This window comes from Variovorax sp. efr-133-TYG-130 (genome assembly GCF_030208835.1).
Taxonomy (GTDB): domain Bacteria; phylum Pseudomonadota; class Gammaproteobacteria; order Burkholderiales; family Burkholderiaceae_C; genus Variovorax.
This window is the reverse complement of the sequence record NZ_JARVTD010000029.1, coordinates 1-110,035: the sequence shown is the minus strand read 5'-3', so window position 1 is coordinate 110,035 and position 110,035 is coordinate 1. Positions and strand designations below refer to the sequence as shown.

Below are 110,035 nucleotides of genomic sequence, written 5' to 3'. Positions count from 1 at the left end.
ATTTCGTCGCTGCGGGCGGTCAGGAAGACCATCGGCACCTCCGGTCCGCCCATCGACTGATTCAGCGCCTGGAGGCGCTTGAAGAGTTCGAAGCCGTTGAGATCGGGCAATCCGATGTCCAGGATGGCCAGCGCCGGTGGTTCCTGGGCGAACTGCGCGATCGCTTCCTCGGCCGTGGCGCACCAGATGGGCGTGAAACCGTCGCTTTTCAGGACGTACTGCAGCGTGTCGGCGATGCCCGATTCGTCTTCGGCGATCAGGATCCGGGGTTTGAAGCTCATCCCGCGGATGTTACCGACGGGGGAGCGCGCCGGGAGGACCGGTTGTCGATCGAGGCGTCGGGGCCGGCGCGGCCTTTCGCGGCCTTTTTTTTCGGGCGAGGCCTGTCCCTTTCCCATCTTCTTATTCTTCTTATTCAAATTAGTAGTAGTAGATAAGGGTTGCCCACCTCTGTGGACATGCCGCTTTTTTCGTTATGCGACAACGACTTGTCATGCCCGTGTCACTGTGCGCAGCCGCGCTTCCGGGCTGTACCCGGCAAATGAACAACTTTGGGTAACCCGGCAGCGCTGTGGATAACCGATGGCTTGTGCCAGAACTGTCCCCAGAGTTGTCCTTTGACACCCCTTCGGAAATCTGCGAAAGACGTTTTTCGGGCAGGGTAATCCATTGCGCAAAAATAAGGCAGTCTGTAGATTCCTTTTGAAAATCAACAACTTGCAACGTCCCTACACAGAAGCTCCAACGTTATCCACAGAGTTGCTCAAGTTTTGTGGGGAGAACGTGCCCGAGGAGGCCGCGCCGTTGCCGGCAAGAAAAACACAGCCCTTCTTCACATTGCAAATTACGAAATATCAAAAATGACACCTTCTGAAACACAGGCCATCGTGACCCTCAGCCTGCTGGCGGCCTTCGTCGACGGCGAAAAGCACGAACGCGAACGCGCAGAGATCAAGCGGATCGCGGAGGGCCTGTCGCAGGCCGACGGCGTGAACCTGCCGACGCTCTACCAGGACGTGCTGATGAAGCGGGTGTCGCTGGCATCGGTGCTGGGTAAGCTGAAGAGCACCGAGTCGCGGCAGCTCGCCTACGAGATGGCGGTGTGCGTGTGCGATGCCGACGGCGCGCAGTCGGACTCCGAGCGCATGTTCCTGGCGGACGTGCGCACCTCGCTGGGGCTGGGTGCCTCGGCCGCCGGTTTCTCGCAGCAGGCGGAAGAAATCGCAGCGGTGCCGGTGGCGGCAACGGCGGTGGCCACCGCCGCGAATTCACCCGACGGCGCCGAACTCGACAAGACCATCCTGAACGCCGCCATCCTCAACGGCGCGCTCGAGCTGCTGCCCGAGACGCTGTCGACGATGGCGATCATTCCGCTGCAGATGAAGCTGGTCTATCGCATCGGCCAGGCGCACGGCTACCAGCTGGACAGCGGCCACGTCAAGGATTTCCTGGCCACGGTCGGCGTGGGCCTGACTTCGCAGTACCTGGAACAGGCCGGGCGCAAGCTGCTCGGCGGCTTGCTCGGCAAGGTGGGCGGCGGGCTGTTGCGCGGGCTGGGCAACCAGGCCGTGAGTTCGGGGATGAGCTTCGCCTCGACCTATGCGCTGGGGCATGTGGCCAAGCGCTACTACGCCGGCGGCCGCACGCTGTCGGCCCAGATGCTGAAGGACGCGTTCTCCGGCGTGGTGAAGGAAGGGCAGAGCCTGCAGACGCAGTACCTGCCGGCCATCCAGGAGAAGGCCCGCACGCTGGATGCGGGCAAGGTGCTGTCGCTGGTGCGGGGCGCTTGACTGGGGCGCTCCCCCAGGCTTCGCGCACTTCGTGTCGCTTCTCCTACCCCCTCGCCGGGGGCAACACCAGCGGCCCGGCAAAGCCGGTTCCGCGGTGTTTCTGGAAGAGAGCGTTTGCTAAGGCTTGCCCAGGTCGTCGAGGATCGGGCAATCCGGCCTGGCGTCCCCGTGGCAGCAGTGGACCAGGTGGGCCAGCGTGTTTCGCATCGACTGCATGTCGGCAATGCGCTGTTCGAGTTCGCCGAGGTGCTTTTCGGCGATGCGCTTCACGCTCGCGCTGGCGCGCCGGCGGTTGTGCCACAGCCCCACCAGCTCCGAGATTTCCTCCATCGAGAAGCCGAGGTCGCGCGAGCGCTTGATGAAGCGCAGCGTGTGGATGTCGGCGTCGTCGTACTGGCGGTAGCCGCTCTCGGTGCGTGCCACCGCCGGCAGCAGGCCCAGGCCTTCGTAGTGCCGGACCATGCGGGCCGACACGCCGGAGCGCTGCGCCGCTTCGCCGATGGCGACGTGGCCTGTCATTGCTGGACGGCGTAGCCCGCGTTCTCGATCGCGGCCACGATGTCCTTGCGCGGCTGGTCGCTCAGCACGTCGACGTGGCCGGTGGGGAGATCCACCGTCACCTGCGCTTCGGGGTCGACTGTCTGCACGGCGTTCTGCACCGCGTTCACGCAGTGGCCGCAGCTCATGCCCGTGACCTGGAATTTCTGGCTCATCGTCTTTGCTCCTGTTGAAATGATCGGGAAGAGGATGCAAGTCTGAACCCTCTCACGATGTCAATGTCCAGCGAAGGGGTTCTGAAAGTATTCGCTTGACCTTGCCACGGTGTGAGGCTTTAGCCTTGGCACATGGAAAATTCACTGCAGCAACCCCGGACCACGCTGGACCTCTCGGTCGGCGGCATGACCTGCGCTTCATGCGTGATGCGTGTCGAGCGCGCGCTCAAGAACGTACCCGGCGTGCAGGACGTGAGCGTGAACCTCGCGACCGAATCGGCGCGGATCGTGGCGGCGCCGGGCGACGACATCGACCTGCGCGTGCGCCGCGCGGTGCGTGCCGCGGGCTACGAACCGCGCGCGGCGGCAAGCGCTGCCGACGAAGCCGCGGCGCTGTCGCCCTGGCACGGCTTCGGCCCGGTTGCAGTCGGCCTGCTGCTGTCGATTCCGCTGATGGCGCCGATGGTCGGCAGCCCGTTCGGGCAAGACTGGATGCTGCCGCCCTGGGTGCAGCTGCTGCTTGCTGCGCCGGTGCAGTTCTGGCTCGGCGCGCGCTTCTACCGCGCGGGCTGGCATGCCGCGAAGGCGCGCACCGGAAACATGGATCTTCTGGTGGCGCTGGGCACCAGCGCGGCCTTCGGGTTGTCGCTGTGGCTGTGGTGGCGCGCGGCCGCCGGCGAGCATGCCGGCCACGGAGAAATGCCGCATCTGTATTTCGAGGCCTCGGCCGTGGTGATCACGCTGGTGCTGCTCGGCAAGTGGCTCGAGGCGCGCGCCAAGCGCCAGGCCACGTCGGCCATCCGTGCGCTGCAGCAGCTGCGCCCCGAGGTCGCCCACCTGGTCGGCGCGCGTGGAAAGGAAAGCGATGTGCCGCTGGCCGAGGTGATGGTCGGCGACCACCTGGTGGTGCGTCCCGGCGAACGCGTGCCGGCCGATGCGCGCGTGATCGAGGGGCAGTCCGAAGTCGACGAGTCGATGCTCACCGGCGAGCCGCTGCCCGTGCCGAAGGGCCCCGGCGATGCATTGACGGGCGGCGCCGTGAACGGCGACGGCCGCATGGTGATCGAGGTGAGCGCGGTGGGTGCCGAGAGCGTGCTCGCGCGCATCATCCGGCTGGTCGAAGACGCGCAGGCCGCGAAGGCGCCGATCCAGCGGCTGGTGGACAAGGTCGCGGCCGTGTTCGTGCCGGTGGTGCTGGTGATCGCGCTCGTCACGCTGGCCGGCTGGCTGCTCGCGGGCGCGGGCATCGAGACGGCACTCATCCATGCGGTGGCGGTGCTGGTCATCGCTTGCCCGTGTGCCCTCGGTCTCGCGACGCCGGTGGCGGTGATGGCCGGCACCGGGGTGGCGGCAAAGCACGGCATCCTCATCAAGGATGCGCGTGCGCTTGAAATCGCCCACCGCGTCGACACGGTCGCCTTCGACAAGACAGGCACGCTGACGCTGGGCCGTCCCGTATTGACTGAATTGCTGCCGGTGGCCGGTGCCATCGAGGCAGAAGACGAGTTGCTGGCGGTCGCTGCCAGCCTGCAAGGCGGCAGCGAGCATCCGCTCGCGAAGGCGGTGCTGGCCGCTGCCGCGCAGCGCAATCTGCAGGCTCCGGCGTTGAGCGCGATGCAAGCCATGCCGGGCCGCGGCGTGCGTGGCGATGTGGACGGCGCCACCTGGGCCATTGCCAGCCTGCGCTGGTGCCGCGAACTCGACGCCATGCCCGAAGCGGCGGATGTCGATCGCCTGCAGGCCAAGGGCGCAACGGTCTCCGCGCTGCTGCGTTTCGACGAGGCCGGCGCGGCGCATGTGCAGGCGCTGCTGGCATTTGCCGACGAACCCAAGCCGCAGGCCGCCGAAGCCATTCGCACCCTGCGTGCGCGCGGCCTGCGCGTGGTGATGATCTCGGGCGACAACCTGCGCGCCGCGCAAGCGATGGCGGCGCGGCTGGGTATTGCCGCGGGAGATGTCCGCGCCGACGTGCTACCGGCCGACAAGGCCGCGCAGGTCGCCGCCCTGAGAAAGAACGGACACGTGGTGGCCATGGTCGGCGACGGCGCCAACGACGCGCCCGCGCTGGCGGCGGCCGATGTCGGCATCGCGATGGCGCCTTCGGGTGGCGGCACCGACGTGGCCATGGAAGCCGCCGGCATCACGCTGATGCGCGGCGACCTTGCGCTGGTGGCGCAGGCCTTCGAACTCTCGGGCCGCACGGTCTCGAAGATCCGGCAGAACCTGTTCTGGGCCTTCGCCTACAACGTGGCCGGCATTCCGCTCGCGGCCTTCGGCCTGCTGAGCCCGGTGGTGGCCGGCGCGGCGATGGCGCTGTCGAGCGTGAGCGTGATGGCCAATGCGCTGCTGCTGCGGCGCTGGAAGCCCTGACGCAGCCTTTTCAATCGATGAGCAGCGCCATGACGTGGTCGTCGATGGCCTGCGCGTCGCCGGCGCGCTTGTAGAACTTGCGCAGCGTGCCTTCGCGCTCGAAGCCGAGCTTTTCGTAGAAGCGCAGCGCCGGCGCGTTGTCGCTTTCGACGATGAGCTCGATGCGCTTGACGCCGGCCGACTTCAGCCGGTCGATGGCGTCGGTCACCATGGCCAGCGCAATGCCCTGGCCGTGCAACGCGGGATCGACCGCGAGCGTGCCGAGGCTGGCGACGTGCCGCACTCGACCGGGGTAGCGCGCGGCGCGATAGAAGCCCGCGATGCGTCCGCCGCGCTCGTAGACGAAGAAGTCGCGGCCATCGAGCAGTTGCCGGTAGATGTCGCGGAAGTCTTCCAGCGGCATCGGGTCGTAGCCCAGGTAGGGCACGACCTTCTCGTGCATGTAGAGGGCGAAGACGGTGTCGATGTCTTCAGGAGTGGCGAGCCTGCGCATGGTGTTTTCTTGCCTGCTTAGGAGCGATGGAAGCGCCGAGCATAGCCAGTGAGCGCGGTGGCCCTTCAGCTGGCGAGCAGTACCGCCGAGACCGCCAGCAACGCGGCCTGCGCGCACCAGGCCCAGCGCAGGCGCAGTTTCGAATCGAGCACTGCGCCGATGGACCAGAAGCCGCCGACCGCCAGCGCGAGCAGCGCCAGTCCGGTCTGGAAGGCCAGGTCGTCGGCGCGCCACAGGAATGCCAGCGTCACGCCGACCCAGCATGCGAAGTGGAGCGCGGCCGAAGCGACCTGCGCACGCGTCAGTCGGGGGTCGTGGATGCGCATGGCTTCTTCCAGGGAAAACGGTGCCTCCGGAAAGCGTGCCGCCACGTCGGCCGGCCGCCAGCCCGGCGGCTTGAACCACACGGCGATCTTGTCCTGCCAGCGCCGCGTGTGCCAGGCGTCGCGCAGCAGCGGCGCATAGGGGCCGACGATGGCGCGCAGCGGATCGAAGCTCGCGAGCGCCTTGCGCGTGCCGTACACGCAGCGTTCGGTTTCTTCGGCGAAGGTGCCGAACATGCGGTCCCATATCACCAGCATGCCGCCGTAGTTGCGGTCGACGTAGCCGTCGTTCACCGCGTGGTGCACGCGGTGGTTGGACGGCGACGAGAACACCCGGTCGAACCAGCCGAGCTTGCCGATGTGCTCGGTGTGGATCCAGAACTGGTAGACCAGCACGATCAGCCCCGCAAGGCCGAACTGCTCGGGCGGCACGCCGACCACCGCCATCGGCAGGTAGAAGGCCCAGCCCAGGAAGGCCACCGTGCTTTCCTGCCGCAACGCGGTGGAGAAGTTGAACTGCTGGCTCTGGTGGTGCACCGAGTGCGCGGCCCAGAACACGGCGGACTCGTGGCCTGCGCGGTGCAGCCAGTAGTCGAAGAAGTCGAACAGCACCACGGCCAGGATCCAGCCGATGGCGCTGTCCCAGAAGTCCGGCCGGGTCCAGATCGCGACGGACGGATAGACCATCGCGTACAGGCCGATCTGGAAAAGCTGGGTGCAGACCGCGAGCGCCTGGCTCAGCAGGCCCTGGCTCAGGCTGCCGAGCGTGTCGCTGAAACGGTAGGTGTTGCGCCGCTTGAGCCAGCCCCAGGCGAACTCGCACGCCATGAGCAGCGCGAACACGGGCACGACGAAGACGACCAGCCGATGCACCGCGTTCGATTTTTCAGGAAGTGCTCAGCGAATCTTCAGCGTTCGGACGCGCGGCCGGCCACGATGACCGCGTTCGTGCCGCCGAAAGCGAAGGAATTGGACAGCGCGTAGCGGATTCCCTTGGCCTCGCGCGCCTCGCCCTGGACGAAATCCAGGTCGAAGGCGGCGTCCGGTGTCTGCAGGTTGGCGATGGGCGGCAGCGCCTCCCGGGCCAGCGCGCGCAGCGCCGCGATGAGTTCGATGGCGCCGCCGCCGCCGAGCACGTGGCCGTGGATGGCCTTGGTCGCGCTCACCGGCGTGGCCGCGCCGAACACTTCGCGGATCGATGCCGCCTCGGCGGCGTCGCCGGCCGAAGTGGCCGTGCCGTGGGCGTTGATGTGGCCCACGTCGCAGGCTTCGATGCCGGCGTCGCGCAGCGCGGCGCGCATGGCGCGCACCTGGCCGGCGGTGTCGGGGTTGGTGATGTGCGTGCCGTCGCAGTTGGTGGCGTAGCCGGCGAGCACGAAGGGCGCGGCACCGGCGCCGCGGGCGGCGGCGTGCGCTTCGGATTCGAGCACCAGCGCGGCCGCGCCTTCGCCGATGGCAAAGCCCGCGCGGTCGCCGGAGAACGGGCGGCAGGCGGAGGAGGGCGCGTCGGCCGGCGGCGGCGCCATCACGCGCATCGCGTGCCAGCTGGCCATCACGCCGGGCGTGAGCATGGCGTCATGGCCGCCGACGATGGCGACGTCGATCCAGCCGCCGCGGATGGCGCGCATGGCTTCGCCGATGGCCACCGCCGACGAGGCGCAGGCACAGGCGTAGGCGATGGCCGAGCCGCGAGCGCCGAAGTGCAGCGCAAGCTCCGCCACGGCGGCGTTGGGCATCACGGTGAGCACGGTCGTCGGGCGCATGCGGCGCTGTTCGCCGTAGAGCGCGCTGGTGGTGCTGTCGAATGTGCCGGCGCCGGCCAGGCCGCTGCCCCAGAAGATGCCGAGGCGGTCGCGGTCGATAGTCTCCAGGTCGAGCCTGGCTTCGGCGGCGGCGTCCTGCGCGGCGGCCAGTGCCATGGCCGTGCCGCGGTCCAGCGGCAGGCGCGAGGTGCTGCGCACGCCGTTCGATTCGAAATCGCAGGCGGCGACGGCAAGCTCCATCGTGTCCATGCCCTTGATCTCGAGCTTCTGTGCGCGCACCGCCGAGCGGCCGGCGAACAGGGCGTCGTCGAAGTCCTCGACGGTGCGGCCGATGGGCGTGATGAAACCGAGGCCGCTCACGCGCACCGGCGCGGATGCGGCGCGCGCTGCCGAAGCGGCGAGCACGGCGTGGGCGGCTCCGCTGCTCATGCCGGGACTTCGGCCGGTTGCGCGGGCCTGGCGGTGGCGGTGCCGCTGCTTTCCGCGTCGATCACTTCGCACAGGCGCTGCAGCGTGATGCCGGCTTCGCGCGGGTCGAGGCGGTCTTCGGGAATGCGCAGGTGGAAGGCGTCTTCGACCGCGAAGACGAACTCCATCAGCGCGAGCGAATCGAGGCCGAGGTCGGACAGCGCGGTGGCGGGCGAGATGGCCGAGCGCTCGACCTTGAAGTCGGTCTCGAGGATCGTCGCGATGCTGTTGAAGGTGGGCGAAGAGGCGTCGGAATAAGACATGGGGATGCTTTCCTTTCAGGCGTGGGCAGGCAGATCAGGCGTACAGGGGATGCTCGGGCATCGTGCCATGGGCCACGGCGTCGGCAAACGACACTGTTTCACGTACCACCTGTTGACGGTCGTTGTCGATTGTGATCATGTGGTAGCTGTTCGCGACCACCACCGTGCGGAATGCGCGGCACCGCAGGCCGCGCGCGAGGATGTCGAGGTTGGCCACGCTGGCCACTTCGTCCTGCTGGGCATGCAGTGCGAGCACGTTGTCGCATTGCACGCTGTTGAGGTTGCGGCGCACGTGGCGGATGAGCCGGTCGTGCTCGCGCAGATGGCCCACGCCGATGACCGAGCTGCCCGCGCGCGACACCTTGCGGTGGCGCAGCTCGCGCTCGATCCAGGCGCGCACGCGTTCGTTCTTCACGCCGTAGGGCGGGCGCTCGCGGTATTGCCACAGCCGGCCCAGCGGCGTGTAGAAGGCCAGCGGCAGCAGGAACTGCGTGCGCGGAATGGCCCAGCCGTCGAAGCGCAGCGTGGTCGACATGAGCACCAGCGCGTCGACGTCCGCGCCGCAGCGGATGGCCGCGCCCAGCGCGAGCGATGAGCCGGCGGAAATGCCGATGAGCATCACGCGGTCGTGCTGCGCGCGCAGCGCCTTGACCTCGGCCTGTATGGCATCGATCCAGCGTTCGAACGGCGCGGCATGCTGCAGTGGCGCGGCGGCATCGAACGAGTAACCCTCTATCGACAGCGGATGCACCGGGTAGCCGCGGCTGCGCAGTGCCGATTGCACGGTCAGCAACTCGTCAGGCGTGCTGCACAGGCCATGCAGCAGGACCACGGCGGTGCGTTGCACCTCGGGAGGCACCACGCTCAGCTGATCGGAGGGTTCGCGCGCACTCATCGTGTTGCGCCGGCCATGAAAATGGCCCGTGGTTCATATTGCTGTCGTATGCTCATGTTGCGTTTATCGCTGGAGCGACTGACCGGCTGCTGACCCGTCATTCGCAAGGGCAGATTACCCCCAACCATTCAAACACCATGCGAATTCTGCTTGTCGAAGATGACGCCGTTCTGCGCGATGTCATGGTCCGCAGCCTTGCGGACGCGGGCCACCGGGTCGACGTTTCGACCAACGTCGAAGATGCCGACCATCTCTGGCGCGTGCAGCCCTTCGATGCGGTGCTGCTCGACCTCAACCTGCCGGCCACCGCCAGCCCCACCAGCGGGCTGGCCAGCGGCCTCACCGCGCTGCGCCAGGCACGCGCGCGCGGCGACCGCACGCCGGTGCTGGTGCTGACCGCGCGCGGCCGGACCGAAGAGCGCATTGCCGGCCTCGACGCCGGCGCCGACGACTACCTCGGCAAGCCCTTCGACCTGGCCGAAGTCGAAGCCCGCCTGCGCGCGCTGGTGCGCCGCGCCAAGGGCACCGAAGACATCGTGCTGCTGGGCCAGCTCAAGCTCGACCGCAAGGCACGCCGCTTCTCCACCAACAGCGGTCCGCTCGACCTGCCGGCGCGCGAGTTCGAAGTGCTGTGGGAGCTCATGAGCCCGCCCGGCCGCACCGTGAGCAAGCGTGCGCTGTCCGACAAGCTCTCGAGCTTCGACGAATCGCTCGGCGACAACGCGCTCGAGGCCTTCATCTCGCGCCTGCGCAAGAAGCTGCAGGGCACCGGCGCGAGCATCCGCACGCTGCGCGGCATCGGCTACCTGCTCGAAGCCGAGGCGTGATCCGAGCGTGACCGGCGAGACCGCAGAACAGCAGCAGGCCACGCAGCGCGCGCCTTCGCTCACGCGGCGCGTGCTGCGAAACGTGCTGGTGCCGCTGGCGCTCACGTGGATGGTGGGTGCCGTCATCGCGCTGGTCATCGCCAACTATTTTTCGGAGCAGGCCTTCGACCGCGGCATGCTCGACGACGCGTATGCGCTGTCGGCCAACGTGCAAGCCGGCGAACGCGGCATCGAGCTGCTGCTGACGCCGCGCGAAGTGGCCACGGTGCTGTTCGATCAGGTCGACAAGGTGTACTTCGCGGTGCAGCGGCTCGACGGCACGCTGATCTCGGGCCAGTCCGGCCTGAGCGCGCCGCTGCCCATGGACGGCTCGCGCTACCGCTTCTCCGACATCGACTACGAAGGCAGCGCGTTGCGCGCGGTGGTGCTCGAGCATGACGCCGAGCCCGACCTCAGCATGCCCTACCGCGTGATCATTGCGCAGACCACGCTGAGCCGGACCGCGCTGGTGCGCCAGCTGCTCGGCTATGCGCTGGCACCACAGATCCTGCTGCTGGTGCTGCTCGCGATCTGGCTCTGGTACGGCATTCGCAGCGACCTGCGGCCCTTGGGCGACCTGCAGCGCGCGCTCGACCGTCGCGACGTGCACGACCTGTCGCCGGTGCAGGTGGCGCAGACCTCGCGCGAGCTCCAGCGCCTGGGCAATGCGGTCAACTCGCTGTTCGAACGCCTGGGCCAGAGCGTGCAGGCGCAGCGCGAGTTCGTGGGCAACGTGGCGCACGAGCTGCGCACGCCGCTGGCGGGCATTCGCGCGCTGGCCGAATACGGCCTTGCGCAGCACGACACCAACGTGTGGCGCGAGCAGCTCGAGCGCGTGTCCGAACGGCAGGCGCGGGCGAGCCACCTGATCGACCAGCTGCTCGCGCTGGCGCTGGCCGAAGAAGCGCGCACCGAACTCAAGCGCGTGCCGGTGCGGCTCGACGTGCTGGCCGAGCAGACGGTGCTGCGCCACCTCGCGCGCGCCGATGCGCGCGGCGTCGACCTCGGCGCGCGCGGCCTCGACGACGGCGTGGTGGTGTATGCCAACGAGGCGCTGGTGGAGGGCATCCTCGACAACCTGATCGACAACGCGCTGCGCTATGGCGGGAGCACCATCACGGTCGAGCTGGCGGGCCGCACGCTGAGCGTGATCGACGACGGACCGGGCATTCCGATCGAAGCGCAGCGCGACCTGATGCAGCGGTGGGCGCAGGGCCCGGCCGGCGAGAAGCTGGGACAGGGCTCGGGGCTGGGGCTGTCGATCGTGTCGCGCTATGCGGAGCTGCTGGGCGCCGAGCTGCGGCTCGAAGTCGCCGAGCCGACCGGCCTGCGCGTGAGCGTGGCGTTCGGCGAAGTGGCCTGAACCGATCCGCTCCGCCGCGCGTTCGCTCAGTGCGAGAGCGGGGTGCCCTGGTGGAACGCCATGCGCCAGCGGCCATGCCGCCGTCGCCACAGCGAGCTGCGCAGTGAATCCGCGGCGGGCCTTTCGGGAATGGCTTCGCGGTGCACGCGGTAGGTGACCAGCGCCACGTCGGGCGCCATGCGCAGCACGCGAAAGTCCGTCATCGTGCGTCGCGAAAAAGTCTCGTCGCGCAGCGCTTCGATGATGGCGGGCCGCGTCCATGTTTCGCCCGACACGCCGAGTTCATGGAAGCCGTCGTCGAGCAGTTCTTCGAGCTGTGCGGCGTTCGCGCGCACATCGCGCAGGTGCAATGCGCCTTCGAGTTTCAGCAGCAGCGCATCGAGCGCTTCGGCGGGTGCGGCTTCGTAGAGCTCCAGCGGCAGGCCGTCGGGATCGGCGAAGAAGGTGAAGCGACGGCCGGTGTACTCGTCGGTGCGCAGCGGTTCCACGGCAATGCCCTGCGCCGTGAGTTCATCGGCGGCGGCCTGCACGTCGTGCACTTCGAAAGACAGATGCCGCAGGCCCTGCGCCTCTGGCCGCGTGAGGCGCGCCGGCGCGCCGGGAAAGGAGAAGAGTTCGATCTGCGAGCCATCGGGCAAGGCCAGGTCGAGCTTGTATGAATCGCGTGCGGCGCGATGGTTTTCGGCGACCACGCGCAGGCCCAGCACCTCGGTGTAGAAGTGCCTGGACACCGCGTAGTCGGCGCAGATGATGGCGGCGTGATGGATGCGTTCGAGCTGCATGGCAATGCTCACTTCAACGGCTTGCGCAGGAACACGCGGGTGCGTTGTTCGAGCGCGAGGCGCTTGTACTCGACGTACCCGATGCGCTCGTAGAGCGCGCGGTTCTCGGTCATCTTCTCGTTGGTGAAGAGGTAGATCGAATCATGGCCCTGCCGCAGCGCTTCGCGTTCCGCCAGCTCCAGCAGCGCGCGGCCGACGCCCGTGCCCTGGTGCTGCGGGCGCACCGCGATCACGTCGATCAGGAAGCCCTCTTCGGTGACGTCTAGCACCAGCGCGGCGACGGTCCGTGCGTCTTGTGTCGCGACCCAGACCTGCGCATTTTCGATGGCAACTCCGTAGTCCCTGGTCATGGGCAACGGCGTGAGGCCCAGGCGCGGAATGTAGTGGCGAAAGGCTTCCACAGCGCATTCGGTGATGGAAGCGGCATCTGCCGCATCGGCGCGCCGCAGGGTCCAGCTTGCGTCATTCACGGCTCGAACTCCACCTCGCCCTCGATCTCCACCGGGATGTTGAACGGCAGTTCCGCCATGCCCACGGCGCTGCGCGCATGCATGCCGATCTCGGGGCCGAAGAGCTCGAGGATCAGGTCGGAGAAGCCGTTGATCACGGCCGGCTGCCTGTCGAAGCCAGGTGCCGAGGCCACCATGCCGAACACCCGCGTCCATGCGGTGATGCGGTCGAGATCGCCGATGGCACGCTGCAGGCTGCCGAGCATCGCAAGCGCGGTGAGCCGTGCGGCCGCATACCCCTGTTCGACCGTGAGCTCGCGGCCCAGCTTGCCGAGCGGCGTGGCGATGGTGCCATCGGCATTGAGCGGCCCGTGGCCCGAGATGAAGGCGCGCCGACCCAGCACGCGCACGAAGGCAAATGGCAGCACCACACCCGGTGGCGGCGTGATGGTGGGCGGCAGCACGAGGCCGAGCGCGGCGAGCTTGTGTTCGATGTGGGCCATGGATGTGCGCGCGGCGGGAGAAAGAGAAGGCGAAAGGCCCGCGGCGCGAGCGTCAAGCGTACGGGCTGGCGGGCGCACACGCAAATCGGCCCGTGCACGCCAACGGAGTGCACGGGCCGTGGAAGGACTGACCAGCGGGACTCAGGCCAGCGCCGGGTAGTCGGTGTAGCCCTTGGCGCCGCCGCCGTACATGGTGGCCTTGTCGAGTTCGTTCAGCGGTGCGTTCTCGCGCAGGCGGCGCACCAGGTCGGGGTTCGAGATGAAGGGCTTGCCGAAGGCCACGAGGTCGTCGCCTTCCTTCACCGCTTCTTCGGCCAGCGGGCGGTCGTAGCCGTTGTTGACCATCCACGCGCCCTTGCCGCCGGCTTCGCGGTAGGCGGCCTTGAGGGCTTCGTAGTCGAAGGGGCGGTCTTCGATTTCGCGCGGGCCGCCGGTGGCGCCTTCGATGATGTGGATGTAGGCCAGGTTCAGCTGCGCGAGTTGCTTCACCACATAGGTGAACAGCGGCTGCGGGTCGCTGTCGTGCGCGTCGTTGGCGGGCGTGACGGGCGACAGGCGGATGCCGGTCTTGCCGCCGCCGACCGCGTCGACCACGGCGCGGGTGGTCTCCAGCAGCAGGCGGGCGCGGTTCTCGATGCTGCCGCCGTAGTCGTCGGTGCGCTTGTTGCTGCCGTCCTTCAGGAACTGGTCGAGCAGGTAGCCGTTGGCGCCGTGGATCTCGACGCCGTCGAAACCGGCCGTCTCGACCGCGCTGCGTGCGGCCACCGCATAGGCGTGCACGATGCCCGGCAGTTCGCCGGCGTCGAGCGCGCGCGGCTCGGAGGTCTCGACGAAGGTCGGCACGCCGTCCTTGATGAGCACGGTCTTGGTCTTGGCGGTGATGGCCGAGGGCGCCACGGGCTTGCCGCCACCGGGTTGCAGTTCGGTGTGCGAGACGCGGCCCACGTGCCACAGCTGCACGACGATCTTGCCGCCCTTGGCGTGCACGGCGTCGGTCACGCGCTTCCAGGCGTCGAGCTGCTCGGTGCCGTAGAGGCCGGGCACGTCGGAGTAGCCCTGGCCCTGGTGGCTGATGGCGGTCGCCTCGGTGATGAGCAGGCCGGCGGTGGCGCGCTGGGCGTAGTAGGTGGCGGCGATGTCGGGCGGAATGGCGTTGGGCGAGCGATTGCGCGTCAGCGGCGCCATCACGATACGGTTGGCGAGCTTGAGGTCGCCGGCCTGGACGGGGTCGAAGAGGGTGGACATCGTGTAGTTGGAGGCAAAGTTGAAACAGGCGCAAGGCTAAGCGCCCGGCCTCAACCCTGCTGCCGTACGGTTGTCCGGATTGATGCTATGCAAGCAGCGCCAGCAACGCCGGGCTCGCGCGCAGGGGCATGGCGAGCAGGATCTGCCCCATGCCCTTGCCGAGCGGGTCGTTGCGCAGCGAGGCCATGCCGCCGCCGCCCAGCGCCTGTTCGCAGACGAAGTTGAAGGCGCCGATGCCCGGCACGTCGTAGCGCGTGACGCGGCCCTTGACGAGGTGGGAAAGCCACTCGGCGACGCGCGCCTCGCTCAGCTGTTCGCGCAGCAGTTCGAGCAGTGCGGGGTGGCGCGCGATGACGCCGATGTTCGAGGTGTCGCCCTTGTCGCCGCTGCGGGCCCAGGCCAGGCGGATCAGGGGGACTTCGACGGTGTCTTCCGCTCGCGTCGTCGGCGTTCGTGCGGCTCTGGCAGGCTGTCGGACGGGTGCGGCGGGCGACGGGGGTGTTTCGGTGCGGGGCAGGTCGATGCGTTCGCCGTCGATGGTCACGCCTGCCTCGACCATCGATTTGTCGAGCAGGAACGCGTACTGCCGTATCGACGGCGACACCGACGCTCGCCCGCCGCCCGCGCCCGTGGTGCCCGGTGCCCACGAGGTGCCGGCGGGCGCCACTTCGCGCGCGAACAGCTCCAGCGCGTCCTTGCGCGGATGCGTCACCGCGAGCCGCAGCACCGCCTCGCGTGTCTGCAGGGCCTGGGCATGCGGGCCGTAGCACGACTCCGCGCCCAGCACCTCGAGATGCGTCGCGCTGTAGGGACCGAAGCCGCTCTGCGCGAACAGCGCGCCCGTGCGCGCGAGGATCGCCTCGCCGGTGCGCCGGGCCTTGGCCACCGCGTCGAAGCCCACGATGGTGAGTTGCGCCGACGTCTTGAAGCCGTCGACGTAGGTGGCGCTGACCTTGTAGCTCGCGGTCGGCGCATGGCCGCGCGCGCCGTGCACGCGCACCCGGTGCTCGCCGGCCTGCGCGATGCGCACCTGCGTGAAATCGGCCACCACGTCGGGCAGCAGGTAGGCGGCCGGGTCGCCGATTTCGTAGAGCATCTGCTCGCCCACCACCGCGGGCGTGAGCTTGCCGCCGGTGCCCGCGGGCTTGGTCACGACGAAGCTGCCGTCGGCGCTGCATTCCACGATGGGATAGCCGATGTTCGGCCAGTCGGGCACGGTGTCCCAGTCGGTGTGCAGGCCGCCGGTGGCCTGGCAGCCGCATTCGATGATGTGGCCGGCGAGGCTGCCGGCGGCGAGCAGGTCGAAGTCGCCCGGCTGCCATTTGAATTCATGCATGAGCACGCCCAGCGTGACGGCCGAATCGACGCAGCGGCCGGTGATGACCACCTGCGCGCCGGCATCGAGCGCGGCCTGTATCGGCCGTGCGCCCAGGTAGGCGTTGGCGGTGAGCACGCGTTCCGGCAGCGCGGCACCGCTCTGCAGTTCACTCACGGGCGGTTGCTGCTGGCGCAGCTGCGGCAGCAGGGGCGACACGTCATCGCCGCGCACCACCGCGATCTTCAGCGCGATGCCTTGTTCGACGGCGAGTGCCGCCAATGCGTCGGCGCAGCCTTGGGGGTTCACGCCGCCTGCGTTGCTCACCACGCGGATGCCCTGTTTCACGACGTCCTTCAGCACCGCTTTCATCGCCACCGAGACGAAGTCGGTCGCGTAGCCCAGCTCGGGTTTCTTGAGCCGCGCGCCCGCGAGGATCGACATCGTGAGTTCGGCCAGGTAGTCGAACACGAGGTAGTCGATCTGCCCGCTGCGCACGAGCTGCGGCGCGCCGACGCTGCTGTCGCCCCAGAAGCCCGAGGCGCCGCCGATGCGGACGATGCGTTGTTTGTCGTTCATCGGCCGCTCCACCGTGGCTTGCGTTTCTCGCGGAAGGCGAGTTGCCCTTCGGCCGCGTCCTCGGTCAGGGCGAACAGGCCGATCTGGCTTTCGGTGAACGCCATCGATTCCTCGAAGGCCATGGTCTCGATCTTCTTCATGGTGTAGAGGCCTCGCCGGATGGCGGCGGGCGATTTGTCGAGCATGCGGCCGAGCAGCCAGTCGACGCTCTCGCCGACGTCGTCGCTCACGCGGTTGACGAGCCCGAGGTCGAGCGCCTGCGCGGCGGTGATGGGCTCGCCGGTGATGCACATCTCGGCCAGCACGCGGCGCGGCAGCAGGCCGCCGAGCACGCTGAGCACCTGCGCGGGGAAGAGGCCGACCTTCACCTCTGGCAGGCCGAACACGGCATGGCTGCCGGCCACGGCCATGTCGCACATCGCCATGAGCCCCATGCCGCCGGCCATGCAGGCGCCGTTGACGCGCGCGATCAGCGGCACGGTGGATTGGCGGGCCTGGCGGAACAGGTTGGCGAAGCCCTGGTAGGGCGCGGCGTAGTCGAACTTGAAGGAAGAGCCGCTATGCAGGTCGGCGCCCGCGCAGAAGGCGCGCGTGCCGGCACCGGTGATGACCACGGCGCGCACCGCGCTGTCGTCGTTGGCGCGGCGAAGCGCATCGCCCAGGCCGGCGAGCACGGCGCCGCTGATGGCGTTGCGGCGCTCTTCGCGCTCGATGGTGAGCCACATGACGGGCCCGCGCATCTCTTCGCGCAGTTCGACGGGGGGAGGGGTTTCGGGCATGGCGCGGTTCCTTCTTCGGGGCTTCTGTCTTCTTCTGAAGCGATTCCCTGAGAGTGGCCCGAAAAAAAAGCCGCGGCATGCGGCTTGTGGCTGAAAGCAGGCCGGGTTTTCCCTGGGGTCGCCCGGCCGTGTTGCTTCTTCTGCGTTCTTCGGCTTACTTCAGAAGGCCTTCAGCCTTCATTGCTTCCTGCACCGCGGGGCGGGCGCCGACGCGCGCGTGCCAGGCCTGCAGGTTGGGGTAGCCGGAGATGTCCACGCCGGTGGGCTTGGACCAGTTGGTGACGGTGAACAGATAGCCGTCGGCCACGCTGAAGGTGTCGCCCATCAGGTATTGCTTGCCGGCCAGCTCGCTTTCGAGCCACTTGAAGCGCGAGGCCAGCTTTTCCTTGGCGATGTTCTTGGCTTCTTCCGGCATGGCCGGGTTGAACAGCGGGCTGAAGCCCTTGTGGATCTCGGTGCCGATGAAGGTCAGCCATTCCTGCAGGCGGTAGCGCTGCATGGTGCCGGCGGCCGGCGCGAGGTTCTTGGTGGGAGCCAGGTCGGCGATGTACTGCAGGATGGCCGGGCCTTCGCGCAGGCGGGTGCCGTCGTCGAGTTCGAGCATCGGCACGTAGCCCAGCGGGTTGATGCCGTAGTAGTCGGTGCCGTCTTGCAGCTTGTGGCTCTTGGTGCTTGCCAGCACGGGCTCGAAGGCGAGACCGGCTTCGTGCATGGCGATGTGGGGAGACAGCGAGCAGGCGCCCGGCGAGTAATACAGCTTCATTCGAAATAACTCCAATGGATTGGCGAGGTGTGATTGTTCTGGGAGACCACGGCGGATGCTAGCGGGTTTGGCGGCGTCGCGTTTTTGTCCTACGGCGGCTTGCGCGAGGCGACTATCGGGCGCCGCCACGGCGGTTTCTAAGCTCCTTCGCACGGCGGGCAAGGCACCGCTGAAGGAGTCTTGAATGTTGAAGTACGCGATCATTTTTGCCGTCATCTCCCTGGTGGCCGGCCTGTTGGGCTTCGGTGGCGTGGCCGCTGGCGCTGCCGGCATTGCCAAGCTGCTGTTCGGCCTGTTCCTGGTGCTGGCGGTGCTGTTCGTGGTGCTGGCCGCCCTGGGGGTGGGTGCCGTGAAGAAAGCGCTGGACTGACCCATGCTGCGCAACAAACCCCGGTGGCCGCAGGCGCGGTCGCTGGGCTGGCTTCTGCAGAGTCCGGCGCATCGCGTGCTGCGTGTGCTGCTCGTGACGCAGGCTCATTGGCAATTGCCCGAACACCGTTCGCGTCGACGACGCACCTGAAGAGAAACCCATGCACATCTCCCACATCGACGCGCAGCTCGACTACGAGGTCGTCGCGCCGGCGCACATGCTGCTCAACATCGAGGCGGCGCGGGCGGGCGCGCAGGCGTTGGTCAGCGAGGAACTGACCATCGAGCCGCCGACCGAGATGCAGGTGTTCTGCGACGAAGGCAGCGGCAATCGCTTCATCCGCTTCGATGCGAAGCCCGGCCCGCTGAAGATCAGCTACAAGGCCACGGTGCAGCGCGCACATGTGGTGGTGCCGCCCGATCTTCGCGAAGTGCCGGTGAACGAGGTGCCGGACGAAGTCCTGCACTACATGATGCCCACGCGCTACTGCGAATCGGACCTGATGTCGCGCTGCGCGCAGCAGCTTTTCGGCGACCTGCCGCCGGGCATCGGCCGGGTGCAGGCGATCGTCGACTGGATCCACGAAAGCATCGCCTACGAGCCGGGCAGCAGCGACTCGACCACCACCGCGCGCGAGGTGTTCGTGGAACGCGCCGGCGTGTGCCGCGACTTCGCGCACCTGGGCATCACCTTCTGCCGTGCGCTCAACATTCCGGCGCGGCTGGTGGTGGGCTATGTGTGGTTCGACGAGCCGCCCCAGGATTTCCACGCCGTGTTCGAGGCTTGGCTGGGCGGGCAGTGGGTGCTGTTCGACCCCACCCGCATGGCACCGGTCGACCGGCTGGTGCGCGTGGGCACGGGACGCGACGCGAAGGACGTGGCCTTCTGCACGATCTTCGGCAATGTGCGCATGACCGACAAGAAGCTCGTGATCCGCGAACTGCAGGACGAAAGCCTCGAGCCGCCGAAGCCGCCTCCGCCCTCGGGTGAGCTGGTGGGCATAGAGAAGCCCGTGCCGGTGGTCCAGGTGGAAGAAGTTACCGGCTGACGGGGTTTGTTTGCTATAAAATATATAGCAAACTATCTAGCTATTGTGGGTATTCGGGGCCGATTTGGCATGGCCCTCTAGCTTGTCCACACATCGGGCGCGAGACGGCACCGGCGATTAAAATCGGTGCCCCTTTTGCGCCGCGCACGCGTCAGTTGTGCGCCCCCATTCCAAATGCTGTACCCCGAAGAATTCGACGTGATCGTCGTCGGCGGTGGCCACGCCGGCACCGAAGCCGCGCTCGCCGCCGCGCGCATGGGCGCCAAGACGCTGCTGCTCTCCCACAACATCGAGACGCTTGGGCAGATGAGCTGCAATCCCTCGATCGGCGGCATCGGCAAGGGCCATCTGGTGAAAGAGGTCGATGCGCTCGGCGGCGCGATGGCGATTGCCACCGACGAAGCCGGTATCCAGTTCCGCATTCTCAATTCGAGCAAGGGCCCGGCCGTGCGTGCGACGCGCGCGCAGGCCGACCGCGTGCTCTACAAGGCGGCCATTCGCCATCGCCTGGAGAACCAGCCAAACCTGAGCCTGTTCCAGCAGGCGGTCGACGACCTGATGGTGGAGGGCGATCGCGTAGTGGGCGCCGTCACCCAGGTGGGCATTGCTTTCCGTGCGCGCACGGTGGTGCTCACGGCGGGGACTTTCCTCGACGGCCGCATTCACGTCGGCCTCGACAACTATCAGGCCGGTCGCGCGGGCGATCCGCCGGCGGTGAGCCTGTCGGCGCGGCTCAAGGAACTGAAGCTGCCGCAGGGCCGCCTCAAGACCGGCACGCCGCCGCGGCTCGACGGCCGCAGCATCGATTTCTCGAAGTGCACCGAGCAGCCGGGGGACGGCATGCCTGGTGGGGCAGGGCCGATGCCGGTGTTCAGCTTCATGGGCCGTACGGACATGCATCCGCGGCAGATGCCTTGCTGGATCACCCATACCAACGCGCGCACGCACGACATCATCCGCTCGGGCTTCGACCGCAGCCCGATGTTCACCGGCAAGATCGATGGCGTGGGTCCGCGCTATTGCCCGAGCGTGGAAGACAAGATCAACCGCTTCGCCGACAAGGAAAGCCACCAGATCTTCCTGGAGCCCGAAGGCCTGACGACCAACGAGTACTACCCGAACGGGATCTCGACCAGCCTGCCGTTCGACATCCAGTACCAGCTGGTGCGCTCGATGCCTGGCCTGGAAAACGCGCACATCCTGCGGCCGGGCTACGCCATCGAGTACGACTATTTCGATCCGCGCGAGCTCAAGAGCAGCTTCGAGACCCGTTCGGTCAAGGGCCTGTTCTTCGCCGGGCAGATCAACGGCACGACCGGTTATGAAGAGGCGGCGGCCCAGGGCCTGTTTGCAGGCATCAACGCTGCGCTGCAATGCCGGGGCGAAGATGCCTGGCTGCCGCGGCGTGATGAAGCCTATCTGGGCGTGCTGGTCGATGACCTGATCACGAAGGGCGTGACCGAGCCTTACCGCATGTTCACCAGCCGTGCCGAGTTCCGGCTGCAGCTTCGCGAAGACAACGCCGACATGCGCCTGACCGAAACCGGCCGCAAGCTGGGCTTGGTGGACGATGCGCGCTGGGATGCTTTCAGCCGCAAGCGCGATGCTGTTTCACGTGAAACAGAGCGGCTCAAGTCGATCTGGGTGAATCCGCGAAACCTGCCTGCCTCCGAGTCGGAGCGCGTGCTAGGCAAGGCCATCGACCATGAATACAACCTGGCCGATCTGCTGCGCCGCCCTGATGTGAACTACGAAACGCTCATGTCGCTGGACGGTAGCAAGTACGCCGCCCCTGTGGCGCTGAGCGAAACCGAGATCGAGCAGATCGAAATTTCGGCCAAGTACTCGGGCTACATAGAGCGCCAGCACGACGAAGTAGAGCGTGCCGCGCATTTCGAGAATCTCAAGTTGCCGGCTGACTTCGACTACGGGCAGGTCAAGGCGCTGAGCTTCGAGGTGCGGCAGAAGCTCGACAAGCACCGCCCTGAGACGCTGGGACTGGCCTCGCGCATCTCCGGCGTGACGCCCGCTGCGATTTCGCTCTTGATGATCCATCTGCGCAAGGGCGGCCATAAAGCCTTTGCCCGCGATACAGCCACCACGGAAGCTGCCGCCGAATGACGGCGCCGATCGATACGCTGCGCAAGGGCGCGGCTGCCATGGGCGTGACCCTGTCCGATTGGCAAGGCGAGCGGTTGCTGGCCTACGGCAGCTTGATGCTCAAGTGGAACAAGGTCTACAACCTGACCGCGCTGCGCGATCCGGCGAGCGTACTCACGCACCATCTGCTCGACAGCCTGGCTGCCATCTCACCGCTGCAGCGCGAGTGGTCAGGGAAGGGCAAGTTGCTGGACGTGGGTTCGGGCGGTGGGTTGCCGGGCGTCGTGATCGCGATCATGCGCCCCGACATCGACGTCGGCTGCCTCGATGCCGTGGCTAAGAAGGCCGCTTTCGTCCAGCAGGTGGCAGCAGAGCTCGAGCTGCCGAACCTGCGCGGGCTGCACGCACGGGTCGAGTCGCTCGCGGGAAGCTATGACGTCATCAGCTCGCGCGCGTTCGCGTCGCTGCCTGATTTCTTCAAAGGCTCGGTGCATCTGATGGCGCCCGGCGCCGTATGGCTTGCGATGAAGGGCAAGGTGCCGAGTGACGAGCTCGCAGCATTGCCGAAGGGCGTTGCAGTGTTTCACGTGGAACAACTAACTGTTCCCGGCCTGGATGCCGAGCGCTGCATCGTCTGGGCACGCAAAGAATCCGCCTGAGCGGGCGCTTCGGTTCACGAAAAGAAACGCCGACACCGGCAAAAGCCGGTGCTCGAACGGCCTTCATGGCATCGTGCTCGCTTAGACTCGATGCCTCCCCTCTGGTCTCTCTCCGGCTCGCTTTTTCGAGGCAAAACCCATGTTCGGCATTGCTGACTACGGCGCATTCGTCGTCGCCATCATCCTTTTCCTCCTGATTCCTGGCCCGGGCAACCTGGCGCTGATCACTTCGACCAGCAAGGGCGGAATCCGGGGCGGCCTGGGAGCAACGGCCGGGGTGATCCTGGGCGACCAGTGCCTGATGTGGGCCGCCGTCGCCGGTGTATCGGCGGTGCTGGCCGCGTATCCTGCCGCGTTCAAGGCGGTGCAGTGGCTGGGCGCCGGCTATCTTGGCTGGCTGGGCATCAAGATGCTGCTGGCCAAGCCGGGCTCCGCACCCATCCTCAACATCAAGCCCAGCCACTTCCTGCGCCAGGCCTTCACCATCACCTTGCTGAATCCCAAGGCGATCGTGTTCTACATGGCCTTCTTTCCGCTGTTCGTGGATCCGGCCCGTCACCAGGGCCTGGTCACCTTCGGCGCAATGGCCATCACCATCGCCGTGCTCACGTTCCTCTACGGCCTGACTTCCACGCTGCTTACGCACTTCCTGGCCGAGCGCATCCGCGCCAATCCACGCATTTCCACCACGCTCGAGAAGCTGGCCGGCACCTTCCTTATCGCCTTCGGCATCAAGCTCGCGATTTCCCGCTGATCGACCCCTCGTACAGACATGGCCAAGATTTTCTGCATTGCCAACCAAAAGGGCGGCGTCGGCAAGACCACCACTACCGTCAATCTCGCCGCCGGCCTGGCCAAGGTCGGCCAGCGGGTGCTGATGATCGACCTCGACCCCCAGGGCAATGCCACCATGGGTTCGGGCATCGACAAGCGCCAGCTGGAGTTGACGGTGTACGACGTGCTGCTCGAATCCGCCTCGGTGGCCGAAGCGCGGGTCAAGTCCGACAAGCTGGTGGAGGGCGGTTGCAGCTACGACGTGCTGGGTGCCAACCGCGAGCTGGCGGGTGCCGAAGTCGAGATGGTCGCGCTCGACCGCCGCGAAAAGCGCCTGCGCACCGCCTTGGCCGCCGTCGGCGCGGAGTACGACTTCGTGCTGATCGACTGCCCGCCGAGCCTGAGCCTGCTGACACTGAACGGTCTGTGCGCGGCCCACGGCGTGATTGTGCCGATGCAGTGCGAGTACTTCGCGCTCGAAGGGCTGACCGACCTGGTCAACACCATCAAGCAGGTGCACGCCAACCTCAACAAGAACCTGCAGATCATCGGCCTGCTGCGCGTGATGTTCGATCCGCGCATCACGCTGCAGCAGCAGGTGAGCGAGCAGCTCAAGTCCCACTTCGGCGACAAGGTGTTCGACACGGTCATTCCCCGCAACGTACGGTTGGCCGAGGCGCCGAGCTACGGTCTGCCTGGCGTGGTCTTCGACCCCGCCGCGCGGGGCAGCCAGGCGTTCATCGCATTTGCCCAGGAGCTGGTCGAGAAGATGCCGCCGGCCAGCGCGTTCGCCTCGGGCGCGGTGGCGCCGCCGATCGCGCCGGTGGAGCGCATCGCACCGGACCTGCCGATCCCGGCCGACGTGCTGGCGCCGGCCACCGCGCCGGAGTCCGGTTCCACCAGCGAAAACAACGCCTGAGGCAAGGGCACGGCACATGACTGCTGCACCCCGCATCCTGCTGCTGCCCGGATGGCAGAACAGCGGCCCCGGCCATTGGCAGACGCGATGGGAATCCGTCTGCGGCGACCATCGTGTCGAGCAGCACGAGTGGATGCGTCCGCTGCGCGGTGACTGGTCGATCCGGCTCGAGGAAGAGGTGCTGGCATCGCCCGGCCCCGTGGTCCTGGCCGCGCACAGCCTCGGCTGCATCCTCGTCGCCGCCTGGGCTTCGCACTCGCGCAACACCCACAAGGTGCGCGGCGCGCTGCTGGTGGCGCCCGGCGACCTGGAGCGCGACGACCTGCGCCAGCAGATCCCGGGCTGGGCGCCGATCGTGCGGCAGCCGCTGCCGTTTCCGGCGGTGCTGATCGCCGCCAATGACGACCCGTACTGCGAAGCCGCGCGCTCGCGCCAACTGGCGAGCGACTGGGGCGCGCGCTTCGTCGACGCGGGCGCGCGCGGCCACCTGAACGCCGAATCCGGCCTGGGCGACTGGCCCGAAGGCCGGGACCTCCTGAACGAAATCTCGAAAGAAAAAAACTGATGGCGACCAAGAAACCCAAGGGCCTCGGCCGCGGCCTCGAAGCGCTGCTCGGCCCGACGGCCGCGCCTTCCGCCGACAACGGCGTCGGCAGCAACGGCCAGGAAGAGGGGCGTGCGCCGCAGAATCCGAACACGCTGATGCTCGACCAGATGGTCGCAGGCGTCTACCAGCCGCGCACGCGCATGGACGAGGGCGCGCTGTACGAGCTGGCCGAGAGCATCAAGGTGCAGGGCATCATGCAGCCGATCCTGGTGCGCCGGCTCGACCCCGAATCGGCCGCGGCCAAGAATGCCGAGTACGAAATCATCGCGGGCGAGCGCCGCTTCCGCGCCGCCAGGCTGGCGGGCCTCGACAGCGTGCCGGTGCTGGTGCGCGACGTGCCCAACGAGGCCGCGGCGGCGATGTCCCTCATCGAGAACATCCAGCGCGAAGACCTCAATCCGCTGGAAGAAGCCCAAGGTCTGCAACGTCTTGTTACAGAATTCGGACTCACGCACGAACAGGCCGCGCAGGCCGTGGGCCGTTCGCGCAGCGCCGCCAGCAATCTGCTGCGCCTGCTGAACCTGGCCGAGCCCGCGCAGCAGATGCTGATGGCCGGCGACATCGACATGGGCCATGCCCGGGCGCTGCTGTCGCTCGACCGCGGCACGCAGATCACCGCGGCCAACCAGATCGCCGCCAAGAAGATGTCGGTGCGCGAAGCCGAGGCGCTGGTGAAGAAGCTCGCGGCGGAGTTCACGCTCACGCCTTCGCGCCGCAGCAACGACGGCGAGAAATCGCGCGACCTGCAGCGCGTGGAAGAAGAACTGGCCGACCTGCTGACCGCCGAAGTCGAGGTGCGCATCAAGAAGCGCAGCAAGCGCGGCGGCCGGATCGAGGAGAGCGGCGAGCTCGCCATCCACTTCGGGTCCATCGAGGCACTCAACGGACTGATCGAGCGCATCCGCCGAACAGCCTAGATTGCGAATCTGGCGTCGGGCATTCGTTTGATTGCATTCGGTTGATTGATTCCTGCAATCCTTTGCGCGTATCCTCGACCGCTGGTTTTTCAACCCCAAATCTCTGACAACCGAGGGAGTTCCCCATGAAGTTCACCAGGTTCCCGCTCGCGGCCGTGGCCGTCGGCGCACTTCTTCTGACCGGCTGCGCAGCCACCGACATGCAGATTGGCAGCCAGTCGGCCAAGACCATGGCCACCGGCAGCGCCGCCGGCGGCGCGACCTCCGGCGAAAGCAGCCAGCTCGAGCGTTGCGAATCGCCGCTGGGCACCGTCTCGCTGATCGAGAACCAGAGCGCGGGCTGGTACACCATCCTTACCGGCGAGTACCGCCTGCCGCCCACCGCCAACCTGCTGCGCCTGCTGGTGCAACAGTCGAACTGCTTCATCGTGGTCGAGCGCGGCGCGGCCGGCATGAACGCCATGACGCGCGAACGCGCGCTGCAGCAGTCGGGCGAAATGCGCGGCGGCAGCAACTTCGGCCGCGGCCAGATGGTGGCCTCCGACTACGGCCTGTCGCCCGAGATCGTGTTCAGCAACAGCGACGCCGGCGGCATCGGTGGCGCGCTTGGCGGCCTGGTGGGTGGTGGCCGTGGCCGCGCGCTCGCGCAGCTCGGCGGCAGCATGCAGACCAAGGAAGCCAGCGCGCTGCTGACGCTCATCGACAACCGCTCCGGCGTGCAGGTCGCGGCTGCGGAAGGCAGCGCCTCCAAGACCGATTTCGGCGCCTTCGGCGCGCTCGCCGGCCGCAGCGCGGGCGGCAACCTCGGCGGCTACACCAACACGGCGCAGGGCAAGGTGATTGCCGCGGCCTTCATGGACGCCTTCAACCAGATGGTCCGCTCGCTGCGCAACTACAAGGCGCAGACGGTGCGCGGCCAGGGCCTCGGCGGCGGTGGCCGCCTGGGCGTGGACGGCGGCGCCGCGCCGTCGCAGACCTACGTGCCGGCCGAGAAGCCGGCGCCCACGCGACGCCGCAGCAACAGCAGCAACTGATCGCTCGCTCGCCTCGCGCGATTCGCAAAAAAGCCCGGGGCTCTCGCGAGCCGCCGGGCTTTTTCGTGGAACGCCGCAGACCGGCGCGCGGGCTGCGTCAGAGGCTGAAGATCTTCCCGGGATTCATGATGTTCTTCGGGTCGAGCGCGCGCTTGATGGTGCGCATCATGTCGATGGCGCCCGCGCCCGCTTCGGTGACCAGGAAGTCCATCTTGTGCAGCCCCACGCCGTGCTCGCCGGTGCAGGTGCCTTCCAGCGCCAGCGCGCGGCTCACCAGCGCATGGTTCAGCTCCTCGGCCTTCACGCGCTCTTCGGGGATGTTCGGGTCGAGCAGGTAGCCGAAGTGGAAGTTGCCGTCGCCGACGTGGCCGACCAGGAAGTAGGGGATGCCGCTGGCATCGGCCTCGGCCACCGAGTCGAGCAGGCAGTCGGCCAGCCGCGAGATCGGCACGCAGGTGTCGGTCGAGATCACGCGGCAGCCCGGGCGCGACTGCACCGCCGCGAAATAGCTGTTGTGACGCGCGGTCCACAGGCGCGTGCGCTCTTCCGGCGTGCTCGCCCATTCGAAGGCATTGCCGCCGTGGCCGCTGGCCAGCTCCTGCACCGTCTCGGCCTGCTCCTTCACGCCGGCGGGCGAGCCGTGGAATTCCATCAGCAGCATCGGCTCTTCTCGCAGGTTCAGCTTGGCGTAGGCATTCACCATGCGCACGGTGTTGACGTCGATCAGCTCCACGCGAGCGATCGGCACGCCCAGCTGGATGGTCTCGATGGTCGTGAGCACCGCGGCCTCGATGCTCGGGAACGAGCAGATCGCGGCGGACACCGCCTCGGGCAGCGGATAGATGCGCAGCGTGATCTCGGTGACCACGCCCAGCGTGCCTTCGCTGCCCACCATGAGGCGCGTGAGGTCGTAGCCGGCGGAAGACTTCTTCGCGCGCGTGCCGGTGCGGATGACTTCGCCGGCGGCGGTGACCACTTCGAGCGCCAGCACGTTCTCGCGCATGGTGCCGTAGCGCACCGCGTTCGTGCCGCTGGCGCGCGTGGCCGTCATGCCGCCGATGGAGGCGTCGGCGCCGGGGTCGATGGGGAAGAACAGGCCCGTGCTCTTGATCTCTTCGTTGAGCTGCTTGCGCGTGACGCCCGGCTGCACCGTCACCGTGAGGTCGTCTGCGTTGACCGACAGCACGCGGTTCATTCGCGACACGTCGATGCTGATGCCGCCTTGCACCGCCAGCAGGTGGCCTTCGAGCGAGGAGCCCACGCCGAAGGGAATGACCGGCACGCTGTGCTCGCTGGCCAGCTTCACCGCGTCGGCCACGTCCTGCGTGCTTTCGGCGAACACCACGGCCGAGGGCGGCGGGGCGTCGAACGAAGACTCGTCGCGACCGTGCTGCGTGCGCACCGCCAGCGCCGTGGAACAGTTGGCGCCGAAGCGGGCCTTCAGCCCGTCGATCAGGCTGGCGGGAACGTCGCGCAGATGAAGCTCCGGCATCAGGTGCGAGGTTTGGGTCGGGGCGTTCATCGGGGCGTCTCCTGCGAGGGGTGAGGGGGATCGGTCATTTTACGGAGCGAGCACCATAATGCGCTTCGGAAAAAACATGAACCCCACAACCCTCAGCGCATGCGCACCATGCGCAGCCTCATTCACTACCTCTGCAGGCACGACCGGCAAGATCGACGCATCGAGCGTCGCGTAACAACAGCAGGAGCGCCCATGGGCAACCGACTTTCCCAGATCGCCACCCGCACCGGTGACGACGGCACCACCGGCCTCGGCGACAACACGCGCGTGCCCAAGGATCACCTGCGCGTGCACGCGATGGGCGACGTGGACGAACTCAACTCGCACATCGGCGTGCTGCTGTGCGAGCCCATGCCGGAGCCCGTGCGCGAGCTGATGGTCGATGTGCAGCACCAGCTCTTCAACCTCGGCGGCGAGCTGTCGATGCCGGGTTTCACGCTGCTGAAGGCAGATGCGCTGCTGCAGCTGGACAACGCCCTGGCGGAGCACAACGCCGCGCTGCCGCGGCTGGCCGAATTCATCCTGCCGGCCGGCACCCGCGCGGCCTCGCTCGCGCATGTGTGCCGCACGGTGGCGCGAAGAGCCGAACGCGCGGTGGTGGCGCTGGGCGCCACGGCCGAGCTCAACGATGCGCTGCGCCAGTACCTCAACCGGCTCAGCGACCTGCTCTTCGTGCTCGCGCGCGTGCTCAACCGCATGAACGGCGGCGACGACGTCTACTGGAAGAGCGAGCGCATGGCGCGTGCTGCTGCAGCGCAAGCATCGGAAGACGCAGACAACAAGGAGGCCCCATGAAATTCCCGAACACCGTCAGCGCATCGTTCGCCGTGGCGATGGCCGCCGCGCTCTGGCTGCCTGTCGCCGCGCAGGCCCAGAGCGCCGACAACCCGCCCAAGGCACAACGCGCCCACACGCTCAAGCAGCCGTCGCGCGGCGGCAAGGTGGTGGGCAGCGTGCAGCGCGGCACCAACGCGGCGGGCCGGGGCATCGACCGTGCAGACGCAGCCACCAGGCGCGGCGTCAACAACGTATCTGAAAAAGCCAGCCGTCCGGTGCGCAATGTGGGCGAGGCTTTTGGACGCAAGCTCTCACCGGGTTCCAGTGGCCGTGCCGCGCCGCCGCCTGTGGGGCCTCAGGGCAGCGCGCCTTGATGCTTTGACTGCTGATCCAGTTCGGGGCGCGATCACGACGGCGGGGTACCTTGCTCCGCGAATGTCCCCCGGCCTGCGGCCTCCTCCTTTATTTCGCTGCGCAAGGCACCCCGCCGTCGTGATCGATGGACGCAGCGTTCGTGCGGCCAACACCAACGCCGCGCCCAAGTGCGAGTGGCACAGGGTGCCATTCGCACGCCCCCCGGACCAAAACCTTAAGGCACGAAAAATGGCAAGAAACATCGAGATCAAGGCCCGCATCGACAGCATCGAACGCGTGGCAGCCATCGCCGAAACACTGGCCGACAAGGGCCCCACAGAGATCGCACAGGACGACACCTTCTTCCGCTGCAACGACAGCGCCGACCGCCTCAAGCTGCGCACCTTCGCGCCCGACCGCGCCGAGCTGATCTTCTACCGCCGCGCCAACAGCGCGGGCCCCAAGGAATCGTTCTACCTGATCACGCCCTGCACCACGCCCGGCGTGCTGCGCGAGTCACTCACGCTCGCATGGGGCCAGGCGGGGCGCGTGCGCAAGCAGCGCCGGCTGTTCATCGTGGGCCGCACGCGCGTGCACCTCGACCGCGTGGAAGGCCTGGGCGAATTCCTCGAGCTCGAAGTGGTGCTGGAAGAGGGCGAGTCCGCCGAAGCCGGCATCGCGCAGGCGCATGCGCTCATGGCGCGACTCGGCGTGGGCACCGACCAGCTGGTGCAGGGCGCCTACGTCGATCTTCTGAACAACGCCGCCTGATCAGCGCCAGCCCGCGGCCTTCAACTGGTCCGCCAGCAGCTGCGCGACCTTTTCATAGCCTCGTGCATTGGCATGGATGCGGTCGGAGCGCAGCGATGCATCCGACAGCACGCTCGAATACACATCGGCGAGCAGCAGCGCCTGCCCCGACTTCGCCACCTCTTCATAGAACGGCGCATCGCTGAGCGAGCCGACGAATGCGCGCACCGCGTCGGGCGCCGGCGTGGCCAGCACCGCGACATGCGGCGTGTGCGCGCGTGCCAAGTCGATCAGCGCCGCCAGGTTGTCGCGCGTGGCTGCGGACGACACACCGCGCAGCATGTCGTTGCCGCCGATGCCGATCAGGATCGCGTCGTAGCTCGAGCCATTCAGCAGCCCTGGCAGCCGCTGCAGCGCGCCCGCCGAGGTGTCTCCGTTGACGCCCTCGTTGTCGATCTGCCAGCCCGTGATCTCGCCCAGCTTCACGGGCCATGACGCGTCGGTCGGCGCGCCGTAGCCGAAGGTCAGGCTGTCGCCCAGCGCCAGCACGCGGGCGCCTGGCTTCAATGCGTTGGAGGATGCCTTGCGCCTGCCGCAGGCAGCCAGTGCTGCCACGGCGGGCACGCCGGCCAGCAGGTGGAGGAGGTGTCTTCGCTTCATGCTGCGCGCAGCTTAATCGCGGCCGCGAGCTGCCCGGGCGCTTGCCCCTTTTCTCGGAAAGCGCATAAGCCTCCCCGTTTTTGTTCGTTCCCCGGCGAAGGAGGCAGGCGAAGAATCGCGGCCCTGCATCTTCATTCTTCATCACCGACCGGGGCCCGACACCATGCCGCTGCTTTCCCGCCACCGCTTCCTGCGCCATGTGGCCGTTCTTTCCGCTGCCCTGCTGGCCGCGCCGCTCGCGGCCCTGGCCGCGCCCGCCACGGGCGATCCCGTCTGGTTCGGCGTGAGCGGTCCGCTCACCGGGCAGAACGCGCAGTACGGCGCGCAGTGGAAGGCCGGCTTCGACCTTGCGCTGGAGCACATCAATGCGCAGGGCGGCATCCATGGACGTCCGCTGGCCTACAGCTTCGAGGACAGCCAGAGCGACCCGCGCCAGTCGGTGGCCATCGCGCAGAAGCTGGTGAACGACAAGCGCGTGCTCATCGAGCTCGGCGACTTCTCCAGCCCGGCCTCGATGGCGGCATCACCCATCTACCAGCGCGCGGGCCTGGTGCAGCTGGGCTTCACCAACTCGCACCCCGACTTCACCAAGGGCGGCGACTACATCTGGAGTCCTTCCATCAGCCAGACCGATGCACAGCCGCTGCTGGCCGAACTCGCGGTGAAGACGCTGGGCTTCAAGCGCATCGCGGTGCTCTACCTCAACACCGACTGGGGCCGCACCAGCAAGGACGTGCTCGTGAAGGCTGCGCAGGAACGCGGCGCGCAGGTCGCCATCGCCGAGGGCTACCAGCCCGACGAGAAAGACTTCCGCTCGACGCTGGTGCGCGTGCGCGACGCCAACCCCGACGGGCTGGTGCTCATCTCCTACTACCCCGACGGCGCGCTCATCGCGGGCCAGGTACGCAGCGTGGGGCTCAGGCAGCCCGTCGCCGCGGTGGGCTCGGTGTATTCGCCGAAGTTCATCGAGCTGGGCGGCGCGGCGGTGAACGGCATCTTCACCAACACCGCTTTCTATCCGGACGAGCCGCGCACCGAGGTGCAGGACTTCGTGAAGAGCTTCCGCGCCAGGTACGGCAAGGAGCCCGACGCGTTCAATGCCTACGCCTACGACGCCGTGGTGTACGCCGCCGCCGCGCTGCGCCAGGCCGGCGCGAATGCCGATCGCAAGGCGGTGCGCGACGCGTTCTACAAGATCAAGGACGTGCCGAGCGTGATCTTCGGCAAGGCCAGCTTCGATGCGCAGACGCGGCGGATCATCGGCGTGAAGAGCGTGAATCTTGTGGTGAAGGACGGCAAGTGGGCGCAGCTGGACGAGAAGGCAGCGCTTGCCGCGGCCAGGTAGCCGATGAGCTTCACCTCCTTCTTCGACTACACGGTCAACGGCCTGATCATCGGCAACATCTACGCGTTGCTGGCGGTCGGGCTCGCGTTGATCTTCGGTGTCTCGCACCTCATCAACTTCGCGCACGGCTCGGTGTACACGGTGGGCGCGTACATCGGCTGGGCGTCGATCACCTACCTGCACACGCCGCTTCCCGTGACCATCCTGCTGGTGGTGCTGGGCTCCGGCGCGCTCGGCATGCTGATCGAGCGCGTGGGCCTGCGGCCGCTGCAGGGCGCGGCTCGCATTGCGCCGCTGCTGGCCACCATCGGCATCAGCTTCGTGCTCGACATCCTCGTGCAGCTGGTGTTCAGCCCCGACCCGCGCTCGCTGCCCACGCAGCTGCCCGACTGGCGGCTGCAGATCGGCACCGGCACCATCGGCGCGCTCGACATCCTCATTGCGGGCATCGGCGTCGCGAGCGCGGCCGTGCTGTTCGTCTTCCTGCGTTTCACGAAACTCGGCTGGGCCGTGCGCGCCACCGCGCAAGACCGCGACGCGGCGCAGCAGATGGGCGTGGACGTCGACCGCGTGAACCAGACCGTGTTCGCCATCGCCGCGGCGCTGGGCGGGCTCTCGGGCCTGCTGGTGGGCATGTACTACAACAACATCAGCCCGGCGATGAGCTTCCAGGCCACGCTCAAGGGCGTGGTCGCCACCGTGGTCGGCGGCGTGGGCAACGTGCCGGGGGCCATCGTCGGCAGCCTGCTGCTGGGGTTGATCGAAAGCTATGGCGTGGCCATCCTCGGCACGCCGTACCGCAACCTCTTCGCCTTCGCGCTGCTGCTGGTCATCCTGGTGTGGAAGCCGAACGGCCTGTTCGGGCGCAAGCGCGCGCTGCCGCCCGAGCCGCTGACCGGCACCTTCATCGCGCCGAGCAAGCCGTGGCACATACCGCGCCGCGTGCTCGCCGCGGTGTTCGCGGCGGCCGTGGCATTGCCGCTCTTCGATCCTTCGCCGTACCTGCTGCAGACGCTGACCAACGCATGGCTCTACGGCGCGCTGGCGCTCAGCCTCACCTTGGTGGCCGGCACCATCGGGCAGATCTCGCTCGGCCATGCGGGGCTGCTGGCCATCGGCGCGTATGCGTCGTCGCTGCTGGTGCTCGACCTGCACCTGCCGGTAGGCACGGGCATCGTGCTCGCGGGCATCCTCACTTCGCTGATCGGCACCGCGCTCATCTTCCCGGCCTTCAGGCTGCGCGGCCACTACGTGTCGATCGCCACGCTGGGCATCGGCGAGATCGTGGCGCTCACCATCCTCAACTGGGAGAGCCTCACGCACGGGCCCATCGGCGTGTCGGGCATTCCGCCGCTGTCGCTGTTCGGGCGCGACGCTTCGTCGAACCAGGCCATCTACTGGGCTTCCTTCGGTGCGATGGTGCTTCTTGCGCTGCTGCAGTGGCGCCTGTTGCGTTCGCACCTGGGCCGCACCTTCCGCGCCGTGCGCGAAGACGAAGTGGCGGCGCGCGCCTACGGCGTGAGCCCCGACCGCTACAAGGCGCTGGCCTTCGGCTTCGGCGGCTTCGCGGCCGGCGTGAGCGGCGCCTTCACCGCGCACATGTATTCGTACATCAACCACGAGACCTTCGGCTCGCAGATCTCGATCCTCGCGCTGACGATGGTGATCCTCGGCGGCCTCGGGAACATCAGCGGCGCGCTGCTGGGCGCGGTCGCGCTCGTGAGCCTGCCGGAGCTGTTCCGCGTGACGGCCGAGTACCGCATGCTGATCTACGGCGTCGCGCTGCTCCTGCTGATTCGTTTTCGCCCGCAAGGCCTGCTGGGCACTGTCTGAAAGAACACCACACCATGAGCCACCTGAACGACTACCTCGCCGAGAAACGCGCCGCCGTGCTCGCACGCAATGCCTCGGTGGAGGCCGGCACGGCGCAGCCCGTGCAGCTCAAGGCCAGCGTGAAGGCCGAAGGCCGCAGCGGTGTGCGCCGCCTGCGCATCCGCGACCACCAGGTCATCAGCGACAGCCCGCCCGACTTCGCGGGCTACAACCTCGGCCCCAGTTCGCCCGAGCTGCAATTGGGCGTGCTGGGCACCTGCGTCACGCACATCTTCCTGATCCAGGCGGCCGAACGCCAGGTGCCGCTCGAAAGCCTCGAGGTGGAAGTGACCGGCATCATCGATCCGCGCGGCGGCAAGCCGGGCCATGAAAAGACGCCCATCTGGCCGCACGAGATCGGCTACACGGTGCACATCGATTCGCCCGCGAGCCGCGAAGACATCGACGCGCTGTTCGAAGCGGTCGAACGCAACTGCCCCATCCTGAACCTGCTGCGCAACCCGCAGGCCATCCGCGCCGAGGTGAAGCTCGTCAACTCCAAGGCGAAGGCCACCGATGCCGTCGCTGCTTGAGATACGCGGCCTGGTGCGCCGCTTCGGCGGCCTCACCGCCGTCGATGCCGTCGACCTGCATGTGGGCGAGGGCGAACTGCTGAGCGTGATCGGCCCCAACGGCGCGGGCAAGACCACGCTGTTCAACCTGGTCACCGGCCTCGACAGGCCCGATGAAGGCCGGGTGCTGTTCGACGGTGAAGACATCACCGGCCTGCCCGCGCAGCAGCTCGCGCAGCGCGGCCTGGCGCGCACCTTCCAGCACGGGCGTGTGTTCGCGAACCTCTCTGTGCTCGACAACGTGCTGGTCGGTGCGCACACACGGCTGCGTGCCGTGAAACCGCGCGCGGGCGGCGTGCCGGGCCTGGGCGCATTGGCCGAGCTTGCGCTGGCGCTGGTGCAGCCCGCCGCCGTGCGTCGCGAGGAAGACGCGCTGCGCGAAGAAGCACGCGAGATCATCGCGCTGTTCGGTGAACGGCTGGCGCCGCGCATCGACCATCCGGCGTACAGCCTCTCTTATGCCAACCGCCGCCGTGTGGAGATTGCGCGCGCGCTCGCGCTTCGGCCGCGCCTGCTGCTGCTCGACGAGCCCACCGCCGGCATGAACGAGAGCGAGACCGCCGAGATGCTGGAGATCATTCGCAGCCTCAAGGCGCGGGGCCAGGCCATCCTGCTGATCGAGCACAAGCTCGACCTCGTGATGCAGCTCTCCGACCGTGTCGCCGTGCTCGACGACGGCCGCAAGATCGCCGAAGGGCTACCCAGTGAAGTACGCAACGACCCGGCGGTGATCGAGGCGTATCTCGGCCATCGCCATGTGGGTGCCGCAGAGGCGGTGCCCGCATGATCGCCACCGTCGCACGCACGGGCCTCTCGCCTTCGCCTCTCTGGGGAGATGGCCGGGGTGACGAGGGGCTGCCGGAGCGCACCGCCACGCCGGCTCCAGGCGAATCGAACAAGCCGCTGCTGCAGCTGAAGAAGATCAACAGCTTCTACGGCCCGGTGCAGGCTCATTTCGACCTCGACATCGAAGTGCGCAAGGGCCAGATCGTCAGCCTGCTCGGCGGCAATGCCAGCGGCAAGTCGACCACCATGAAAATCGTGCTCGGGCTGCTCAAGCCGCGCTCGGGCGAAGTCAATTTCAACGGCGCCTCCACGCTCGGCCTGAGCACGCCGCAGATCATCCGCAAGGGCATCGGCTCGGTGCCGGAGGCGCGCAGGCTGTTCCCCGCGATGACCGTGCGCGAGAACCTGCTGATGGGCGCTTATGCGCGCAGCGACCGCAAGGCCGTGGCCGAAGACCTCGAACGCATGCTCGAGCTGTTCCCGCGCGTGGCCGAGCGCATCGAGTTCCAGGCCGGCACATTGTCGGGCGGCGAACAGCAGATGGTGGCGATGGCGCGCGCGCTCATGGGCCGCCCCAGCCTCATCTGCATGGACGAGCCGACCATGGGCCTGTCGCCGCTGTACGTCGACAAGGTGCTGGAGCTCATCGCGCGAATCAACGCACAGGGCGTGTCGGTGTTCATGGTCGAGCAGAACGCGAGCCTCGCGCTGCAGATCGCGCACCACGGCTACGTGCTGCAGACCGGGCGCATCGTGCTCTCGGGCCCGGCGAAAGAGCTGCTGGCCGACGCGCGCATACGCGATGCCTACCTTGGCGGCGACGGCGCGGCGCGCACCGCCTCCTGATCCAGCGAAAGCTCCCAAAGAGAACCCACACATGCCATTGAAACTCGACCACATCGTCATTGCGGTGCACGACCTCGAACGCACCATCGCCGACTATGGCGCGCTCGGCTTCCACGTGCTGCGCGGCGGTGACCATCCGGGCCGCGCCACCCACAACGCGCTGGTGGTTTTCGGCGACGGCAGCTACTTCGAGCTGATCGCATGGCGCCAAGCTTCGCCCGGCGAACGCTGGTGGCAGCTGCTGCGGAAGCACGGCGAGGGCATCGTCGACTTCGCGCTGCTGCCACGCGACACCGCGGCCACGGTCGCCGATGCGAAGGCACGCGGCCTGCTGCTCGAAGGCCCGCTCGATGGTGGCCGTGTGCGGCCCGACGGCGAGCGCCTGCGCTGGCAGACGGCGCGTGCGCCCTCGGCCGACTTGCCTTTCCTGTGCGGCGACCTCACGCCGCGCGCGTTGCGCGTGCCCGAGGGCGAGGTGCGCGTGCATGCGAACGGCGCGCTCGGCGTGGCCAGCTTGGCCATTGCCGTGCGCGACCTCGATGCGACGCTGGCGCGCTACCGCGCCTTGCTGGGCACTGACGCCGAAGATGCTGGCACGCACATCGGCAACCCCGTGGCGCTGCCGGGCAGCAACGTGCGCGTGGCGGTCATCGTGCTGGGCGGCAGCGTGCTGGTGCTGTCGTCCCCACGCGAGAACGCGGCACACGCGGGTGAAGGCAGCGACACGCTCACGCAGCGCATCGCCGCGCGTGGAGAAGGACCCTATGCGCTGTTGCTGCACACAGACCGGCCGCAATCGACCGGCGCCTTCGATCTTGCCCGCACTCATGGCGCGTTGATCGAGCTCGACCTTCCGCCGCTGGACCGCGTGAAGGACAAGGCCCCGCGCGGATACCAGCGCTTACCTGATTTCACCTGACTGCGACCTGAAGCGGTCGTTGCGGACACATGCGGGGCACACAATGGACTCGTCTCATCAACGCATGGAGGATTCCAGATGAACATCAAGTCAAAGAGCATGGCCGTTGCCGCAGCGGCACTGGCAATGTGCATGGCCGCCGGCAGCGCTGTTGCGCAGGATCGACGCTTCGACGGCCGTCCCGGCCCTGGCGACGGACGCTTCGAGCAGCGTGGTCCCAACTTCGATCACCGTGGCCCCAATTTCGATCACCGTGGCGGCCCGCCGGGCTACCGCGGCAACCAGGACTTCCGTGACGGCCGCCAGTTCGATCGCCGCGGCTTCCCGCAACCGCACGCCGAATGGCGCCGTGGTGGCCGCGTGCCGCCCGAGTACCGTGGCCGCAACTACGTGGTGCAGGACTGGCGTGCCTACCGGCTGCAGCAGCCGCCCCGTGGATACCAGTGGGTGGGCGTGGGCGGAGACTTCGTGCTCGCGGCCATTGCCACCGGCGTGATCGCGAACATCATCGCAGGCCAGTAAACAGACGCTGTTTCGGCCATTGGGCGAAACAGCACTGCACAAACCACGCCGCAGGCCGCAAGGCTTGCGGCGTTTTTTTCAGACCAGTGCGGTAGGTGCCGATTGGGCGCAGACGTTGCGGCCCGTGATGGTCAGGCGCAGCCCGCCGCCGTGCCATTCGAGCCAGTTGAGGCTCACGTACGCATCGATGTCGGCGTCGTCGATGCGGTCGGCCTGGCGGCTCTGCAGCAATTCGACCGTGGCGGGCAGGGCCCGTCTGAGCCGTTCGCGCCGCTCCGCGGCATCGGCGGCCTTGAGGGCGGCCCTTGTTTGCTGTTGCTGCTGCTGCGGGGTCGATGCCATTGCTGATCCGTTTCCAGGAAGCCAGGGAATTAACCCGAATGTACGCCGCCTGTGTGAAGCTGCATTCTTCTTTTTTAACCTTTCTGTCGTCCCCGGTACACACCCCCCAAACGCCACTGGACAGGCTCTAGATTTCGTAGTGCGAGGCTTTGGCCTCGTCTCCCAGGGCTTTTTCGACCACCGCCCGCGTCAGCGTGGGCGCGAATGATTCGATGAAGGCATACACGTACTTGCGCAGGTAGGTGCCCCGCCGTACAGCGAGCTTGGTGAGGTTGATGCCGAAGAGCCGCCCCGCGTCGAGCGCGCGCAACTGGGTGTCGCGCTCGGCCTCGTAGGCCACGCCAGCGACGATGCCCACGCCCAGGCCCAGTTGCACGTAGGTCTTGATGACGTCGGCATCCATCGCGGCCAGCACGATGTTGGGCTCCAGCCCGCGCTGCACGAAGGCCTCGTCGATGCGCGAGCGGCCGGTGAAGCCGGTGTCGTAGGTGATGAGCGGATAGCGCGTGAGCGCATCGAGCGTGAGTGGCGCGTCGAGCAGCGGATGCCCCGGCGGCACGATCACCGAGTGCGTCCAGCGGTAGCAGGGCAGGGCGACCAGTTGCGGATAGTCGCCCAGCGCCTCGGTGGCGATGCCCACGTCGGCCTCGCCGTCGAGCAGCATCTCCGCGATCTGCTTGGGCGAGCCCTGGTGCAGGTGCAGCTTCACGTTCGGGAACTGCGCGCGGAATTCCTGCACCGCCACCGGCATCGCATAGCGCGCCTGCGAGTGCGTGGCCGCCACCGACAGCAGCCCGCTTTGCTGCGCGATGAATTCCTGGCCCGCGTGCTTGAGGTTGCTGCTCTCCATCAGCATGCGCTCGATGATCGGCAGCACATGCCCGCCGGGCTCGGTAAGACCGGTGAGCCGCTTGCCGGCGCGCACGAACAGCTCGATGCCGAGCTCTTCCTCGAGCTCGCGGATCTGGCGGCTCACGCCGGGCTGCGAAGTGTGAAGGGTGTGGGCGACTTCGGTCAGGTTGAAGCCGCAACGAACGGCCTCGCGTACCGAGCGCAGTTGTTGGAAGTTCATCTGGCGCACAAGAGTGTCGGGGCCCCGGTTGGAGCCGACCGGAGATTCTCGGCAGAACTGCTTATTCGGGGAACGATGCGTTTGTTGGTTTCACATGAGCAAAACATCTTTAAGGCTCCCAGAGCTGCTTCGAGAGGCCCGGCTTGAGTTTTCGCACGGCTGTGCTAAAGTTTGCCGCATGGACGCCAAGACCCAGAAAAGCGAACTCACCCGCGCCGCCATCGTCGGCGCCGCGATGAACCTTGCGCTGGCCGAAGGCCTGGAAGCGATCACGCTGCAGGCCGTGGCCAGCCGGCTGGGCCTGTCCAAGAGCGGCGTGTTCTCGCGCGTGGGGTCGCGCGAGGCGCTGCAGAAGGCCGTCATCGAGGAATACGGCCGCGGCTTCCTGGCCGACGTGTTCGTGCCCGCCATGCAGAAGTCCAAGGGCCTGCCCCGGCTCGAAGAGATCGTCGCGCGCTGGATCGCCCGCACCCGCGACGTCGAAATGCACACCGGCTGCCTCTACATGGCCGGCGCCTTCGAGTTCGACGACCGCGAAGGCGAGTTGCGCGACGTGCTGTTCGACGAGATCACGCGCTGGCGCGCAGCGCTGCGCCGCACCGTGCTGCAGGCTGTCGAGACCGGCGAACTCAAGGCCGACACCGACCCCGCGCAGCTCGTGAGCGAGCTCAACGGCGTGATGATGACCCAGCTGCACGACGCGCGCTTCCTGCGCGACCCGCAGGCCGCCGACCGCGCCACGCACTCCTGGCGGCGCATTCTTTCCAGCTATCGCGCCTGAGCTGCTCGAGACGCAGGCGGATTCCCCACGTCTTCATTTGCCAATATTTCGCACGGCCGTGCGATAAAAAGGAGAAGCACCATGCTGATCATTGCCCTCGTCCTCGCCGCCTATGCGCTCGTCACCGGTGCCCGTTGCGTGCGCGACACCCTGCGCAGCCTGCCCCGCAGCAACCGTGACTGGGTCTGGTACTGACCCCCGCAGCCGAAGGAGCTCCCGCCATGACAGGCACTTCCGCCACCTCCGCAGCCGGCCATGCCGCGCAGTCGAACTACTACCGGCCGGGACGCATGATGCGCGCGCTGCGCTTCGGCCTGACCACGTCGCAACGCCTGTGGCCCGCGCTGGGCGTGCGTGCCGCTTACCGCCTGTTCGGCACGCCGCTGCCGCCCAAGTGGCTGTACCGGGCGCAGGGGCCGGGTGCAGAGTGGCGGCGCGAGGGCTGGGCTTTCGAGGACGCGAGCGTCGGGATCTATCACCTGGCCGCGCAGGACTCGGGTGCCGAGTCGGCGCCCGTGGTGCTGCTGGTGCACGGCTGGGGCGGCCATGCGGGGCAGATGCTGCCGCTCGCGCAGGCCGTGGCCGATGCCGGCCTGCGGCCCGTGCTGCTCGAGCTGCCGGCGCACGGCCGCAGCGCCGGCACGATGAGCAACTCGCCGCAGTTCGCGCGGGCCATTGCGTATGTCGCGGCGCGGCTCGCGGCCGACGGCCATGCGCTGCGCGCGGCCGTCGCGCATTCGCTGGGTGCCAACGGCCTTGCGCTCGCGGCGTCGCGGGGCTTGCCGGCAGATCGGCTCGTGCTGCTCGCGCCGCCCGCATCGCCACGCGAATACACGCGCTATTTCGCGCACACCTTCGGGCTCAGCGAAACTACGCGCCTGGCGATGCAGCGGCTGTTCGAGGCGCGCGAAGGCGTCCTGATGCCCCAGCTGGAGCCCGCCGCCGTGGGGCCGCGCATCTCGCAGCGCACGTTGATCGTGCACGACAGGGACGACCGCGTGAACCGCTTTGCCGACGCCGAGGCCTACCGCGATGCGATCGGCCACGCGCAGTTGATGGAAACGCAGGGCTGGGGCCATCGCCGCATCCTCAAGGAGGCGGAGGTGCTGGCGCGGGTCGCACGTTTCGTGACGGCGCCCGATTGAAGGCGGCGTGCTACCAGGCTGGGTGGACCGGCGTGAACACCGGCCTGAACAGGTGCCGCCGCACGATCTCCCCGTAGCCCCGGTAGTAGAAGTTGCCGTTCGCCTGCAGCACCGCCGCGCGGTGCTTGCGGAAGTACACCGGGATCTCGTACCAGGGCATGGTCGGCGCGCGGTGGTGCACGTGGTGCAGGTTGTTGAAGAGGTACAGCAGCCCGAACACGAGGTTCGACTCCACGATGGCCACGCGCTCGTGCGGCGTGTCGGCCCAGCGGTGTTCGGTGAAGGTGCGCAGCGAGCCCAGCATCATGCCGGGATACACGAAGTACAGCAGGTACTCGCCCAGGCCCATGCCGCAGACCGCGGTCACGCAGTACAGCACCGGCGCCACGCTCAGTGCATGCCAGCCCCATGTCGGCAGCCTCGAGAAATTGCCCGACAGCACCTGGCCCGTTTCGAAGCCGACCAGCTTCCAGAGCCGGAGAAACGGCCCCAGCACCACGCGGAAGGCGATCGTCTGGTTCGCCATGTAGATGCACCGCCACGCCGGCCCGTAGGCCGCCCACGCGGGTGCCGAGTGGTAGGCGCTTTCGTTGTCGCGCTCGGGGTGCGTGAGGTGGTAGTTGACGTGGTGCGAGCTGTGCCCGCGGTTGTAGAACGGGTAGGGCAGCCACAGGTTCAGCGGCGGCCACACCACCGCATGGCGCAGCCACCTGGGCAGGTGGCGCATCGCGTGGATGCTCTCGTGCTGCAGCGAGGAATGCAGCTGCGCGAGAAAGCCCCCGGCCACGAACAAGGCCCAGCCCGGCAGCGCCGCGTGCCACCACAGCAGCGCGGCCCACGCAACGTACAGCGCGGCGGCCAGCAGCAGCGTGGGCACTTCGTAGTGCCACCACCAGTGGCGGCGCACGGGTGTGGTCCTGGCGGGGTTCGGTACGGCAGTCGAAGTCATGGTGGGAAGGACTGCGATGCTAGGTAGCAAGCGGCGTCTTGCATGCGCGCTTTTCGCATAAGCATGGTCGCGAAACTTCGTTCCGCGCGGCCGGGGGCGAGGCCTAAGCTAGAGCGCTTTCTCCGCGCTCCCGCGTGCTTTGGCGTCACTCGTGAAGCGGGCTGGTAATCAGTCGAAACTTCTTTCGGGGACGTGATCACGCCGACGGGGTACTCTGCTCCGCGAATGTCCCCCGGCCTGCGGCCTCCTCCTTTATTTCGCTGCGCAGAGCACCCCGCCGTCGTGATCGTTCAGAGCACTTGTCGATCGGCTCGCACGAGCGCTGCGTCCATGTGCACAGGACACCGGGTGCTCCCCGCAGCGAAATAAAGGAGGAGGGGCGAAGCCCCGGGGGACATTCGCGGAGGGGAGTACCCGGTGGCCTGTGCACGCGCCCCGAACAAAAGAAAAACCGAATGAGCAGTACGACAAGAAACACCATCGCCCCGACAGAACTGCAAGCCCTGCTCCTGGCAGAGCCAGCCGCAGAACTCGCACTGCTCGACGTGCGCGAAACCCGCTTCTTCGTCGAGCGACATCCCAACCTCGCGCGCAACGTGCCCTTCAGCGGACTCGAGCTGCAGATAGAAGCACTGGTGCCGCGCCGCACCACCCCCGTCGTGCTCTACGACGACCACGGCGCAACCGACGGCGTGGGCCGGGCCGCATCAGCCGTGCTCGCCCGGCTGGGCTACACCGACGTGCGAAACCTCGAAGGCGGCCTGCAGCGTTGGCTTTCCGAGGGCCTGCCCGCCATCGACGGCTACGGCACGCTGGTCAAGGCCTTCGGCGACCGCGCCCGGCTGCACTACGGCACGCCGGGCCTGCCCGTCGAGGCGCTGCGGGAACGCCAGCGCCAAGGCCGGCCGACCACGCTCGTCGACGCGCGGCCGCAGGCCGAGTTCAGGTTTCTCTCGCTGCCCGGCGCGCGCAACCATGCGGGCACCGAACTGGCCCTGCGGCGCTTCGAGCCGGGCGGGGCCGACCACCTCTGGGCCATCAACTGCTTCAGCCGCACGCGCGGCATCGTCGGCGCCACCACGCTGCGGCTGCTGGGCCGTGCGCCCGACGCGGTGTTCGTCGAAGACGGCGTCATGGCCTGGGGCCTGCAAGGCGCACCGACCGTGCAGAACGCCGCCCCCGACGACGAACTGCCGCCCGAATCTCCCGACGTGCTGCGCCGGATCGCCGACGACCTGATCGAGCGTTTCGGGCTGCCCCTGGCCGATGCCGCGCGGCTCGCCCGCTGGCGCGACGACGATGCACGCACTCTCTACGTATTCGACGTGCGTCCTGCCGCCGATCCGGCCTTCTCGGGCACCGGCGTGCGGCAGGTGCCGGGCGGGCAACTGCTGATGCACTTCGAGAACCTCGTCGCCACGCGCGGCGCGCGCATCGTGCTGCTCGACGACCAGGCCCACCGGTTGCGCGCCGCCGTCACGAGCTTCTGGCTCACCCAGCTCAACCAGGCCGAGGTCTACGTCTTCGATGGCGAGCTGCCACCCGATCAGGCGCCGCCCGCGCCCGCCACGTCGTTCAAGGGTGCCCCGGCTCCGCTCACCCCCGAGGCATTGGCCCGTCTGCGCAGCAACGGCGCTGTCACCGTGGTCGACGTGGGCCCGAGCCTCGATTACGAACGCGGCCATCTGCCCGGCGCGCACTACATGCTGCCGGCCTCGCTCGCGCCGCTTGCCGCCCATGCCGTTCCCGGGCGCACGCTGGTCTTCACCTCGCCCGACGGCATGGCCGCGGCCCGCGTGGCGCGCGACGCGCACCAGCGCTGGCAGCAGGATTCAGGGGCGGTGTTCAGCTGGCTCGAGGGTGGAACGAAGGGCTGGGAGGCTTCAGGACGGCCGCTTTCGACCGATTTGGTGCCGTCCCGGCTGCTCACCCCCTTCGACGACGACTGGGGCTCGGTGATGCGCGTCTTCGGCCCGCGCCGCGATGCGGCCTGGGCCGACTACCTGGCGTGGGAACGCGCGCTGGCCGAACGGGTCCTGCAGGACCCGTCCGTGCGCTTTCGCTTCTTTGCGCTCAGCGCGCGGGCGCCGGCGCAGGGTCGGGCAGCTCGATCTTGATGTCGAGCACTTCGAGGTTGTCCTGGGTCTCCAGGTGCACCTTGATGTCTTCCGCGTTGATCGACACGTACTTGGAAATCACCGCCACCAGTTCGCGCTGGAGTTCGGGCAGGTAGTCGGGCCGCTTCTTGCCGCTGAGGCTGGACCGCTCGTGGGCGAGGATGATCTGCAGCCGCTCCTTCGCGACGCTGGCAGTCTTCTTCTTTTCGCCCAGCAGGAACGAGAGAAAGGACATGGCCTACTTGCCTCCGAAAATCCGCTTGAAGAAGCCGGGCTTCTCGGCGTCGACGAAGCGCATCGGCTTCTCTTCGCCCAGGAAGCGCGCCACCACGTCGCTGTAGGCCTGCGCCACGTCGGTTTCCTTGTCGTGGATCGCCGGCACGCCCTGGTTGGAGGCGTGCAGCACGCTCTCCGACTCGGGGATCACGCCGATCAGCTTGATGCGCAGGATGTCCTGGATGTCTTCCAGCGACAGCATCTGCCCGCCCGCCACGCGGTTCGGGTTGTAGCGGGTGATGAGCAGGTGCTCCTTGATGGGGTCGCCGCCGTCCTTGGCGCGCTTGGTCTTGCTGCTGAGCATGCCCAGGATGCGGTCCGAGTCGCGCACCGAGGACACCTCGGGGTTGGTCACCACCAGCGCCTCGTCGGCGAAGTGCATCGCCATCATGGCGCCGGTCTCGATGCCGGCGGGCGAGTCGCAGACGATGTATTCGAAGTCCATCGCGGCGAGGTCGGCCAGCACCTTCTCGACGCCTTCCTGCGTGAGCGCTTCCTTGTCGCGCGTCTGCGAGGCGGCCAGCACGAACAGGTTGTCGCACTGCTTGTCCTTGATGAGGGCCTGGCTCAGGTTGGCTTCGCCCTGGATCACGTTGATCAGGTCGTACACCACGCGGCGTTCGCAGCCCATGATCAGGTCCAGGTTGCGCAGGCCCACGTCGAAGTCGATCACCGCCGTCTTCTTGCCCGCGAGCGCGAGTCCGGATGCGAAGCTGGCGCTGGTGGTCGTCTTGCCGACGCCGCCCTTGCCCGAAGTCACCACCACAATTTTGGCCATGGCCATTCCTTCTTGTTTCGATTCAGTTGTTGGTTGTCAGGGTCGCCGCGTTCCGTGAGCCAGCAGGGGCTCAGGGAATGGGGTCGATCGCTATTTTTTTGCCGTCCAGGCGCACCTGGGCCGATTTTCCCAGCACCGAGTCGGGCAGCGCCACTTCGTTGGTCCGGTAGATGCCGGCGATGGCCACCAGCTGGGCTTCCATGCAGGTCGAGAAGATCCGGGCCTCGGTGTTGCCGCGCGCGCCGGCAATGGCCTTGCCGCGCAGCGGCGCGTACACGTGCACGTTGCCGTCGGCAATGACCTCGGCACCGAAGCTCACCACCGCCGTCACCACCACGTCGCCGCCGCGGGCGTAGACCTGCTGGCCCGAGCGCAGCGGCTTGTCGATCAGCAGCGTGCCGTTGGCCGGCACCGGCACTTCGCGCACGATCTGCGGGGCTTCGGACGCGGGCGGTTCGGCCGGCGGGGCGGGAGCGCGCGGCGCCGGCGCGGCAGGCATGGCCGCCACCGACAGGCCGGCGGCGCGCGCCGCGGCGTGCTGGGCGGCATTGCCGCCGCGCACCGCGATGGGCTGGGTCTGGTGGCGCGCCAGCAGGCTGCGCAGGGCGGCGAAGTCGATGTCGCCGGCGGCCTCGCCGCTCTCGCCCTGTGCTTCCTGCAGCAGCGAGAGGTCGATCACCACCGGCTCCTGCTCGAAGAAATCGGGCGAATCCGCCAGCTGGGCGTCGAGCGCCTCGGCCAGCACGTCCAGGTCGGACGTCTTGAGGATCACTGCGATCAGCGGCAGCGTGGCGCTCTTGAATTCGAAAACCGCCTTGGTGCGCGCGGCGGAGACATCGGCCATTGGAAAACGTCGGTGCGAAAAGCGTTGGAGTCTAACGGGCGCCAGCCAAACCCGGGTGACCGGGCGTTACACCAGGCCCCCCGGTCCACGCTTCGTGCGCTCAGTTCTTCGTGCGGCCCAGCAGCGCGTACAGGATGATCGCGCCGAAGGTGGCGGTCCCGATGCCGCCCAGGGCGAAGTCGCCGAACTTCAGCGTGAAGTCGCCGGTGCCGATGATCAGCGTGATGGCCGCCACGATCAGGTTCTTGTTCTGCGAGAAGTCGACCTTGTTGTCGACCCAGATCTTGGCGCCGGCAATGGCGATCAGGCCGAACACCACGATGCTCACGCCGCCCATCACCGGCAGCGGAATCGCCTGGATAAGCGCGCCGAACTTCGGGCTGAAGCCCAGCACCAGCGCAATGAGCGCCGCCACCACGAACACCGCGGTGGAGTAGATGCGCGTGGCGGCCATCACGCCGATGTTCTCGGCGTAGGTGGTCACGCCCGTGCCGCCGGCGCTGCCGCTCACCACGGTGGCGATGCCGTCGCCGATGAAGGCGCGGCCCATGTAGGCGTCCAGGTTGCGCCCGGTCATGGCCGTCACCGCCTTCAGGTGGCCGAGGTTCTCCGCCACCAGGATGATCGCCACCGGGGCGATCAGCAGCATCGCGTTGGCCGTGAACACCGGCGCGGTGAAGGTCGGCAGGCCGACCCAGGCCGCGTTGGCGATGCCGCTCAGGTCGACCGGCTTGCCCAGCCCCATGCCGTTGGTCAGCACCGCGTAGACCAGCGTGGCCAGGATCAGCCCGACCAGGATCAGCAGGCGCTGCAGCATGCCGCGCGTGAACACCGCCACCAGCCCGACGCACAGGAAGGTCACGGCCTGCATCCACGAATCGAAGTTGCTGGCCGCCATGTTCTTGATCGGCACGCCCGCCAGGTTGAGCCCGATCACCGCCACCACCGCGCCAGTGACCACCGGCGGCATGAAGCGCTCGATCCAGCCCGTGCCCACGGCCTGCACGATGGCCCCGATCAGGATGTACACCACCCCGCAGGCCACGATGCCCCCCAGCGCCACCGCGATGTTGGCGTTGGGCCCCTTGCCCGCGTAGCCGCTGGCCGCGATCACCACGCCGATGAAGGCGAAGCTCGACCCCAGGTAGCTGGGCACCTTGCCGCCGGTCACGAAATAGAAGATGAGCGTGCCGATGCCGCTCATCAGGATCGCGATGTTGGGGCTGAAGCCCATCAGGATCGGCGCCAGCACCGTGGCGCCGAACATGGCGATGACGTGCTGCACGCCCATGGCGCCGGTCTGCAGCCAGGGCAGCCGCTCGTCGGGCGCGATGACCGCGCCGTTGGCCAGTGCGGACGCAGGCCGTTCAGTCCAGTTGAACATTCTTCTATCTCCTCTTGTTGGGTGTGGTGCTCGGTGGCCGGGACGTCCCGGCTTTCCCGGGGCGTGATTGTGGGTGATGAACCCCGCCCTGAACACCGGCACGCACCCTGCGCCGGAGAAAGAAGACCGCTGCCCTCAGCGCGGCTGCAGCACCGCCATCGTGATGCGCGACACGCAGGTCAGCTCGCCCGCCTCGTTGGTCAGGTCGATCTGCCAGACCTGCGTGGTGCGGCCCCGGTGCACCGGCCGCGCCGTGCCGATGACCCAGCCACTGGTGACCGAGCGGATGTGGTTGGCGTTGATGTCCAGCCCCACGGCGCGGTCGCCTTCGGGGGCGGAGTAGTGGGCGCCGCAGGAACCCAGCGTTTCGGCCAGCACCACCGACACGCCGCCGTGCAGGATGCCGTAGGGCTGGCGGGTGCGCTCGTCGACCGGGCAGCGGGCGCGGATGAAGTCGTCGCCCACCTCCAGGAACTCCATGCCCAGCGTCGAGACGGCGGTGCCGACGTGGTTGCGGGTCAGCTCCTCGACGGAGATTTCTTTTTTCCAGATACGCATTCGGTTCTTCTTTCCTGTAGTAGGTGGCTAAAACTATAGCGACGGCGGCTGACAACGGCAGTCGCCTTTGCGTGTTAACTTGGATCGATGAAGCACCCTGTCCGCCGCTGGCTCCTCGGCATTGCCGCCGTCCTGGTGTTCGGCGTCGGCGCCCTGGTGCTGGTGGTGCGCGCGAAGCTGCCCACCGACGACGAGGTGGCCGCGAAGATCGCCGAAGGCTTCGAGCAGCGCTTCGGCGTGCCGCTGACGATAGGCAGCGCCCACTGGTCGCTGCTGCCGATGCCCATGCTGGTGCTGTCCGACGTCGCCACCGGGCAGCCCCGGCCCATCACCCTGCGGCAGGTCACGCTGCGGCTCAAGCTGGCGCCGCTGCTGCACCGCGTCATTGCGCTGGACGATGTCGAGATCGAAAGCCTGGTGCTGCCCAGCGCGTCGGTGAGGGCCTTTCGCGGCAAGGGGCCCAAGCCCGCCGAGGGCGCGGCGCCCGTGGCGCTGCCGGCACCGTGGACCCTGGCACCGGTGCCCGTGGAACGGGTGCGCTGGCGCGACCTGACCTGGATCGACCGGCGCGACATTGCGCTGGCCTACGACGGCGACATCGTCTTCGACCCCCAGTGGCGCCCGCGCCAGGCCCGGGTGGAGCGCGCCGGCCTGGCGTCGCCCTTGCCGCCTGCGCGCCTGCGGCTGGACCGCGAAGCGGGGCAGGACCGCTGGCGCACCCGCATCGACGTGGGCGGCGGCACCTTGAACGGCGTCGCGCGCTTCGAGACCCTGGCCAACGGCAAGCTGCGCGTGTCGGCCGAGCTCGACCCGCGCCAGGTCGACATCGAAAGCCTGGTGCAGGCCTTCGACCGCCGCACTTCGGTGGCCGGCAAGGTCTCCGGCCATTCCACGCTGGTGGCCGAGGCGGGCAGCGCCGAGGAGGTGAGCGCGCTGGTCCGCAACCTGCACACCCGCACCACCTTCTCGGTGCAGCCCGCCACGCTCACCAAGCTGGACGTGGCCAAGGCGGTGAGCACCGCCGGCATCAGCCGCGGCGGCCGCACGCCGCTGGACGAACTCACGGGCACGCTCGACACCCAGGGCACCGACAACGGCGTGGTGCTGCAGTACTCCAACCTCAAGGCCCGCTCGGGCGTGCTCACGGCAAGCGGCAGCCTGAAGCTGTTCAACCGCAAGCTCGACGGCGAGATCGCGGTGGACCTGGTCGACGGCGTGGTCGGCGTGCCGCTCAAGATAGGCGGCACCGTGAGCGACCCCGAGCTGTCGCTGACAGGTGCCGCGCTCACCGGCGCGGCCATCGGCAGCGCGGTGCTGCCGGGCGTGGGCACGGCCATCGGCGCACGCATAGGGCAGCAGGTGGAGAAGATGTTCGGCGGCAGCAAGCCGAAGCCGAAGCCGTCCAGGCCCGCGCCGGGGCGCTGAGGGCTTCAGCGCCCGAACTCGCCGTGGCGGCCCGCGCCGCCGGCAAAACGTGCGGCGCCGGTTTCGCCCTCGGCAAAGACCATCGGCACGCCTTGCGCGCCTTCGCGGCGCAGCGCTTCGGCCAGCGGCATGTCCCACTGCCCGTAGGCGGAGCGGCGGTCGGCCAGCATGCATTGCTGCGGGAAGGCGGCAAGCTGGTGGGCCAGTTCCTGCGCGGCGGCCAGCGCGCCGCCGGGCGGCGTCACGCGGTTGACCAGGCCCATCGCCAGCGCCTCGGCCGCGCCTACCGGACGGCCCGAGAGAATCATGTCGAGCGCGCGCCCCATGCCCACGATGCGCGGCAGCCGTACCGTGCCGCCGTCGATCAGCGGCACGCCCCAGCGGCGGCAGAACACGCCGAACACCGCGTCGTCGTCGGCCACGCGCAGGTCGGCCAGCAGCGCGAGTTCGAGGCCGCCCGCCACCGCATAGCCGTTCACCGCCGCGATGAGCGGTTTCGACAGCGCCATGCGCGTCGGCCCCATCGGCCCGCTGCCGCCGCCTTCGGGGTCGAGCTCGTTGCGGCGGGCCGGGTCGCCCACGGCCGAGAGGTCGGCGCCCGCGCAGAAGTTGCCGCCCGCGCCGGCCAGCACCGCGACGCGAAGCGCGTCGTCGGCCTCGAAACGCTCGAAGGCCTGGCGCAGTCCAGCGGCCACGACGCCGTCGACCGCATTGCGCTTTTCCGGACGGTTCAGCGTGATGGTGCAGACCGTGCGGTCCACGTCGTACGTCACGTACTGCATGGCCATGTGTGCATCCTTTAGGGCTAAATTACATTAGCGATCGCTCGGCTGCATCCTAGGAAATATTTCTCTCTTTCGCAATCATGGACAAAGTATGTAATGTGCCGGTGGCCATCCCCAGCGCGCCGGAGCTGATCCTCGACCTGCTGGTGGCCGACGGAGGCACGCTGAGTTCGCAGGCTCTGTGCCGCGCGGGCGAGCTCATGGGCATCGGCGAGTCGACGCTGCGCGTGGGCCTGACGCGGCTCGCGGCCGAGGGCAAGATCGCGCGCGGCGAGCGAGGCAGCTACGCGCTCAACCGCGATGGCCCGGCGCTGTCGCGCGCGGTCGACGACTGGCGTCACAAGCAGGCGCAGACTGTCGCATGGCACGGCGACTGGCTCGCCGTGCACGACGCCGGCGTGCCGCGCGCCGACAAGACGGCCTGGCGCCACCACGCCCTGGCGCTCTCGCTGCGCGGCTTTGCGGCGCTGCGGCCGGGGCTGCACATCCGGCCCGACAACCTCGCGGGCGGGCTGGAGGGCGAGCGCGTGCAGCTTGCAGCCCTGGGGCTGTCGCCCAGCGCGCTGGTGTTCCGGCTGGCCGACCTGGACGATGCCGCGCAGGCCGCCGCGCGCAAGCTGTGGAACGTGCGCGTTCTTGCGGCCGATTGCCGCCGCCTGCAGGCGGGCCTGGAGCGCAGCGAGAAACGGTTGCGCACCCAGCGGCTCGAAGTGGCGATGCGCGAGTCGCTGCTGCTGGGGCGCGCCGTGATCGCGCACCTCATCCGCGACCCGCTGCTGCCGGCCGAACTCATGTCGCCCGCGCCGCGCGCCGAGCTGCTCGCCGCCACCCGCCGCTACCAGGACAAGGCGCTGGTCTTGTGGCGCAAGTGGTTGGCGCTGCCGTAGCTTTTCAGTGCGCAGTGCGCAGTGCGCAGTGCGCAGTGCGCAGTGCGCAGTGCCCCGTTCGTCGAACTGCACCACGCCTTCCTTCATGACCCGCGGAGCACCTGCTCTGCCTTCACCGGGCAATCAGCAGTCGAGCCGAACCACCCGCGCATCGCCCGCGGGTCCGCGAGCGTGCAGCCGTTCCACCTCGGCCGCGCGCCGCGTCAGCACCGCGCGCTGGTTGATGTAGCCCTTGTCGGTCATCTCGCCCGCATCGAGGCTCGGCGGCTCGGCCAGCACCAGCGCGCAGGCCGGGCACTGCGAGGAGCCCGCGCCTTCGTCGCGCAGCGAACGCAGCACGCCGGCGATGCGCTCGCTCATGGCTTCCGGCGGCAACGCGGCGCCTTGCGGGCTCGCGAACACCAGCATGCCGATCTCGTCGCGGTCGTGGCCGGTGAGCACCACGTCCTGCGCATGCGGCGCGAGCATCGACACCAGCTTCACGCGCAGCGTGCCCACCGACACCCAGGTGCCGCTGGAGAGCTTGAAGTCTTCCGCCACGCGGCCGTTGAAGATCACGCCCTGCGCGGGCTGCGCCGGGTCCGCGAGGAAGCCGGCATCGCCGATGCGGTAGTAGCCCTCTGCGTCGAAGGCCTCGGCGGTTTCGCGCGGTGCGTCGCGATAGCCGGGGAACACCGAGACGCCCTTGACGCGCATCTCCAGCTTCTCGCCGTTGGGCACGAACTTCAGCTCCAGCCCCGGCAGCGGCGCGCCGATGCAGCCGGCGCCGTCGAGCTTCCAGTGCGCGGAGGTGATGGCGGGCGAAGTCTCCGTCGCGCCCCAGGAAGTGGTGAGCCACAGCGGCCGCGTGGGCCGCACGCGCTTCGCCACGGCTTCGAGCCGCTGCCATGTGGAGGGCGCGAGCGCCGCCGCCGCGTAGAACGCGAGCCGCAGCCGCGAGAACACCTTGGCGGCCAGCGCGTCGTCGGCTTCGAGAAATGGCAGCAGCATGTCGAAGCCGCGCGGCACGTTGAACAGCAGCGTGGGCTTCACCTCGCGCAGGTTGCGCACCGTCTTCTCGATCAGGCCCGGCGCGGGCCGGCCCTCGTCGATGTAGAGCGCGCCGCCGTGGCACAGCACCATGTGCAGGTTGTGGTTGCCGCCGAAGGTGTGGCTCCAGGGCAGCCAGTCGACCAGCACCGGCGCCTCTTGCGCGAGGAAGCGCCATGTCTGCGCCATCATCTGCTGGTTGGCGCACAGCATGCGGTGCGTGTTGATGACCACCTTGGGCTTGCCGGTGGAGCCGGAGGTCAGCAGGTACTTGGCATGCGTGTCGGGCAGCACGTTGGCAAAGGCCTGCATGACAGCGGGCGTTTCTCGTGCCGCGAGCAACTGTTCGAACGCGATGGCGCCCGGATGCGCATCGGCATTGCGGCTGAACACCGTGGCCGCCTCCACGCCGCAGCCCGCGAGCGAGCCGCCGTAGACCCTGGCGTCCGATGCATAGATGAGTGCCGGCTTCAGCGCCTGCAGCATGCCGTGCAGCCGCGAAGGGTCTTTGGCCATGCGCGAGTAGGCGCTGGAAAGCGAGCACGCTGTACGGCCCACGTGCATGGCCGCGAGCATCAGCACCGCGTGGTCGATGGCGTTGTCCGAGAGGATTACGACCGGCCGGTTTGCCGGCAGCTTCATGTCGAGCAGCGCCTGCGCGACCGCGCCGACTGCCTGTCGCAATGCACGGTAGTCGAGCTTGCGCCAGCCTTCGCCGGCCTCCTCGCGCTCGGCGAGGGCCAGGGCGTCGGGTGTCTCGCGCGCCCAGCGTTCGAGCCATTCGCCGATGCAGCGCGCATAGGGCTTCAGCGCCACCGGCGAGCGCAACGCGAACGAGCCGTCGTCGAAGTCGATGCGTACCGTGCGGGGTGGGGCGATCAGGTTTTCGTCGTTCAGGAAGTCGATCATTTTTTGTGTTCCGGGTTGTTCGTGGTGCGTGCACAGGGCACCGGGTACTCCCCTCCGCGAATGTCCCCCGGCCTTCGGCCTCCTCCTTTATTTCGCTGCGGGGAGCACCCGGTGCCCTGTGCACAACGAGCGCGGCTCTCGTGCTGGCCGATCAACGACCGCTCTGTACAACGATCACGCCGATGGGGTGCCTTGCGCAGCGAAATAAAGGAGGAGGGCGAAGCCCGGGGGACATTCGCGGAGCAAGGTACCCCGTCGGCGTGAGCGAGCCCCGAACAAGCCGCTCACAGCACGACAAGAGCCAAGCAAGGCCCCGACCTATTCAAGCTTGCCGCTATCAGCCTTCGCGCGAATCAGGTCTAACAGCAGGTTGTCGCGCACCGCTTCGAGGTCCGCCGTGCGGCGTTGACCCAGCGCCTCGTCCACACCTTCCTTCACCTTCTGCTTCAGCTGCGCCGTCATCGACGGCTCGCCCAGGTCCTTCCACCAGTCCTCGATCGGTCCGCCCAGATGCGCCAGCACATGCTCGATGCCGCCCGCGCCACCCGACAGATGCAGATTCATGAACGGACCCATCACCGCCCAGCGCAGGCCGGGGCCGTGCGCAATGGCCGTGTCGATGTCGGCCACGCTCGCCACACCCTCATCGACCAGATGAAAAGCTTCGCGCCACAGCGCAGCCTGCAGCCGGTTCGCGATGTGGCCCTTGACCTCGCGCTTCACATGGATCGGCCGCTTGCCGATGGCCGCATAGAACGCCATCGTGCGCTCGATGACCTCGGCCGACGTCTGCGCGCCGCCGATCACCTCCACCAGCGGAATCAGGTGCGGCGGGTTGAACGGATGCCCCAGCACCACGCGCTGCGGATGCGCGCAACCCGACTGCACGCCGCTGATCGCCAGGCCCGACGAACTCGATGCGAGGATGGTCTCCGGCGGCGCCGCGGCGTCCATGCGTCGGAACAGGTCGATCTTGAAATCCATGCGCTCGGGACCGTTCTCCTGCACGAAGTCGGCCACCGACACGGCGTCTTCCAGGCTGTCGTGAAAGCGCAGCCGGTCGACCGACGCGCCCGGCGCCAGGCCGAAGCGCTCCAGCGTGGGCCAGTGCTGCGCCACCGCCGCGCGCAGCCGCTCCTCGGCGCCGGGCGACGGATCGGTCGCGTTCACGTCGAGCCCGTGCGCCAGAAAGTACGCGGCCCAGCTCGCACCGATCACGCCGGTGCCGACCACCGCCACGCGCTTCACGTCCAGGGATGTGCTCATGTCGATTTCCACCGCGTGCAGCGGCTCTCCGCCTTGGTCGTCCATGCGGCCTCGCCGCGGATCGGCTCGACCACCTTGTAATAGTCCCACGGCTCCTTCGACTCGGCCGGGGTCTTCACCTGCATCAGGTGCATGTCGTGCACCATCAGCCCGTCGTCTCGCAGCCAGCCACCCTTGACGAACATGTCGTTGAACTTCGTCTTGCGCAGTTGCGCCATCACCTTGTCGGCATCGTCGCTGCCCGCGGCCTTCACCGCCTGCAGGTACTGCAGCGCGGCCGAGTAGTCGCCGGCATGGAAAGAGGAGGGCATGCGCTTGTGCTTGTCGAAGAAGCGGCGCGACCACTCGCGCGACTCGGGGCTCTGGTTCCAGTACCAGCTGTCGGTGAGGTACATGCCCTGCGAAGCCTTCAAGCCCAGCGCATGCACGTCGTTGATGGTGATGATCATGCCCGCCAGCTTCATGTTCTTGCCGAGGCCGAACTCCGCCGCCGACTTGATGGCGTTCACCGTGTCGCCGCCCGCGTTGGCCAGGGCCAACACCTGCGCCTTCGAGTTCTGCGCCTGCAGCATGAACGACGAGAAATCGCTCGCGCCCAGCGGATGCTTGACCGAGCCCGCCACCGTGCCGCCGCTGGCCAGCACGGTCTTGGTCGCGTCGTTCTGCAGCGCCGCGCCGAAGGCGTAGTCGGCCGCCACGAAGTACCAGCTCTTGCCGCCGGCCTTGACCACAGCGCTCGCGGTGCCGCGCGCCATGGCCACCGTGTCGTAGGCGTAGTGCACCGTGTAGGGCGAGCAGTACTCGTTGGTGAGGCTCGACGCGCCCGAGCCCACCACGAAGTACGGCTTCTTCTTGTCCGCGGCCACGCCGGCCATGGCAATGGCCGCGCCCGAGTTGACGCCGCCGATCAGCATGTCGACCTTCTGCACGTCGAACCATTCGCGCGCCTTGGCGGCGGCGATGTCGGGCTTGTTCTGGTGGTCGGCCGTGACCAGCTCGATCTTCTTGCCGCCGACGGCGCCGCCCACGTCCGCGATGGCCATGCGGATGGCCTCGGCGCCGGCCGGGCCGTCGTAGTCGCGGTAGATGCCCGACATGTCGCTGATGAAGCCGATGCGGATCACGTCGTCTGACACCTGCGCCGAGGCGCACGCGGTGAATGCCGTGCCGAGCGCCAGGGCCAGTGCAGTGCGGGAAGTGTTCATGTGCTCTTGTCTCCGTTCGTTGTTCTTTTGTTTGCCGCTCAGCCCAGGGCGAACTCGGGCCGCGGCGTGCCCGTGCGCGGCAGGCCCATCATCTGGCGCGCCTCCGCAGGGGTTGCCACTTCCATGTCGAGCTCGCGGATCACCCGCACGATGCGCTCGGTGAGCTGCACGTTGGTGGCCAGCTCGCCCTGGCGGAAGTAGAGGTTGTCTTCCAGCCCCACGCGCGCATGGCCGCCCAGCAGCAACGCCGCCACGTTGGCCTCGAGCTGCGAGGGGCCGATGCCGCTCACGCAGAAGATGCTGCCCTTGGGCAGGGTGTCGACCATCATCTGCAGGAAGCGCGGCGAATACGGCATCGCATTCTGGAAGTTGCGGTGCACGTTCATCACCAGGTTGATGAAGTAGGGCTCGTCGTCGTGGCCTTCCTGGATCAGCGTGGTCGTGTCCTGCAGGATGTGCGTGGGGCTGAACACCTCCCACTCGGGCTTGATGCCGCGCGCCTTCATGCCGGCGGCCAGCTCGCGGCCGCGGGTGATGGGCGTGTCCATCAGGATCTGCTTGCCCTCGAAGCTCAGGTTGAGCGTGGTCGCGTCGAGCGTGCACATCTCGGCGCCGGCATCCATGCCCTTGATGCGTTCTTCCCAGGCAATCTCCCAGCGGTCGCCCGCCAGCGGCTTCACCATGTCGCCGTGCACGCCGCCGCCGGTGGAGTTGTTGATGACGATGTCGCTGCCGCCCGCGCGGATGCGGCTGTTGATGTCGCGGTATACGTCGGCGTTGCAGGTGGCGCCGTCGTCGGGGCGGCGCGCATGGATGGCGACCACGCTGGCGCCGGCGTTCCAGCAGCGCAGCACGTCGGCCGCGATCTCGGCGGGCTGCGTGGGGAGGTTGGGGTTCTGCGACTTGTGCGCCATGCCGCCGGTGGGGGCGATGGTCACGATCACTTTGCGCTTCGACATGGTCGGTGGCTCCTGGTGTCTTTCATGGGGGCGCGCCATTATTTTTTGAGGCGCGTTTGCACTCAGTCATCGCGACGACATTCGGACTCAGGGTTTACCTGCGCCAGCGGCTAAAGTCGCCACTGCCTTCCACACACTCATGCAGCAAGGAGCAGCGCCCATGAAATTCCTGCCTCTCGTTCTCGCGGCCGCCGCCGCACTGGCGACACCGGGCATGGCAATGGCGCAACCAGGGCCCAGCGCCACCTGCGCGGCCAAGCGAGACGCCATCTCGCGCGACATCGATGCGGCCAAGGCCGACGGCAAGACCCAGCGCGTTCGCGGCCTGGAACGCGCGCTGGCCGAAGTGCGCCGCAACTGCAGCGACGCCGGGCTGGCCGCCGATCACCAGCAGCGCGTGCGAAGCCAGGAACGCAAGGTGGCGCAGCGCGAGCGCGAACTGCGGGAAGCCCGGCGCAAGGGCGACGCCGACAAGGTTGCGCGGCGCGAAGACAAGCTGCGCGAAGCGCAGGCCGAGCTGCAGCGCATCAAGGACTTGCCCTGATCCCCTGGCGCAGTGAGCCTCCAGAGCCGTCCATGTCCACGAACAAGCAACCTCTTCAGCACGCGTCGCTGACCATCCCGCAACTGCTGCAGGGCTCGGCGTGGTTTCCGCTGCTCGACGTGGCCGCCGGAGAGCGCGTGCTCGACGAGATGCGCGAGGTCGAGGTGGCGCCCGGTGCCGCGCTCTGCCGGCGCGGCGACACGCCGGCGCACTGGTACGGCACGCTCGAAGGGCTGCTCAAGTGGTCGATCACCTCGAGCGACGGGCGCTCGGTGACGCTGGGCGGGCTGTCGGTGGGCAGCTGGTTCGGCGAAGGCACGCTGCTGCGCGCGCTGCCGCGTTCGGCCGACATCATCGCGCTGCGGCCCAGCCGCGTGGCGCAACTGCCGCTGGAGACCTTCGAGTGGCTGCACCGCACGCAGCGCGGCTTCGACCACTTCCTGCTGCAGCAGATCAACGAGCGGCTGCACTGGTTCATGGGCAGCTATGCGGCGCACCGCCTGCTCGACGCTGACAGCCAGGTGGCGCGCGCGCTGGCCGGGCTGTTCCATCCGTGGCTGCATCCGGGCAGCGAGCCGCACCTGCAGACCTCGCAGGAGGAGATCGCGAACCTGTCGGGCGTGTCGCGCCAGCGCTGCAACGCGGCGCTGAACCGGCTGAAGGAAGCGGGCTTTCTTCGCATCGAGTACGGCGGGATCACCGTGATCGACCTCGAAGGGCTGCGCCGCTTCATCAGCGAATGACGGACTGACTCACCGCGTGTGGTGCGACGGCGCCCGTTCGTACACCGGCGTGTCGATCCCTTCCATGCGCGCCTTCAGCTGCAGCGCCAGGAACTGCGAGTAGTGCCGCGACTGGTGCAGGTTGCCGCCGTGGAACCACAGGTTGTCGACCTGCGTGGGCTTCCACATGTTGCGCAGCTCGCCTTCCCACGGCCCCGGGTCTTTGGGCGTTTCGGAGCCCAGGCCCCAGCATTTGCCGACCTTGTCGGCGATCTCCGGCGAGATCAGGTCGGCGAGCCAGCCGTTCATCGAGCCGTAGCCGGTGGCATACACCAGCAGGTCGGCCGGCAGTTCGGTGCCGTCGGTCAGCGTCACCGAGTGTTCGTTCACCCGCTCGATGTTCACGCCGCTCTTCAGGTGGATGCTGCCGTTGGCCACCAGCTCCGAGGCGCCCACGTCGATGTAGTAGCCCGAGCCGCGCCGCAGGTACTTCATGAACAGGCCCGAGCCGTCGACGCCGAAATCCAGCAGGAAGCCCGCCTTCTCCAGCCGCGCATACAGGTCGGCGTCGCGCTTCTTCATCTCCTCGTACACCGGGATGTGGAAGGTGTGCATGATCCTGTAGGGCACCGACGCGAAGATCAGGTCGCCCTTGTGGTGGTCGATGCCGTTCTTCACCGCCTGCTCCGAGTACAGCCCGCCCAGCGCCAGTTCCATCAGCGACTGCGACGGCGCGATGTGCGTGGACGAGCGCTGGATCATCGTCACGTCGGCGCCGTGCTCCCACAACGCCGCGCAGATGTCGTGCGCCGAGTTGTTGGAGCCCAGCACCACGCACTTCTTGCCCGTGTAGGCTTCGGGCCCCGGATGCTGGCTGGAATGGTGCTGGTCGCCCTTGAAGTTCTCAGCGCCCGCCACCTTCGGCACGTTCGGATAGCCCGACACGCCGAGCGCGAACACCAGCTGCTTCGGCCGCAGCACCATTGGCTTGCCCTCGCGCTCCACAGTCACTTCCCAGCGCTGCGTGGCCTCGTCGAAGCGCGCCTTCTTCGCGGTGGTGGAGCTCCAGTAGTTCAGCTCCATGATCTTCGTGTACATCTCCAGCCAGTCGCCGATCTTGTCCTTGGGCGCGAACACCGGCCAGTCGTCGGGGAAGGGCATGTAGGGCAGGTGGTCGTACCAGACCGGGTCGTGCAGGCACAGCGACTTGTAGCGCTTGCGCCAGGAGTCTCCGGCCTTCGCGTTGCGCTCCACGATGATGGTCGGCACGCCCAGCCGGCGCAGCCGGGCCCCGAGCGCGATGCCGCCCTGGCCGCCGCCGATGACCACCACCTCGGGCTGCTCGGTATAGCCGAGTGCCGCCTCTTCGTCGCGGCGCTTCTCCAGCCAGTTCTTGCGGCCCTTGTGCACGCCGTGCTCCGCGCCCTTGACGCGGTTCTCGCCCGTCTTTTCCTCGAAGCCCTTCAGCTCGGTCATGGTGGTGAGCAGCGTCCAGGCCTTGCCGTTGCGAAGCCGCAAGTGGCCACGGCCGCGCGCCACGCGCGTCTCGAAGGTGAACCACGCGTCGACCACGCCGTCGGCCTCGGTCGCTTCGCCCTCCAAGGCGAAGGCCGTGGGCTGCGTGTCGGCCAGCCGCGCCTGCAGCATTGCGCGGATCGCGGCCGGTCCTTCCTGCGTGCGGATGTTCCAGGTGAAGGCGACGAGGTCGCGCCAGAAGCTGTCGGGCTCGAAGAGCGCGACGGTTGTGTCGATGTCGCCCTGCGCGAGCGCGGCGGCGAAGTCGGCGAGCCATTGGGCCGCAGCCCGGGTGGGGGCGGTGGTGGTGTCTGTCATTGCGTGTCTCCGTAGCGTCGTTGATGGATGCGCGGCGCCTTGGGGGCGGCGCGGCTTCCATTGCGCAGCTTTCATGCCGCGTGGGGAGTCACGGGGAATCAATGACTTGGACGGCGTTTTGTCTCACGGCGCGCATCCCGTCTCGTTTGGAGTGCGACTGCCCCGCGACACGTCGAGACGAATTCATTCAGGCAAAGAGCACTTTGGCACTATTTTTTATGAGGGCGACCCGAATCCGGCCGAACAAATGTGGCGCCAATCCGACTTTCCATAGGCCTTTTATCTTCTTAAACAAAGGTTATCGCTAAATTCGAAGCGCCCCGGCGTCGCCGGAGTGCATCGATCAATACAAATCCAGAGGGACAGAGAGATGAGGAGAAGCATTGGCACCGCGTTCACCGCGGCCATGGTGGTGGGTCTTGCCGGTTGCGGCGGTGGTGGGGGCGGAGGAGGAGGCGGCGTCCCGCTGCTGCCGATCGCCGTTGCGCCGGCACCAGCACCGGCACCGGCACCGGCACCGCAAACGCCGGCGGCAGCTGAATTGAAACTCACGGTCGAGATCGCCGGTACGGCAGCAACGCCTGACGGCAGTGGCAAGTACAGCGTGCTTCCCGGCCAACGAGTCGTCGTCAGAGCTAGCGACAACGTCGCGTGGACCGGCGATGCCGGTACCGGTGTCGTGACTCGCACGGATGTCGACACCACTGCCACCGAGTGGGTTTCGCGACTCGCCAATCCAGACAAGACGAAGACCGGCGCCTACAAGCTCGTGGCGAGTGCTTCGGAAAATCGCTCGAAGGAACTGAGCTTCGTCGTTCAGACGGGCGACTATCGCAATGGCGACTACATGGTGTTCGCAGCGAACGGCTCTCGGCAGAAACTGAGCATCGACTTCGACAAGGCCACCTACAGCATGACGGATGCGGCTGGAGATACCACCAGCGGCACCCTGACGCCGCCTTCCCCATCGACGCTCGTCAACGACTGGAAGGTACAGAGCAATCGCATCACCGGCACGAATACGTCCGCGCTGTGGGGCCTGGGGGACAACATCGTCGGTGCGTTCCCGTTCGCCAAGCCATTCTCGGCGCCCGTGTCGTACATGGCCGCACCACTGGTGGCGACCCGGGCTCTTCTGACGACGCAAAGCAGGCTCGACGGTACCTACGACCGTGCGCGCATCGAGGTCACGGCATCTGCCCGCGAATCCGCAATTGCTCAAATCCAGATCTCTGGCGGCGGGACAGTGATGAAGCAGTGCGTCGACCAGATCATCTACAGAATCGAAGATTGCCCGCCGGCAAGCTTGGTGACCAGCAAGGTCGAAGCGGATGCCGATGCCGAAAGCGGTCTCTGGTCGCTGAAGAACCCTGCGGACGGAACACTTCTGGGCCGCTTTGGCATCGCCATTTTCGAAGGCGAGAAGATCTATCTGAGCGCGGGCACATCTCCCGCCACTGGTGGCCAGGTTCTGGCCATCGGCGTGCCGGCGGCGCCGCAATACGTGGCTTTCAGCAGTTTTGCCGGCTGGTCGACAAGCGGCACGATGGACATGTCGATCGTCTCTACGACGAGCTACCAACTCGCCATGACCGACGCGACCACGAATCTCCTGGGCCTCACGGTTGCGGCAGTCGGCGCCGCGTCGCCTTACGGCATCCGCTCCGCGGCATCAGGTCCTGACGCGTTCTTCTCCATGCGCTCGAAGAGCCTGGAACTGCTGATCGGTGCGCGCAGCCCATCGGCCCGCGCCGGCTTCCTGCACATCGGGCTCATCCAGTAGCAGGTCGAGACCCGGCCGGCAAGGCCATGAGTGAAGCCCGCCAGGCCATCCAAGGCTTCGCGGGCTTTTTCCATGCGCATGCCTGGCGAGGCATCATCCGAATCGACGGGCAACTGCTGCAAGCTGACGTGATCGACGGCATCGTCCACGCCGAGTTCGTCCGCTACCTGCGGACTGAGGCGCGTCCCTATCCGCGCCGCCGCGCCACGATGCCCAGCCGCTTCATGTGTCGATAGGCGGTCGCGCGGCTCATGCCGAGTTCGTCGGCCGCGCGGGCGACGTGCCAGCGGTGGCGCTTCAGCGCATCGATCAGCCGTCCGGTTTCGGCGGCGGCGTCTTCATCGGGCGCCATATCGGCATGGACGGCAGCCTCTGCATCTTCCTGCTGCAGCTGCAGATCCTGCGCGCTCACGCTCGCACCGCTGCACAGCGCCAACGCCAGCCGCAGCACATTGCGCAGTTCCCGCAGGTTGCCCGGCCATCCGTATGCCAGCAGCCTCTGCATCGCCTCTTCCGACAGCCGCGCCGAAGAAGACATCGCCGCAGCCTCCTCGTTGAACATCCCCTCGATCAGGTAGCGCCTATCGCCGCGCTCGCGCAGCGGCGGCAGCTTCAGCACCGCACCGCACAGCCGGTAATACAGGTCTTCGCGAAACCGCCCCGAGGCCACCAGGTCGGGCAGGTGCCGGTGCGTGGCCGCGACCACCGCAATGTCTACCCGCTGCGGCGATTCGGCCCCCAGCGGCAGCACCTCGCCTTCGGACAGCACGCGCAACAGCCGCGTCTGCAGCGCCATCGGCATGTCGCCGATTTCGTCGAGGAACAACGTGCCCCTGTCGGCCTGCGCGATCAGTCCCTTCATGCCCTTAGCGCGGCCGCCCGTGAAGCTGCCGGGCGTATAGCCGAACAGCTCGCTTTCGATCAGCGAATCGGGAATGGCCGCGCAGTTCACCGCCACGAAGGGCATCGCCGCGCGGCTGCTCGCGCCGTGAAGCGCACGCGCAAGCACTTCCTTGCCGCTGCCGGTCTCGCCTTCGACCAGCACGTGGATGCCTCGGTCCACCAGCCTGCGCGCCTGGGCGAGCAGCTTCTGCATCGCGGGGTCGTCACCGGCGATGCGCTCCAGTGGCGGCAACCTGTCGGAAGGCCGGGGACTCGGCGCGCCGGCTGCGGCCGGCGCCGACGCCCTGCGCACGCGCGGCGCGATCAGCGACGCGTGATATTCGCCCCCGCCCGGCAGCAGCACCGTGTGCGCGAAGGGCATCAGTGCCGACGCGGCACCGCCGTTGCCGATGCGCCAGATCGCATCCATCGGCATATGCAGCAGTTCCGACACCGCGCCGCTCAGCGCATGCCCCGCAAAGGCCTGCCGCGCGCCGCCGTTGGCGCCCGCCAGCGTGCCGCCATCGTCGAAGGCCAGCATCACCTCGCCCGCCACGTCGACCAGCCCGTAGGCGCTGCCCAGCCGCAGGATCCAGTGGCCGCGGAAGTGGCGCAGGAAATCGGCGTCCTCGATCATCCGCGCGTACATCGACACCAGGTGGCGCACCAGGTGCTGGCTCTCGCGCGCCTCTGGGGAGCGCAGCGCCGACACGTCGAGGATGGCCGTGAGCTTGCCGCTGTGGTCGAACAGCGGCGCGGTGGTGCAGGTGAGCGCGATGTGCGTGGCGTCGAAGTGCTCGGTCTGGTGGCATGTCATCGGCTGGCGCTCGACCAGGCAGGTGCCCACGCCGCAGGTGCCGGCGTGGGCCTCGTTCCAGTCGGCGCCCAGGTACAGGCCGGCCTTGCGCAGCTGGTCGTCCCACGCGGGGTGGCCGATGTAGTCGACCGTGATGCCCTCGGCATCCGTCAGCAGCACCATGTAGCCCAGGTCGGCCACGCGGCGGTAGATGTCTTCCATGCCCGCGCGGGCGGCGCGCAGGAAGTGTTCGAGCTGCTGCTGGTGCGCGCGCACCTCCTGTGCGGGAAGGATGCGCGCGGGGCTCGGCTTCGACGGATCGAGCCCATGGTCGCGCACGCAGCGCGCCCACGACTTGTGGACCAGGCTCTGCGCCGGGTCGGCGAGCGCCGCGCCGGTGGCGATGGAGTAGACGTTGTCGATGTGACGCGATTGCAGGGAAGCCATGGTCAACCTCGCTGTGCCTGGGTGGGCAGCCGCACATCATTCGGCTGTCGCACTGTCGCAGTGGAGAGGTGAAACCCGGTGGAACGGACGTGTTACTCCCTCTCACAACGCAAGGGGTCGGCGTCGGGCTTCACACCCCCAGCAGTTCCTCCAGCGCATGCGGCTCGGCCAGCAGATCCGCCGAAGCCCCGTGCCGCACGATCTGCCCCTTCTCCATCACCACCGCCAGGTCGGTATGCGCCAGCACCTTGCGGTAGTCGCGGTCGACGATCAGCGTGGCGATGCCGGTGGCGCGGATCTCGCCGATCACGCGCCAGATCTCGGCCACGATCAGCGGCGCCAGGCCTTCGGTGGCTTCGTCGAGGATCAGCAGGCGCGGGTTGGTCATGAGCGCGCGGCCGATCGACAGCATCTGCTGCTCGCCGCCCGACAACTGCTGGCCGCCGTGCGACAGCCGCTCCGACAGGCGCGGGAAGGTCGCCATGACGCGGTCGAAGGTCCATTCGCGGCGGCCGTCGATGCCGGCGCGCTCGCTCATCACGAGGTTCTCGCGCACCGACAGGTTGGGGAAGATGCCGCGCCCCTCTGGCACGTAGCCGATGCCCAGCCGCGCCATCTTCTCGGGCGGCAGGCCGGTGACGGTGCGGCCGTCGACCTGCACTTCGCCCGAAGCGGGGCGCACGTAGCCCATCATCGTGCGGATCAGCGTGGTCTTGCCCATGCCGTTGCGCCCGAGCAGGCCGACCGAGGTGGCCGCCGGAATGCCGGCATGCACGCCGCGCAGGATGTGGCTGTTGCCGTAGTAGGTGTTGAGGTCTCGCACGATCAGCATCAGTGTTGCTCCTCGCCGAGATAGGCGGTGCGCACCTCGGGGTTCTCGCGGATCTCCGCGGGGTTGCCCGTGGCGATGACCGTGCCGTTCACCATCACGGTGATGCGGTCGGCGATGCGGAACACCGCGTCCATGTCGTGCTCCACCAGCAGGATGGCATGCGTGGCCTTCAGCCGCGCGAGCAGCGTGAGCATGCGGTCGGTTTCCTCGGCGCCCATGCCGGCGAGCGGTTCGTCGAGCAGCAGCACGCGCGGCTTGGTGGCCAGGCACATGGCCACTTCGAGCTGCCGTTGCGCACCGTGGCTCATGGTGCCGGCGATGCGGTGCGCCTCGTGGGCCAGGCCTGCCGCTTCCAGTGCCGCGTCGGCCGACGCGGTGCTGGCGGCGCAGCTTTGCGACGATTGCCAGAACGCCCATGGTTTCGGCGTGGCGGCCTGCGCGGCGAGCCGGCAGTTCTCGTGCACGCTGAACTCCGGGAAGATGGTCGTGCGCTGGTAGCTGCGGCCCACGCCGTCGCGCGCGCGCTTCGCCTGGGCGCGGCCGGTGATGTCCACGCCGTCGAGCGCGATGCGGCCTTCGGAGGCTTCGATCTCGCCGGAGAGCATGTTGATCAGCGTCGACTTGCCCGCGCCGTTGGTGCCGATCACGGCGTGCACTTCGCCGACGTGCAGGTCGAGCGTGACGGCGTTGACGGCGGTGAGGCCGCCGAAGCGGCGCGTGAGTTTTTCGACGGAAAGCAGTGCGTTCATGGTCTTGCTCCTTCCCCTTCCGGTGGAAGGTTGGGATGGGGGCATGCGGCCTTTGATACTGCGCGGCGTTGGAGGCCGCGTGCCCCCACCCCGGCCCTCCCCCGGGAGGGGAGGGAGAAACGCGGGGTCATGCGGCCCCCTTCGGCGACAGGCGCTGCACCAGGCCGATCAGGCCCTTGGGCAGCAGCGCCACGAACACGATGATCGTCAGCCCCAGCGTCAGCTGCCAGTGGTCGGCCAGCGGACCCATCACGGCATGCGTCGAGAAAATTTCCTTGAGCAGCGTGAACGCAATGGCGCCGATCACCGCGCCGCGCAGATGGCCGAGGCCGCCGAGAATCACCATCAGCAGCACCTCGCCCGAGTTGTGCCATGCCATCAGCTCGGGGTTGACCACGCCGTCGCGCGAGGCCAGCAGGAAGCCTGCGAGCCCGGCCAGCGCGCCCGCCAGCACGAAGGCCGCGAGCTTGTAGCCGTACACCGAGAACCCCGCCGCGCGCATGCGCTGCTCGTTCACGCGGATGCCCGCCAGCGCCGCACCGAAGCGCGAGCGGCGAATCAGGGCCAGCAGCCCGTAGGTGAACACCAGCGACGCCAGCACCACGTAGAACAGCACGGTGCGGTTCTCCATGTCGAGCGCGCCGATGGCGGGCCGCACGTACATGTAGATGCCGTCGCTGCCGCCGCCGACCTTGGTGTCGTGGAACACGAAGAAGGCCATCTGCGCGAAGGCCAGCGTCACCATGATGAAGTACACCCCGCGCGTGCGCAGGCTCAGCGCGCCGACGAACAGCGCATACAGCGCCGCCGCGCCCATGGCCAGCGGCAGCAGCAGCGCGAAGTTGCCGCCTTCGCTGCCCGACGCCAGCACGGTGACGTAGGCGCCGATGCCGTAGAACGCCGCATGGCCCAGGCTCACCAGGCCGGTCATGCCGACCAGCAGTTCCAGGCTGAGCGCGAAGATCGACAGGATCATGATCTTCACGACGAAGTCCGATGCGTAGTTACCCATGAAAGGACCGGCGATGCCGATGGCGATCGCGCAGGCCACGGGCAGGAGGAAGGCGCCGCGCTTCATGGCCGCCTCCCCATCAGCCCCTCGGGCTTCCAGATCAGCACGATCGCCATCAGCAGGTAGATGCCGATGCCGCTCAGGTCCGCGAAGAACACCTTGCCGAAGGTGTCGACGAAGCCCACCAGCAGCGAGGCCACCAGCGCGCCGGTGATGGAGCCGATGCCGCCGATCACCACCAGCACGAAGCAGATGATGAGCACGCTCGCGCCCATGTTCGGATACACCGAGGACATGGGCGCGGCGATCATGCCGGCCAGCGCCGCCAGCGCCACGCCGGCCGCGAACACGATGCGGTACAGGCGCTTCACGTCGATGCCCAGGCCGCGCACCATGTCGCGGTTGCTCGCGCCAGCGCGGATCATCATGCCCAGCCGCGTGCGGTTGACCACGAAATACAGCCCCACGGCCAGCACGATGCAGGCGGCCGATGCGAACAGGCGATACCACGGATAGCTCATGACGCTGCCCAGCGCGAAGCTGCCGTCGAGCCATGCGGGCACCTTCACGCCATGCACGTCGTTGCCCACGAAGATGGAGCGCAGCTCCTCGAACACCAGGATGAGCCCGTAGGTCATCAGCACCTGCTGCAGGTGGTCGCGCTGGTAGAGGTAGCTGAAGAAGGCCCACTCCAGCAGATAGCCGAACACGGCCGCCAGCACCACGCCGGCCACCAGCATCAGCAGGAACTGGTCACCGAACACCGGCGCGAGCGAGAACGCCATGTACGCGCCGATCATGTAGAAGCTGCCGTGGGCGAGGTTGATGACGCCCATGATCCCGAAGATCAGCGTCAGCCCCGAGGCCACGAGGAAGAGGAGGAGTCCGTACTGAACCGAGTTCAGACACTGGACCAGGAAGGTGCCGAAATCCACGTTGGAGGTTCTCTCAGGGCGGAATCGTTGAGGAAGGATGCAGTGCGCGAGACACCGCGGAACCGGCTTTGCAGGGCCGCAGGTGTCGCCCCCTGCAAGGGGGGAAGGCGCAGCGACACGAAGTGCGCGAAGCCTGGGGGTGTGCCCTGGGTTACATCCTGCAGCCGCGGGCCGGATCTGCGAGACCCTTGATGGCCGTGCTCACCAGCTTGTTCTCCTTGCCGTCCACCTTGCGCAGGTAGATGTCCTGCACCGGGTTGTGCGACTTGCTCACGGTGAACGGGCCGCGCGGGCTGTCGATCTTCGCTTTCTCGACCGCGGCGGCGAACTCGGCCTTCTTCGAGATGTCGCCCTTGGTGGCGTTCAGGCCCACGCCCAGCATCTGCGCGGCGTCGTAGCCTTGCACCGCATACACGTCGGGCTGCAGCTTGAACGACTTGGCGTAGGCGGTGCGGAAAGCGTTGTCGCGCGGGGTGTTCAGGCCGTCGGCGTAGTGCAGCGTGGTCAGCATGCCTTGCGCCGAGTCGCCCTGCGCGTCGAGCGTGCCGTCGGTCAGGAAGCCGGGGCCGTACAGCGGAATGGTCTTGTTGAGGCCAGCGGCCTGGTAGTCCTTGACGAACTTCACCGCGCCGCCGCCCGCGAAGAAGGCGTACACCGCATCGGGCTTGGCCGCCGCGATCTCGGTCAGCAGCGCCTGGAATTCCACGTTGGGGAAGGGCAGCGTGAGCTGCTTGTCGACCTTGCCGCCGTTCTTCTCGAAGCCTTCCTTGAAGCCGTTGACCGACTCGTCGCCGGCCGCGTACTTCCAGGTGATGGTCATCGCCTTCTTCTTGCCCTGCTGCTTGGCCGCCACTTCGCCCATGGCGTAGGCCGGCTGCCAGTTGCTGAACGAACTGCGGAAGATGTTGGGCGCGCACATCGGGCCGGTCACCGCATCGGCGCCGGCGTTGGGCACGATCAGCACGGTGCCGCTTTCCTTCGCGGCCTTCGCCATGGCCATGGCCACGCCGGAGTGCACGGTGCCGACGATCACGTCGACGTTGTCGCGCTTGATGAGCTTGTTGACGTTGTCGGTGGCCTTGGCGGGGTCGGACTCGTCGTCGACCTTGAAGTACTCGATCTCGCGGCCCGCGAGCTTGCCGCCTTGCTCGTCCACGTACAGCTTGAAGCCGTTCTCGATGGCCACGCCCAGCGCGGTGTAGGTGCCGCTGTACGGCAGCATCAGGCCGACCTTGAGCTTGCCCGTGCCCTGGGCGCCGGCGGTGCCGCAGAGGGCGGCGGCGAAAGCGAGTGCCGTCAGCGCGAGGCGTGCGGTGCGAATGGTGGTCATGGTGTTTGTCTCCTGTTTTTGGTGATGAAAGAAGCGGTGGCGACGATGACACGATCCGGCTGATCGCGATGCGGGGAATGCCCGCATTCAGGGATTTCGAGCAGCTCGCAACTACCACCGGCGCGCGCCGCGATGCCGCGGATCTGCGCCAGCGTGCCGTATTCGTCGTCGATGCCCTGCACGGCGAGCACGGGGCAGCGGATGGCGCCGAGCTCGGCCTCGATGTTCCAGTCGCGGAATGGCGGATGCAGCCAGATGCGGTTCCAGCCCCAGAAGGCCGAGTCGGCGCTGTCGTGGTAGCGGCCGAGCTTTTTCGGCAGGTCGGTTTCCAGGTAGGCGGTGCGCGCGATCTCGATGTTCGCGATGGTCTTGTCTTCCACGAAGATGTGCGGCGCGAGCACCACCAGTCCCTCGACCTTGTCGGGAAAACGCGAGGCGTACAGCAGAGATATCGAACCGCCGTCGCTGTGGCCGAAGAGCCAGGGCTTTTCGCCATCGAGCTTCAATGCGGCGAAGAGCGCGGGCAGCACTTCGTGCGCCTGGCGGTGCATGAAGTCGACGTCCCAGGTTTCGTCGTCGGCGCGCGGGGTCGAGCGGCCATAGCCGGGGCGCGAGAACACCAGGCCTCGCGCGTTGGCGGCTTCGCAGACTTGCGCGGGGAAGTCCTTCCACATGGCGACGGAGCCGAGGCCTTCGTGGAGGAAGACGATGAGCGGGGCGTCGGTTTTTTCGGGGGCGATCCAGGCGCACTCGATCTGCACGGTGCGGTCGCGCCAGGTGATGGTGGCGAAGGGGGGGGTGCTCATGGCTGTTGCTCCTTCCCCCTTTGGGGGAAGGCAGGGATGGGGGCAAGCGGCCCTTGCAAAGGCTGTGCGCTTGCGAAGGCCGATGCCCCCACCCCGACCCTCCCCCAGCGGGGGAGGGAGCAAGACAGAAACGGCGCGCCCGTCACGCCTGCTTTTCCTTCTCACGCAACCTGAACCGCTGGATCTTCCCCGTCGCCGTCTTCGGCAACTCGCTCACGAACTCCAGGAAGCGCGGGTACTTGTAAGGCGCAAGGCGTTCCTTCACGAATGCCTTGAGTTCTTCCTCGCTGGCCGCGGCGCCGTCCTTCAGCACCACGAAGGCCTTGGTCTTCGTCAGCCCTTCGGCGTCTTCCTTGCCGATGACGGCGGCCTCGAGCACCGAGGGGTGCTGCATCAGCGTGGCCTCGACCTCGAACGGCGACACATAGATGCCGCTGACCTTGAGCATGTCGTCGCTGCGCCCGGCATAGGTGAAGTAGCCGTCGGCGTCGCGCGTGTACTTGTCGCCGCTCTTGGTCCAGCCGCCCTGGAAGGTCTCGCGCGACTTCTCGCGGTTGGTCCAGTACATCAGCGCGGAGCTGGGGCCGCGGATGTAGAGGTCGCCCACCTCGCCGTCGGGCACGGGGCGCCCGTCCTCGCCGCGCAGCTCGACCTCGTAGCCGTCCACCGGCTTGCCGGTGGTGCCGTAGCGGATGTCGCCGGGCCGGTTGGAGATGAAGATGTGCAGCATCTCGGTCGAGCCGATGCCGTCGATGATCTCGCAGCCGAACTGCGCCTTGAAGCGCTGCGCGATCTCTCCTGGCAATGCTTCGCCGGCCGAGGAGCACATGCGCAGCGCCACTGCTTCGCGCGCGGGCAGCTTCGGCGAGGCGAGCATGCCCGCGAAGCCGGTGGGGGCGCCAAAGAACACGGTGGGCTTGTGTTCCACCCAGCGGCGGAAGGTGGCGTCGGGTGTGGGCCGCTCGGCCATCAGCACCACGGTCGCGCCCACCGACAGCGGGAAGGTCAGCGCATTGCCCAGGCCGTAGGCGAAGTACATCTTGGCGGCCGAGAAGCACACGTCGTCTTCGGTGAGCCCGAGCACAGGCTTGCCGTACAGCTCCGCCGTCCACCACAGGTTGGCGTGCGTGTGCACCGTGCCCTTGGGCTTGCCGGTGGAGCCGGAGGAATACAGCCAGAAGCCCGGGTCGTCGGAGGCCGTGGTCACGGGCGATGCCAGGGGCTCGGCGGCGGCGATCGCGGCATCGAACTCCTGCGCGTTGTCGGGCAGCGGACCGGTCGGCTGTGACACCAGCATCGCCTGCACTTCATGGCCGCCGCGCGCCATCGCTTCCCGCAGCGTCGGCAGCAGCGCGCCCGACACCAGCACCGCCTGCGCGCGGCTGTGGTCGAGCATGTAGGCGTAGTCGTCTGGCGTGAGCAGCGTGTTGACGGCGACCGGCACGATGCCGGCATACAGGCAGCCGAGGAAGCTCACCGGCCAGTCGTTGCCGTCGAGCATCAGCAGCAGCACGCGCTCTTCGCGCCGGATGCCGGCGGCCTTGAGCGCGGCGGCCAGCCGGCGCGCGCGTTCCTCGAGCTGGCCGTAGCTCAGCGCGCCGCGGTCGTCGATGTAGGCGGTGCGCGCCGCGCGGCCGCGGTTGAGCGCGAACAGGTGCTCGGCGAAGTTGAATCGTGTGGGCAGGGTCATGTCTTGTCTCCTTCGGCCGTGTGTTCTTGTTCTAGAGGCCGAGCGCGGCGATGACGCCGGGGCTCGCCTGCACCGCGCTGCGGCGGTGATAGAAATCGAGCGCGCGCAGCCCGCCGAGTTCGGCGCCGCCGCCCGCGCGGCCGGGGCCGCCGTGCAGCGACATCGGCATCACGTTGCCGTGGCCGGTGTGGGCCTGCGCCACTTCGGGGGTGATGACGTGCACGCGGCCGTGGCTCGGCGCCACCTCAAGCGCAGCCTGCGCCAGGGCCGCGTCGTCGCTGCCATACAGGGATGTGACCAGCGAGCCCTGGCCGCGGTGCGCGAGCGCGATGCCGTGCGCGAGATCGCGATAGGGCAGCAGCGTGGCGACGGGGCCGAACACTTCCACGTCGTGCACGCGCTGCGCCGCGTCGGCATCGCGCGCGCCGAGCAGCACGGGGCCGATGCATGCGGCCACGGCCGGATCCGCATCGACCAGCGGCTTGTCGCGGCCGTCGTGCAGCACCGTGGTCTGCGCGGCCAGCGCGTCGAGGCCTTCGCGCACCGCGTTCAGCTGCGCGCGGCTCACCAGCGAGCCCATGCGCACGCTCTCGTTGCGCGGATTGCCGACGGTGATGCCCGCGAGCTTGGCGCCGATGGCTTCGGCCGCCGCGTCGTACAACCCGGCTGGCACCAGGATGCGGCGGATGGCGGTGCACTTCTGGCCCGACTTGACCGTCATCTCGCGCACCACTTCGCGCACCAGCAGGTTGAAGGCCTCGCTGCCGGGCGTAGCGCCGGGCAGCAGCAGGGCGCTGTTGAGGCTGTCGGCCTCGATGTTCACGCGCACCGAGCGCTCGGCCACGGCGGGGTGCGAGCGGATCACCGCCGCCGTCTCGGCCGAGCCGGTGAACGAGGCCACGTCGAAAGGCTGCAGGGCATCCATCAGGCCGGCCGAACTGCCGCAGACGATGGACAGCGCACCGGGGGGCAGCACGCCCGCATCGACCACGTCGCGCACCATGCGCTGCGTGAGCCAGGCGGTGGCGGTGGCCGGCTTCACGATCACCGGCACGCCCGACAGCAGCGCGGGCGCGGCCTTTTCCCACAGGCCCCACGACGGGAAGTTGAAGGCGTTGATGAACAGCGCCACGCCATGCGTCGGCACCTGCAGGTGCTGCGACTGGAACACCGGCTCCTTGCCGAGCTTGACCGCCTCGCCGTCGCGCAGCGCACGCACGTCGCCGAGCGCATTGCCCCACTTCGCGTACTGGCCGAGCGTGAAGATCGCACCGTCGATGTCGACGGCCGAGTCGTTCTTCACCGTGCCGGAGTTGGCGGTGGCGATCTCGTAGTAGGCGTCTCGGTTGGCCTGCAGCACTTTCACGACGGCGGCGAGCAGCTCCGCGCGCTGGCGGTAGGTGAGGGCGCGCAGCGCATTGCCGCCCTGTTCACGTGCAAAGGCAAAGGCGGCGGGCAGGTCGAGGCCGGTGGCGTCGACGCGCGCGAGCTCGGTGCCGAGCACCGGGTCGAACAGCGGCGTGCCTGCGCCCGAGCCGCTTTGCCAGCGGCCGGCGACGTAGTTGGAAAGAAGCTCGGTCATTCGATGGGTCTCAACGTGGGCAGATTCGGGGAACACCGCGGAACCGGCTTCGACGGGCCGCTGGTGTTGCCCCCGGCGAGGGGGTAGGCGGCCACACGAAGTGGGCAAGCCTGGGGGAGTACTTCATGCGGTGAACTTGATCTGCCCTTCGGGCAAGAGATACAGGACGAGCGCGCGGCCCTGGGCCACGGTCGGGCGATGCGCGGTGCCGGGGCCGTAGACGCACCAGCCGGCGGGCCGCCCGTCGAAGGTGGCGGGGTGGTCGTCGAGCGGCATGATCAGGTCGATCTCGCCGTTGGGATGCGTGTGGTGCGGGCCGGCGATGTCCTGCATGTCGACCACGTCGACCGAGAAGCGGTGCAGCGCGTCTTCGGCCTTGAAGACGCGACCGTACTTGATGCCGCCGCCTTCGCGCTCGCAGAGCCAGCCTTCGGCCACGCCGCCGATGCAGGCCTGGCGCAGCGCCTCGAAGCTGGGGCTTCCCGCGCCATGGTTGGCGTTGAGCCACTGGTCGAGCGCGCTGTCGAGCGGCTTGCCGGCAATTTCGGCGGTCAGGCCGGCAATCAGCTGGTGAAATGCTTCCTTGCCGGTGGCGGGTGTGTTGCGGTCGGACATCGTGGGGCCTCGAACTTATGAACTACCTTGCAGGAATGCTGCGTGTGCAGTATCTTGCTTGTGGCCGAACAATAAGCATCGAGACAATGAGTGTCAAGCAATATAGTGCATCTATGGTGTTTACCCTGAGCGCGCACAATCCCGGCGAAGAACGAGGAATTGCATGAACGAGCATGTAGACGCGGTGCTGGCCACCGCGCCCGAAAGCGCAGCCGGCGGCAACGGCGCGGCGCCGGCCGGGGAGGCCAAGAATCCGTTGCTGGCGGCATTGGGCGACCGCGTGCGCAACCTGCGCGCGCAACGCGGCCTCACGCGCAAGGCGGTGGCGCTGTCGGCCGACGTGTCGGAGCGGCACCTGGCCAACCTCGAGTACGGCATCGGCAACGCGTCGATCCTGGTGCTGCAGCAGGTGGCGGGCGCGCTGCATTGCTCGCTGGCCGAACTGGTGGGCGACGTCACGACCAGCTCGCCGGAGTGGCTGCTGATCCGCGAGCTGCTGGAGAACCGCAGCGAAGCCGACCTGCGCCGTGTGCGCGTGGCGCTCGGCGAGCTGCTGGGCACCGCCTCCGTCGACCCGGCGCGGCACCGCCGCATCGCGCTGGTGGGCCTGCGCGGTGCGGGCAAGTCGACGCTGGGCCAGATGCTGGCCGAAGACCTGGAGATTCCCTTCATCGAACTGAGCCGCGAGATCGAGAAGCTCGCCGGCTGCAGCGTGCGCGAGATTCACGACCTTTACGGCACCAACGCATACCGCCGCTACGAGCGCCGCGCGCTGGAGGAGGCGGTGCAGATCTACAGCGAGGTGGTGATCGCCACGCCCGGCGGCATCGTCTCGGACCCGGCCACTTTCAACGAACTGCTCGCGCACTGCACCACGGTATGGCTGCAGGCCGCGCCCGAGGAGCACATGGGCCGCGTGGCCGCGCAGGGCGACACCCGCCCGATGGCGGCGAGCAAGGAAGCGATGGAGGACCTGCGCCGCATCCTGAACGGCCGGGCCGCCTTCTATTCGAAGGCCGATCTGTCGGTGGATACCAGCGGCAGGACTTTGTCGCAGAGTTTCCAGGCGCTGCGGGCGGTGGCTCGGCAGTCGATGGGTCTGGGCGCCTGAATCTCCAGGCTCTTGTTCGGGGCGCGCTCACGCCGACGGGTACCTTGCTCCGCGAATGTCCCCCGGCCTGCGGCCTCCTCCTTTATTTCGCTGCGCAAGGCACCCCGCCGTCGTGAGCGTCCAGAGCACTTGTTGACCAGCCAGCACAAGAGCAGCGCTCGTCGTGCACAGGGCGCCGGGTGCTCCCCGCAGCGAAATAAAGGAGGAGGGCGAAGCCCGGGGGACATTCGCGGAGGGGAGTACCCGGTGGCCTGGGCACGCACCCCGAACCCAACCAGCCCGAAATCTGAAAAAAAGTGCAGCAGGCATTGACTTGCTTCTTTGCATGCAGCATGATGCATGTCATCGGAGCAGTAAAGTGCATTATCTTTCCTGTTCACGGTTTCCGAACACTGCCCCACAGGAGACTTCCGCATGACAGACACCACGCTCCAGGCGCCCCCGCGCGTCGACTACCGCACCGAGCCCGGCCAATACCGCCACTGGTCCCTCAGCTTCGACGGCGCCATCGCGCGCCTCGTGCTCGACATCGCGGAAGACGCGGGCATCCGCCCCGGCTACAAGCTCAAGCTCAACAGCTACGACCTGGGCGTGGACATCGAACTGAACGACGCGCTCAACCGCGTGCGCTTCGAGCATCCTGAAGTGCGCAGCGTCATCGTCACCAGCGGCAAGGACCGCATCTTCTGCTCGGGCGCCAACATCTTCATGCTGGGTGTCTCCAGCCACGCCTGGAAGGTCAACTTCTGCAAGTTCACCAACGAGACGCGCAACGGCATCGAAGACTCGTCGAAGCACTCGGGCCTGAAGTTCCTCGCGGCCGTGAACGGCGCCTGCGCCGGCGGCGGCTACGAACTGGCGCTGGCCTGCGACGAGATCCTGCTGGTGGACGACCGCTCCTCCGCCGTGTCGCTGCCCGAAGTGCCGCTGCTCGGCGTGCTCCCAGGCACCGGCGGCCTGACCCGCGTGACCGACAAGCGCCATGTGCGCCATGACCTCGCCGACATCTTCTGCACCAGCGTCGAAGGCGTGCGCGGCCAGCGCGCGGTCGACTGGCGCCTGGTCGATGCCGTGGCCAAGCCCGCGCAGTTCGCGGCCGCCGTGCAGGACCGTGCTTCGCAGCTCGCCGCGGGCAGCGACCGCCCCGCCGGCGGCAAGGGCGTTGCCCTGGCCCGCCTCGAACGCACCGACAGCGCCGACGGCATTGCCTATTCGCACGTCAACGTGCAGATCGACCGCAGCAAGCGCACCGCCACCATCACGGTGAAGGCGCCCTCCGGCACGCAGCCGGCCGACGTGGCAGCCATCGAAGCGGCGGGCGCCGCCTGGTGGCCGCTGGCGATGTGCCGTGAACTCGACGACGCCATCCTCAACCTGCGCACGAACGAACTCGACGTCGGCACCTGGCTGCTCAAGACCGAGGGCGACGCCGCCGCGGTGCTCGCGTCGGACGCGGTGATGTTCGCCAACAAGGACCACTGGCTGGTGCGCGAAACCATCGGCGCGCTGCGCCGCACGCTGGCGCGCCTGGACGTGTCGTCGCGCAGCCTGTTCGCGCTGGTCGAAGCCGGCTCCTGCTTCGCCGGCACGCTGGCCGAACTGGCCTTTGCCGCCGACCGCACCTACATGCTCGCGCTGCCCGACGACGCCGAGCGCGCGCCCAAGCTCACGCTGGGCGAATTCAACTTCGGCTTCTTCCCGATGGTGAACGACCAGAGCCGCCTGCAGCGCCGCTTCTATGAAGAGGCCGCGCCGCTCGAAGCCGCCCGCGCCGCAGCCGGCAAGCCGCTCGATGCCGACGAGGCCCTGAAGCTCGGCCTGGTCACTGCCGCGCCCGACGACATCGACTGGGACGACGAGATCCGCATCGCCATCGAGGAGCGCGCCGCCATGTCGCCCGACGCGCTCACCGGCCTCGAAGCCAACCTGCGCTTCGCGAGCAAGGAAAACATGGCCACCCGCATCTTCGGCCGGCTCACCGCCTGGCAGAACTGGATCTTCAACCGCCCCAACGCCGTCGGCGAAAAGGGTGCGCTGAAGGTCTACGGCACCGGCCAGAAGGCCGGCTTCGACATGAATCGGGTATGACCCCCAGGCTTCGCGCACTTCGTGTCGCTTCGCCAACCCCCTTCCAGGGGGCAACGCCAGCGGCCCGGCAAAGCCGGTTCCGCAGCGTTTCTTGAACAGACATCTCTCCAGCAACCACTCGATAAAGGTTTCGCCATGAGCACGATCAACTACAGCGAGAAGATCCCCAACAACGTCAACCTCGGCGAAGACCGCACGCTGCAGCGCGCGCTCGAAGGCTGGCAGCCCAACTTCATCAACTGGTGGGACGACGTGGGCCCCGAGGGCTCGACCAACCACGAGGTGTACCTGCGCACGGCCGTGAGCGTCGATCCGCAGGGGTGGGCCCAGTTCGGCCACGTGAAGATGCGCGACTACCGCTGGGGCATCTTCCTGAATCCGGGCGACGCCAACCGCGAGATCCACTTCGGCGACCACAAGGGCGAGAAGGCCTGGCAGGACGTGCCCGGCGAGCACCGCGCCAACCTGCGCCGCATCATCGTGACGCAGGGCGACACCGAGCCGGCATCGGTCGAGCAGCAGCGCCACCTGGGCCTGACCGCGCCCAGCATGTACGACCTGCGCAACCTGTTCCAGATCAACGTGGAAGAGGGCCGCCACCTGTGGGCCATGGTCTACCTGCTGCAGAAGCACTTCGGCCGCGACGGCCGCGAAGAGGCCGACGCGCTGCTGCAGCGCACCTCGGGCGACGACAACAACCCGCGCATCCTGGGCGCCTTCAACGAGAAGACGCCCGACTGGCTCGCGTTCTTCATGTTCACCTACTTCACCGACCGCGACGGCAAGTTCCAGCTGGCCGCGCTGGCCGAGAGCGCGTTCGACCCGCTCGCGCGCACCACGAAGTTCATGCTGACCGAAGAGGCGCACCACATGTTCGTGGGCGAGAGCGGCGTGTCGCGCGTCATCGCGCGCACCGCGCAGGTCATGAACGAGCTGAAGACCGACGACGCGCAGAAGGTGCGCGCGGCCGGCGCCATCGACCTGGGCACCATCCAGCGCTACCTGAACTTCCACTACAGCGTGACCATCGACCTGTTCGGCGCCGACCAGTCGAGCAACGCCGCCATCTTCTACAGCTCGGGCCTGAAGGGCCGCTATGAAGAAGGCAAGCGCGACGACGACCACGTGCTCAAGGGCCAGACCTACAAGGTGCTGGAAGTGAAGGACGGCCAGCTCGTCGAGAAGGACGTGCCGATGCTCAACGCGCTGAACGAAGTGCTGCGCGACGACTTCATCAAGGACTCGGTGGCCGGCGTGAACCGTTGGAACAAGGTGCTCGAGAAGGCCGGCATCCCGACCCGCCTGAGCGTGCCGCACAAGGCCTTCAACCGCCAGATCGGCGCGCTCGCGGGCATCAAGATGTCGCCGGACGGCCGCGTGGTGAACGAGGTGGAATGGGCCGCCAAGCGCGACGAATGGCTGCCGAGCTCCGAAGACTTTGCTTTCGTGGCATCGTTGATGGGCCGCGTGGTGGAGCCTGGCAAGTTCGCAGGCTGGATCTCCCCGCCGGTGATGGGCATCAACCGGCAGCCGGTGGATTTCGAGTACGTGCGTTTCGGTTGATCGAGGTATTTCGGTATTGCTCCTTCCCCCTCTGGGGGAAGGCTGGGATGGGGGCCAGCGGCGCGACCACGACAAGCGCTGCAAGCCCCCACCCGACCCTCCCCCGAAAGGGGAGGGCTTTCAGGAGAGAACAACATGGACATGGCCGTTGAAGCCGGAGTCATCAAGCAGCACCTGATCGACCCCGAGATCTGCATCCGCTGCAACACCTGCGAGGCCATCTGCCCCGTGAACGCGATCACGCACGACGACAACAACTACGTCGTGCGCGCGGACACCTGCAACGGCTGCATGGCCTGCATCTCGCCGTGCCCGACGGGCTCGATCGACAACTGGCGCACCATGCCGGTGGTGCGCGCCTATTCGATCGAGGAACAGTTCACCTGGGAGTCGCTGCCCGACGAACTTTCCCCTGAGGAGCTCGAAGCCGCAGGCGTGTCCGCCGACGCGGCCGGCGACCCCGCCGCCGCGTTGCCCGCGCAGACGCAGGCCCAGGCGGCCGCCGAGTCGGTGGAGCCGGTCTTCAATTCGGCGCAGTACGGCGCCAGCGTGCCGCCCTGGTCGGCCGCGCATGCGTACACCAACCTGTTCCCGCCGAAGACCCCGACGACCGCCACCGTGGTCGGCAACTTCAACTGCACCGAGGCGGGCTTCGACAGCGAGACCCACCACATCGTGCTGGACTTCGGCGTGGTGCCGTTCCCGGTGCTCGAAGGCCAGTCGATCGGCATCGTGCCGCCGGGCATCGACGCCATCGGCAAGCGCCACCATGCGCGCCAGTATTCGGTGGCCAGCCCGCGCAACGGCGAGCGGCCCGGCTACAACAACGTGTCGCTCACCGTGAAGCGCGTGACCGAAGACCACGAAGGCGAACCGGTGCGCGGCGTGTGCTCCAACTACGTGTGCGACCTGAAGGTGGGCGACACGGTGCAGGTGGTCGGGCCCTTCGGCTCGTCCTTCCTGATGCCGAACCACCCCAAGTCGCACATCGTGATGATCTGCACCGGCACCGGCAGCGCGCCCATGCGCGCCATGACCGAGTGGCGCCGCCGGCTGCGCAAGAGCGGCAAGTTCGAGGGCGGCAAGCTGATGCTGTTCTTCGGCGCGCGCACGCAGCAGGAGCTGCCGTACTTCGGCCCGCTGCAGTCGCTGCCCAAGGACTTCATCGACATCAACCTGGCGTTCTCGCGCACGCCGGGCCAACCCAAGCGCTACGTGCAGGACCTGATGCGCGAGCGCGCCGCCGACCTGGCCGCGTTGCTGAAGGACGGTGCCAGCCACTTCTACGTGTGCGGCCTGAAGAGCATGGAAGAGGGCGTGGTGCTGGCACTGCGCGACGTGGCGAAGGAAGCGGGGCTCGACTGGGACACCGTCGGCGCCGCCTTGAAGCGCGAAGGCCGCCTGCACCTCGAGACCTACTAAGCTGCGGCGGATGCAGTTCGCCGACTTCCATGCGGGCCAGGTCATCGAGGCCGGGCCCTATGTGCTCACCGAAGCCGAACTCGTGCAGTTCGCGCGGGCCTACGATCCGCAGTGGTTTCACACAGACGCCGAAGCCGCGGCCGAAAGCCCTTTCGGCGGGCTGATCGCGAGCGGCTGGCACACCTGCTCCATCGCGATGCGGCTGGTGGTCGACGCGGTGCTGGCGGGCTCGGAGTCTTTCGCATCGCCAGGGCTCGAGCACGTGCGCTGGCCCAACCCGGTGCGGCCCGGTGATGCGCTTCGGCTGGTGGCCGACGTGATCGAGGTGCGCCGCTCCGAGAAGCGGCCCACGCTCGGCATCCTGCGCTGGCGCTGGCGGCTGTTCAATCAGCGCGAGATGCTGGTGCTCGATGTGGAAGTCACCAGCCTGTTCAGGCTGAAGCCGATCGACTGAGGCTTTCTACAGACGAACAAAAAAGGCCCGCCGCGCAATCAAGCGCCGCGGGCCTTCCACTTCGGGTGGCTCTGGCTTACCTTACTTCTTGAGGTCGACCGCGCCCGAACCCTGGGCCTTGCCGTTCGCCTTCACGCCCGCCGCGGGCGCCTTCACTGCACTGCCGGCCGAGCCCACGGCGCCGGTCGCGCCATTGAGCGTGCCGCCCACGGTGTTGGTCACACCGCCCACCGCGTTCGTGGCACCGCCGACAGCGCCCGTTGCACCGCCCAGCACGCCACCCACGGCATTGCCCCCACCGCCAGCCGTGCTCCCGGCATTGGCCTTGGCTCCTGCATTGGCGCCGGCCGCTGTGCCTGCGTTGCCGCCTGTGCCTGCACCGGATGCGTTCACGTCGGCATTGACGCCCACGCCGACCCCGACGCCTTGCGCCTGGGCCGTTCCGCCGATGGCCAGCAGGCCTGCGAGCACGGCGCCGATGAGGATGCGGTTGTGTTGTTGTTGCTTCATGGGTGACTGTTCCTTTCGTAGCATGGTCACGAATCAAGGAGCGACCGAGGTTCGATCGATCCGGGTGCAACCTTGGCCGGGCCGTCGTCTGTCGCCATGTGCGCCACAGTCGCCCACGCGTGTGGGACATGGCTGTCGGCGGGATCGGGGGCTCGAACGTTTGCGCGGCGCCCCAAGACCCCATGGCTCGTCATGTTAAAAACACGCAACTCATAATGTTGCATGAAAAGAGACAGCAAGCTTTCAGGCGTTCTCCACGTGCTGCTGCACATGGCCGAGATGGAGGGCCCCGTCACATCCGAATTGCTCGCGGTCGCGATGCACACCAACCCGGTCGTCATCCGCCGGCTCATGGCCGGCCTGCGGCAGGCGGGTTTCGTGAGTTCGGCCAAGGGGCACGGCGGCGGGTGGGTGCTGTCTTGCTCGCTCTCGGCGGTCACGCTGGGCGACGTGCACAACGCCGTCGGTGCCCCCGCGCTGCTGGCCATGGGCAACCGCACAGAGAGCCCGGGCTGCATCGTCGAGCAGGCGGTGAATGCCGCGCTCGACGGCGTGTGCGATGAGGCCGAGGCGCTGCTGCTCAGGCGTTTCAACAGCATCACGCTGGCCGATCTTTCCAGGGACTTTCATCGCCGCATGACGGGCGGCGGCTTCACTTCAAAGGACATTGAACATGCGCTATGACGTTCTGGTGGTGGGCGGCAGCTTTGCCGGCCTTTCAGCCGCGATGCAACTGGCCCGCGCACGCAGGAAGGTGTGCGTGGTCGACGCGGGCGCGCCGCGCAACCGCTTTGCCGCTGCGTCGCACGGCTTCTTCGGGCAGGACGGCACGCCGCCGCAGAAGATGGTCGCCGATGCGCGCGCGAAATTGCTCGCGTATCCGTCGGTCGATTTTGTCCAGGGCAGCGTGACGGCCGCCGAGGCCGACGACTCTGGCGGCTTCACCGTTTCTGTGGCCGACGGCGCGCAGCTGTCGACCCGCAAGCTGCTGCTGTCGTTCGGCGTGCAGGACGGACTGCCCGACATTCCCGGAATCGGCCAGCGCTGGGGCAAGAGCGTGCTGCACTGTCCTTACTGCCACGGCTACGAGTTCGGCGACCGCCGATTGGGCCTGCTGTTCCACGCCGGCGGCCCGCCGGATCATGCATTGCTGATCGCCGAATGGGGTCCGACCACGCTCTTTCTGAACGGCAGCAAGGGCCCCGATGCGGAGGTTCGCGCCAGGCTGCAGTCGCGCGGCGTGACTGTCGAGCCGGGGCGCATCGCCGGGCTGGAAGGCGAGGCGACGGACCTGGCCGGCGTGCGCCTCGAAGACGGCAGGCTCGTGCCGGTCGAGGCGCTGTTCGTGGCGCCGCACACGCGGCCTGCCAGCCCGCTGGCCGAACAGCTCGGCTGCGCCTTCGACGACGGCCCGATGGGCCAGGTGCTGCGCGTCGATGCCATGAAGATGTCGACGGTGCCCGGCGTCTACGCGGCGGGCGATCTTGCGATGGCGTTTTCCAACGCCACGCTGGCGTCTGCGGACGGGTTGATGGCAGGGGTGTCGATGCACCGGTCGCTGGTGTTCGGGGCCTGAAAGAACTTTTTTCCCGGATTCGGAAAAACCCGTCAAAAATCACCCTATAATCTGAGGCTCGACGCGGGAGTAGCTCAGTTGGTAGAGCGCAACCTTGCCAAGGTTGAGGTCGAGAGTTCGAGACTCTTCTCCCGCTCCAACATTGCCGAAAAAGGCCACCCAAACGGGTGGCCTTTTTTCGTTGGGCGATTCGACGACGGCCTGTCTCAGCTGCTGGCCGGCAGCACCGTGCCGCGACTCTCCCCGAACCCGATGCGCGCCTGCCCCGGCTTCTCGCACCAGCCGCGCAGCAGCACAGCGTCGCCGTCTTCGAGAAAGCCGCGCTGCTCGCCGTTGGCCAGCGTCACCGGGATCTGCGCCGCGCGCGTCAGCTCGATGATCGCGCCGGCCTCGCCGGGGCCCGGCCCGGAGATCGTGCCGCTGCCGAACAGGTCGCCGGGGTTCAGGCTGCAGCCGCCCATGGTGTGGTGCGTCACCATCTGCGCCACGCTCCAGTACTGGTGCCTGAAGCTGGTGGACGAGAGGCGCGATGGCCCTGTCTTCTCCTTGCGCGCTTTCTCGCTCTCGAGCCAGACCTCCAGGCGGATGTCGAGCGCGCCGCTCTCGCGGTTCGCCGCGTTCTCCAGATAGGCAAGCGGCTGGGGCTCGTCGGTCGCCCGTGTCCACGCTTGCCGGTAGGGCGCAAGCGCTTCCATCGTCACGATCCACGGCGAGATCGTGGTCGCGAAATTCTTCGCGAGGAACGGCCCGAGCGGCGCCATCTCCCAGAACTGGATGTCGCGCGCCGACCAGTCGTTGAGCAGGCAGATGCCGAAGATGTGTTCCTCCGCGCGCTCCAGTGCAATGGGCTCGCCCTGCGCATTGCCGGTGCCGATCCACACGCCCAGCTCCAGCTCGTAGTCGAGCCGCGCGCAGGCCTGGTACGTGGGCGCCTTCGCGCCGGGCGCCATCGCCTGGCCCATCGGCCGGTGGAAGCGCTGGCCGCTCACGCCGATGGTCGACACCCGCCCGTGGTACGCCGTGGGGATCCAGCGGAAGTTGGGTGTCACGTCGCCGTCGGGGTTCATCAGCCGGCTGATGTTCAGCGCGTGATCGATGGAGGTGTAGAAGTCGGTGTAGTCGCCGATGCGCGCTGGCACGGTGTATTCGGCATCGGCCTGCGGCACGAGGCATTCGCGCACCGCCTGCACCGTGGCGACTGGCGCATCGTTCTTCAGGAGGTCGAAGAGCGCATGGCGCAGCGCCTTCCATGCGGCGGCGCCGAGCGCGAAGAAGTCGTTCAGCGCAGGCTGCGCGGCCGCGCGTGCCGCATGCAGCGCGAGGCCCTCGAGCTGCTCGCGAGTGGCCAGCGCAGCGAGGTCCAGCACCTGGTCGCCGATGGCGACGCCGCCGCGAAAAGCCTCGCTGCTTCCCGCGCGGCGGAACACCGAGTGCGGCAGGTTCTGGATCGGAAAGTCGCTGCCCGCCGCATTGGCGGATTCGACCCAGCTGCGCGCATGAACGTCGTGCGTGTGGTTGAGTGCAATGCTCATGAACGGACCCTCACACCGAAGCCATCAGCGCGTCGTCGAAGATCGCGACCGCGCGGGTCCAGCCCGCCGACGCACCGCGGATCTTGTGCGGAAAGCAGCTGATGAAGAAGCCGGTGGGCGGCAGTGCCTCCAGGTTGTGCAGCTTCTCGATGTGGCAGTAGCCGATGTCGCGGCCGGCCTTGTGGCCTTCCCAGATCAGCGAGGCGTCTTGCGTCTCGCCGTATTTCTTGGCGGTGTGCACGAAGGGTGCGTCCCAGCTCCATGCGTCGGTGCCCGTGAGGCGCACACCGCGCTCCAGCAGGTACATGGTCGCTTCATAGCCCATGCCCGCGCCGGCCGACACGTAGTCGGGGTTGCCGTAGCGCGAACCGGCGCGCGTGTTGACCACCACGATCTCCAGCGGGCTCAGCGTGTGGCCGATGCGCTTGAGCTCGGCCTCGACGTCCGCGGCGGTCACCACGTAGCCGTCGGCGAAATGCCGGAAGTCGAGCTTCACGCCGGGCTGGAAGCACCACTCTAGCGGCACGTCGTGGATGGCGATGGCGGGCTTCTTCTCGCCCAGCGCCTTGTCCATGGTCGAGTGGAAGTGATAGGGCGCATCGAGGTGCGTGCCGTTGTGCGTGGACAGCTGCACCAGTTCCACCGCCCAGCCCTCGCCGTCGGGCAGGTCTTCCTTCTTCAGGCCCGGAAAGAAGGGCTCGATCTGCTCGTAGGTCTGCTCGTGCGTGAAGTACTGGATCTTGGGCGCGAAGGCCGGCGGGTCGGACAGCACGTCGTTCTCCAGGAAGATCGACAGGTCGACGAATTTGCGTGGCATGGGAACTCCTTGTGGGGTGTTGATGTTGGTGTTGGAAGACGAAGGAATCAGGGGTGCTGCCAGCGCAGCAGGCGTTGTTCGGCAAAGGCCAGCAGCGCATTGCTCGCGAAGCCGATGAGCCCCAGCAGCACGATGCCCGCGAACAGGTCGCTGGCGCGGAAAGCGCGCGCCGCCAGCAGGATGGCCTGGCCCAGGCCGCTTTGCGAGGCGATCATTTCGCCCACCACCGCGACGATGAGCGCAATGGTCAGCGCCAGGCGCATGCCGGCCAGGATGTCGGGCATGGCATTGGGCAGGCCCATCTTCCAGATGTACGCCGCGCGCGACATCTGCAGGCAGCGCGCCACTTCCGACAGGCGCGGCTCAACCGCCGCGAAGCCGTGCACCGTGGCCAGCAGCACCGGCCACATCGCGCCGAAGGCAACCACGAAGAGCACCATGCCCGGGTTCAGGCCGAAGATGGAAATCGCCAGCGGCAGCAGCGCGGAAGCGGGGAGGGGGCGGATGAACTCCAGCGTCGGCTGCACCCAGGCGCGCACCGAGGGCGACACGCCGATGGCCGCGCCCAGCAGCACGCCGAACAGCGAGGCCAGCAGCCAGCCTTCGATCATCCGGCCCACCGTGGCCTGCGTGAAGCCGAGCAGCTCGCCGTTGCCGCCGGTGCCCGAGAGATTCAGCCCTTCGAGCAGGCTTGCGAACGTGGCCTGCGGCGTGGGCAGGAACACGCGGCTGACCCAGCCCGCGTTGCTGGCCACCCACCACAGCCCGACCAGCGCGAGCAGCACGCCGAGCGAGCCGAGGCGATTCAGATGCGCGCGGCCATTCATGGCTGCACTCCCATCCGCCGCGCCACCATGCGCTGCAACAGCAGCATGCCGGCATTGATTGCGAAGCCCACCACGCCGATCCAGCCCAGCCAGGCGAGCATCAGCGCGGGGTCGAAGCTCTGCTGCGCGATCATCATCGCGTAGCCCATGCCGTTGGGGTTGGCCGCGATCTCCACCGTCACGGCCACCACCAGCGCCACCGCCACGCCCAGCCGCAGCGCGACGAACAGGCGCGGCACGATGGCGGGCAGCACGATCTTGAAGGCCCGCTCGCGCGCCGACAGCCCCAGCACGCGGCTCACCTCGAGCAGCCGGGGCTCGACCTGCTGCACCGCCGCCTGCACCAGCACCAGCAGCGGCCAGAAAGTGGCAAAGGTGACGATGGCCAGCTCCATGCGCACGCCGAAGCCGAAGCCCAGCATCGCGAGCGGAATCAGCGCGACTGAAGGCACCGGGCGCAGCACCTCGATGGACATCGACCCGAGCTGCGCCGCACGGCGCGAGAGCCCGAGCACCAGGCCCAGCGCAATGCCGAGCACCGCGCCCAGCAGCAGGCCCAGCGCGGCGGTGCCCAGCGTGAAGCCGGTGGCCTGCCAGAGCGAGCCATCGATCGCCGCGCCGGCGAAAGCCTTGGCCGCGGCACTTGGCGGCGCGAGCGAATCGCTGCCCAGGGCAGCCGCGCGGCGCGCATACCACTCGAAGAGGCCGATCAGCAGCGCAGGAAACATCCACGGCCGCAGCCAGCGAAAGAAGCCGCGCTCAGTCATGGCCCTGCTCGATGAAGGCGAAGAGTTCGCGCCGCAGGCGCAGGTACTCTGGATGCTCCTTGGTCGTGAGCTGGTCGCGCGGACGCGGGATCTTCACGTCGATCATCCGCGCGAGGCTGGGCCGGCCCGGACCGGGGTTGGCCTGCAGCGCGATCACGCGGTCGCCGAGGTAGATGGCCTCTTCCAGGTCGTGCGTGACGAACAGCACCGTGAGCCCGTCGTCGCGCACCAGCCGTGCCAGCTCGTCCTGCAGGCTCTGCCGCGTCAGCGCGTCCAGCGCGCCGAAGGGCTCGTCCATCATCATCAGCTCGGGCTTCTGCGCGAGGCAGCGGGCAATCTGCGCGCGCTGCTGCATGCCGCCCGACAGCTGCACCGGGAACTTGTGCGCATGCCTGGCCAGGCCGACCTTGCCGAGCACATCGGCAATGCGCGGCGCGCGCTCGGCCGTCGGCACGCCGGCGGCTTCCAGCGCCAGGCTCACGTTGCCTTCCACCGTGCGCCAGGGCAGCAGCGCGCGGCCGTAGTCCTGGAACACGAAGGCCACCTCGCGCGAGGGCTCGGTCATCTTCACGCCGTTGCGCCGCACCTCGCCCGCGCTGGCAGTGACGAGCCCGCTGGCCGCGCGCAGCAGCGTGGTCTTGCCGCAGCCGCTGGGGCCGACGATGCAGACGAATTCGCCGCGCGCCACGTCGAACGAGGTGGGCGACAGGATCTCTCGGCCGCCGAGGTGGATGGTCACGCCGTCGAAGCGCAGGAAGGGAGTGGCTTGCATCGCGGGGCCGGTTGGCGAATTGAATGCGCTCGCCGACAGCGCGGCGCGCGCGGTGACAGGGGCGGGCGCCGAGATCACTTGGCCACCAGCTTCGCCACGTCGATGTTCGTCTTGAGCATGTCCTGCTCCTTCATCAGCCCGGTCCAGTAGGCGAGCTGTTTCTCGGTTACCACCGGGCCGGGCGGCGAGACCTGCACCTTGGCCAGCACCTCGGGCGGCAGCTTGATGTACTTGCCGATGGCCGCGCGCACCTTCGCGTCGTTCTTCGGCTGCTGCATGAACGCGGCCGCTTCCACCAGCGCCTCGCGGAACGCGCGCGCCGCCGCCGGGTTCTTCGCCACCCATTCGCGCTTGGCCGCATGCACGATGGTCTGGTTGTTCTCGGGCAGGAAGGTGGAGTAGTACGAGGCCACATAGCCCGCGCCGCTCTCGGTGATGCGGCTCATGAACGGGTCGGCGGACACCACCGCGTCGACCGAGCCGCCTCGCAGCAGGTCGGCATGCTGCGGAAACGCAGCCTCCACGAAGTTGACCTTGCGGTAGTCCACGCCGCTGTCCTTCAGCCATGCGCGGAAGGTCACGTGCAGGAAGGCGCCCAGGCCCGGCACGCCGATCTTCTTGCCCACGCAGTCCTGCGCGCTCTTGATGCCCGAGCCGGCGCGCGCCACCAGGCCGAAGCCGGTGATGGTCTTCGAGGTGAGCCCGCCGCCGGCCACCAGCACCAGGTCGAGGCCGCCGTCCACCGCCTGCAGGAACACCGAGGGCGTGGGTCCGCCGATCTGCAGCGAGTCGGACTGCAGCGCGGCCGGGATGGTCGAGTTCAGCGGAATGAACTTGAGCTCGACATCGAGGCTGCGCTTCTTGAAGTAGCCCTCTTCGGCCGCCACGAACACCGATGCGAAGTCGGTCACGGCCGTGTAGCCGAACACGATCTTCGTGGCGGACTGCGCGAGCGCGGGCAGCGCGGCGGCGGCCGATGCGGCAGCGAGCGCCGACAACAACAGGGTGCGCCGTTTCACCGGGGTCTTCGTCATCATGTCTTCTGTCTCCGTGGGATGGTTTTCGTGGATGGATTCCTGGCCGCCTTGGGGCGAGGCAGCGCGGCGCGCAGGCCGCCGACGATGAAGTTCACGAGCATCGGCGCCACGGCCGGGTCGGCGCGCTTGTTCTCGCCGCGCGAGAGCCGTTCGATGCGGCTGTCGTTCAGGTGGTGCAGCAGCGAGCCCAGCGCGAACTGGTAGCCCCAGGCGACCTGGCTGCGCGTGGCGTGCGGCAGTGCGATGTGCAGCGCGTCGATGTAGGCCTCGGCCAGCGGGTCGAAATAGCCGCGCAGCACGCGGTCGGCTTCCTCGGTCGCGTGGTACAGCTCGCGCGCCACCAGCAGCGCGTAGTACTCGCCCTCGGCGCTCGCGCGCAGCGCCAGCACCGGCGCGGTGAAGGCTTCGATGATGCGCGGCAGCGTGCGCACGTCTTCGGGGTCGAGGGTCAGGGCGGCCAGGCCGGCGAGCCGCTCCTCGATGGTGTGGCCCCAGTGTTCGAAGATGGCGTGAAACAGCTCGTGCTTCTGGCCGTAGTAGTAGCCCACCAGCGCCAGCGGCACGCCGGCTTCCTCGGCGATCTGGCGGATGGTGACCACGTGGTAGCCGTGCCGCGCAAAAAGCTTCTCGGCCGCCAGCAGGATGGCGTGCTTGCGGTCGGGGCGGGCAGTCTCGGCGGCGGCGGGTGCCGCGGCGCGCGAGGCGCCGCGCCTGTGGGTCGGTGTGCGGGTGCTCATCGGGGCGTATTGAACGCTTGTACAAAAAAATTGAACACACGTACAAACCCTGAGGTCAACCCCGATTGAGCACGGTCGTTCGCAGCGCTACGCTTGCAGGATGCCCGCCCCCAACATTCCCCAGATCCGCCTCTATCAGAACTGGCTGCGCGAGAAGCGCGGCCTCTCCTTCGACAGCTACGACGCGCTGTGGCGCTGGTCCGTGACCGAGCTCGACGCCTTCTGGCGCAGCATCTGGGACTACGCTGCCATCCAGTCCCCCACGCCGCTCGCGCCCGGCGCCACCGTGCTGGCCGAGCGCCGCATGCCCGGCGCGCAGTGGTTCCCCGGCGCCCAGGTCAACTACGCGCGCGAGGTGCTGCGCCACGTCGATGCGGCGCACGCGGCCGGCATGCCCGCGATCGTGAGCGACAACGAACGCGGCGACGTGCGCGAGATGTCATGGCCCGAGATGCGCCGCCAGGTGGCGTCGGTCGCGCTCACGCTCAGGGCGCTGGGCGTGCGCCGCGGCGACCGCGTCGCGGCCTACCTGCCCAACGTGCCCGAGACCATGGTCGCCTTCCTGGCGTGCTCCAGCATCGGAGCGATCTGGAGCGTGTGCGCGCCCGACATGGGCACCGCCGCCGTGGCCGACCGCTTCCGCCAGATCGAGCCCAAGGTGCTGATCGCGGTGGACGGCGTGCACTACGGCGGCAAGCCGCTCGACCGCAGCGCGGTGCTGCGGGAGCTGCGCGGCCAGCTGCCCAGCGTGAAGAAGCTGGTGCTGGTGAAGTCGCCCTTCGCCGCCAACGCAGTGCCGCACGACATCGACTGGTCGCGCGCCATCGGCCGCTACGACGACGAGGTCAACGCCTTCGAACCCGAATGGCTGCCCTTCGACCATCCGATCTGGATCGTCTATTCCAGCGGCACCACCGGGCTGCCCAAGCCCATCGTGCACGGGCAGGGCGGAATCATCCTCACCATGCATGCCTGCGGCCTGCACAACGACGTGGGCGCAAGCTACGGCGCCAACAACCTCGGCGAGCGCTACCACTGGTACAGCTCCACCGGCTGGGTCATGTGGAACTCGCAGCTCTCGGGCATGGCCTTCGGCGCCACCATCTGCATCTACGACGGCAACCCGGCGGGCAGCAAGGAGAAGCCCGACTGGAGCGTGCTGTGGCGTTTCGTGGCGCGGCACAAGGTCACCTTCTTCGGCGCCGGCGCGGCCTATTTCACCAACTGCATGAAGGCCGGCCTCGTGGCCAAGGACTGCGGCGACCTGTCGGCCGTGCGCGCGCTCGGCAGCACCGGCTCGCCGCTGCCCGAGGAAGTTCAGCGCTGGGGCTCGCGGCAGATCCTCGACGCGGGCTCCCCCGACGTGTGGTGGTGCAACATCTCCGGCGGCACCGACTTCTGCGGCGCCTTCGTCGGCGGCAACCGCGACCTGCCCGAAGTGCCGGGACAGATGCAATGCCGCGAACTCGGCCATGCCGTGGAAGCCTGGAACGACGACGGCCAGCCCGTCATCGGCGAGGTGGGCGAGCTGGTGTGCACCCAGCCCATTCCGTCGATGCCGCTGTACTTCTGGGGCGACGAGGGCAACGCGCGCTACCTGTCGAGCTACTTCGACACCTACCCCGGCGTATGGCGCCACGGCGACTGGATCAGGATCGGCGCCGACGGCGGCTGCATCATCTACGGCCGCAGCGACGCCACCATCAACCGCCAGGGCCTGCGCATGGGCACCAGCGAAATCTACAGCGCGGTCGAGGGCCTGCCCGAGGTGCTCGACTCGATGGTGGTCGACCTGGAGTACCTGGGCCGCGACAGCTACATGCCGCTGTTCGTGGTGCTGCGCCCTGGCGTGGTGCTCGACGATGCCATGCGCGCGCGGCTGAACAACGCCATCAAGACCTCGCTGTCGCCGCGCTTCGTGCCCAACGACATCTTCCAGGTGGGCGAGATTCCGCGCACGCTCTCCGGCAAGAAGCAGGAGCTGCCGATCAAGAAGCTGCTGCTGGGGCAGCCGCTGGAGAAGGTGGTCAACCGCGAAGCGATGGCAAACCCCGGAAGCCTCGAGTGGTATGTGGCCTTCGCCGCGGAGCGTGCCTCCGCATAATGGGCGGATGAAAAGACGTACCGGCCTCCTCATGTTTTCCGCCGTGGCAGGCGCTTCTTTGCTGGGTGCCTGCGCGGCGCCCTCGTCGTCCGGCGCGGCTGCTGGAGCCTCGCAGTTGCGCGTGACCGGCACCGTCGCCTATCGCGAGCGCATCGCGCTCGACCCCGCGGCCGAGATCATGGTGCAGCTGCTCGACGTGTCGCGCATGGACGCGCCCTCTACCGTGCTGGCCGAGCAGCGCTTCAAGGCCGATGGCAGGCAGCCGCCGTTCGCCTACGAGCTGAAGGTGGACGCGGCCCGCATCGATCCGCGCATGCGCTATGCCGTGTCGGCGCGCATCTCGCGCGGCGACCAGCTGCTGTTCATCAACGACACGCAGTATTCGGTGCTCCCGCAGGGCACCAGCACCAGCGCCAACCTGGTGCTGGTGCGCGTCACCCAGGCGCCGCGCTAGGGCGGGCCGCTACGAAGTCATCAGCTCGTAGAGCACCATGCGCGTCTGCCGGCCGCGCAGCTCCACGAGTTCCTCGATGCGGCGCGTGTGCAGCCGGCCCTGCAGGCCCGCGAACGTCACTTCCGACATCAGCACCTGCGTGCCCAGCTGCTTGTTGATGCCCTCGATGCGGCTCGCCACGTTGATCACGTCGCCGAACGCGGTGTACGACAGCCGGTCGTTCGAGCCCAGCACTCCCGCGATCACCATGCCCGTGTGAATGCCCACGCGCGTGCGGAACTCGGGCAGGCCCTGTTCAACCCACCGGCGGTTGAGTTCGTCCATTTCCACGTGCAGCTCGAGGGCCGCCATGCAGGCCCTGTACTCGGCGTCGGGCAGGTCGGCGGGCGCGCCCCACAGCACCATGATGCCGTCGCCGATGAACTTGTCGACCATGCCGCCGTGCCGCGCGAACACCGCCGTCGCGAGGTTGAAGTACTCGGTCAGCATGCCCACCAGCACGTCGGTGTCGAGCGACTCCGAGATCGAGGTGAAACCCTCCACGTCGCTGAACATCACCGTCACCCGGCGCGGCGAACCGTTGGGCGCGAGTGCGTGGCCGTCGGCGACCAGCTGGTTGATGACATCCACCGGCACGAACTTGCTGAAGGCCTTGAGGCTGCGCGCGGAATCGTCCAGCGCCTGGTCCAGGTGCTGGATCTCGAGCACGCGGCTGGGCTCGCGCGGCAGGTTGTCCAGCTCCAGCAGGCCGATGCGCCGCGCAATGTGCGAGAGGTTCTCCACCGGCGATGTCACCAGCTTCGACAGCTTGAGCGACATGAACAGCGCCACCGCCAGGAAGGCCAGCGCAAGCAGCAGGCTCAGCAGCACGGCATGCCGCAGGTCGCCCAGCAGGACGTCTTCGGGCACCCAGCTCACCAGCTGCCAGCCCGTGCTCGGAATGGACGAGGTCTGCACCAGATAGTTGCGCCCTTCGTGGGTGAACGAAAACTCGGTGTCGTGGCTGCTGCCCGCGGTGCCGTCGGCCAGCATGTGGGCATGCAGCGCGCCGAGCACGCCCGACGGGAGCTCCAGCTTGTGAAGCACGCCCGGATGATCGCTGCGCGCCAGCACGCGGAAGTCGGCGCTCAGGAGTGCGCTGTCGCCGTGGCCGATGCTGCTGCTGAATTGCTGCACGAACCCCGACAGGCGCCCCAGCGACACGTCGCCCGCCACCACCAGCGCCTGCGTGCCGCCCTCGGCGTAGCGCCGCTTGCCAGGCAGTGCGTAGGTCACGCCCAGTTCCTGCGCGGCGGCAAACACATAGGGCTGCGTCCATACCGGCCCCTGCGCCTTGCGGGCCTGCACATACCAGCTGCGCTGCGTCGGGTCGTAGCTGCTGTGCAGGGTCTCGACGCGCCGCGTGGCGTAGCGGTCCTGCACGTCGGCTTCGGCCGAGGGCGGCGGCTTGTAGTGCCAGGTCTCGGTGGTGAACTGCGGGCCGCGCTCTATGTGGCGCATGGCGGGCGTGGGGTAGCGCAGGGCCATCAGCATCTGGCCGGCTTCGTTGGCCACGTAGATGCTGTCGAGCTCGGGCGATTGCGCCAGCAGCGTCCACAGCAGCTCCGACGTTCTCTCGGACTGCTCGCCCGCGGGCCGCAGGCTGGGGGCGCTGCCCGCCGCGTCGATCACCGACTCGGCCTTCTGCAGGAAGGCCAGCACCTTGTCCTCGGTGCGGTCGTGGTTGGCCTTGTGCGCGGAAGTGCCGATGCGCGAGACCAGCCGCTGCGACCCCCAATAGCCCAGCGACACCAGCAGCAGCGACTGCGTGAGCGCCACCGCGCTGACGATGGTGCCCACGTCCACCCTGAAGCGCCGCGAGCGCTTCGATGGCGGTGCCGCGGCGGCGGATTCGAAAGGCGGCTTTCCCGCCACACCCGGATTCCCGGACGAGTTCTTGTTCATACAGCTCCCTGACGACCACTCGAACACACCCGCGCCACGAAGGCGCGGATCGGCATCCGGCGAGTCCGCGGCCCCGATCGTTGGTGTCGGAGATCCTGGCGGGTGCCTGATGCGGTGGCGATTTTCGCCGGTCTTGGCTGTGAATGCGGCCGCGCCCTACAAGTAGAACGACCGTGCGGGAAAGCCCTCGTTCAGCGCGCGTCGTGGAAGATGATGCCCAGCGTGTGCCTGCGGCCCGAGCGCAGGCGGCTCACGCCGTGGCGCATGGTCACGCGGTAGCTGCCGCGCGTGCCCGCCACGGGCCGCTGGTTGACCGCGAAGATCACCGCCTCGCCCAGCGCGAGCGAGACGACTTCGGCGCGCGACTGCATGCGCGGGCGCTGCTCGGTCAGCACGAACTCGCCGCCGGTGAAGTCTTCGCCCGGCCGGCTCAGCAGCACCGTGAGCTGCAGCGGAAACTGCAGGTCGCCGTAGAGGTCCTGGTGCAGGCAGTTGTAGTCGCCTTCCTGGTAGCGCAGCAGCAGCGGAGTGGGGCGCAGCTGGCCCGCGGCATGGCAGCGCGCGAGATAGGCGGCGTGGTCCGGCGGGTAGTCGGCGGGCTGGCCCATCGCGGCGGCCCAGGCGTTGGCCAGCGGCGCGAGGCGTTCGTACAGCGCGCCGCGCCAAGCGGCCAGCTTGGGCGGCAGCGGGTTCGCGAAGTACTGGTACTCGCCCTGGCCGAAGCCGTGGCGCTGCATGACGACGCGGCTGCGGAAGCGGGCGGGCCGGTCGTACATCGCCGTGAGCGCGGCGCACTCCTGCGGCGTGAACAGCTCGCCGGTGGTGGCGCAGCCGCGGGTGGCGAGTTCGGTTTCGATGCGGGGCCAGTCGAGCGCTGCGACGAGAGAGGCGGGGCTTGTCATGCGCGGAGTTTCCGGCTTCGGCACGGCCTGCGCTCGCCGTTTCCGGACACGGGTCCGCGGCATGCGCCGTGCCGCCGTTTTTGAGCGATCATCCGGCCATGGCAAGAGAAAAGACGATGACCGCGCGTGCGAGCGCCACGGGGCAACTGGTTCAGGGCCGCTCGGTTGCGACGCTGGGGCGCGGCATGGCGCTGGTGAAGGTCGGCAAGGCGGCGCGGCCGGCAGTGCGCCCCGAGGACAACACCACGGTGCTGCTGAAGAAGGCGGCCCGTGCGCTCAACAAGCCCGGCATCGACAGGGCGGTGGTCTTTCGCGGACCCAACGCAGCCAGGATATTCGCCTACTACGCCTACCCGCAGGACCCGACCAAGGTCATCCGCGAGTCCGCCGACGGCACCCAGGTGATCGGCCGGCTGGTCGACGGCAGGTTCCGCGCGAGCAAGGCGTGAGCCGCCGCCCACCCAGTCTCGAGAAGCTGCTCGAGCAGACGCAGGGGCCGCGCCCGGTGGCGTTCGTTCTTGCCGGCCACAACGGCTCCGGCAAGTCCACGCTGTGGTACTCGCGCCTGGCTGCGTCGCTGCGCATGCCGCTCATCAACGCCGATCGCATGATGATGTCGATCCTGCCGGACGCCGACCCCCGCACCGGACACATCCCGCCCTGGGCCCAGCAGCTGCGCGACGACGACCTGAAGTGGCAGATCCTGTCGCAGGAAGGCGTACGCGCCTTCAAGAGCCTGGTGATGGACCAGCGCATGCCCTTCGCGTTCGAGACGGTCTTCTCGCACTGGAAGCCGCTGCCCGGCGGCGGCCACGAATCCAAGGCGGACGACATCCGCGCGATGCAGCAGGCGGGCTATTTCGTCGTGCTGCTCTTCGTCGGCCTGGTGTCGGTCGACATGTCCGTCTTTCGCGTGAGCACGCGCAAGCAGCAGGGCGGCCACGACGTGGACCGCAGGAAGCTCATCGAGCGCTTTCCCCGCACGCAGGCGGCGGTCGGGCATGCGGCGCAGATCGCGAACATGACGCTCATGTTCGACAACAGCCGCTCCGAGAAAGACGCCTTCGCGCTGGTGCGGGCGCAGGCGAAGAAGTCGGTTCTGTTCGACGCGCGCGATCCGCAGTTCAAGATCGATCCTCAACTCCGTGCCGTGTGCGATCCGTGGCTGGAGAAGGTCGCGGGGCCGTTCAGGCCGCGGCGCATTTCGCCGCCGAAGAAGGCACCGCAACAGCCGCAGGGCCCGAGCACTCCGTGAACACCCATTCCCGCCGTCAGAGCGGAGCGATAGGGATGCAGATATTGCATTCGAAGGCGCCGGTCTTCTCGTCGAACGCGCCGCACGGCGGGTAGTGCTCGAACGCGGGCCGGCTGTCGAACTGGAAGCCGCTGGCCGGCAGCCAGTCGCGCAGCAGGCGCGTCCAGACGGCGTTGATCTCCGCGGACACGCCGTAGAACCTGGTTGCCGCGTAGCGCCCGCCGGGCAGCACCGTCTTCTGGAAACCGCCGTCGGGCACGAAGTCTTCCGGTACTTCCACGCCCGCGTCGTAGCGCGAATGCTCCGGCGCGGTGATGCTCGGGTCGTCGTGGCTGATGCCGTAGCGCGCATGCGGCCAAAGGTTGTGCGCGGTGATCCACGGTGCCACTTGCGTGTTCCAGAAAGCGCCCACCGGCGCGCCGAACGGGCCCACGTAGCGCAGGTAGGCGATGGTGACGGGCGGGCGGGTGATGAGATCGACGTGCATGGGCGTTGCCTCCGTTGGCGCGGTGTCGCGCGGTGAAGGCCCATTCTTCGTGAAGCCGTGCAAGCCGATCTGATCAGGATTGCTTTCCGCGTCGGTCGGCGTCCACCGGTGCGTTGCGCGCCATGCCGTCGGCGAACTGCCGAAATGCGCGCGGAAGGCCCGCGAGAACGCCTCGCCCGAGCCGAAGCCCACCGACAGCGCGGCGTCGAGCACCGTCACGCGCGGCTGCGTTGCCAGCCGCAGCGCCGCCACTTCCACCCGGCGCCGGCGGATGTAGTCGCCCAGCGTCTCGCCGGCCCATGCCGCGAACAGCCTGTGGAAGTGGTACGCCGAGAAATGCGCCACGTCTGCCAGCGCCGCCAACTCGAGCGGCTCGTCGAGGTGGTCGTCGATGTGCGTCAGCACCTTGTGCATGCGCCATTCGTACTCGGAGCGGTGATCGCGCGTCATGTCCGGCTCAGCCTTGCCGCGCCTGCCCGAGCAGCCAGTCGCTGAAGAACTTCAAGAGCGGCCGCTGGTCGGCGCGCTCGGGCGTGACGAGGTAGTAGTTGCGCTCGCCCGACAATGGCCGCGCGCATGCGACGACAAGCTCGCCGCGCGCCAGTTCGTCGGCCACCAGCATCGTCGGCATCAGCGCCACGCCGAGGCCATGGGACGCTGCGGCCGCGAGGATCGAGAACAGCTCGTAGCGCGGTCCGCCGCGCGCGTTGGGCGCGTCGATCTGCTGCGCGTCGAACCACTGGCGCCAGCCGTCGGGCCGGGTGCTCTGCTGCAGCAGCGGCATCTTCGCGATGGCGGCCGGCGTCACGGCCTTGCCGCGCGGCAGCAGGGCGGGGCTGCACACCGGCACCACGTCTTCGTGCATCAGCAGCAGCGCATGCGTGCCGGCCCAGTTCTCGACCTGCGCGGGCGTGCCGGCGTAGAGCGCGGCGTCGAACTCGGCATCCGCGAACAGGAAGGGACGGGTGCGCGTTTCGATGTGCACCACCACGTCGGGCTGCAGCGCCGCAAAACCTTTCAGGCGCGGCATGAGCCAGCGGGTGGCGAAGGTGGGCACGGCCGCCAGCGAGAGCGAGCCGCCCTCGCCTTGGTGCGCCATCGCGTCGAGCGTGTCGCGCTCCATGGCCTCGAGGCGCTTGGCGGTCTGCCGCGCATAGGCCGCGCCGCTGGCGGTGAGCGCCACGCCGTGCCGTGTGCGGCGGAACAGCGCCACGCCCAGGAAGGCTTCGAGCGTGCCGATCTGGCGCGACACCGCGCTCTGGGTGAGGGCCAGCTCCTGCGCGGCGCGCGTGTAGCTCTCGTGGCGCGCGGCGGCGTCGAAGCACACCAGGGTCTGCAGGGGCGGTATCTTGCGGCGCATGCATGTATGCCTGGAAAGTATGAATGGAACGCAGCGCTCGCCAATGAAGACGCTGCCCGAACATCTTGCAAGACATTCTACAAACGCATATCTGGGTGAGGAATCCTCGTTTGCGTCATGGCTTGCGCGTGGCTAGGATCGACCGATCCCCCTCTTTTTGTTTTCTTCCCCTTCTCCGGAGACAGCCACATGGCCGCCAAAGCGCAATTCCACTGGGACGACCCCCTTCTTCTCGACCAGCAACTGACCGACGAAGAACGCATGATCCGCGACGCGGCCAACGCCTACTGCCAGGAGCGCCTGGCGCCCCGCGTCACTGAAGGCTTCCGCACCGGCGAGACCGACCCGGCCATCTTCCGCGAGATGGGCGCGCTCGGCCTGCTCGGCCCGACCATCCCCGAGCAATACGGCGGCCCCGGCCTCAACTACGTGGCCTACGGCCTGATCGCCCGCGAAGTCGAGCGCGTCGATTCGGGCTACCGCTCGATGGCCAGCGTGCAGAGCTCGCTGGTGATGGTGCCGATCTTCGAATTCGGCACCGAAGCGCAGAAGCAGAAGTTCCTGCCCAAGCTCGCCACCGGCGAATGGATCGGCTGCTTCGGCCTGACCGAGCCCGACCACGGCTCCGATCCCGGCAGCATGGCCACGCGCGCCAAGAAGGTGCCGGGCGGCTACTCGCTCAGCGGCTCGAAGATGTGGATCAGCAACTCGCCCATTGCCGACGTGTTCGTGGTGTGGGCCAAGGAAGTCAGCGAAAGCGGCACGGTCGGCCCCATCCGCGGCTTCGTGCTCGAGAAGGGCATGAAGGGCCTCTCGGCCCCCGCCATCCACGGCAAGGTCGGCCTGCGCGCCAGCATCACCGGCGAGATCGTGATGGACGGCGTGTTCTGCCCCGAAGAGAACGCCTTCCCCGAAGTGCAGGGCCTCAAGGGCCCCTTCACCTGCCTGAACAGCGCCCGCTACGGCATCTCGTGGGGTGCCCTGGGCGCCGCGGAAGACTGCTGGCACCGCGCCCGCCAGTACACGCTGGACCGCAAGCAGTTCGGCCGCCCGCTGGCCGCCAACCAGCTCATCCAGAAGAAGCTGGCCGACATGCAGACCGAGATCACGCTGGGCCTGCAAGGCAGCCTGCGCCTGGGCCGCATGAAGGACGAGGGCATTGCCGCCGTCGAAATCACCTCGATCATGAAGCGCAACAACTGCGGCAAGTCGCTGGACATCGCCCGCATGGCGCGCGACATGATGGGCGGCAACGGCATCAGCGACGAATTCGGCGTGGCACGCCACCTGGTGAACCTGGAAGTGGTCAACACCTACGAAGGCACGCACGACATCCACGCACTGATCCTGGGCCGCGCCATCACCGGCATCGCGGCGTTCGCGAACTGATCGAACGCATGATCAACAAGCCCGCAGCACTCGACGGCATCAAGGTCCTCGATCTGTCCCGCGTGCTCGCGGGCCCGTGGTGCACGCAGATCCTGGCGGACCTGGGCGCCGACGTCGTCAAGATCGAGCGCCCCGGCGTCGGCGACGACACGCGCACCTGGGGCCCGCCCTTCATCAAGGACGCCGACGGCAACGACTCCGACCAGGCCAGCTACTTCACCGCCTGCAACCGCAACAAGCGCTCGGTCACGGTCGACATGGCCACGCCCGACGGGCAGGCGCTGCTCAGGCAGATGGCGGCGCAGGCCGACATCGTGGTGGAGAACTTCAAGACCGGCGGGCTGAAGCAATACGGCCTCGACCAGGAAAGCCTGCGCGCGGCCAACCCGCGCCTCATCTACTGCAGCGTGACCGGCTTCGGCCACGACGGCCCCTATGCGGAGCGCGCCGGCTACGACCTGATGATCCAGGCCATGACCGGCATGATGAGCATCACCGGCCGCCCCGACGACGTGCCCGGCGGCGGCCCGCTGCGCGTGGGCGTGGCGCTGACCGACCTGTTCACCGGCGTCTACGCCAGCACCGCGATCCTCGCGGCGCTGCAGGTGCGCGACCGCACCGGCGAAGGCCAGCACATCGACATGGCGCTGCTCGACGTGGGCATGGCCATCCTCGCCAACCAGGCCAGCGCCTTCCTCAACACCGGCAAGGCGCCCGGGCGCCAGGGCAATACGCACCCGAGCCTCGCGCCCTACCAGGACTTTCCGACGCAGGACGGCGCGATGCTGCTGGCCATCGGCAACAACGGCCAGTTCGCGCGCTTCTGCGAAGCGGCGGGCCATCCGGAATGGGCGAGCGACGCGCGCTTTGCCACCAACACGCTGCGCGTGAAGCACCGCGGCGTGCTGATCCCGATGATGGAAGAACTCACGCGCACCCGCACCACGGCAGCGTGGGTCACGCTGCTCGAGGACAAGGCCGTGCCCTGCGGCCCTATCAACGACATCGCGCAGGCCTTCGACGACGCGCAGGTGCAGGCGCGCGGCCTGAAGGTCACGCTGCCGCGCGACGCGGGCGACGGCATCGCCAGCATCACCGGCGTGGCGAGTCCGCTGCGCCTGTCGGCCACGCCGCCCGTGCTGCGCCACGCGCCGCCCGCGCTGGGCCAGCACACGCGCGAGGTGCTGGCGGAGATGGGCATCGACGACGCCCGCTTCGACGCCCTGCGGTCGGCCGGCGTGGTCTGAAAAAAACGGCGCAGGCACGGCGAGCCCGGTGCGCCTTCCGGCGCCTGCGGCCGCAATCGCCTGACGCCCTTCGTCAGCCCGCGCGCCCGATGGTCGCCACAGCGAACACCACCACGCCCAGCACCAGGTTCAGCGTCACCAGCTTGCGCACGGTATCCAGCCGCGCGGCAGCCACGGGCCAGGCGCTTTCTTCCACCGCGCGCCGCAGCGCCCGGAACACCGAGGCGCGGATGTAGACGTAGATCGCGGCCATCACGATCGCGATGCTCATCATGGCCTCGATGCGCCAGTGCAGGCCGCGAAAGCCGCCTGCCGCCATGATCATTCCCACGCCGCTCGCGAACAGCAGCGTGACCGACGCATCCACCCCGACGAAGAAGCGCCGCAGCGTCGCGGCCAACATGCGCAGCCGCAGCGGCGGCTCCAGCGTGGCGACGGCCGATGGGCGCACCGCGAAGTGCATGGTCGCCATGCCGCCTACCCAGAAGGCGGCGCACAGCAGGTGGATGAAGAGTGCAATGACGTAGGACATGGGGTCCGATCAGAACACCGAAGCGGCGATGTGCGCAATGCGGCGGATCATCCCTTTCAGGCCGGGGTGCTTCTGGCCCGCGCGGCCGTGCGTCTTTCCTTGGCGGGCGTGTCGTCGGCATAGAGCCGCATGTCGGCCACCACGCGGCGCAGCAATTCGGCCGCGGCCGGCGACAGCATGCGCCCGTGGCGCGACACGATGTGCGAGCGCCCCTGCGACAGCAGCGGGTTCTTCATTGGCAGCTCCACCAGTTCGGGGCTGTTGGCGTTGGGCGTGAGCGAGATGCGCGTGCCCAGCGTGTAGCCCAGCCCGGCCGACACGAAATGGCCGAGCGCGCTGAACGAGGTGGTGGTCAGCAGCGCGGGCAGCCGCACGCCCTCGCTGACCTCCGCCGCCTCGATGTGCTGGCGCACGCCGAAGTGGCGGTGCAGCGTGGCGCCGGGGTAGGGCAGCAGGTCGGCCAGCTTGAGCGGCCGGCCCAGCTGCGCGAGCGGATGCGAGCGCAGCACCATCGCCTGGATGGGCTGCGGGTGCGACTGGTGCGAGGTGAGCCGGTCGTCCTTCGGCGGCTGGAACAGCATGCCGATGTGGGCGCGCTCCTCGACCACGCGGCGCACGATCTCGTCGGTGCTGGCCACGTCCAGCTCGATGGTGATCTTCGGGTGCGTGGTCATGAAGTCGCGCAGGCTGTGGCGCATGAGCCAGTCGACGTAGCCCTCGCCCGCCACGATGTCGATGTGCCCGCGCTCGATCTTGCGGATGCTGTCCATCTGCGCCATGAGGTGCTGCTTCTGGCTGTTCTGGCGCCGCACGTAGCCGGCCAGCATCTCGCCCGCGTCGGTGGCCACCACGCCGCGTCCGTGGCGCTCCAGCAGCGGCACGCCGCACTCCTGCTCGAGGATGCCGATGGCGCGGCTGACGGCCGAGGGGTCCATGTCCAGCACGTCGGCGGCACCGCGCACCGAACCGCTGTCGAGCACCTGCATGAAGTAGCGCACGCGGCGCGTGTCGAGCTTGTCGTCCATGGCCCGGTCTCCTGAAGTTGGTGGCGAGTGTTGCATTCAATGCATCGAATATCCCGATTTACGGTCATTGATGCAATAGAGCCGGACGCGGAAACTCGCCCGCATTCCGCCAGAAGAAGCCCCACCCATGACCTCTGCCGCCTCCGTTCTTGCCGCACCCGTGCGCTCCAGCGCCTCCGGAAAACTCAAGCTCTTGCTCGTCACGCTGGCCATCGTGGCCGCGGCCGAACTCATCGGCCCGGTGCAGTTCAGCGTCGGCCCCGGCAAGGTGGCGCTGCTGCCGATGCTGTGGGCGCTGCTGATCGCGGCCGTGTGGGGCATTGCGCAACGCCGCCTGCCGGGCGCGGTGCGCGTGGCCACGGCCGAGCAGTCGCTGGCCGGCGGCCTGCTGAACGCGGGCCTGCTGCTGTTCGTGGTGAAGCTCGGCCTCACGGTGGGCGCCGCGCTGCCGCAGGTCAGGCAGGCCGGCTGGGCGCTGCTGTTCCAGGAGTTCGGCCATGCGCTCGGCACCCTGGCGCTGGGCCTGCCGCTGGCGCTGCTGCTGGGCATCAAGCGCGAGGCCGTGGGCGCGACCTTCTCGGTGGGCCGCGAGGGCAACCTGGTGATCATCGGGGAGAAGTACGGCATGGCCTCGCCCGAAGGCCGCGGCGTGCTGGCCGAGTACATCACCGGCACCGTGCTGGGCGCGCTCTTCATCGCGGTGCTGGCGGGCTTCATCGCCAGCCTGCACATCTTCGATCCGCGTTCGCTGGCCATGGGCGCCGGCGTGGGCTCGGGCAGCCTGATGGCCGCCGCGCTGGGCGCCATCGCCGCGCAGCAGCCGGCCGAGATGCTGCCGCAGCTCACCGCCATTGCGGCCGCCTCGAACCTGCTGACCACCGTGGCCGGCTTCTACTTCACGCTGTTCCTGTCGCTGCCGCTGTGCTCGTGGCTCTACGGCAAGCTGGAGCCGGTGCTGGGCCGCTTCTCCAAACGCGGCGCGCAGGACGTGGCGGGCACGGGCGCGGTGTCGCAAGTCAGCATGGCGCACGGCGGCGCCACGTCGCTGCGCGACACGCTCATCGCCTGGACGGTGGTGGGCGGCGGCGTGCTCATCGGCAATTCGCTGACCTACAAGGTGCCGGTGCTGGTGTCGCTCGAAGGCATGGCGGCGGTGGTGCTGATCGCGCTGGTGGTCGAGGGCATCAAGCGGCTGGTGCCGCGCCTGCCGATGGTGCTGGTGCTGTCGGTGGTGGCCACGCTGGCGGGCATTCCGGGGCTGTTTCCGTTTTCCGACGCGCTGATCGCCATCACCGCCAAGCTCAACTTCCTGGCCTTCACCACGCCGGTGCTGGCGCTGGCCGGCTTCTCGGTCGCGAAGGACCTGCCGGTGTTCCGCCAGCTGGGCTGGCGCATCGTGGTGGTGTCGCTCACCGCCACGGCCGGCACCTTCCTTGGTGCGACCCTGATCGCCGAATTCTTCCATTGACCCCGACAACCCCACGAGAGACCCACGCCATGTACCGCGACCCCGAAATCGCCGAAGACACCCGCGCCCGCATGCTCAGCTGGCGCCGCGACATCCACGCCAACCCCGAGACCGCCTTCGAGGAACACCGCACCGCCAACGTCGTCGCCAACGCGCTGATGCTGATGGGCCTGCCGGTGCACCGCGGCATGGCCGGTACCGGCGTGGTCGGCACGCTGAAGAACGGCGAAGGCCCGAGCATCGCGCTGCGCGCCGACCTCGATGCGCTCAACATGCAGGAACTGGGCACGCAGGCGCATGCCTCCAAGTGCGCCGGCAAGATGCACGCCTGCGGCCACGACGGCCACACCGCCATGCTGCTGGGCGCCGCCGAGCACCTGTCGCGCCACAAGCCCTTCAAGGGCACAGTGCACTTCGTGTTCCAGCCCGCCGAAGAGAACGAAGGCGGCGGCCGCGTGATGGTGGAGGAGGGCCTGTTCGACCGGTTCCCGGCCGACGCCGTCTACGGCATGCACAACTTCCCGGGCCTGCCGCGCGGACAGTTCGCGATCCGCAAGGGCACGATGACGGCCTTCCTCGACACCTTCGAGATCGTCATTACCGGCAAGGGCAGCCACGGCGCCATGCCAGAGACCGGCATCGACTCGGTGGTGGTCTCGGCCCAGCTCGTCAATGCATTGCAGACCATCGTGAGCCGCCGCACCGGCGCGACCGACTCGGCCGTGGTCAGCGTCACGCAGATCCACGGCGGCGACACCTGGAACGTGATTCCCGAGACCGTGGTGCTGCGCGGCACCGTGCGCACGCTCGACGCCGCCATCCAGGACAAGACGCAGGCCGCCATGCAGCAGATCTGCGACGGCGTGGCCGCCACGCACGGCGCGAAGGTGGCGCTCGACTACCGCCGCGGCTACCCCGGCGTGGTCAACACGCCCGCCGAGACCGATGCCGCCGTGGCCGCCGCAGCCAGCCTGGTCGAGCGCGCGCAGGTCAAGACCGACATCCCGCCGGCCATGGGCTCGGAAGACTTCGCCTTCATGCTGCAGAAGCGCCCGGGCGCCTACATCGGCATCGGCGCGGGGGAAGGCCCGAACGACCCGAACGTGCACAACCCGTACTACGACTTCAACGACAACATCCTGCCGCTGGGCGCGGCCTACTGGGTGGCGCTGGTCAGGCAGCAGCTTCCTGCATCAGGGGATGAGGGCATGATGCGCTGATGCTCTCCGCCTTCGACATCTTCAAGATCGGCATCGGCCCGTCGAGCTCCCACACCGTGGGGCCGATGCGCGCCGCGCTCATGTTCGCCCGGTCGCTCGAGCGGCAGGGCGTGCTGGCGCAGGTGGCGCGGCTGCATGCCGACCTGTTCGGCTCGCTCGGTGCCACCGGGCACGGGCACGCCACCGACCAGGGCGTGATCCTCGGGCTCTTCGGCGACGCGCCCGACACCGTGCGGCCCGAGACCGTGCAGCCCCGGCTGGAGGCGCTGCGCCGCACCGGGCGGCTCGACCTGCTCGGCCGCAAATCCATTGCCTTCGACCGCGTGCGCGACATCGCCTTCCGCGGCGAGGAGTCGCTGCCGGAGCACCCCAACGCCATGCGCTTCACCGCGTTCTCGGCCGAAGGCGCAGTGCTGGCCGAGGGCACGTATTTCTCGGTCGGCGGCGGCTTCGTCGTCGAGGGCGGGCAGGCCGTGGCCGAGACGGTGGCAGCCGCGTCCGCCGTGCCGCATCCCTTCTCCACGGGCGACGAACTCATGGCCCAATGCCGCGCCACCGGCCTGTCGGTGGCCGCGCTGGTCATGCGCAACGAATGCGCCTGGCGGCCCGAAGCCGATGTGCGCGCCGGCCTGCTGCGCATCTGGGACGTGATGCAGCAGTGCGTGCAGCGCGGCTTCGGCATCGACAACCCGCTGGCCGCGCAATCGCTGCCCGGCCCGCTGCGCATGCGCCGCCGCGCGCCGGAGCTGAACCGCGAGCTGCTGGCGCAGGCCGGCGCGGCCGATCCGCTCGCGGTGATGGATTGGGTCAATGCCTTCGCGATGGCGGTGAACGAGGAGAACGCCGCCGGCGGCCGCGTGGTCACCGCGCCCACCAACGGCGCGGCGGGCGTGGTGCCGGCCGTGATGCACTACTACCAGCGCTTCGTGCCGCAGGCGGGCGACGACGGCATCGTCGACTTCCTGCTCACCGCCGCGGCCGTCGGCATGCTCTACAAGGCCAATGCCTCCATCTCGGGCGCCGAGGTCGGCTGCCAGGGCGAAGTGGGCGTGGCCTGCTCCATGGCTGCCGGCGCGCTGGCCGCGGTGCTGGGCGCCACGCCGGCGCAGGTCGAGAACGCCGCCGAGATCGGCATGGAACACAACCTCGGCCTGACCTGCGACCCGGTCGGCGGCATGGTGCAGATCCCGTGCGTGGAGCGCAACGCGATGGGCGCGGTGAAGGCCATCAACGCGGCGCGCATGGCGCTGCGCGGCGACGGCAGCCACTATGTGTCGCTCGACGCGGTGATCCGCACCATGAAGCAGACCGGCGAAGACATGAAGTCCACCTACAAGGAGACTTCGCTGGGGGGGCTTGCGGTGAACGTGGTGGAGTGCTGACCGAGCCTGCGTCAGAATGGCCGGCTCACTGTGCAATGCAGAAAGCCGAGGCCCCATGACCCGCTCCGTCGCCGAAAAGCGCGCCGACTTCCGCGCCCTCCACGAAAAAGGTTGCTTCGTGATTCCGAACCCCTGGGACACGGGCAGCGCGCGCTACCTCGAAGGCCTGGGCTTCAAGGCGCTGGCCACCACCAGCTCCGGCTTCGCGTGGTCGCGCGGACAGGCCGACGGGGCGCTGTCGCGCGCGCAGGTGCTCGACCACCTGCGCGAGCTGGTGGCGGCCACCGGCCTGCCGGTGAACGCCGACTTCGAGAACGGCTTCGCTGCCGATGCCCAAGGCGTCGCTGAGAGCGTGCGCCTGGCCATCGAGACCGGTGTGGCGGGCCTGTCGATCGAGGACTCGACCGGCAACGCGGCCGACCCGCTCTTTCCCATTGAAGTGGCGGCCGAGCGCATGCGCGCCGCGCGCCAGGCCATCGACGCCTCGGGCGCCGACGTATTGCTCATCGGCCGCGCGGAGAACTTCTTCGCCGGCCGGCCCGACCTGGACGACGCCATCGCGCGGCTCAAGGCGTATTCGGACGCGGGCGCCGACTGCCTCTACGCGCCGGGCATCAAGACCCGCGAGCAGATCGCGGCGGTGGTCGCGGCCGTGGCGCCCAAGCCGGTCAACCTGCTGGTCGGCGGAACCAGCGAGCTGAGCATGGTGGACATCTCCGAGCTCGGCGTGCGCCGCGTCAGCGTGGGCGGCGGCATGGCGCGCGCGGCCTGGGGCGGCTTCATGCGCGCCGCGCGCACGCTCGCCGACGAAGGCCGCTTCGACGGCTTCGCGGACGCCGCGGCGGGCAGCGAACTCAACGCCTTCTTCCGCCCGTTCGCCGGCTGACACGGTGGATGCGCTGCTGGCCGAAGTGCGTGCCTGCCGTGCATGCGCGGTGCACCTGCCGCTCGGGCCGCGTCCCGTGGTGCAGGCCGGCGCGAGCGCGCGGCTGCTGCTCGTCGGGCAGGCGCCCAGCCTCACGGTGCACAAGACCGGCGTGCCATGGGACGACAAGAGCGGCGAGCAGCTGCGGCGATGGCTCGGCGTGGACCGTGCCGTCTTCTACGACCCCGCGCGCATCGCGCTCATGCCCATGGGCTACTGCTACCCCGGCCGCGGCACCAGCGGCGACCTGCCGCCGCGCCGCGAGTGCGCAACGCTGTGGCACGACAAGCTGCTGGCGCAGATGCCGCACATCCAGCTGACGCTGCTCATCGGCCAGTACGCGCAGCGCCACTTCCTCGGCAAGACCGCGCGCGCCAACGTGACCGACACGGTCGAGGCCTTCGCCGACTACGCGCCGCGCTTCATTCCGCTGCCGCATCCGTCGCCGCGCAACACCGGCTGGTTCAAGCACCACCCGTGGTTCGAGAGCGACGTGCTGCCCGCGCTGCGCGAGCGGGTGCGCTTGGCGCTCGGCACCTGACTGAAGTCAGCGCGCCGACGCCACCGGCACTGCCGCCGCATCGAACGGCCGCGCCGCGTACACCACGCGCCCGCCCACCACCGTCATCAGCGACGTGGTCTTGCCGATGCGCTCCAGCGGCACGCTGAGAAAGTCCTGGTCGAGCACCGCGAAGTCCGCCAGCTTGCCGACCTCCAGCGTGCCGCGCCGGTTCTCGTCGAAGCTGAACCATGCGCTGCCCGCCGTGTACAGGCGCAGTGCTTCTTCACGCGAGGGCGTTTCGTCGGGGCCGCGCATGGCCTTGCCGCTCACCGTCTTGCCGTCGAGCATCCATTGCAGCGCGACGAAGGGGTTGTACGAGGCCACGCGGTGCGCGTCGGTGCCCGCGCCCACGTTCACGCCGGCACGCAGCGCGGTGCCGATGGGCGGCATGCGCCTTGCCGCGTCGCCGCGCACGGCGAGCGCGCGGTCGCCCTGGAAGTACATCGCGTCCTGCATCGTCCAGCCGATGCCCAGCGCCTTCATGCGCGCGAGCGTCTCGGGCGAGGCGTCGTCCAGGTGCGCGATGGACCAGCGCAAATCCTTGATCGGCACCTCGGCGTTCAGCTTCTCGTACAGCCCGAGCAGATGGTCGACCGAACCGTTCTCCTGCCAGTGGATGGTGACGGCCAGCCTGCGTTGCGCCGCCCACTTGACGAGCTCGTAGAACTTCGCCTTCGCCGCCTCGTCGGGGAAATTGTTGTTGTACATCGCGAGCGTCACGCGCTCGCCCAGGCCGTTGAACTTGAGCATGTCGTCGCCGAAGCCCATCGGCAGCATCTGGGTGAGGTCGCGAAACTCCTGCAGCTCGGCGCCGGGCTTCTGCGCGAACACGCTGTAGGCCACGCGCAGCGTCAGCGCCTTCTCGCGCCACAGCTCGAACAGCGCCGCGTACTGCGAGGGCGCGATGCTGAAGCCGCCCGGGTCCACCAGTCCGGTGATGCCGAGCCGGTTCAGCTCGGTGAAGAAGGCGCGCGTGCCGGCCAGGTTGTCGTCGTAGGTCGGCTTGGGCAGCTTGTCGAACAGCGCCGAGATGCCGACGATGTCGCCGGTCATCCACCCCGGCGCGCCGTCGGGCGACGGCTTCATGCCCGCGGGCAGCGTGCCGGCGGGAACGCCCAGCGCCTCGAGCGCCTTGGGCGTCATCACCACCGCTTCGTAGAAGAGCTGCACGTACAACGGATTGTTCGGCGCGGCCTCCTGCAGTTCGGCCAGCGTGGGGCGGCGGCGTTCGGCGAACTGCTGCTCGGTCCAGCCGCCGGCCACGATCAGCCAGCCGCCGGGGCGCGCATTGGCCGCGGCGGTGCGCAGGCGCGCCATGGCCTCCGCGATGGTGCCGGCGCCGATCCAGTTGACCTCGGTCGAATAGCTCAGCGCGGCGCGCACCGCGTGCATGTGCGAGTCGATGAGGCCGGGAATGACGGTGCGTCCGCCCGCGTCCACCGTGCGCGTGGCGGGGCCCGACAGCGCGCGCATCTGCGCGGCGTTGCCGACGGCCACGATGCGCCCGTCGCGCACCGCGAGCGCCTGCGCGGTGCTGCCGGCTTTGTCGAGCGTGACGATCTTCGCGTTGATGACGACGAGGTCCGCCGGTTGCGCCTGCGCGGCGACGGGCAGCAGCAGGCTGGCGGCGAGGGCGGCTGCCGTGAAGAGTGTGCGTGGTGTCATGTCAGTCGACCTTGATGCTTGCGGCTTTGACCACCTGCTGGGCTTTTGCCGTTTCGTCGACGATGAACTTGTTGAACTGCGCCGACGACATCGTGAAGGGCTCGGCGCCCAGCTTCTCCAGCCGCTCCTTCAGTTCGGGCGACACCATGATCTTCGCGACCTCTGCCTGCAGCCGGTCGACCACCGGCTGCGGCGTCTTCGCGGGCGCGAACAAGCCGACCCAGAACAGGTATTCCGAGCCGGGCACGCCGGCCTCCACCGTCGTGGGCGCATCGGGCAGCGCCGACGAGCGCTTGCCCGTGCCCACCGCCAGTGCCTGCAGCTTGCCGGTCTTGATGAGCGGCAGCGCAGACACCATCGGCGCGAAGAACCAGTCGACGCGACCGGCCATCACCTCGGTCATGGCCTCGGGCGTGCCGCGGAAGGGCACGTGCTGCGCGTCGATGCCGGCCGCGAGGCGGAACACCTCGGCGTTCATGTGCGTGGCCGAGCCGTTGCCGGCGGAGCCGTAGTTGAAGCCGCCCGGCTTGGCCTTCACCTTGGCCACCAGGTCTTTCACGTCGGTGAAGTGCGAGGGCGCCGTCACCAGCACGTTGGGCAGGCTGGCCATCGGCGTGATGCCGGTGAAGTCTTTGAGCGTGTCGTACGACAGGCCCTTGTAGATCCACGGGTTCACGAGGTGGCCGGCCGAATGCACCAGCAGCGTGTAGCCGTCGGCCGGCGACTTGGCCGTGATGGCCGCGCCCAGCGTGCCGCCCGCGCCGGGCTTGTTGTCCACGATCACGCTGGTGCCCAGGGCGGGCCCCAGCTTCTCGGCCACCAGGCGCGCGACGATGTCGGTGCCGCTGCCCGCCGTGAACGGCACGACCAGCCTGACCGGCTGCGTGCCGGGCCACGGGCCCTGCGCGTGGGCGCCGGTGAGCGCGCAGGCCGCGAGAGTCGCCGCCACGGCCAGCGTGCGCCGGCGGCTCCAGTTGAGTGTCTTCTTCATGCGTCTTGTCTCCGTTGATTTATTTGGTTGAGCGATGAATGACTGATTGACCGACCGACGAAGGGTCGCTAGGCTGGCGGCGCGTTGGTGGGCATCACCAGCGCGACCAGCACCGGCCGGTTGGTGCGGTTCTCCAGCTGGCGCTTTTCACCGGGTGCGAAGCGGCAGCTGTCGTACTGCTCGAGCACCTCTTCCTGATGCGCCCCGTCGATTTCGCCGACCACGTGAAGCCGGCCTTCGAGCACGAGGTAGAGCTTTTCCATCGGCGAGCCGTCCAGGCCCGTGTGGCCGCCGGGCAGGATCTGGCTCATGCCCATCCACATCTGCGTGGAGGGGCCTGCTTCCTTGCCTTGCAGGCGCAGGCAGCGCATGTCGAAATGGTTGGGCGCCTCGTAGTGCGGCGCCTCGCTGAAACGGGTCACGTGCATGGGATGTGCTCCAGGAGGGGGCGGTTCTTCAGGGCCGCAGCACGACGCGGTCGGTGCTGCCCGACAGCACCAGGCGGTAGGCGTCCATGGCTTCGTCGAGCGTGAAGTGGCGCGCGACCGGAAAGGGCTTCAGCGTGCCGCGCTCGAAGCCATCGCGCATGGCGTCGAGCTGCGCGGTGCTGGCGATGCAGTCCATCGCCAGCGAATCGATGCCCACGAAGGTGTGCATGCCGCGGTAGAACGCGAAGATGTCGAAGGGCACGGCGCGGTCGTGCGTGGCGATGAAGATCTGCGTCGCGCCTTTGGCCATGGCCTTGTTGGCGGCCTCGAAGTAGGCGCTGCCCACGGTGTTGTAGACGATGTGCGCACCGCGCCCGTCGGTGAGTTCACGCACCCGCGCGGCGACGTCGGTGTGGTGGCGGGCGTCGATGAGGTCCACGGGCCCGTTCGCAAAGCCTGCATATGGGCCGGCATGGCGCTGCACCGCGATCACTCGCGCGCCGGCCTGCGACGCCAGTTGCACTGCCGCCTGCCCGACCTTGCCGTTGGCGCCGAGCACCAGCACGGTCTGCCCGGCCTGGGGCATGCCGCTGCGCCGAAAGCCTTCATACGCGGTGACGAAGGGCACGCCCACGGCGCCGGCCTCGTCCATCGAGATGCCGCGGGGCTTGGCGCGCAGCGCCTGTTCGGGCAGCACGAGATAGCGGCCGTGCGAGCCGTCGCGGGTGATGCCGATGTCGCCGCCGGAGCCGTAGACTTCGCGCCCGATCCATTCGGAAGGGCCGCTGACGACGGTGCCCGCGAAGTCGCGGCCGGGGGTGCGGGGCCACACGGCCTGCGGCATGATGCCGAGCGTCGCCTTGACGTCGCTGGGGTTCACTGCGGCGGCCTCGACGCGCACGACGGCGTGCCCCGGGGGCGGGGTGGGTTCGGCCTGCGGTGCGGCGTGCAGTTGCAGCGCGTCGAGGGTGGCGGCTTTTTCGTTCACGCGCAATGCGCGGGATGTGTGGGTCGTGTGCATGGCAGCGACGTTCATTTCTGTTTTCCTGCTTGCTGGGGTTTCTGGGGTTTTCTTGGGCGCTCTTGTTCGGGGCGCGTGCACAGGCCACCGGGTACTCCCCTCCGCGAATGTCCCCCG

110 protein-coding genes and 1 tRNA gene (1 of these 111 cut by a window edge) are annotated in these 110,035 nt (G+C 68.2%); 52 read left to right on the top strand and 59 right to left on the bottom strand.

Annotation, left to right across the window (positions count from 1 at the left end; translation table 11 throughout):
- A protein-coding gene (gene creB / locus QRN67_RS23405; RefSeq protein WP_081269756.1) for a two-component system response regulator CreB crosses the window boundary here: on the bottom strand, positions 1–281 show its beginning. It extends 511 nt beyond the left edge of the window; 281 of the gene's 792 nt are visible here — the first part of the coding sequence; it begins with the start codon at positions 279–281; its stop codon lies beyond the left edge, outside the window.
- A gap of 579 nt (positions 282–860) precedes the next feature.
- Between creB and QRN67_RS23400 the strand changes: the two genes are divergently transcribed.
- Positions 861–1,790, top strand: coding sequence for a YcjF family protein (locus QRN67_RS23400; RefSeq protein ID WP_285413806.1), 930 nt, complete (start codon positions 861–863; stop codon positions 1,788–1,790).
- Positions 1,791–1,907: 117 nt separating this feature from the next.
- On the opposite strand, the gene cueR is transcribed toward QRN67_RS23400, so the two are convergent.
- Complete coding sequence (cueR, locus tag QRN67_RS23395) at positions 1,908–2,309, bottom strand: Cu(I)-responsive transcriptional regulator (RefSeq protein ID WP_285413805.1); 402 nt, start codon at positions 2,307–2,309, stop codon at positions 1,908–1,910.
- A complete protein-coding gene (locus QRN67_RS23390) occupies positions 2,306–2,503 on the bottom strand; it encodes a heavy-metal-associated domain-containing protein (RefSeq protein WP_081269753.1) in 198 nt (65 codons plus the stop codon). The genes cueR and QRN67_RS23390 overlap by 4 nt, the downstream gene beginning before the upstream one ends.
- A gap of 132 nt (positions 2,504–2,635) precedes the next feature.
- Here QRN67_RS23390 and QRN67_RS23385 point away from each other — a divergent pair, with 132 nt between their 5' ends.
- A complete protein-coding gene (locus tag QRN67_RS23385; protein ID WP_285413804.1) occupies positions 2,636–4,873 on the top strand; it encodes a heavy metal translocating P-type ATPase in 2,238 nt (745 codons plus the stop codon).
- A gap of 10 nt (positions 4,874–4,883) precedes the next feature.
- Here QRN67_RS23385 and QRN67_RS23380 read toward each other — a convergent pair whose 3' ends face one another.
- The 5 genes from QRN67_RS23380 to QRN67_RS23360 all read right to left on the bottom strand — a co-directional run bounded on the left by QRN67_RS23380 (position 4,884) and on the right by QRN67_RS23360 (position 9,078).
- Positions 4,884–5,366, bottom strand: a complete 483-nt coding sequence (locus tag QRN67_RS23380; RefSeq protein ID WP_285413803.1) for a GNAT family N-acetyltransferase — start codon at positions 5,364–5,366, stop codon at positions 4,884–4,886.
- Positions 5,367–5,431: 65 nt separating this feature from the next.
- On the bottom strand, positions 5,432–6,562 hold the full coding sequence (locus QRN67_RS23375) for a sterol desaturase family protein (RefSeq protein WP_285413802.1): 1,131 nt from the start codon (positions 6,560–6,562) through the stop codon (positions 5,432–5,434).
- Between the two features lie 35 nt (positions 6,563–6,597).
- Positions 6,598–7,881 (bottom strand): beta-ketoacyl-[acyl-carrier-protein] synthase family protein, encoded by a 1,284-nt coding sequence (locus QRN67_RS23370; protein ID WP_285413801.1) that lies wholly within the window; start codon positions 7,879–7,881, stop codon positions 6,598–6,600.
- Positions 7,878–8,183: a phosphopantetheine-binding protein gene (locus QRN67_RS23365; protein WP_285413800.1), complete on the bottom strand. Its 306-nt coding sequence runs from the start codon at positions 8,181–8,183 to the stop codon at positions 7,878–7,880. The genes QRN67_RS23370 and QRN67_RS23365 overlap by 4 nt, the downstream gene beginning before the upstream one ends.
- Positions 8,184–8,217: 34 nt before the next feature.
- Entirely contained in the window at positions 8,218–9,078 is an 861-nt protein-coding gene (locus tag QRN67_RS23360; RefSeq protein ID WP_081269747.1) for an alpha/beta hydrolase, read from the bottom strand.
- A gap of 137 nt (positions 9,079–9,215) precedes the next feature.
- Here QRN67_RS23360 and QRN67_RS23355 point away from each other — a divergent pair, with 137 nt between their 5' ends.
- Entirely contained in the window at positions 9,216–9,905 is a 690-nt protein-coding gene (locus QRN67_RS23355; protein WP_081269746.1) for a response regulator transcription factor, read from the top strand.
- A 7-nt stretch (positions 9,906–9,912) separates the two neighbouring features.
- Positions 9,913–11,307 carry a sensor histidine kinase gene (locus QRN67_RS23350; RefSeq protein WP_081269745.1) on the top strand — a complete coding sequence of 465 codons (1,395 nt, stop codon included), beginning with the start codon at positions 9,913–9,915 and terminating at the stop codon, positions 11,305–11,307.
- A gap of 26 nt (positions 11,308–11,333) precedes the next feature.
- Here the strand turns inward: QRN67_RS23350 and gloA2 are convergent, their stop codons facing one another.
- From gloA2 to gstA, 7 genes are all read right to left on the bottom strand, one after another.
- The gene (gene gloA2, locus QRN67_RS23345) at positions 11,334–12,101 is read right to left on the bottom strand and encodes an SMU1112c/YaeR family gloxylase I-like metalloprotein (protein ID WP_285413799.1); all 768 of its coding nucleotides are present in this window, start codon (positions 12,099–12,101) and stop codon (positions 11,334–11,336) included.
- The gene (locus QRN67_RS23340; RefSeq protein WP_285413797.1) at positions 12,098–12,559 is read right to left on the bottom strand and encodes a GNAT family N-acetyltransferase; all 462 of its coding nucleotides are present in this window, start codon (positions 12,557–12,559) and stop codon (positions 12,098–12,100) included. The genes gloA2 and QRN67_RS23340 overlap by 4 nt, the downstream gene beginning before the upstream one ends.
- Positions 12,556–13,041, bottom strand: coding sequence for a RidA family protein (locus tag QRN67_RS23335; protein ID WP_106936264.1), 486 nt, complete (start codon positions 13,039–13,041; stop codon positions 12,556–12,558). The genes QRN67_RS23340 and QRN67_RS23335 overlap by 4 nt, the downstream gene beginning before the upstream one ends.
- Before the next feature lie 141 nt (positions 13,042–13,182).
- Positions 13,183–14,286: an alkene reductase gene (locus QRN67_RS23330; protein ID WP_081269741.1), complete on the bottom strand. Its 1,104-nt coding sequence runs from the start codon at positions 14,284–14,286 to the stop codon at positions 13,183–13,185.
- Between the two features lie 85 nt (positions 14,287–14,371).
- The gene (locus tag QRN67_RS23325; RefSeq protein ID WP_285413796.1) at positions 14,372–16,180 is read right to left on the bottom strand and encodes an acyclic terpene utilization AtuA family protein; all 1,809 of its coding nucleotides are present in this window, start codon (positions 16,178–16,180) and stop codon (positions 14,372–14,374) included.
- Positions 16,177–16,959 carry an enoyl-CoA hydratase/isomerase family protein gene (locus QRN67_RS23320; RefSeq protein ID WP_285413795.1) on the bottom strand — a complete coding sequence of 261 codons (783 nt, stop codon included), beginning with the start codon at positions 16,957–16,959 and terminating at the stop codon, positions 16,177–16,179. The genes QRN67_RS23325 and QRN67_RS23320 overlap by 4 nt, the downstream gene beginning before the upstream one ends.
- Before the next feature lie 154 nt (positions 16,960–17,113).
- A complete protein-coding gene (gene gstA, locus QRN67_RS23315; protein WP_081269738.1) occupies positions 17,114–17,722 on the bottom strand; it encodes a glutathione transferase GstA in 609 nt (202 codons plus the stop codon).
- A gap of 184 nt (positions 17,723–17,906) precedes the next feature.
- Between gstA and QRN67_RS23310 the strand changes: the two genes are divergently transcribed.
- The 10 genes from QRN67_RS23310 (at position 17,907) to QRN67_RS23265 (ending at position 26,150) form a co-directional block, all read left to right on the top strand.
- Positions 17,907–18,092: a DUF1328 family protein gene (locus QRN67_RS23310; RefSeq protein WP_013538518.1), complete on the top strand. Its 186-nt coding sequence runs from the start codon at positions 17,907–17,909 to the stop codon at positions 18,090–18,092.
- A 3-nt stretch (positions 18,093–18,095) separates the two neighbouring features.
- The gene (locus QRN67_RS23305) at positions 18,096–18,242 is read left to right on the top strand and encodes a hypothetical protein (protein WP_172839905.1); all 147 of its coding nucleotides are present in this window, start codon (positions 18,096–18,098) and stop codon (positions 18,240–18,242) included.
- Positions 18,243–18,252: 10 nt separating this feature from the next.
- A complete protein-coding gene (locus QRN67_RS23300) occupies positions 18,253–19,140 on the top strand; it encodes a transglutaminase-like domain-containing protein (RefSeq protein ID WP_081269737.1) in 888 nt (295 codons plus the stop codon).
- 174 nt (positions 19,141–19,314) lie between these two features.
- Complete coding sequence (gene mnmG, locus QRN67_RS23295; RefSeq protein WP_106936261.1) at positions 19,315–21,261, top strand: tRNA uridine-5-carboxymethylaminomethyl(34) synthesis enzyme MnmG; 1,947 nt, start codon at positions 19,315–19,317, stop codon at positions 21,259–21,261.
- Positions 21,258–21,899 (top strand): 16S rRNA (guanine(527)-N(7))-methyltransferase RsmG, encoded by a 642-nt coding sequence (gene rsmG, locus QRN67_RS23290; RefSeq protein ID WP_285413792.1) that lies wholly within the window; start codon positions 21,258–21,260, stop codon positions 21,897–21,899. The genes mnmG and rsmG overlap by 4 nt, the downstream gene beginning before the upstream one ends.
- 139 nt (positions 21,900–22,038) lie before the next feature.
- Positions 22,039–22,653 (top strand): LysE family transporter, encoded by a 615-nt coding sequence (locus QRN67_RS23285; RefSeq protein WP_285413791.1) that lies wholly within the window; start codon positions 22,039–22,041, stop codon positions 22,651–22,653.
- A gap of 18 nt (positions 22,654–22,671) precedes the next feature.
- Entirely contained in the window at positions 22,672–23,592 is a 921-nt protein-coding gene (locus tag QRN67_RS23280) for a ParA family protein (protein WP_081269733.1), read from the top strand.
- Positions 23,593–23,608: 16 nt separating this feature from the next.
- Positions 23,609–24,157 (top strand): RBBP9/YdeN family alpha/beta hydrolase, encoded by a 549-nt coding sequence (locus QRN67_RS23275; RefSeq protein WP_285413790.1) that lies wholly within the window; start codon positions 23,609–23,611, stop codon positions 24,155–24,157.
- Positions 24,157–25,116, top strand: coding sequence for a ParB/RepB/Spo0J family partition protein (locus tag QRN67_RS23270; RefSeq protein WP_285413789.1), 960 nt, complete (start codon positions 24,157–24,159; stop codon positions 25,114–25,116). The genes QRN67_RS23275 and QRN67_RS23270 overlap by 1 nt, the downstream gene beginning before the upstream one ends.
- 125 nt (positions 25,117–25,241) lie before the next feature.
- Entirely contained in the window at positions 25,242–26,150 is a 909-nt protein-coding gene (locus QRN67_RS23265) for a CsgG/HfaB family protein (RefSeq protein WP_285413788.1), read from the top strand.
- A gap of 97 nt (positions 26,151–26,247) precedes the next feature.
- Here the strand turns inward: QRN67_RS23265 and QRN67_RS23260 are convergent, their stop codons facing one another.
- On the bottom strand, positions 26,248–27,672 hold the full coding sequence (locus tag QRN67_RS23260) for an FAD-binding oxidoreductase (protein WP_285413787.1): 1,425 nt from the start codon (positions 27,670–27,672) through the stop codon (positions 26,248–26,250).
- Positions 27,673–27,864: 192 nt separating this feature from the next.
- On the opposite strand from QRN67_RS23260, the gene QRN67_RS23255 reads away from it, so the two are divergent.
- The 3 genes from QRN67_RS23255 to QRN67_RS23245 all read left to right on the top strand — a co-directional run bounded on the left by QRN67_RS23255 (position 27,865) and on the right by QRN67_RS23245 (position 29,574).
- Entirely contained in the window at positions 27,865–28,467 is a 603-nt protein-coding gene (locus tag QRN67_RS23255) for a cob(I)yrinic acid a,c-diamide adenosyltransferase (RefSeq protein WP_285413786.1), read from the top strand.
- A complete protein-coding gene (locus QRN67_RS23250; RefSeq protein ID WP_106936255.1) occupies positions 28,464–28,823 on the top strand; it encodes a hypothetical protein in 360 nt (119 codons plus the stop codon). The genes QRN67_RS23255 and QRN67_RS23250 overlap by 4 nt, the downstream gene beginning before the upstream one ends.
- 229 nt (positions 28,824–29,052) lie before the next feature.
- On the top strand, positions 29,053–29,574 hold the full coding sequence (locus QRN67_RS23245) for a class IV adenylate cyclase (RefSeq protein ID WP_285413785.1): 522 nt from the start codon (positions 29,053–29,055) through the stop codon (positions 29,572–29,574).
- Here the strand turns inward: QRN67_RS23245 and QRN67_RS23240 are convergent, their stop codons facing one another.
- Positions 29,575–30,213 carry a GDSL-type esterase/lipase family protein gene (locus tag QRN67_RS23240; protein WP_285413784.1) on the bottom strand — a complete coding sequence of 213 codons (639 nt, stop codon included), beginning with the start codon at positions 30,211–30,213 and terminating at the stop codon, positions 29,575–29,577.
- Between the two features lie 163 nt (positions 30,214–30,376).
- On the opposite strand from QRN67_RS23240, the gene QRN67_RS23235 reads away from it, so the two are divergent.
- The 7 genes from QRN67_RS23235 to QRN67_RS23205 all read left to right on the top strand — a co-directional run bounded on the left by QRN67_RS23235 (position 30,377) and on the right by QRN67_RS23205 (position 37,075).
- Positions 30,377–31,558, top strand: coding sequence for an ABC transporter substrate-binding protein (locus tag QRN67_RS23235; protein WP_285413782.1), 1,182 nt, complete (start codon positions 30,377–30,379; stop codon positions 31,556–31,558).
- A gap of 3 nt (positions 31,559–31,561) precedes the next feature.
- Entirely contained in the window at positions 31,562–33,391 is a 1,830-nt protein-coding gene (locus QRN67_RS23230) for an ABC transporter permease (RefSeq protein WP_205367715.1), read from the top strand.
- Between the two features lie 14 nt (positions 33,392–33,405).
- Positions 33,406–33,963: an OsmC family protein gene (locus tag QRN67_RS23225; protein ID WP_285413780.1), complete on the top strand. Its 558-nt coding sequence runs from the start codon at positions 33,406–33,408 to the stop codon at positions 33,961–33,963.
- Entirely contained in the window at positions 33,947–34,789 is an 843-nt protein-coding gene (locus QRN67_RS23220) for an ABC transporter ATP-binding protein (RefSeq protein ID WP_285413778.1), read from the top strand. The genes QRN67_RS23225 and QRN67_RS23220 overlap by 17 nt, the downstream gene beginning before the upstream one ends.
- On the top strand, positions 34,786–35,634 hold the full coding sequence (locus tag QRN67_RS23215) for an ABC transporter ATP-binding protein (RefSeq protein WP_285413777.1): 849 nt from the start codon (positions 34,786–34,788) through the stop codon (positions 35,632–35,634). Before QRN67_RS23220 ends, QRN67_RS23215 begins: the two co-directional genes overlap by 4 nt.
- Positions 35,635–35,665: 31 nt before the next feature.
- Entirely contained in the window at positions 35,666–36,553 is an 888-nt protein-coding gene (locus QRN67_RS23210; protein ID WP_285413775.1) for a VOC family protein, read from the top strand.
- Between the two features lie 78 nt (positions 36,554–36,631).
- Positions 36,632–37,075 (top strand): RcnB family protein, encoded by a 444-nt coding sequence (locus tag QRN67_RS23205; RefSeq protein ID WP_081269720.1) that lies wholly within the window; start codon positions 36,632–36,634, stop codon positions 37,073–37,075.
- Between the two features lie 78 nt (positions 37,076–37,153).
- Here QRN67_RS23205 and QRN67_RS23200 read toward each other — a convergent pair whose 3' ends face one another.
- Together QRN67_RS23200 and QRN67_RS23195 are read right to left on the bottom strand one after the other, a co-directional pair.
- Positions 37,154–37,417, bottom strand: a complete 264-nt coding sequence (locus QRN67_RS23200) for a hypothetical protein (RefSeq protein WP_081269719.1) — start codon at positions 37,415–37,417, stop codon at positions 37,154–37,156.
- A 127-nt stretch (positions 37,418–37,544) separates the two neighbouring features.
- A complete protein-coding gene (locus tag QRN67_RS23195) occupies positions 37,545–38,489 on the bottom strand; it encodes a CysB family HTH-type transcriptional regulator (protein ID WP_285413774.1) in 945 nt (314 codons plus the stop codon).
- A 178-nt stretch (positions 38,490–38,667) separates the two neighbouring features.
- On the opposite strand from QRN67_RS23195, the gene QRN67_RS23190 reads away from it, so the two are divergent.
- Together QRN67_RS23190 and QRN67_RS23185 are read left to right on the top strand one after the other, a co-directional pair.
- Positions 38,668–39,270 (top strand): TetR/AcrR family transcriptional regulator, encoded by a 603-nt coding sequence (locus QRN67_RS23190; protein WP_285413773.1) that lies wholly within the window; start codon positions 38,668–38,670, stop codon positions 39,268–39,270.
- Positions 39,271–39,491: 221 nt separating this feature from the next.
- On the top strand, positions 39,492–40,415 hold the full coding sequence (locus QRN67_RS23185) for an alpha/beta hydrolase (protein ID WP_285413772.1): 924 nt from the start codon (positions 39,492–39,494) through the stop codon (positions 40,413–40,415).
- Between the two features lie 10 nt (positions 40,416–40,425).
- On the opposite strand, the gene QRN67_RS23180 is transcribed toward QRN67_RS23185, so the two are convergent.
- Positions 40,426–41,364, bottom strand: coding sequence for a fatty acid desaturase (locus QRN67_RS23180; protein WP_285413771.1), 939 nt, complete (start codon positions 41,362–41,364; stop codon positions 40,426–40,428).
- A gap of 455 nt (positions 41,365–41,819) precedes the next feature.
- Between QRN67_RS23180 and QRN67_RS23175 the strand changes: the two genes are divergently transcribed.
- Positions 41,820–43,481 carry a rhodanese-like domain-containing protein gene (locus QRN67_RS23175; RefSeq protein WP_285413770.1) on the top strand — a complete coding sequence of 554 codons (1,662 nt, stop codon included), beginning with the start codon at positions 41,820–41,822 and terminating at the stop codon, positions 43,479–43,481.
- On the opposite strand, the gene minE is transcribed toward QRN67_RS23175, so the two are convergent.
- From minE to QRN67_RS23150, 5 genes are all read right to left on the bottom strand, one after another.
- Positions 43,438–43,716 carry a cell division topological specificity factor MinE gene (gene minE, locus QRN67_RS23170; protein ID WP_081269713.1) on the bottom strand — a complete coding sequence of 93 codons (279 nt, stop codon included), beginning with the start codon at positions 43,714–43,716 and terminating at the stop codon, positions 43,438–43,440. The two genes, QRN67_RS23175 and minE, sit on opposite strands and share 44 nt — an antisense overlap.
- 3 nt (positions 43,717–43,719) lie before the next feature.
- Complete coding sequence (minD, locus tag QRN67_RS23165; protein ID WP_081269792.1) at positions 43,720–44,535, bottom strand: septum site-determining protein MinD; 816 nt, start codon at positions 44,533–44,535, stop codon at positions 43,720–43,722.
- Positions 44,536–44,605: 70 nt separating this feature from the next.
- Complete coding sequence (gene minC / locus QRN67_RS23160; RefSeq protein WP_106936244.1) at positions 44,606–45,379, bottom strand: septum site-determining protein MinC; 774 nt, start codon at positions 45,377–45,379, stop codon at positions 44,606–44,608.
- A 100-nt stretch (positions 45,380–45,479) separates the two neighbouring features.
- Positions 45,480–46,763: a solute carrier family 23 protein gene (locus tag QRN67_RS23155; protein ID WP_081267294.1), complete on the bottom strand. Its 1,284-nt coding sequence runs from the start codon at positions 46,761–46,763 to the stop codon at positions 45,480–45,482.
- A 135-nt stretch (positions 46,764–46,898) separates the two neighbouring features.
- Positions 46,899–47,321 (bottom strand): hotdog fold thioesterase, encoded by a 423-nt coding sequence (locus QRN67_RS23150; RefSeq protein WP_081267295.1) that lies wholly within the window; start codon positions 47,319–47,321, stop codon positions 46,899–46,901.
- An 87-nt stretch (positions 47,322–47,408) separates the two neighbouring features.
- On the opposite strand from QRN67_RS23150, the gene QRN67_RS23145 reads away from it, so the two are divergent.
- Positions 47,409–48,746, top strand: coding sequence for an AsmA-like C-terminal region-containing protein (locus QRN67_RS23145; RefSeq protein ID WP_285413769.1), 1,338 nt, complete (start codon positions 47,409–47,411; stop codon positions 48,744–48,746).
- Between the two features lie 5 nt (positions 48,747–48,751).
- Here the strand turns inward: QRN67_RS23145 and QRN67_RS23140 are convergent, their stop codons facing one another.
- Complete coding sequence (locus QRN67_RS23140; protein ID WP_155742459.1) at positions 48,752–49,534, bottom strand: crotonase/enoyl-CoA hydratase family protein; 783 nt, start codon at positions 49,532–49,534, stop codon at positions 48,752–48,754.
- Between the two features lie 77 nt (positions 49,535–49,611).
- Here QRN67_RS23140 and QRN67_RS23135 point away from each other — a divergent pair, with 77 nt between their 5' ends.
- The gene (locus QRN67_RS23135; RefSeq protein ID WP_285413768.1) at positions 49,612–50,418 is read left to right on the top strand and encodes a PaaX family transcriptional regulator; all 807 of its coding nucleotides are present in this window, start codon (positions 49,612–49,614) and stop codon (positions 50,416–50,418) included.
- 123 nt (positions 50,419–50,541) lie between these two features.
- On the opposite strand, the gene QRN67_RS23130 is transcribed toward QRN67_RS23135, so the two are convergent.
- From QRN67_RS23130 to QRN67_RS23115, 4 genes are all read right to left on the bottom strand, one after another.
- Positions 50,542–52,356, bottom strand: coding sequence for a feruloyl-CoA synthase (locus QRN67_RS23130; protein WP_285413767.1), 1,815 nt, complete (start codon positions 52,354–52,356; stop codon positions 50,542–50,544).
- Positions 52,357–52,674: 318 nt separating this feature from the next.
- Positions 52,675–53,622 carry a 3-hydroxyacyl-CoA dehydrogenase NAD-binding domain-containing protein gene (locus QRN67_RS23125; protein ID WP_285413766.1) on the bottom strand — a complete coding sequence of 316 codons (948 nt, stop codon included), beginning with the start codon at positions 53,620–53,622 and terminating at the stop codon, positions 52,675–52,677.
- Positions 53,619–54,827, bottom strand: coding sequence for an ABC transporter substrate-binding protein (locus QRN67_RS23120; protein WP_285413765.1), 1,209 nt, complete (start codon positions 54,825–54,827; stop codon positions 53,619–53,621). The genes QRN67_RS23125 and QRN67_RS23120 overlap by 4 nt, the downstream gene beginning before the upstream one ends.
- Positions 54,828–54,865: 38 nt before the next feature.
- Positions 54,866–55,786, bottom strand: coding sequence for a beta-keto acid cleavage family enzyme (locus QRN67_RS23115; RefSeq protein ID WP_081267300.1), 921 nt, complete (start codon positions 55,784–55,786; stop codon positions 54,866–54,868).
- 160 nt (positions 55,787–55,946) lie between these two features.
- Here QRN67_RS23115 and QRN67_RS23110 point away from each other — a divergent pair, with 160 nt between their 5' ends.
- A complete protein-coding gene (locus QRN67_RS23110; protein ID WP_285413763.1) occupies positions 55,947–56,330 on the top strand; it encodes a DUF1090 domain-containing protein in 384 nt (127 codons plus the stop codon).
- 32 nt (positions 56,331–56,362) lie between these two features.
- Positions 56,363–57,073, top strand: coding sequence for a Crp/Fnr family transcriptional regulator (locus QRN67_RS23105; RefSeq protein ID WP_081267302.1), 711 nt, complete (start codon positions 56,363–56,365; stop codon positions 57,071–57,073).
- A 9-nt stretch (positions 57,074–57,082) separates the two neighbouring features.
- On the opposite strand, the gene QRN67_RS23100 is transcribed toward QRN67_RS23105, so the two are convergent.
- A complete protein-coding gene (locus QRN67_RS23100) occupies positions 57,083–58,885 on the bottom strand; it encodes an NAD(P)/FAD-dependent oxidoreductase (protein WP_285413761.1) in 1,803 nt (600 codons plus the stop codon).
- Between the two features lie 370 nt (positions 58,886–59,255).
- Between QRN67_RS23100 and QRN67_RS23095 the strand changes: the two genes are divergently transcribed.
- Entirely contained in the window at positions 59,256–60,668 is a 1,413-nt protein-coding gene (locus tag QRN67_RS23095) for a hypothetical protein (protein WP_285413760.1), read from the top strand.
- Positions 60,669–60,694: 26 nt separating this feature from the next.
- A complete protein-coding gene (locus QRN67_RS23090; RefSeq protein WP_285413759.1) occupies positions 60,695–60,904 on the top strand; it encodes a hypothetical protein in 210 nt (69 codons plus the stop codon).
- On the opposite strand, the gene QRN67_RS23085 is transcribed toward QRN67_RS23090, so the two are convergent.
- From QRN67_RS23085 to QRN67_RS23040, 10 genes are all read right to left on the bottom strand, one after another.
- Positions 60,856–62,793, bottom strand: a complete 1,938-nt coding sequence (locus tag QRN67_RS23085) for a sigma-54-dependent Fis family transcriptional regulator (RefSeq protein ID WP_285413758.1) — start codon at positions 62,791–62,793, stop codon at positions 60,856–60,858. The two genes, QRN67_RS23090 and QRN67_RS23085, sit on opposite strands and share 49 nt — an antisense overlap.
- A 130-nt stretch (positions 62,794–62,923) precedes the next feature.
- Entirely contained in the window at positions 62,924–63,625 is a 702-nt protein-coding gene (locus tag QRN67_RS23080) for an ABC transporter ATP-binding protein (RefSeq protein ID WP_081267303.1), read from the bottom strand.
- Positions 63,625–64,374: an ABC transporter ATP-binding protein gene (locus QRN67_RS23075; RefSeq protein WP_106936235.1), complete on the bottom strand. Its 750-nt coding sequence runs from the start codon at positions 64,372–64,374 to the stop codon at positions 63,625–63,627. Before QRN67_RS23075 ends, QRN67_RS23080 begins: the two co-directional genes overlap by 1 nt.
- A 127-nt stretch (positions 64,375–64,501) precedes the next feature.
- Complete coding sequence (locus QRN67_RS23070) at positions 64,502–65,452, bottom strand: branched-chain amino acid ABC transporter permease (protein ID WP_106936234.1); 951 nt, start codon at positions 65,450–65,452, stop codon at positions 64,502–64,504.
- A complete protein-coding gene (locus QRN67_RS23065; protein ID WP_081267306.1) occupies positions 65,449–66,321 on the bottom strand; it encodes a branched-chain amino acid ABC transporter permease in 873 nt (290 codons plus the stop codon). Before QRN67_RS23065 ends, QRN67_RS23070 begins: the two co-directional genes overlap by 4 nt.
- 151 nt (positions 66,322–66,472) lie before the next feature.
- A complete protein-coding gene (locus tag QRN67_RS23060; RefSeq protein WP_285413757.1) occupies positions 66,473–67,651 on the bottom strand; it encodes an ABC transporter substrate-binding protein in 1,179 nt (392 codons plus the stop codon).
- Positions 67,648–68,457 carry an alpha/beta fold hydrolase gene (locus QRN67_RS23055; protein WP_285413756.1) on the bottom strand — a complete coding sequence of 270 codons (810 nt, stop codon included), beginning with the start codon at positions 68,455–68,457 and terminating at the stop codon, positions 67,648–67,650. The genes QRN67_RS23060 and QRN67_RS23055 overlap by 4 nt, the downstream gene beginning before the upstream one ends.
- A gap of 142 nt (positions 68,458–68,599) precedes the next feature.
- Positions 68,600–70,147, bottom strand: coding sequence for a benzoate-CoA ligase family protein (locus QRN67_RS23050; protein WP_285413755.1), 1,548 nt, complete (start codon positions 70,145–70,147; stop codon positions 68,600–68,602).
- A gap of 31 nt (positions 70,148–70,178) precedes the next feature.
- Positions 70,179–71,729, bottom strand: a complete 1,551-nt coding sequence (locus QRN67_RS23045; RefSeq protein WP_285413754.1) for a 3,4-dehydroadipyl-CoA semialdehyde dehydrogenase — start codon at positions 71,727–71,729, stop codon at positions 70,179–70,181.
- Positions 71,730–71,852: 123 nt separating this feature from the next.
- A complete protein-coding gene (locus QRN67_RS23040) occupies positions 71,853–72,344 on the bottom strand; it encodes a 4-hydroxylaminobenzoate lyase (RefSeq protein ID WP_081267311.1) in 492 nt (163 codons plus the stop codon).
- A 163-nt stretch (positions 72,345–72,507) separates the two neighbouring features.
- Here QRN67_RS23040 and QRN67_RS23035 point away from each other — a divergent pair, with 163 nt between their 5' ends.
- The 5 genes from QRN67_RS23035 to QRN67_RS23015 all read left to right on the top strand — a co-directional run bounded on the left by QRN67_RS23035 (position 72,508) and on the right by QRN67_RS23015 (position 78,982).
- On the top strand, positions 72,508–73,455 hold the full coding sequence (locus QRN67_RS23035; protein WP_081267312.1) for a helix-turn-helix transcriptional regulator: 948 nt from the start codon (positions 72,508–72,510) through the stop codon (positions 73,453–73,455).
- A 414-nt stretch (positions 73,456–73,869) separates the two neighbouring features.
- Positions 73,870–75,543, top strand: coding sequence for a 2,3-epoxybenzoyl-CoA dihydrolase (boxC, locus tag QRN67_RS23030; protein WP_285413753.1), 1,674 nt, complete (start codon positions 73,870–73,872; stop codon positions 75,541–75,543).
- A gap of 135 nt (positions 75,544–75,678) precedes the next feature.
- A complete protein-coding gene (boxB, locus tag QRN67_RS23025) occupies positions 75,679–77,106 on the top strand; it encodes a benzoyl-CoA 2,3-epoxidase subunit BoxB (protein ID WP_106936228.1) in 1,428 nt (475 codons plus the stop codon).
- A gap of 135 nt (positions 77,107–77,241) precedes the next feature.
- Positions 77,242–78,528: a benzoyl-CoA 2,3-epoxidase subunit BoxA gene (gene boxA / locus QRN67_RS23020; protein ID WP_285413752.1), complete on the top strand. Its 1,287-nt coding sequence runs from the start codon at positions 77,242–77,244 to the stop codon at positions 78,526–78,528.
- A 10-nt stretch (positions 78,529–78,538) separates the two neighbouring features.
- On the top strand, positions 78,539–78,982 hold the full coding sequence (locus tag QRN67_RS23015) for a MaoC family dehydratase (protein ID WP_285413751.1): 444 nt from the start codon (positions 78,539–78,541) through the stop codon (positions 78,980–78,982).
- An 81-nt stretch (positions 78,983–79,063) separates the two neighbouring features.
- Here QRN67_RS23015 and QRN67_RS23010 read toward each other — a convergent pair whose 3' ends face one another.
- The gene (locus tag QRN67_RS23010) at positions 79,064–79,492 is read right to left on the bottom strand and encodes an adhesin (protein WP_285413750.1); all 429 of its coding nucleotides are present in this window, start codon (positions 79,490–79,492) and stop codon (positions 79,064–79,066) included.
- A 222-nt stretch (positions 79,493–79,714) separates the two neighbouring features.
- On the opposite strand from QRN67_RS23010, the gene QRN67_RS23005 reads away from it, so the two are divergent.
- The 3 genes from QRN67_RS23005 to QRN67_RS22995 all read left to right on the top strand — a co-directional run bounded on the left by QRN67_RS23005 (position 79,715) and on the right by QRN67_RS22995 (position 81,207).
- Positions 79,715–80,176, top strand: coding sequence for an RrF2 family transcriptional regulator (locus tag QRN67_RS23005; protein ID WP_285413749.1), 462 nt, complete (start codon positions 79,715–79,717; stop codon positions 80,174–80,176).
- A complete protein-coding gene (locus QRN67_RS23000) occupies positions 80,166–81,068 on the top strand; it encodes an NAD(P)/FAD-dependent oxidoreductase (RefSeq protein ID WP_285413748.1) in 903 nt (300 codons plus the stop codon). Before QRN67_RS23005 ends, QRN67_RS23000 begins: the two co-directional genes overlap by 11 nt.
- A 63-nt stretch (positions 81,069–81,131) precedes the next feature.
- Positions 81,132–81,207 (top strand) — tRNA-Gly (locus QRN67_RS22995).
- Positions 81,208–81,274: 67 nt separating this feature from the next.
- Here the strand turns inward: QRN67_RS22995 and fahA are convergent.
- Genes fahA through QRN67_RS22960 form a run of 7 tightly spaced genes read right to left on the bottom strand, consistent with a single transcriptional unit; the run spans position 81,275 to position 87,557 of the window.
- A complete protein-coding gene (gene fahA, locus QRN67_RS22990; protein WP_285413747.1) occupies positions 81,275–82,600 on the bottom strand; it encodes a fumarylacetoacetase in 1,326 nt (441 codons plus the stop codon).
- 10 nt (positions 82,601–82,610) lie between these two features.
- A complete protein-coding gene (locus QRN67_RS22985) occupies positions 82,611–83,417 on the bottom strand; it encodes a cyclase family protein (RefSeq protein WP_081267321.1) in 807 nt (268 codons plus the stop codon).
- A 47-nt stretch (positions 83,418–83,464) separates the two neighbouring features.
- A complete protein-coding gene (locus QRN67_RS22980) occupies positions 83,465–84,244 on the bottom strand; it encodes an ABC transporter permease (RefSeq protein ID WP_205367717.1) in 780 nt (259 codons plus the stop codon).
- Complete coding sequence (locus QRN67_RS22975) at positions 84,241–85,011, bottom strand: ABC transporter permease (protein ID WP_285413746.1); 771 nt, start codon at positions 85,009–85,011, stop codon at positions 84,241–84,243. The genes QRN67_RS22980 and QRN67_RS22975 overlap by 4 nt, the downstream gene beginning before the upstream one ends.
- The gene (locus QRN67_RS22970; protein ID WP_285413745.1) at positions 85,004–85,861 is read right to left on the bottom strand and encodes an ABC transporter ATP-binding protein; all 858 of its coding nucleotides are present in this window, start codon (positions 85,859–85,861) and stop codon (positions 85,004–85,006) included. The genes QRN67_RS22975 and QRN67_RS22970 overlap by 8 nt, the downstream gene beginning before the upstream one ends.
- Positions 85,858–86,820, bottom strand: coding sequence for an ABC transporter substrate-binding protein (locus tag QRN67_RS22965; protein ID WP_234382177.1), 963 nt, complete (start codon positions 86,818–86,820; stop codon positions 85,858–85,860). The genes QRN67_RS22970 and QRN67_RS22965 overlap by 4 nt, the downstream gene beginning before the upstream one ends.
- Positions 86,817–87,557, bottom strand: coding sequence for a TetR/AcrR family transcriptional regulator (locus tag QRN67_RS22960; RefSeq protein ID WP_285413744.1), 741 nt, complete (start codon positions 87,555–87,557; stop codon positions 86,817–86,819). Before QRN67_RS22960 ends, QRN67_RS22965 begins: the two co-directional genes overlap by 4 nt.
- Positions 87,558–87,657: 100 nt before the next feature.
- Here QRN67_RS22960 and QRN67_RS22955 point away from each other — a divergent pair, with 100 nt between their 5' ends.
- Both QRN67_RS22955 and QRN67_RS22950 read left to right on the top strand, forming a co-directional pair.
- Entirely contained in the window at positions 87,658–89,661 is a 2,004-nt protein-coding gene (locus QRN67_RS22955; protein ID WP_285413743.1) for an acetoacetate--CoA ligase, read from the top strand.
- A gap of 31 nt (positions 89,662–89,692) precedes the next feature.
- Entirely contained in the window at positions 89,693–90,115 is a 423-nt protein-coding gene (locus QRN67_RS22950) for a YbaY family lipoprotein (RefSeq protein WP_285413742.1), read from the top strand.
- Between the two features lie 9 nt (positions 90,116–90,124).
- Here the strand turns inward: QRN67_RS22950 and QRN67_RS22945 are convergent, their stop codons facing one another.
- Positions 90,125–92,059: an adenylate/guanylate cyclase domain-containing protein gene (locus QRN67_RS22945; RefSeq protein ID WP_285413741.1), complete on the bottom strand. Its 1,935-nt coding sequence runs from the start codon at positions 92,057–92,059 to the stop codon at positions 90,125–90,127.
- Between the two features lie 191 nt (positions 92,060–92,250).
- The gene (locus tag QRN67_RS22940; RefSeq protein WP_285413740.1) at positions 92,251–92,961 is read right to left on the bottom strand and encodes a 2OG-Fe(II) oxygenase; all 711 of its coding nucleotides are present in this window, start codon (positions 92,959–92,961) and stop codon (positions 92,251–92,253) included.
- 116 nt (positions 92,962–93,077) lie between these two features.
- Here QRN67_RS22940 and QRN67_RS22935 point away from each other — a divergent pair, with 116 nt between their 5' ends.
- Entirely contained in the window at positions 93,078–93,410 is a 333-nt protein-coding gene (locus QRN67_RS22935; protein ID WP_285413738.1) for a hypothetical protein, read from the top strand.
- Positions 93,407–94,216 (top strand): zeta toxin family protein, encoded by an 810-nt coding sequence (locus QRN67_RS22930; protein WP_285413737.1) that lies wholly within the window; start codon positions 93,407–93,409, stop codon positions 94,214–94,216. The genes QRN67_RS22935 and QRN67_RS22930 overlap by 4 nt, the downstream gene beginning before the upstream one ends.
- A gap of 16 nt (positions 94,217–94,232) precedes the next feature.
- Here the strand turns inward: QRN67_RS22930 and QRN67_RS22925 are convergent, their stop codons facing one another.
- Positions 94,233–95,153 carry an AraC family transcriptional regulator gene (locus QRN67_RS22925; RefSeq protein ID WP_285413735.1) on the bottom strand — a complete coding sequence of 307 codons (921 nt, stop codon included), beginning with the start codon at positions 95,151–95,153 and terminating at the stop codon, positions 94,233–94,235.
- A gap of 7 nt (positions 95,154–95,160) precedes the next feature.
- Positions 95,161–96,063 (bottom strand): LysR substrate-binding domain-containing protein, encoded by a 903-nt coding sequence (locus QRN67_RS22920; RefSeq protein WP_081267332.1) that lies wholly within the window; start codon positions 96,061–96,063, stop codon positions 95,161–95,163.
- Positions 96,064–96,252: 189 nt separating this feature from the next.
- On the opposite strand from QRN67_RS22920, the gene QRN67_RS22915 reads away from it, so the two are divergent.
- Complete coding sequence (locus QRN67_RS22915) at positions 96,253–97,452, top strand: acyl-CoA dehydrogenase (RefSeq protein WP_081267333.1); 1,200 nt, start codon at positions 96,253–96,255, stop codon at positions 97,450–97,452.
- An 8-nt stretch (positions 97,453–97,460) separates the two neighbouring features.
- The gene (locus QRN67_RS22910; protein ID WP_285413734.1) at positions 97,461–98,699 is read left to right on the top strand and encodes a CaiB/BaiF CoA transferase family protein; all 1,239 of its coding nucleotides are present in this window, start codon (positions 97,461–97,463) and stop codon (positions 98,697–98,699) included.
- 73 nt (positions 98,700–98,772) lie between these two features.
- On the opposite strand, the gene QRN67_RS22905 is transcribed toward QRN67_RS22910, so the two are convergent.
- A complete protein-coding gene (locus QRN67_RS22905) occupies positions 98,773–99,231 on the bottom strand; it encodes a CopD family protein (RefSeq protein ID WP_285413733.1) in 459 nt (152 codons plus the stop codon).
- Between the two features lie 56 nt (positions 99,232–99,287).
- Positions 99,288–100,256, bottom strand: a complete 969-nt coding sequence (locus QRN67_RS22900) for a LysR family transcriptional regulator (RefSeq protein ID WP_285413732.1) — start codon at positions 100,254–100,256, stop codon at positions 99,288–99,290.
- Positions 100,257–100,383: 127 nt separating this feature from the next.
- Between QRN67_RS22900 and QRN67_RS22895 the strand changes: the two genes are divergently transcribed.
- From QRN67_RS22895 to QRN67_RS22875, 5 genes are read left to right on the top strand one after another with little or no spacing between them, the layout of a single operon-like run.
- Positions 100,384–101,724 (top strand): DUF3100 domain-containing protein, encoded by a 1,341-nt coding sequence (locus QRN67_RS22895; RefSeq protein WP_285413731.1) that lies wholly within the window; start codon positions 100,384–100,386, stop codon positions 101,722–101,724.
- Between the two features lie 29 nt (positions 101,725–101,753).
- Entirely contained in the window at positions 101,754–102,944 is a 1,191-nt protein-coding gene (locus QRN67_RS22890) for a M20 aminoacylase family protein (RefSeq protein WP_285413730.1), read from the top strand.
- Positions 102,941–104,326: an L-serine ammonia-lyase gene (locus tag QRN67_RS22885; RefSeq protein ID WP_285414050.1), complete on the top strand. Its 1,386-nt coding sequence runs from the start codon at positions 102,941–102,943 to the stop codon at positions 104,324–104,326. Before QRN67_RS22890 ends, QRN67_RS22885 begins: the two co-directional genes overlap by 4 nt.
- A 55-nt stretch (positions 104,327–104,381) precedes the next feature.
- A complete protein-coding gene (locus QRN67_RS22880) occupies positions 104,382–105,212 on the top strand; it encodes an isocitrate lyase/PEP mutase family protein (RefSeq protein ID WP_285413729.1) in 831 nt (276 codons plus the stop codon).
- A 4-nt stretch (positions 105,213–105,216) separates the two neighbouring features.
- Positions 105,217–105,792, top strand: a complete 576-nt coding sequence (locus tag QRN67_RS22875; protein ID WP_285413728.1) for a uracil-DNA glycosylase family protein — start codon at positions 105,217–105,219, stop codon at positions 105,790–105,792.
- Between the two features lie 6 nt (positions 105,793–105,798).
- On the opposite strand, the gene QRN67_RS22870 is transcribed toward QRN67_RS22875, so the two are convergent.
- The 4 genes from QRN67_RS22870 to QRN67_RS22855 all read right to left on the bottom strand — a co-directional run bounded on the left by QRN67_RS22870 (position 105,799) and on the right by QRN67_RS22855 (position 109,933).
- Complete coding sequence (locus QRN67_RS22870) at positions 105,799–107,478, bottom strand: amidohydrolase (RefSeq protein WP_285413727.1); 1,680 nt, start codon at positions 107,476–107,478, stop codon at positions 105,799–105,801.
- Between the two features lies 1 nt (position 107,479).
- On the bottom strand, positions 107,480–108,469 hold the full coding sequence (locus tag QRN67_RS22865) for a tripartite tricarboxylate transporter substrate binding protein (RefSeq protein WP_285413726.1): 990 nt from the start codon (positions 108,467–108,469) through the stop codon (positions 107,480–107,482).
- A 68-nt stretch (positions 108,470–108,537) separates the two neighbouring features.
- Positions 108,538–108,897: a cupin domain-containing protein gene (locus QRN67_RS22860; protein ID WP_081267344.1), complete on the bottom strand. Its 360-nt coding sequence runs from the start codon at positions 108,895–108,897 to the stop codon at positions 108,538–108,540.
- A 28-nt stretch (positions 108,898–108,925) separates the two neighbouring features.
- On the bottom strand, positions 108,926–109,933 hold the full coding sequence (locus tag QRN67_RS22855) for a quinone oxidoreductase family protein (protein WP_285413725.1): 1,008 nt from the start codon (positions 109,931–109,933) through the stop codon (positions 108,926–108,928).
- Positions 109,934–110,035: the final 102 nt, after the last annotated feature.

Excerpts from the sequence above, each read along its gene's own strand:
- QRN67_RS22985 (WP_081267321.1), bottom strand. The coding sequence starts at position 83,417 with ATGCCACGCAAATTCGTCGACCTGTCGATCTTCCTGGAGAACGACGTG.
- QRN67_RS23085 (WP_285413758.1), bottom strand. The coding sequence starts at position 62,793 with ATGGCTTCCCTGCAATCGCGTCACATCGACAACGTCTACTCCATCGCC.
- QRN67_RS23135 (WP_285413768.1), top strand. The coding sequence starts at position 49,612 with ATGGACAAAGTATGTAATGTGCCGGTGGCCATCCCCAGCGCGCCGGAG.
- QRN67_RS22955 (WP_285413743.1), top strand. The coding sequence starts at position 87,658 with ATGCCCGCCCCCAACATTCCCCAGATCCGCCTCTATCAGAACTGGCTG.
- QRN67_RS23000 (WP_285413748.1), top strand. The coding sequence starts at position 80,166 with ATGCGCTATGACGTTCTGGTGGTGGGCGGCAGCTTTGCCGGCCTTTCA.
- QRN67_RS23005 (WP_285413749.1), top strand. The coding sequence starts at position 79,715 with ATGAAAAGAGACAGCAAGCTTTCAGGCGTTCTCCACGTGCTGCTGCAC.
- QRN67_RS23325 (WP_285413796.1), bottom strand. The coding sequence starts at position 16,180 with ATGAACGACAAACAACGCATCGTCCGCATCGGCGGCGCCTCGGGCTTC.
- QRN67_RS22940 (WP_285413740.1), bottom strand. The coding sequence starts at position 92,961 with ATGACAAGCCCCGCCTCTCTCGTCGCAGCGCTCGACTGGCCCCGCATC.
- QRN67_RS23010 (WP_285413750.1), bottom strand. The coding sequence starts at position 79,492 with ATGAAGCAACAACAACACAACCGCATCCTCATCGGCGCCGTGCTCGCA.
- QRN67_RS23050 (WP_285413755.1), bottom strand. The coding sequence starts at position 70,147 with ATGACCCTGCCCACACGATTCAACTTCGCCGAGCACCTGTTCGCGCTC.
- minE (WP_081269713.1), bottom strand. The coding sequence starts at position 43,716 with ATGTCCTTTCTCTCGTTCCTGCTGGGCGAAAAGAAGAAGACTGCCAGC.
- boxB (WP_106936228.1), top strand. The coding sequence starts at position 75,679 with ATGAGCACGATCAACTACAGCGAGAAGATCCCCAACAACGTCAACCTC.
- QRN67_RS23060 (WP_285413757.1), bottom strand. The coding sequence starts at position 67,651 with ATGACCACCATTCGCACCGCACGCCTCGCGCTGACGGCACTCGCTTTC.
- QRN67_RS23145 (WP_285413769.1), top strand. The coding sequence starts at position 47,409 with ATGAAGCACCCTGTCCGCCGCTGGCTCCTCGGCATTGCCGCCGTCCTG.
- QRN67_RS23090 (WP_285413759.1), top strand. The coding sequence starts at position 60,695 with ATGAGTGAAGCCCGCCAGGCCATCCAAGGCTTCGCGGGCTTTTTCCAT.
- QRN67_RS23110 (WP_285413763.1), top strand. The coding sequence starts at position 55,947 with ATGAAATTCCTGCCTCTCGTTCTCGCGGCCGCCGCCGCACTGGCGACA.
- QRN67_RS23080 (WP_081267303.1), bottom strand. The coding sequence starts at position 63,625 with ATGCTGATCGTGCGAGACCTCAACACCTACTACGGCAACAGCCACATC.
- rsmG (WP_285413792.1), top strand. The coding sequence starts at position 21,258 with ATGACGGCGCCGATCGATACGCTGCGCAAGGGCGCGGCTGCCATGGGC.
- QRN67_RS23365 (WP_285413800.1), bottom strand. The coding sequence starts at position 8,183 with ATGTCTTATTCCGACGCCTCTTCGCCCACCTTCAACAGCATCGCGACG.
- QRN67_RS22860 (WP_081267344.1), bottom strand. The coding sequence starts at position 108,897 with ATGCACGTGACCCGTTTCAGCGAGGCGCCGCACTACGAGGCGCCCAAC.
- QRN67_RS23195 (WP_285413774.1), bottom strand. The coding sequence starts at position 38,489 with ATGAACTTCCAACAACTGCGCTCGGTACGCGAGGCCGTTCGTTGCGGC.
- boxC (WP_285413753.1), top strand. The coding sequence starts at position 73,870 with ATGACAGACACCACGCTCCAGGCGCCCCCGCGCGTCGACTACCGCACC.
- QRN67_RS23185 (WP_285413772.1), top strand. The coding sequence starts at position 39,492 with ATGACAGGCACTTCCGCCACCTCCGCAGCCGGCCATGCCGCGCAGTCG.
- QRN67_RS23015 (WP_285413751.1), top strand. The coding sequence starts at position 78,539 with ATGCAGTTCGCCGACTTCCATGCGGGCCAGGTCATCGAGGCCGGGCCC.
- QRN67_RS23240 (WP_285413784.1), bottom strand. The coding sequence starts at position 30,213 with ATGAAGCGAAGACACCTCCTCCACCTGCTGGCCGGCGTGCCCGCCGTG.
- QRN67_RS23120 (WP_285413765.1), bottom strand. The coding sequence starts at position 54,827 with ATGAACACTTCCCGCACTGCACTGGCCCTGGCGCTCGGCACGGCATTC.
- QRN67_RS22920 (WP_081267332.1), bottom strand. The coding sequence starts at position 96,063 with ATGCGCCGCAAGATACCGCCCCTGCAGACCCTGGTGTGCTTCGACGCC.
- QRN67_RS23370 (WP_285413801.1), bottom strand. The coding sequence starts at position 7,881 with ATGAGCAGCGGAGCCGCCCACGCCGTGCTCGCCGCTTCGGCAGCGCGC.
- mnmG (WP_106936261.1), top strand. The coding sequence starts at position 19,315 with ATGCTGTACCCCGAAGAATTCGACGTGATCGTCGTCGGCGGTGGCCAC.
- QRN67_RS23235 (WP_285413782.1), top strand. The coding sequence starts at position 30,377 with ATGCCGCTGCTTTCCCGCCACCGCTTCCTGCGCCATGTGGCCGTTCTT.
- fahA (WP_285413747.1), bottom strand. The coding sequence starts at position 82,600 with ATGAGCATTGCACTCAACCACACGCACGACGTTCATGCGCGCAGCTGG.
- QRN67_RS22870 (WP_285413727.1), bottom strand. The coding sequence starts at position 107,478 with ATGACACCACGCACACTCTTCACGGCAGCCGCCCTCGCCGCCAGCCTG.
- QRN67_RS23130 (WP_285413767.1), bottom strand. The coding sequence starts at position 52,356 with ATGATCGACTTCCTGAACGACGAAAACCTGATCGCCCCACCCCGCACG.
- QRN67_RS23255 (WP_285413786.1), top strand. The coding sequence starts at position 27,865 with ATGGGCAACCGACTTTCCCAGATCGCCACCCGCACCGGTGACGACGGC.
- QRN67_RS23150 (WP_081267295.1), bottom strand. The coding sequence starts at position 47,321 with ATGCGTATCTGGAAAAAAGAAATCTCCGTCGAGGAGCTGACCCGCAAC.
- QRN67_RS23400 (WP_285413806.1), top strand. The coding sequence starts at position 861 with ATGACACCTTCTGAAACACAGGCCATCGTGACCCTCAGCCTGCTGGCG.
- QRN67_RS23210 (WP_285413775.1), top strand. The coding sequence starts at position 35,666 with ATGCCATTGAAACTCGACCACATCGTCATTGCGGTGCACGACCTCGAA.
- QRN67_RS23260 (WP_285413787.1), bottom strand. The coding sequence starts at position 27,672 with ATGAACGCCCCGACCCAAACCTCGCACCTGATGCCGGAGCTTCATCTG.
- QRN67_RS23100 (WP_285413761.1), bottom strand. The coding sequence starts at position 58,885 with ATGACAGACACCACCACCGCCCCCACCCGGGCTGCGGCCCAATGGCTC.
- QRN67_RS22890 (WP_285413730.1), top strand. The coding sequence starts at position 101,754 with ATGTACCGCGACCCCGAAATCGCCGAAGACACCCGCGCCCGCATGCTC.
- QRN67_RS23310 (WP_013538518.1), top strand. The coding sequence starts at position 17,907 with ATGTTGAAGTACGCGATCATTTTTGCCGTCATCTCCCTGGTGGCCGGC.
- gstA (WP_081269738.1), bottom strand. The coding sequence starts at position 17,722 with ATGAAGCTGTATTACTCGCCGGGCGCCTGCTCGCTGTCTCCCCACATC.
- QRN67_RS23205 (WP_081269720.1), top strand. The coding sequence starts at position 36,632 with ATGAACATCAAGTCAAAGAGCATGGCCGTTGCCGCAGCGGCACTGGCA.
- QRN67_RS23115 (WP_081267300.1), bottom strand. The coding sequence starts at position 55,786 with ATGTCGAAGCGCAAAGTGATCGTGACCATCGCCCCCACCGGCGGCATG.
- QRN67_RS22980 (WP_205367717.1), bottom strand. The coding sequence starts at position 84,244 with ATGAATGGCCGCGCGCATCTGAATCGCCTCGGCTCGCTCGGCGTGCTG.
- QRN67_RS23070 (WP_106936234.1), bottom strand. The coding sequence starts at position 65,452 with ATGAAGCGCGGCGCCTTCCTCCTGCCCGTGGCCTGCGCGATCGCCATC.
- QRN67_RS23125 (WP_285413766.1), bottom strand. The coding sequence starts at position 53,622 with ATGAGCACATCCCTGGACGTGAAGCGCGTGGCGGTGGTCGGCACCGGC.
- QRN67_RS23335 (WP_106936264.1), bottom strand. The coding sequence starts at position 13,041 with ATGGCCCACATCGAACACAAGCTCGCCGCGCTCGGCCTCGTGCTGCCG.
- QRN67_RS22865 (WP_285413726.1), bottom strand. The coding sequence starts at position 108,469 with ATGAAGAAGACACTCAACTGGAGCCGCCGGCGCACGCTGGCCGTGGCG.
- QRN67_RS23390 (WP_081269753.1), bottom strand. The coding sequence starts at position 2,503 with ATGAGCCAGAAATTCCAGGTCACGGGCATGAGCTGCGGCCACTGCGTG.
- QRN67_RS23225 (WP_285413780.1), top strand. The coding sequence starts at position 33,406 with ATGAGCCACCTGAACGACTACCTCGCCGAGAAACGCGCCGCCGTGCTC.
- QRN67_RS23250 (WP_106936255.1), top strand. The coding sequence starts at position 28,464 with ATGAAATTCCCGAACACCGTCAGCGCATCGTTCGCCGTGGCGATGGCC.
- QRN67_RS23270 (WP_285413789.1), top strand. The coding sequence starts at position 24,157 with ATGGCGACCAAGAAACCCAAGGGCCTCGGCCGCGGCCTCGAAGCGCTG.
- QRN67_RS22855 (WP_285413725.1), bottom strand. The coding sequence starts at position 109,933 with ATGAACGTCGCTGCCATGCACACGACCCACACATCCCGCGCATTGCGC.
- QRN67_RS22925 (WP_285413735.1), bottom strand. The coding sequence starts at position 95,153 with ATGACGCGCGATCACCGCTCCGAGTACGAATGGCGCATGCACAAGGTG.
- QRN67_RS23275 (WP_285413790.1), top strand. The coding sequence starts at position 23,609 with ATGACTGCTGCACCCCGCATCCTGCTGCTGCCCGGATGGCAGAACAGC.
- minC (WP_106936244.1), bottom strand. The coding sequence starts at position 45,379 with ATGGCCGATGTCTCCGCCGCGCGCACCAAGGCGGTTTTCGAATTCAAG.
- QRN67_RS23245 (WP_285413785.1), top strand. The coding sequence starts at position 29,053 with ATGGCAAGAAACATCGAGATCAAGGCCCGCATCGACAGCATCGAACGC.
- QRN67_RS23265 (WP_285413788.1), top strand. The coding sequence starts at position 25,242 with ATGAAGTTCACCAGGTTCCCGCTCGCGGCCGTGGCCGTCGGCGCACTT.
- QRN67_RS23055 (WP_285413756.1), bottom strand. The coding sequence starts at position 68,457 with ATGAGCACCCCCCCCTTCGCCACCATCACCTGGCGCGACCGCACCGTG.
- QRN67_RS23360 (WP_081269747.1), bottom strand. The coding sequence starts at position 9,078 with ATGAGTGCGCGCGAACCCTCCGATCAGCTGAGCGTGGTGCCTCCCGAG.
- QRN67_RS22950 (WP_285413742.1), top strand. The coding sequence starts at position 89,693 with ATGTTTTCCGCCGTGGCAGGCGCTTCTTTGCTGGGTGCCTGCGCGGCG.
- QRN67_RS22945 (WP_285413741.1), bottom strand. The coding sequence starts at position 92,059 with ATGAACAAGAACTCGTCCGGGAATCCGGGTGTGGCGGGAAAGCCGCCT.
- QRN67_RS22880 (WP_285413729.1), top strand. The coding sequence starts at position 104,382 with ATGACCCGCTCCGTCGCCGAAAAGCGCGCCGACTTCCGCGCCCTCCAC.
- QRN67_RS23285 (WP_285413791.1), top strand. The coding sequence starts at position 22,039 with ATGTTCGGCATTGCTGACTACGGCGCATTCGTCGTCGCCATCATCCTT.
- QRN67_RS23155 (WP_081267294.1), bottom strand. The coding sequence starts at position 46,763 with ATGTTCAACTGGACTGAACGGCCTGCGTCCGCACTGGCCAACGGCGCG.
- QRN67_RS23105 (WP_081267302.1), top strand. The coding sequence starts at position 56,363 with ATGTCCACGAACAAGCAACCTCTTCAGCACGCGTCGCTGACCATCCCG.
- QRN67_RS23035 (WP_081267312.1), top strand. The coding sequence starts at position 72,508 with ATGAACGAGCATGTAGACGCGGTGCTGGCCACCGCGCCCGAAAGCGCA.
- QRN67_RS22895 (WP_285413731.1), top strand. The coding sequence starts at position 100,384 with ATGACCTCTGCCGCCTCCGTTCTTGCCGCACCCGTGCGCTCCAGCGCC.
- QRN67_RS23040 (WP_081267311.1), bottom strand. The coding sequence starts at position 72,344 with ATGTCCGACCGCAACACACCCGCCACCGGCAAGGAAGCATTTCACCAG.
- QRN67_RS23190 (WP_285413773.1), top strand. The coding sequence starts at position 38,668 with ATGGACGCCAAGACCCAGAAAAGCGAACTCACCCGCGCCGCCATCGTC.
- boxA (WP_285413752.1), top strand. The coding sequence starts at position 77,242 with ATGGACATGGCCGTTGAAGCCGGAGTCATCAAGCAGCACCTGATCGAC.
- QRN67_RS23095 (WP_285413760.1), top strand. The coding sequence starts at position 59,256 with ATGAGGAGAAGCATTGGCACCGCGTTCACCGCGGCCATGGTGGTGGGT.
- QRN67_RS23320 (WP_285413795.1), bottom strand. The coding sequence starts at position 16,959 with ATGCCCGAAACCCCTCCCCCCGTCGAACTGCGCGAAGAGATGCGCGGG.
- QRN67_RS23355 (WP_081269746.1), top strand. The coding sequence starts at position 9,216 with ATGCGAATTCTGCTTGTCGAAGATGACGCCGTTCTGCGCGATGTCATG.
- QRN67_RS22915 (WP_081267333.1), top strand. The coding sequence starts at position 96,253 with ATGGCCGCCAAAGCGCAATTCCACTGGGACGACCCCCTTCTTCTCGAC.
- QRN67_RS23075 (WP_106936235.1), bottom strand. The coding sequence starts at position 64,374 with ATGAACGCACTGCTTTCCGTCGAAAAACTCACGCGCCGCTTCGGCGGC.
- QRN67_RS22935 (WP_285413738.1), top strand. The coding sequence starts at position 93,078 with ATGACCGCGCGTGCGAGCGCCACGGGGCAACTGGTTCAGGGCCGCTCG.
- QRN67_RS23380 (WP_285413803.1), bottom strand. The coding sequence starts at position 5,366 with ATGCGCAGGCTCGCCACTCCTGAAGACATCGACACCGTCTTCGCCCTC.
- QRN67_RS22960 (WP_285413744.1), bottom strand. The coding sequence starts at position 87,557 with ATGAGCACCCGCACACCGACCCACAGGCGCGGCGCCTCGCGCGCCGCG.
- QRN67_RS22965 (WP_234382177.1), bottom strand. The coding sequence starts at position 86,820 with ATGATGACGAAGACCCCGGTGAAACGGCGCACCCTGTTGTTGTCGGCG.
- QRN67_RS22905 (WP_285413733.1), bottom strand. The coding sequence starts at position 99,231 with ATGTCCTACGTCATTGCACTCTTCATCCACCTGCTGTGCGCCGCCTTC.
- QRN67_RS22975 (WP_285413746.1), bottom strand. The coding sequence starts at position 85,011 with ATGACTGAGCGCGGCTTCTTTCGCTGGCTGCGGCCGTGGATGTTTCCT.
- QRN67_RS23230 (WP_205367715.1), top strand. The coding sequence starts at position 31,562 with ATGAGCTTCACCTCCTTCTTCGACTACACGGTCAACGGCCTGATCATC.
- QRN67_RS23305 (WP_172839905.1), top strand. The coding sequence starts at position 18,096 with ATGCTGCGCAACAAACCCCGGTGGCCGCAGGCGCGGTCGCTGGGCTGG.
- QRN67_RS23300 (WP_081269737.1), top strand. The coding sequence starts at position 18,253 with ATGCACATCTCCCACATCGACGCGCAGCTCGACTACGAGGTCGTCGCG.
- QRN67_RS23180 (WP_285413771.1), bottom strand. The coding sequence starts at position 41,364 with ATGACTTCGACTGCCGTACCGAACCCCGCCAGGACCACACCCGTGCGC.
- QRN67_RS23220 (WP_285413778.1), top strand. The coding sequence starts at position 33,947 with ATGCCGTCGCTGCTTGAGATACGCGGCCTGGTGCGCCGCTTCGGCGGC.
- QRN67_RS23140 (WP_155742459.1), bottom strand. The coding sequence starts at position 49,534 with ATGGCCATGCAGTACGTGACGTACGACGTGGACCGCACGGTCTGCACC.
- QRN67_RS23330 (WP_081269741.1), bottom strand. The coding sequence starts at position 14,286 with ATGTCCACCCTCTTCGACCCCGTCCAGGCCGGCGACCTCAAGCTCGCC.
- QRN67_RS23175 (WP_285413770.1), top strand. The coding sequence starts at position 41,820 with ATGAGCAGTACGACAAGAAACACCATCGCCCCGACAGAACTGCAAGCC.
- QRN67_RS23045 (WP_285413754.1), bottom strand. The coding sequence starts at position 71,729 with ATGACCGAGCTTCTTTCCAACTACGTCGCCGGCCGCTGGCAAAGCGGC.
- cueR (WP_285413805.1), bottom strand. The coding sequence starts at position 2,309 with ATGACAGGCCACGTCGCCATCGGCGAAGCGGCGCAGCGCTCCGGCGTG.
- QRN67_RS23215 (WP_285413777.1), top strand. The coding sequence starts at position 34,786 with ATGATCGCCACCGTCGCACGCACGGGCCTCTCGCCTTCGCCTCTCTGG.
- minD (WP_081269792.1), bottom strand. The coding sequence starts at position 44,535 with ATGGCCAAAATTGTGGTGGTGACTTCGGGCAAGGGCGGCGTCGGCAAG.
- QRN67_RS22910 (WP_285413734.1), top strand. The coding sequence starts at position 97,461 with ATGATCAACAAGCCCGCAGCACTCGACGGCATCAAGGTCCTCGATCTG.
- QRN67_RS22900 (WP_285413732.1), bottom strand. The coding sequence starts at position 100,256 with ATGGACGACAAGCTCGACACGCGCCGCGTGCGCTACTTCATGCAGGTG.
- QRN67_RS23200 (WP_081269719.1), bottom strand. The coding sequence starts at position 37,417 with ATGGCATCGACCCCGCAGCAGCAGCAACAGCAAACAAGGGCCGCCCTC.
- QRN67_RS23385 (WP_285413804.1), top strand. The coding sequence starts at position 2,636 with ATGGAAAATTCACTGCAGCAACCCCGGACCACGCTGGACCTCTCGGTC.
- QRN67_RS23280 (WP_081269733.1), top strand. The coding sequence starts at position 22,672 with ATGGCCAAGATTTTCTGCATTGCCAACCAAAAGGGCGGCGTCGGCAAG.